Consider the following 115,343-nt stretch of genomic DNA (forward strand, 5'->3'; position numbering starts at 1 on the left):
TGGTGAGCGTTTGTTCGCCAAACCGATTTCATTTTGAGCATGTGATAGCGGCGCTGGAGGCTGGCTGTCATGTAATGTGCGAAAAACCGCCCGCCATGACACCGCAAGAGGCCGATGAGATGCGGATGGCTGCACGCAAGGCGGGGAAGGTGCTGGCATATGATTTTCATCACCGCTTCGCGCTCGACACGCAGCTGCTGCGCGAGGCCGTGATGAACGGAACGCTGGGCGAAATCTACTTCACCTCGGCGCAGGCGCTGCGGCGCTGTGGCGTGCCGGGCTGGGGCGTCTTCACTAACAAAGCGCTGCAGGGCGGTGGGCCGCTGATTGACATTGGCATTCACATGCTGGATGCCGCGATGTACGTACTGGGTTTCCCGGCGGTCAAAAGAGTCACGGCGCACAGCTTCCAGAGGCTGGGAACCCAAAAAAGCAGCGGCCAGTTCGGCGCGTGGGATCCCGCACAGTTTACGGTGGAAGATGCCCTGTTTGGCACTATCGAATTCTGCAACGGCGGCATTTTGCGTCTGGACACCTCGTTCGCGCTGAATATCCGCGAGCAGTCGATCATGAATGTCGCCTTTTGCGGTGAAAAGGCGGGGGCGACGCTTTTCCCGGCCCACGTTTATCAGGATGACGCCGGAACGTTACAAACCCTGGTTCAGCGTGAAGAGGCTGACGACCAGCGCCATTTACGCAGCATGGAGGCCTTTGTCCGCCACGTGCAGGGAGAGCCCGTAATGATTGCAGATGCTGAACAGGGGCTGGTGATTCAGCAGCTTGTCGCGGCGCTTTATCAATCGGCAGAAACAGGGGAAAGCGTAACATTATGCTGAGCGTGTCTGTATTAACCGATCCGGGCTTTTGTCCGCACAGTCTGAATAAGTACGCATCCATTATGGCATGCGGTAACGGCTACATGGGAATTCGCGCTGCGCATGAAGAAGATTACACCCAGCAAACCCGAGGAATGTATCTTGCGGGCCTCTATCATCAGGCGGGACGTAACGAGACCACTGAGCTGATCAATTTGCCCGATATCACCGGTATCGAGGTTGAGCTGGACGGGGTGAATTACACCCTTCTGGCCGGGGAGATTCTTGAGTGGCAGCGCGAGCTGGCGTTTGCCAACGGCGAACTGCATCGCCGCGTCGTCTGGCGTTCGCCCAATGGAAAGCGCTATCGCCTGGAGAGTCGTCGTTTTGTCTCTCTGGATCAGCTGCCGCTTGTGGCCATGCAGCTTGCGATCACCCCGCTGGATGATGCCTCGCAGGTGGTGATGAAAACCGGCATTGATGCGACACAAACCAATACGGGCCGGCAACATCTGGATGAAATTTCCGTCAGGGTGTTCGACCAGCACTATATGCAGGGTGTGTATGAAACGCAGGACCGGGCCGCTGATGTTGTCATCTCAGCCTTTTGTCAGCTATCAGCCGACAGCGAAAGCTGCTTTACCGCTAAAAATCGTCGGCTCTCTGCTCACTATTCCCTGACGATACCGAAGGGTGACACTGTCACGCTGGATAAGTTTGTCTGGGTGGTCCATCGCAGCGATAAAGCCCTGTCACAGGAATCTTTCGCGCGCGGCGCGCTGGCGGATCTCAAGGTTTGTGCAGCAAGGGGTTATGCCTCGCTGCTGGAAAGTTCAGCCTGCGCATGGGAAGACGTATGGCGTGACGCCAGGGTGGAAGTGGCTTCTGCATCTCCTGACGATCAGATGGCGCTGGACTATGCCGTCTGGCATCTGACCACCATGACGCCAGCCCATGATGAGCGGAGCAGCATTGCCGCTAAGGGATTGACCGGCGAGGGGTATAAAGGCCATGTCTTCTGGGACACCGAAATATTCCTGCTGCCTTTCCATCTTTTCACTCGTCCGCAGGTGGCCCGCAGTCTGCTGCGCTATCGCTGGCTGAACCTGGCCGGGGCCCGGGAAAAAGCCCGCCGCAACGGCTGGCCGGGCGCGCTGTTCCCGTGGGAGAGTGCCGCGAGCGGCAAAGAGGAGACGCCGGAGTTTGCGGCTATCAACATCCGTACGGGCATGCGGCAGAAAGTGGCCTCCGCCCTGGCCGAACACCACATCGTGGCAGACATTGCCTGGGCCGTTGTGGCCTACTGGCAGGCCACGCGCGATGACGCGTTTATGCGTAATGAAGGGCTGACCCTGCTGGTGGAGACGGCAACGTTCTGGATGGGCCGCGCCACGGAGGTCAACGGGCGCCTGGAAATTCATGATGTGATTGGGCCGGACGAATACACCGAGCATGTGAATAACAACGCCTACACCAACTATCTGGCCTGGCACAACGTGGCCAGCGCATGCCGGTTTATGTCGATGTTTGAGCGTGAAGAGGCCTGCTTCATGGAGAAGGCGACCACCTTCCTGGCCCGCTTGTGGCTGCCGGAAGCCGACGCCGGGGGAGTGATCCCGCAGGACGATTCGTTCATGGCGAAACCCGCCATCGATTTAAGCCGCTATAAAGCCAAAGCGGGTAAGCAGACCATCCTGCTGGATTACTCTCGTGCGGAAGTTAACGAGATGCAAATCCTCAAGCAGGCTGACGTGGTGATGCTTAACTACCTGTTGCCGGAGAAATTTACCCCAGCCCAGTGCGCGGCCAACCTGGCGTTTTACGAGCCGCGGACGATCCATGACTCTTCACTGAGCAAGGCTATTCACGGCATTGTGGCCGCCCGCTGTGGCGATACGGAAGGGGCATACACCTTCTGGCGCGCTGGCGTGGCTATCGATCTGGGCGACGATCCGCACAGCAGCGATGACGGCATTCATGCTGCGGCCACGGGTGCCATCTGGTCCGGCGTCATTCAGGGGTTTGCCGGCATGCAGATTGTTGAGGGCGAGCTGCACCTTGCGCCGAAGCTACCCGCTCACTGGCGAAAACTTGCCTTCCCGCTGCGCTGGCAGAACGCACGCCTGCGCTTCACGTTTGAAAATAACGTTTTAACCATAGATACCTCCGCGCCCGTCACGTTAACGCTGTGGGGAAAAACGGTTTGCGTATCGGAGCAGCAGGCATTCTCTCGTAGGGAATTTCTTACATCTTTTAATGGGACCGCTACCACGGAGGCCAGCGATGAAGCCTGAAGCCGTTGTATTCGATCTTGATGGGGTTATCACCGATACCGCACATCTGCACTTTCTCGCCTGGCGTTCGGTCGCGCAGGAGATCGGCATCACTATCGATGAGGTGTTTAACGAGGAGCTGAAGGGAATTAGCCGCATGGAATCCCTGCAGCGGATCCTGCGACACGGTGGGAAAGAGGGGGCGTTTGACGATAAACAGTGTCTGGCGCTGGCGGGGAAGAAAAATGCGCTCTACGTCGCATCGCTGTCGTCATTGACCGAGGCGTCGCTGCTGCCGGGTATCCGGGAGGTGCTGGCGGACATTCGGGCGGCAGAGGTGAAAATTGGGCTCGCCTCCGTTTCCCTCAATGCACCTGGAATACTGCATGCCCTGGGTATTCATGACGCCTTTGATTTTTGCGCTGATGCCTCCCGCATTGTCTGTTCAAAACCGGATCCGGAGATCTTCCTCGCCGCGTGTGCTGGCCTGAACGTCCGCCCTGGTGCAGCCATCGGGGTCGAAGATGCGCCCGCAGGCGTGGCGGCGATCAACGCGGCGGGCATGCTGTCGGTCGGGATTGGCTCAGGCCTGACCCATGCGGGATTACAGCTTCATTCAACGCAGGAACTGACCTGGAAATGTCTGACCGATTTCTGGGCCTCCCGGGCGTATTGATAAGGAATTAAAAATGGCACAACTGTCACTGAAACATATTCAGAAAATTTACGATAACCAGGTCCACGTGGTGAAGGATTTTAATCTCGAAATCGAGGACAAGGAGTTTATCGTTTTTGTCGGTCCGTCTGGCTGCGGTAAATCGACAACGCTGCGCATGATTGCCGGGCTGGAGGAAATCTCCGTCGGCGAACTGGTCATCGACGGCGTTTGCATGAACGACGTGCCCGCCAAGTCACGCGATATCGCCATGGTGTTCCAGAACTATGCGCTTTACCCGCATATGACGGTCTACGACAACATGGCCTTTGGCCTGAAGATGCAGAAAATCGCCCCGGCGGTTATCGAAGAGCGCGTTAACTGGGCGGCACAGATCCTCGGCTTACGGGAGTACCTCAAGCGTAAACCCGGCGCGCTGTCCGGTGGCCAGCGTCAGCGCGTGGCGTTGGGCAGGGCGATAGTTCGGGAAGCGGGCGTCTTCCTGATGGATGAACCGCTCTCCAACCTCGATGCTAAGCTTCGCGTGCAAATGCGGGCTGAAATCAGCAAGCTCCATCAGAAGCTCAATACCACGATGATTTACGTGACCCACGATCAGACGGAAGCCATGACGATGGCGACCCGGATTGTGATCTTAAAAGACGGCATTATTCAGCAGGTTGGTGCACCGAAGCAGGTATACAACGAGCCGGCAAACATGTTTGTTGCGGGGTTCATTGGCTCGCCAGCCATGAACTTTGTTCGTGGCGCCATCGACGACCGCTATTTCGTCACGGAAACGCTGCGTCTCGAGATCCCCGAAGACAAGCTCGCGTCACTGCATGCCGCAGGGTATCAGCGTAAAGCCGTGGTCTTTGGGATCCGCCCGGAAGATATTCTCACCCAGCAGAGTAGCGGTGAAAACATCGCGGCAAAAGTCAGCGTGGCCGAACTGACCGGTGCAGAGTTCATGCTCTACGCCACCGTTGGCGGCTATGAACTGGTTGTTCGCGCGGGAGCCGCGAATGATTATGCCGCGGGGGATAATATCGGCATCCAGTTCGATATGAATAAGTGCCATTTCTTCGACGCTGAAACCGAAGCGGCTATTAGATAAGAAAGGTGTTCGCCGGAAATACCCATTTCCGGTTTTTTTGTTTGTTACTTATAAAGGGAATATTTGATGAGTACTCTACTAAAAAGTGCTGCGCTCGTGCTGTGCGCAGGGGTTAGCTGTGCACATGCAACAGAAACGGCTAAACAGTGGGAATTTAATATTGGCGCGATGTATGAAATAGAAAACGTCGAAGGCCAGGGGGAGGATAAAGACGGGTTATATGAACCTTCCGTGTGGTTTAATGCAACCTGGGATGCCTGGACTATTTCGCTGGCAATGTATCAGGAAGGGCCGGTTGATTATAGCAGCATGACCCGCGGCACCTATTTTGATCGCCCGGAATTTGAATTACGCTATCGCTTTATCGGAACCGATGATTTTACGTTCGGTCTGACCGGCGGCTTCCGTAATTATGGTTATCACTTTAAGGATGAACACGGCGCCAGAGACGGCAGCGCAAATATGCAGCGCTACAAAATTCAGCCTGACTGGGATATAAAATTAACCGACGACTGGCGTTTTGGCGGCTGGTTTGCCATGTATCAATTTGCTAACGATCTGGAAAAAACCGGCTATTCAGACAGCCGCGTCGAAACCGAAACGGGCTTTACCTGGACCATTAACGAAACCTTTGCCGCTAAAGTAAATTACTATTTAGAGCGCGGTTTCAATATGGACGGTTCACGTAATAACGGCGAGTTCTCCACCCAGGAAATTCGCGCCTATCTCCCTATTTCGTTGGGCCAGACGACCTTAACGCCTTACACGCGACTGGGGCTCGATCGCTGGTCGAACTGGGACTGGCAGGACGATCCTGAGCGTGAAGGGCATGATTTCAACCGCCTGGGTATGCAGTACGCCTATGACTTCAACAACGGTTTATCCATGACGCTTGAATACGCCTATGAATGGGAAAACCATGACGAGGGTGACAACGACCGCTTCCACTATGCGGGCGTTGGGGTAAATTACGCGTTCTGACCGAGGGGCTTCCAGGGGCTACATGCCCCTGGTTTTAGCGCAGCGAGGCCGCCAGTAAAAAATGCGTATCGACAAGCACTTTTTGCGGGGCGGGATGACCCGCGATACGCCTGAAGAGAAGATCGCAGCTCTCTTCCCCCAGTTTTCGGGTAGGGATATCAAAGCCGCCAGGTGCGGGCGTTAAAATGAGAGACAACATCGGGTCGCTGTATCCGGCTATCACCACCTGTTCCGGAATCATCAGATTCAACTCATCCGCCGCGCGATAAAGGCCGAGTAATTTCATGCTGTCGGTAGCAAATATGGCATCAGGCGGCGTGGGTGATGAGAGCAATTCCAGAGCCGCTTTAAGCGCACTCTCATGGGTATAACCGCCGTCCATGATCCAGTTCGGGTTCATCGCAATATGGTGCTTTTCCAGACTGGCTTTATAACCCGCCAGGCGATCGATCGAAACATGATAATCAAGCGGCGCATGCAGACAGGCAATTTTCTTGCGGCCGTTTTTAATAAAGGTTTCCGTCAGCGTGGCGCTGTCATGAAAATTATCCGTGTCGACGGAGTAAATATTCTGATACTCACCTTCCACTTTACCGATAACCACTACCGGTACGCCATACGCATCCAGCGTGGTGAAAAAGGATTCATTTGCGGGCGAACTCAGCATGATGATCCCTTTGATCATCTTCTGTTTTATTTTACTCACGCATTTCAGCAGATCGTCTTCACTGCTTTTTGAGGTTTGTAAAATAACATCGAATCCTTCTTCTTCCGCTTTTGCCGTAATGGCATGAAGGACATCGGAGAAAAAAGGGTTGCCGGCAGTGGTTTTGGTTGAACGGGTCGAAATAACCATAATGGCATCGAATCCTGAAGAGGTCAGGGCGCGAGCCAGTTTGTTGGGCTGATAATTTAATTCATCAATCGCCTTCAGCACTTTGTCACGTGCTTCGGGAGAAATATTCGTTTGTTTATTCAGAACGCGGGAAACGGTTGATTTCGATACGCCCGCAACCCGTGCGATATCATAAATGGTGGGTGACATACACCTTACTCACTCAGAACTGACAGCAATGTCGTTCATCTTACTGGAGAAAAAACGGCAATAGCAATAAATAAGAATTGATAATCAACGATCTGCCCCCATTTATTGTATTCTGAAGCCATGCATTCAAGGCTTCCAGGCAACGAAGGACGGCGATGAAGCGACTTAAAAACGAAATCAATTCACTGGTAAACCGCGGCGTTGACCGTCATCTGCGACTGGCGGTGACAGGATTGAGCCGCAGCGGTAAGACGGCGTTTATCACCGCGATGGTGAACCAGCTCCTGAACCTGCACGCCGGAGCGCGTCTGCCGTTGCTTGGCGCGGTGCGGGAAGAGCGTTTGCTGGGCGTTAAGCGCGTCCCTCAGCGCGATTTTGGTATTCCCCGTTTTACCTATGACGAAGGGCTGGCGCAGCTGTATGGCGATCCGCCCGCGTGGCCGACGCCGACGCGAGGGGTCAGTGAAATTCGTCTTGCGTTGCGTTTCCGCTCGAATGAATCCCTGATGCGCCATTTCAAGGATACCTCCACGCTATACCTTGAAATCGTCGATTATCCCGGCGAATGGCTGCTCGACCTGCCGATGCTGGCGCAGGATTACCTCAGCTGGTCACGCCAGATGACGGGATTGCTGCAGGGGCAGCGCGCCGGGTGGTCAGCCAAATGGCGCAAGTTGTGCGAAGGGCTGGATCCGCTTGCCCCAGCAGATGAAAACCGTCTGGCGGCCATTGCCGACGCCTGGACGGCGTATTTACACCAGTGTAAAGAGGAAGGGTTACACTTCATTCAGCCGGGGCGCTTTGTTCTGCCGGGTGATTTAGCAGGCGCGCCTGCGCTTCAGTTTTTCCCCTGGCCAGATGTGGACGGGGTTGGCGAGTCGACGCTGGCGCAGGCTGATAAGCACACTAACGCCGGGATGCTGCGCGAGCGTTACCATTACTACTGTGAAAAAGTGGTTAAGGGATTTTATAAGAACCACTTTTTACGATTTGACCGTCAGATTGTGCTGGTGGATTGTCTGCAGCCGCTCAACAGCGGGCCACAGGCATTCAACGATATGCGCCTTGCCCTGACGCAGCTGATGCAAAGTTTTCACTATGGACAGCGAACGCTGTTCCGCCGTCTTTTCTCTCCGGTGATCGACAAACTGCTCTTTGCGGCCACAAAAGCCGATCACGTCACGGTCGATCAGCATGCCAATATGGTGTCGCTGCTGCAGCAGCTGGTGCAGGACGCCTGGCAAAATGCCGCCTTCGAAGGGATCAGCATGGATTGCCTTGGGCTCGCGTCGGTGCAGGCGACGCAAAGCGGGCTGATTGACCTTAACGGCGAGAAAATACCGGCATTACGCGGGAACCGACTCAGCGACGGTGAACCGCTTACCGTGTATCCGGGCGAAGTGCCTGCGCGGCTGCCGGGTCAGGCCTTCTGGCAGAATCAGGGCTTCCAGTTTGAAGCCTTCCGCCCGCAGGCAATGAGCGTCGACAGGCCATTACCGCACATCCGTCTGGATGCGGCGCTGGAGTTTTTGATTGGAGATAAATTGCGATGACGGAACCGTTAAAACCGCGCATTGACTTTACCGGAACGCTTGAGCAGGACGCTCAGGAGGCGTTCAAAACGGCGCAGATGTTCAGCGGAACCCAGGCCGATAACTTTGCCCCGGCGCTGCAGGACGAGCCCGCTGTTGAGGACGGTCCGGCGGAGGCGGTCGTGGACGCCGCGCTGCGTCCAAAACGCAGCCTGTGGCGCAGGATGGTTACCGCCGGTCTGGCGCTGTTTGGCGTAAGCGTGGTGGCTCAGGGCGTGCAGTGGACGATGAATGCCTGGCAAACTCAGGACTGGGTCGCGCTGGGCGGATGCGCCGCGGGCGCGCTGATTGTGGGGGCGGGCGTCGGGTCGGTTGCCACCGAGTGGCGTCGGCTCTGGCGTTTGCGCCAGCGCGCGCACGAGCGTGATGAAGCGCGGGATCTGCTCCACAGCCACGGCACCGGGAAAGGCCGCGCGTTCTGTGAAAAGCTGGCGAGTCAGGCCGGAATCGATCAGTCGCACCCGGCGCTTCAGCGCTGGTACGCCGCCATCCATGAGACCCAGAATGACCGGGAAGTAGTTACGCTCTATTCCCACATGGTTCAGCCGGTGCTGGATGCTCAGGCGCGGCGCGAAATCAGCCGGTCTGCGGCGGAATCCACCCTGATGATTGCCGTCAGCCCGCTGGCGCTGGTCGATATGGCCTTTATCGCCTGGCGTAACCTGCGCCTGATCAACCGTATCGCGAACCTTTACGGTATAGAGCTGGGTTACTACAGTCGGCTCAGACTGTTTAAGCTGGTCCTGCTCAATATCGCGTTTGCCGGGGCGAGTGAGCTGGTGCGCGAAGTGGGAATGGACTGGATGTCGCAGGATCTGGCGGCGCGTCTCTCTGCCCGTGCGGCTCAGGGCATCGGTGCGGGATTATTAACCGCACGCCTGGGGATTAAAGCGATGGAAGTCTGCCGTCCGTTGCCGTGGATCGATGGCGATAAGCCCCGTCTGGGGGATTTCAGGCGTGAACTGATCGGCCAGCTCAAAGAGACGCTCAACAAAAAACCTGCGCCATAAGGTTTTGTTCACTAATCGTGCTGGCTGTCAATATTTGTTGACAGCCATCTTCCGGATCACCGTGTTCTGACATATCATTTTACTGTTATTGGCTTAAAACGGTGAATTTCCCATGCGTCTTGAAGTCTTCTGTGAAGACCGTCTCGGTCTGACCCGCGAATTACTCGATCTTCTTGTTTTACGTAGCATTGATTTACGTGGCATTGAGATCGATCCTGTCGGGCGAATTTACCTCAATTTTGCCGAAATTGAATTTAATACCTTCAGTAGCCTGATGGCGGAAATCCGCCGTATCGCTGGCGTTACGGATGTGCGCACCATTCCCTGGATGCCGTCCGAGCGTGAGCACCTGGCGCTGAGCGCGCTGCTGGAAGCCATGCCTGAGCCGTTCCTCTCCCTGGATTTGAAAAGCAAAGTTGAGCGCGTTAACCACGCGAGCTGCCAGCTTTTCGCACAGAGTCAGGAGAAGCTGAGCAATCATCACGCCGCGCAGCTGATCCCCGGTTTTAACTTCCAGCGCTGGCTGGACAGCAATCCGCAGAACACGCACAGCGAGCATGTGGTGATTAACGGGCAGAATTTCCTGATGGAGATCACGCCGGTCTATCTGAAAGGGGAAGGGAATACCCGCGTGTTGACCGGGGCGGTGATCATGCTGCGCTCGACGCTGCGCATGGGTCGTCAGCTGCAAAACCTCTCCAGTCAGGACGTTGGCGCATTCAGCCAGATTATTGCCGTCAGCCCGAAAATGCGTCATGTGGTTGATCAGGCGCGTAAGCTCGCAAGCCTGACCGCGCCGCTGTTGATTACCGGGGATACCGGCACCGGGAAAGACCTGCTGGCTCACGCCGTGCATCTGGCGAGCCCGCGTGCGGCCAAGCCTTATCTGGCACTTAACTGCGCCTCGATTCCGGAAGATGCCGTTGAAAGCGAGCTGTTTGGTCACGCGCCGGAGGGCAAGAAAGGGTTCTTCGAGCAGGCTAACGGTGGCTCCGTGCTGCTGGACGAGATCGGCGAAATGTCGCCGCGTATGCAGGCTAAGCTGCTGCGTTTCCTGAATGACGGCACGTTCCGCCGCGTCGGTGAGGATCACGAAGTACATGTAGACGTGCGCGTCATTTGCGCCACCCAGAAGAATCTGGTGGAACTGGTGCAAAAGGGGATCTTCCGCGAGGATCTCTATTACCGCCTTAACGTCCTGACGCTGAACATTCCGCCGCTGCGCGATTGCCCGCAGGACATCATGCCGCTTACGGAGCTGTTCGTCGCCCGCTTTGCCGACGAGCAGGGTGTGCCGCGTCCGAAGCTGTCTGCCGATCTGGGCACGGTGCTCATGCGCTACGGCTGGCCGGGCAACATTCGTCAGCTTAAAAACGCCGTTTATCGTGCGCTGACCCAGCTTGAAGGGTATGAGCTGCGTCCGCAGGATATTCTGTTGCCGGATTACGACGCCGGGACGGTATCCGTAGGCGAAGAGGCGATGGAAGGGTCGCTGGATGATATCACCAGCCGTTTCGAGCGCTCTGTGCTGACGCAGCTGTACCGCAGCTATCCCAGCACCCGCAAGCTGGCAAAACGCCTTGGCGTGTCGCACACCGCGATCGCAAATAAGCTACGTGAATATGGTTTGAATCATAAGAAAGGTGACGAATAACAAAAAAGCCTCTGCAAAGAGGCTTTTTACTTTTCACTTTAGATTTATTCCTTCGCCAGCGGCGTGTTAACGATGTCTGTTTTTGTCTCGCCCTGAATCGACGCAATCCTGCTTGCAACCTCTTTCACCTGCTGCGGGCTGTGGAGCAGGGTATAGGTCAGATCAAACTGCGCGCTGGCGCCAGGCTGCAGCTGCTTAACCCGCTTCTGTTCGCGTTCAATCGTGACGGGGTAGGCGTAGCTGGTGCCCGGTTCAATGCCCGTGACATAACCCTGCTTCAGCGTGTCGGTGTTTTTCCATAAGGTCAGCACGGGCAACTGGCGCGTATCAAACTGGATTGACGCGCCTTTATCGCCGGCTTTATTGACCACTGCCGCGAGCGTTTCGTGGTTGTTGTCGGCGAGCGGCTGAATGTTAAAGACCATCTCATCAAAGCCTTTTGTCGGCCCGGCGTAGGTTTGCCAGTCGTTAACGCCCGCTTTGGCGTAGTCATTGAATGGGCTCACGCTCACGGCCGGCGCAAGGAAACGTGCGCCTTCTTCGAGGATCGGCGTCCCGAAGTTGCTGTGATAGATGATTTGATAATCATGAGGGTAATCGGCATGGTTGGTCAGAACATCATGCAGACTGAACTGGTTAGTTCCGGGAACGTAGCGCAGTTCGGTCATGGTTTGCAGATCCGCTTTTTTGAACGTGCTCTCTTTGATTAAACCCCGAACGCGGATCTCATGCGGGGCGGTATCCGCCACCTCAACTTCCACCTGCGATACTGGTGTATTTCCGGCCCTGCCGTGAAGGGTGTAAATTTGCCCATCTGCGGTGACCGGATGACCTGTCCACTCGTAGCCACAGCGCACCATCATCTCGTTGAATCCATCCAGCCAGCCGAGACCGTTTCGGCTTTCAAGATTAATGTAGGCAGGATTGACGACCTCTTTGACGGGTGAATTCCATCCCAGTCGGGTGCCAAACCCTTCAACGTGCAGAAGGTTCATGCCGCGTGTCGGGCTCAGGGTAATCGTCAGGCCATCTTTACTGCTAATAATGATGATTTTACTGCCTTCCTGCTTGCCGCCGTGTAAGATTTTTTGCTCAATGCTGAACGTCTGATCTTTAACTTTCAGCTCATCACTGGAAATCTTCCAGTTTCCTTTCTCTACGCTGCTTTCAGCACTTGTCAGCACCCAGGTTTTAGCCGCGGCATGGCCAGAAACCAGGACCGCCAGGAGCGTAAAAGCGAATTTGATCTTCATATTTTATCCTTTTTGCTGAAACGATTATTTTCTTTCGTAAGCAAATCTAATGTTTAGACAAAAAGGGAAATGTGATGGGCTTCACTCGGGATGAAAATAGGGGATTTTAACGATTATTATGCGTTGTTGATCACGATCATGTTACACATTGCTCTGATTATTGCAGGATTAATGTGACATGCGAGTATTTATGCTTTAACGATTCAGCTTTGAAATAATAAAAAACCCCGCCGAAGCGAGGTTGAGAATAAGTTGTATAGAATGCTAAGGACTTATTATGCTTTCAGCACGTCCAGCGCGGCAGTGTAGTCCGGCTCGGTGGTGATTTCGTTAACCAGTTCGCTGAAGACGACAGTGTCGTTTTCGTCCAGAACCAGTACAGCACGTGCTGCCAGACCTTTCAGAGGGCCTTCCGCAATGCTGACGCCATATTTCTCGAGGAAATCTGCGCTGCGCAGGGTGGAGAGGGTGATAACGTTGCTCAGGCCTTCGGCACCGCAGAAACGGGACTGGGCAAACGGCAGGTCAGCGGAAATGCACAGCACAACGGTGTTGTCCATTTCAGTCGCCAGCTGGTTGAATTTACGCACGGATGCGGCACAAACACCGGTATCAATGCTTGGGAAAATGTTCAGTACTTTGCGTTTGCCCGCAAACTGAGCCAGTGTGACGTCAGACAGATCTTTAGCCACCAGAGTAAATGCCTGCGCTTTGCTGCCAGCCTGCGGAATGGAACCTGCTACAGCAACCGGGTTGCCCTGGAAATGAACGAGTTGTGACATAGATATCTTCCTGTTTACATATAGTTAACGTCGTGGCTAGTGTATGCCATCAGCAGATAACACGGCAAACCAAATTTTTCGCCTTTCCGGGCTGCAAGGAGTCAGTGATGAGAAGCGTTAAAGTCTATGAAGAAGCCTGGCCATTGCATACCCCGTTTGTGATCTCCCGCGGCAGCCGAAGTGAAGCCAGCGTGGTCGTGGTTGAAATTGAAGAAGATGGTGTGAAAGGCGTCGGAGAATGTACGCCTTATCCGCGCTATGGGGAAAGCCTTGCATCTGTGATGGCGCAGATCATGACCCTGGTGCCTGACCTGCAAAAAGGGCTCACGCGCGAGGCATTACAGCAGCGTTTACCCGCCGGGGCGGCGCGCAACGCCATCGACTGTGCGCTCTGGAGCCTTGAAGCCGCTCAGCAGCAAAAATCGCTGACATCATTGCTGGGCGTGGTCGTGCCGGAGTCCGTCGTGACCGCGCAAACGGTCGTGATTGGGGAGCCGGAGCAGATGGCCGCCAGTGCGAAAGCGCTCTATGAGGCCGGAGCCACGTTGTTAAAAGTGAAGCTAGACGATCGTCTGATAAGCGAGCGGATGGTCGCTATTCGCTCGGCGGTTCCTTCAGCCACGCTGATTGTGGACGCCAACGAGTCGTGGCACCCCGAAGGGCTCGCCGCGCGATGCCAGCTGCTGGCTGACCTGGGGGTGGCGATGCTGGAACAGCCTCTGCCGGTAGAAGAGGATGCGGCGCTGAAGAATTTTATCCATCCGTTGCCCGTGTGCGCGGATGAAAGCTGCCACACCCGCGAGAATTTGAGCGAGCTTAAGGGCCGCTATGACATGGTCAATATCAAGCTCGACAAGGCAGGCGGACTGACTGAAGCCCTGGCTCTGGCGGCGGACGCCAGGGCGCAGGGGTTCGACCTGATGTTGGGATGCATGCTTTGCACTTCCCGGGCGATCGGCGCGGCGCTGCCGCTGGTCAATCAGGTTCGTTTCGCCGATCTGGATGGCCCGACGTGGCTGGCGGTTGACGTTTCACCGGCCCTGAAATTTACCAGCGGCGTGCTTCATCTCTGAGGTTGCCAGCGCAGAAGCTCCATCATGGCTTTTAAGTATTTTTCGCTGGCTTCGTCAGAGGAGATCGCCGGGAACTCAGCGGTAATGCAGGGCAGGCTTAAGTCGGCGCACCAGCTCCCGAATGATCCGGGTGTTTCATAACCCACGCTGGTGACGAGCGGCAGGTCGAACGCCCGTGCCAGCCACGCGCCCAGGTCAGAGTGGCGCGGATCTTCAATGCAGGCCAGCGGGTCGTGGAAGGAGACAACCCAGGCGGGATGGATCTTATGGATAAGCTGGCACAGCGCCTGCGTTTCCGGCTCTGAGCCAGGGTTGTCTCCCGTCAGCAACACCACGTCCCGCTCCTCGGCGGAGCTGTTCCAGCGATAAACCGTTTCGCCAGCGCGCCAGTTTGCTGCCGGAAAATTACGGTTCAGGTCGACACCCCGCGCATTCGCCCGCAATCCCAGCTGACAGCCATCCGGATTGACGGCAAGAATCACGTGATGACGTCGTAATGAAGGGGTCAATGTCCGCAGGGCGCACGAGAGCGTGACGACAGACGAGTTTTCATCACCGTGTGTGCCGGCAATAATCAAACCGCTTTCGCGATCGGCATCGGGTGCCGGGAACCAGATCAGCGATGCGCCTAAAAATGAGCGGCCATATTGTTCAGCGCCCGGAGGGAAGGCGCCGCGTTCCGCGCGGGGTCGGGTGGTTGCCATACGAAATCCTGATAAAGAAGTCTCTACTGGCAGTGTTGTGCAAAAGCCGCTGTTAATCAAATAGTTTCCGTAGCGGCTGAGAATTGCCTTAAATCACTATTCAGGCGTAAGTTATTTGCATTTCTTATTGTCGAAACAAATAATTACGCATCTGCTTGTTACCTGAATTTTTTAAAGGGGATCTTATGAAGCATCCTGTTTCGCGTCTTTTCACCGCACTGTGCCTGTGCGGGCTCTCTACACTCTCATACGCTGCTGATGTCCCACAGGGCACGGTGCTGGCGCAAAAACAGGAGCTGGTCAGACATATTAAAGATGAACCGGCTTCGCTCGATCCGGCAAAAGCGGTGGGGTTGCCAGAGATTCAGGTGATTCGCGATCTTTTCGAAGGGCTGGTGAATCAGAATGAGAAAGGGGAACTGACCCCGGGCGTGGCGACGCGCTGGCAGAGTAACGATAACCGTACCTGGACGTTCACCCTGCGTGATAACGCAAAATGGTCTGACGGTACGCCGGTCACCGCGCAGGATTTTGTCTACAGCTGGCAGCGTCTGGTTGACCCAAAAACGACCTCTCCGTTTGCCTGGTTTGCAGCGCTGGCAGGTATCAACAATGCGCAGGCTATCATCGACGGTAAGGCAGCGCCTGATACCCTGGGCGTGACGGCGGTGGATGCCAGGACGTTGCGCGTCCAGCTGGATAAGCCGCTACCGTGGTTTAGCAACCTGACGGCAAACTTCGCCTTCTATCCGGTGCAAAAAGCGAACGTTGAAAGCGGAAAAGAGTGGACGCGTCCGGGAGCGCTGGTCGGTAATGGCGCCTACGTCCTGAACGACCGCGTGGTGAATGAAAAACTGGTTGTCGTGCCGAACACCCACTATTGGGACAATGCGAAAACTGTCCTGCAAAAAGTGACCTTTATTCCGATTAACCAGGAATCGTCCGCCACGAAACGCTATCTGGCAGGGGATATCGATATTACCGAATCGTTCCCGAAAAACATGTATCAGAAGCTCCTGAAGGACATTCCGGGACAGGTGTATACGCCGCCTCAGCTCGGGACCTACTACTACGCGTTTAATACGCAAAAGGGGCCGACGGCCGATGCCCGGGTTCGTCTTGCCCTGAGCATGACTATCGATCGCCGCATTATGGCGGAAAAGGTACTGGGTACCGGCGAAAAACCGGCCTGGCATTTTACCCCTGACGTGACGGCGGGCTTCACGCCTGAACCTTCGCCGTTCGAGCAGATGTCCCAGCAGGAGCTGAACGCTCAGGCCAAAACCTTGCTCCAGGCCGCAGGCTACGGCCCTCAGCGTCCGCTGAAGCTGAACCTGTTGTACAACACGTCGGAAAACCACCAGAAAATCGCCATTGCGGTGGCGTCCATGTGGAAGAAAAATCTCGGTGTGGATGTCAAGCTGCAAAACCAGGAGTGGAAAACCTACATTGACAGCCGCAATACCGGCAATTTTGATGTGATCCGCGCGTCATGGGTGGGGGATTACAACGAGCCCTCGACCTTCCTGTCCCTGCTGACCTCAACCCACAGCGGCAATATCTCGCGTTTCAATGACCCGGCTTACGATAAAATAATCCACCAGGCGACGCTTGAAACCACGGCTAAAGCGCGTAACACCGACTACAACATGGCGGAGAAAATCCTTATGGAGAAAGCACCTATCGCGCCTATTTACCAGTACACCAACGGTCGTCTGATTAAGCCGTGGGTGAAAGGGTATCCGATTAATAACCCGGAAGACGTGGCGTATAGCCGGACGATGTATATTGAGAAGCACTGACGAGTAGGGGGTCGCTGCTACCAAATCCAGAACTGGCGCGGAGCTTAGCGCCAGTTGCTCCTTCTGATTCTCTCCCGCCACAGCAGAAAGTCGCACTTTCCTGACGATACTTACTGCTGATATTTCTCAGGCGATGCAAAAACAACACCATACGCAATGGTGGGTAAAAATTGCATGAGTTGAATATCGCCGTCTACACTTGAACAAAATAATATCTTGTGTTCTGCATATTAAAAACATGCAGTAACTCCAGTGAGGTCAACATGTCTTTCACTAACAGAGAGTTGCGTGAACTTGTCGAAACACAATTAAAATATACGTTATGCGTTAGCATAGACAAGGCCACCAACGGCGATATATTCAATGCTGTGGCGCTGGCAGTGCGGTATTTTCAGCAAGATCGCTTTCTCGATAGTCAGGCCCGGCAACGCGTGGAAAAGAAAAAACGCGTTTATTATCTCTCGATGGAATTTTTGCTTGGGCAGTCATTACGCAATAACCTGATGAACCTGAATTTGCTTGATGATATGCGTCAGGTTGTCACTGACCTGGGGTTTGATTTCGATGGTATTCTTGACGAAGAGCCCGATGCCGCGCTTGGAAATGGTGGCCTTGGGCGGTTAGCTGCCTGCTTTATTGATTCAATGGCAACGTTAGACATTGCTGCCTCAGGTCATGGCATAAAATACGAATATGGTTTATTCAGGCAGTCTTTTCAGAATGGTCAGCAAATCGAACATCCGGACGACTGGCATTCCATGCATTCCCCCTGGCTGGTTGAACACCATAGCCAGGCAATGCTGATCCCAATTGGTGGATATATCGAGCATGCAGATGATGCTGACGGGAATTATAATCCAATGTGGTTGGGGTGGAATACCATCGTTGGTATCCCAAATGACTATTTCGTTTCTGGCTACAGAGGTAGCACCACGAATAAGCTTCGTTTATACAGTGCCGTAGCCTCTAACTCTTTTGATATTCATATTTTCAACCATGGCGATTACATCAAAGCGGTCAGTGAAAAAATCGCCTCCGAGAATATTTCAAAAATACTCTATCCTTCTGATGAGATCCTCTCGGGCAAGGAGCTGCGACTGACTCAGGAGTATTTTCTTGTAGCATGTACCTTGCGAGATATTTTTCGCGAATACGCTGAGATTGAAACTGACATTTCGTTACTTCCGCGGCATGTCGCCATCCAGCTAAATGATACGCATCCCGCGCTGGCTGTTGTCGAGTTGATGCGAATACTTGTCGACGAGTACAGCCTTCCCTGGCACCAGGCCTGGGATATCACCCAAAGAACCTGTGCATACACCAACCATACGTTGATGCCCGAGGCTCTGGAGACCTGGCCAGTGGCGTTGTTCGAAAAATTGTTGCCGCGACACTTGCAGATTATTTTTGAAATTAACCATCGTTTTCTTGCGGATGTCGCCTCCCGATGGCCAGACAAACCGCACTTATTGACCTCCTTGTCACTGTTTTCGGGGAACAAAGAGAAAAGCATCAGGATGGCAAATCTGGCCATCGTCGGGAGTCACTGTGTTAATGGGGTGGCAATGCTCCATTCCGAGCTTATCAAAACGCACCTGGTTCCCGATTTTTATTTTATTACGCCAGATAAATTCATTAATCAGACCAACGGCATTACACCGCGCAGATGGTTGCAGCAGGCTAACCCAAATCTTGCCGCGTTTCTGAATCAGCAATTGGGTACCCGATGGCCGACGGATTTACATATGCTTCGACAGCTGGAGAAGCATGCGGATGATACGGGGGTGATCGATCATATTCGCGGCATTAAATTCAAAAATAAATCCGCGCTGAGCCAGATTGTTTCACAACGTTATGGGATTATGTTGGACCCGATGGCAATGTTTGATTGCCAGGTAAAACGCATTCACGAATACAAGCGCCAGCTTCTGAATATTCTGCACGTCATTTCTCTCTATATTGATATTAAAGAGAATGGGAGAACCATAGCGCCTAAGGTGCATCTTTTTGCAGGTAAAGCGGCACCCGGTTATCGAATGGCAAAGCTTATTATTCAGTTAATTAATGCTGTTGCGAATAAAATCAACAGCGATGCGCGTATTGCCGGACAGCTGAAAGTCATTTTTCTTGAGGATTACAAAGTCTCCTTAGCCGAAAGCATAATACCGGCAACAGACCTGTCTGAACAAATATCCACAGCAGGTACGGAGGCATCTGGAACCAGTAATATGAAGTTCGCGCTGAATGGTGCGTTAACAATGGGTACGTATGATGGTGCCAACATTGAAATTCTTAATGCTGTTGGGGCAGAAAACTTCTATCTTTTCGGCGCTACGGCTGAAGAAGTCAATGAAATGCGTTCAAATGGCGATAATAATCGTTTCTATCGTCAGAGCGATCCTCGAATGATGCGTATAGTGGATACGCTTATTTCAGGTGAATTTAGCGCCGATCGCGAAATTTTTGCACCGCTACACCATATGTTGACAACAGCCGATCATTATTGTCATCTTCTGGATTTTGACAGCTACAGTCAAACCCAACGTCAGGCAATGGCTGATTTTGAACATCCCCGCCAGTGGCATCGAAAAGCGTTGCTAAATATTAGCCGAATGGGAGAGTTTTCGAGTGACAGAACCATTCAGGGCTATGCAAGGGATATTTGGGGAATAAATTGCTGAGGGGCATGCTTCCGGTTGCCTTCCGGGAGCGATATCGGTGCACTATGATCATTATTCGGGAACACGTTACGCCTGATGCGAGGCTGATTATGAACTTAGAAATACAGAGTGAAAATGACGTACAGATTGTCGTTCCGCTGGTTCGCAGGCTGGATGCTTCTGTCGAGCAGACCTTTAAGCAGCAGGTGCTGGAGGTGATTGAAAAAAGTAATAAAAAGATATTGCTGGATTTCAGCCACGTAGATTTTATTGACAGCAGCTGTCTCGGCGCGCTGGTATCCATACTCAAGAGTTTAAACGGCAAGGGTGAGTTGGTGCTGTGTTCGCTTAACAGCAATACACACGATCTCTTTAAGCTGACCAGGATGGATCGTATTTTTTCTATTAAGGCCAATCGGCAGGATGCCCTGCAGGTGTTGATGGGCTAATATCACAGCGCTCTTCGGGGAGAAAGCGGGATGTGCCAACGGTTAAAACGAGAACTGACGCATTCTCGCGCCAGTCCTGAAAACATGGCTCCGCTCCACCCGCACGGTATTCACCCGGACTGATACCGGCGCGCTATTGTGCTAATAACGCACTAAACTTCGCCAGCCACTGCGGATGGGCGGGCCAGGCGGGAGCCGTCACCAGGTTGCCGTCGACATGGGCCTGATCGATGCCGATCGTGGCGTAGTGTCCACCCGCGAGGCGTACCTCAGGTGCACAAGCCGGGTAGGCGCTACAGGTACGGCCTTTCAGGATGCCCGCGGCAGCGAGCAGCTGCGGGCCATGGCACACTGCAGCAATCGGTTTGCGCGCGGCGTCAAATGCCTGTACCAGCTTTAGCACATCCTCATTTAGCCGCAGATACTCGGGCGCTCTGCCGCCGGGGATGAGCAGCGCGTCGTAGTCCTGCTCCTTTACGGCGGAAAAGTCGGCGTTGAGGGTAAAGCGGTGACCGGGTTTTTCGCTATAGGTCTGGGCGCCGTCGAAATCATGGATTGCCGTCATGATGTAGTCGCCTTTTGGTTTGTCGGGGCAGACTGCATCCACCTGATGGCCAATCATCTGCAAAGCCTGAAAAGGCACCATGGTTTCGTAATCTTCGGCATAATCGCCCACCAGCATCAGGATCTTCTTGCTCATCATTCCTCTCCCTTGTCATTAAAGATGATTAAGATATAGCCTGGCGTGGCTGAAATGCCGGAAATAAAAAAGCCCGTCAGAGCACGGGCAACATAAGCAAATGAATAAGTGATTCGTTATCAACGTAGTTGGAGGATAACGGCGCGTATCTTACGCGGCTGTCAGGCTTGCAGATACCTGACAAATTCGGTAGGTGAAACAAGATATTAAACGTGCGTTATGGTGCATCGAAGGTCGGGTAGAGACTATTTTCGAGAAATTCGACGAGGTACCAGATCTCACCGCTAAAAATAAACCATAAGCCAAATATAATAAGGAGCAAAATAATTAAGGTGAGTATTATTTCTGTTTTTCCCATTGCAGATTTTACCCACCTGAAGTTAATTGAGTCGAGGCAGGCATTGTAGCGGGGCTTTCCCATATACTCCAGTTTCATGCTGCAAGGACTTTATTGCGTCCGTCATTTTTAGCGCGATACAGCGCGTCGTCTACCCGCTTAAACAGCTCATCAATCGTCTCACCCTGGTTATGTCGCGCCACGCCAATGCTAACGGTAAACCGCGGTAAGCCCGGAATCGTAATGCGGGCAACGGCTGCACGGATCGACTCGGCAATCTGCAACGCGATGTCGAGAGCGGTATGCGGAAGCAGGATAACGAACTCTTCGCCTCCCCAGCGGAACACCAGGTCATTCTCCCGGCTACAGGCTTCCAGCGTTCGGGAGAGGGCGATAAGCACCTCATCGCCCTTCAAATGACCAAACAGGTCGTTGATGTTTTTGAAGCGATCGGTATCCACCAGCAGCAGGCTAAACTGCTGTTGGGCAGGAAGATGATTCAGGTTGTTGGGATCGGTAATCGCGTAGAACTGGCGTCGGTTGAGTAACCCGGTCATGGAGTCACGTAGCGCGGCATGTTCCAGCTCTTGCTCCAGTCTTTTTTGCTCGGTGATATCGTGGATGATGCACAGCATCAGCTTGTCACCGTAGATCTCAATGGGGCCGGCATACGTCTGAACGTGGCGGGTAGAGCCGTCGGCAAGGCGGTGAACAAAGTTGAGCGGCTTATGGCCGCCGGGCAGCGCGGCAATCGCAGTCATAATGGGCAACACGTCTCGCCCGAGAGTATTGATTTCCCAGGTATGTTTACTGCACATGTCATCATGTGAGTAACCGTAAAAATTGAGCGCGGCCAGGTTAGCATCAACAATCTGGCCATCGCGGGCCGGATCGATTAACAGCATCGGCGCGCTGTTGGTTTGAAAAAAACGGGCGTAAAACCCCTGTTTTTTCCGCCGGTAGGTTGCGGAGCGGCTGGCCTTCAGTCCAGAGAGAATGTGCTGGGCGATCCCCTCGAAAACAATCACATCTCCCCAGGGGGCGTAATGGGCAAGCGAGAGACGACAGCTTAGCGGCGTATCCTGTCCATCCCGATTTATTGTCCAGATTTCGACGATCTCCTGCCCGGTTTTCAGTTCAGGTACATACATCGACAGGAGGTGCTGTGCATTCGCGGAATAGAGACCTTTACGCAACTGGTTCAGGGTCTTCTCTCCCATAAGCTGCGTTGCGGTCACATTCGCAAAAACGATCGCTTCCGAAGCGGGGGAAATCAGCCATACGGGTGTTTTAATGACGTTCAGCGCTTCAAAACCGTTTTGCGACATAGGCATTTCCTGTTCATCGGCTCAATGCGCCTGACAATCATGACAGACGTGACGAGTGTCTACTGCTTTGAAACATACTCTACTCAACCCCATCAGGCATGGTTTTTTTGTGAAATAAATGCGGGGTCCGTTTGAATTTTATTAATGGGTATAATTTGCCTGTCGGAGTTTATCTGCAGAAGCAGCCACGGCACCTGCTCGGCAGGTAAGGGGCGGGAGAAAAGATAACCCTGCAGGTAGTCGCAGCCGAGACGGGTGAGAACCTCCTGCTGCTCTTGGGTTTCAATCCCTTCAGCCACCACGTTCATCTCCATGGTTCGGGCGATACTCATGATGGTTTCAACCAGCTTGTAGCTTTTTTCATTTTCCAGCATCGACGTTACAAAGCTTTTGTCGATCTTGAGCTCTTTTGCCGGCAGCACGCTCAGCATCAGCAGGTTCGAGTAGCCCGTACCGAAATCATCAATCGAGACGGTGATCCCCGCATGATTAAACGCGTTGAGTAACTCAATGCTGCGGTCGAGATTTTTCAGCGCGGTGCTCTCCGTAACCTCAAGGATCAGCCTGGATGGGGACAAGCTATATTTTTCCAGCATCGACGATACGATGTGGAAAATGTCCGGCTGTTCGAACTGGACGGGGGACAGGTTGAGCGACAGCGTCCACTGGCTGAACCCTTGTTCAGTCCAGAAATGCAGCTGTCGACATGCCGCTTCAATGGCCCAGTTGCCCACCGGAATAATTAAGCCGGTTTGTTCCAGCGAGGGGATAAACAGGCCCGGCAGAACAACGCCTTGCTCAGGGTGCCGCCAGCGCAGCAGGGCTTCAAAACCATGGATAGTCTTCTCTTGTGCATACCAGGTTGGCTGGTACCAGAGTTCAAACTGATCGCGCTCAAGCGCCTGAGAGAGTTCCTGCAGAAAACCGGGTTTTGCCGGGATTGCTGTCGACATCTCGGAGCGGTAGTGCGCCCATCCGTTCCGGCCGTCGTCTTTGACGTGATGCAGGGCTGCATCCGCCTTGAGCTTTAGCTCATGCAGCGTTTCGCCATCCTGAGGATAGAGGCTGACGCCCGCACTGATTGTCGTGCTTAGCGTATGACCACAGATCGAAAGAGGACGTCGCACATCCTCAAGCAACGACGCGAGCAGGGCGTTGAGTTTGTCGTCGTCGCATTCCGGTACCAGCAGAATAAAGGCGTCACCTCCCAGCCTTGCCAGGGTCATCTCACGCGTGAGACGGGAAGTGATGCGCTGAGCAACGGTGATCAATAACTCATCGCCGACGCTGTGACCCCAGGTATCGTTGACGCGTTTGAAATGATCGACGTTCAGGAAAATGACGGCAAATTGCCTGTTACTCAGCAACGCGCTGCGCAGGCAGTCCTGCATGCGGATGTCCATCTGATGGCGATTCGCGAGTCCGGTGAGCGCATCAAAGCGCGCCTGCAGCTCAAGCTGCCGATTGAGCTGCCGCAGATTGTCCGTCAGCCGGCCGGTACGCCGGTGAGAGTCGACAAGGGAAATAATTAACATCACGCCAAGCAGGCAGAGCGTGGTGACCGAAACCCAGATGGATAACCCGAGCTCGCCGATCCCACCGGGAAGGGTATGCGACATTTCCGGGTAATGCGCGGCACTCATGCCGGTATAGTGCATCGCACAAATGGCGGCGGCCATGACCAGGGCCGCGAGAAGGCGCTCAATAAAAACCCCTTTGTCTCGCAGGCGGAAAGCCAGCCACAGCGCAGTGCCGGAAGCCACCACGGCAATGACCACGGACAACCCCACAATACGGCGATCCCAGATGATGCTGCCATCCAGCATCAGGGCCGCCATACCGATATAGTGCATGGATACCACGCCTGCGCTCAGGATTGCGGTGGCAACGATGGGGCGAAAGAGAGACCGTTTTTTTCCCGCGACGGCAATATCAAGGGCCGTGGTCGACGCAATAACCGCGACGCCCAGCGATGCAAGTGTTAACCAGAGGTCATAGCGCATCATCATGGGCATTTGCATCGACAGCATGCCGATAAAGTGCATCGACCAGATGCCTATGCCGAGCGAGATGCCACCGGCCATACGCCAGAACAGGGCAGCCTTTCGGCTGGAAAGGGGGATCTTTCCGGCACTGTCCAGCGCCACAAAGGAGGCGATAAACGCCACCAGATAAGAGATAGCGATTAACACAGGGTCCCACGATATATTGAGCATTATGCAATCCCACGCCTGAGAGGGTTACCGATTTCGCCTGCCGGGCACATCTTTATCTGGCAACGAACATGCGCATTCAAACAATATTAGTTTTTTATCGTGTAAAATGACCAGTCATATTAATACTCTAAAACGTATGAAGAATATAAAATATATTCTCATTGTTAACGTATTAAGCATTGCTAAACAAGAGCGAATAAAAGTAGCAAAGCTCCTTAAATATAACGGCGATTGTATCAGTGCGCCGCAGCGGATGGTATCGCTTAACGTGGCGGCAGACCAGTATCACAGCACGCTGCGAAGAACATTTTCACTAATACGCTCTTTTTATCTGACTTAAGCTAAATCCCAGGTTGCTAACGGCGAAAAAACAATCCCGTGAAGTTTGCGAGGAAAAACGTCTGAGCCAATGCTATAAGTCTAGATGCCGACCAAAATATAAAACGTGGGTATCATCATGCTAAGAAATATTAGTGTCAGGACCTTTATTATCGGGTTCCTTTTATCGCTATTTTTGGTAAACGCAGGTGTCGTTGTTCTAATTTCCAGCAAGTCCTCTCTCTTTATTTCCCTTAACGTTATCAATTTCGTTGCGCTATTTTTGCTTTGGGTCTATATGACCCGCTATCTCGTGACGCCGATCAATACGGTAAAGAGAAGTATTGAAGAGGTGACAGCAGGCAACCTTGGGGTTTCTATCCCGGAGTTTGGCAATAACTGCGCGGGTCGACTTATTCCCGGGATCAATAGCCTTTCCGGCAACATTGCGACACTGGTGCGCGAGATCAGGGCGTCGTCGCAAACCGCCATGACCTTATCGGATCAACTCTCGGCCCGTAGCGCTCAGCTCTCGGTGAAAACCGAACAGCAGTCTGCGTCTTTAGTGCAAACCGCAGCCAGCATGGAGCAAATGGCGGCGAGCACCAAAAACAATGCCGATAACACCCGCCTGGCGAGCGAACAGGCGAATGTGGCGACGCTGCAGGCGCGTAAGGGCGGGGAGCTGATGGGGCAGGTCGCCAACAATATGCAATCCATTACCGAATGCGCCCAGCAGATGACGGAGATTATTTCATTGATTGACGGCATTGCGTTCCAGACCAATATTCTGGCGCTCAACGCGGCCGTTGAGGCGGCAAGGGCAGGCGACCACGGAAAAGGTTTTTCTGTCGTTGCGGAAGAGGTCAGAAACCTGGCACACCGCAGCGCAGAGGCCGCGAAGAATATCAAAGCGCTGATTGAAGTCACCAGCAGTAACGTCACGCAGGGCGCGACCGTGGTGTCACAGGCAGAGAAGAATATGCATGAAATCGTGACGGGGTCGGGGAACGTCAGCCGCTTGATGGATGAAATTTCCGCGTCGACCTTTGAGCAGGAGAAAGGCATCTCCCAGATCACGCTGGCGCTTTCGGAGCTGGAGCGGGTCACGCAAAGCAACGTGGCGATGGCGGAGGAACTCAACGGCTCCTCTGATGTCCTGCGCAATCAGGTGATTGAGCTGCAGGCCCGCACGCGTAATTTCAGACTGGATCAGGGATCGTTGTCCTCATTACCTGGCGGCTCGCCATCCTTCCTCCCGCGGCCAGAGCACTCTCTCTGAAAGCGACACAAAGCCTGGCATGCCAGGCTTTTTTCATACATCTGCCCACCCAGCTCAATTCCCGAGCGATTTCAGCGCGATGGCATACATAGTTGTTGCTTAACCCCTGATGAAAGCTAGACTGACACCGAAAGAGCTAAAAGGCGGAGGAGCTGTGGAAAGCATTAAAGGATCTGAACTAAACGTTCCAGACGCAGTTTTTGCGTGGGTGCTGGACGGTCGCGGCGGTGCCCGGCCGCTGGAAGACAATGATGTGATCGACAGTGCGCATCCCTGCTGGCTGCATCTGAACTACACCCACCCGGACAGCGCTGACTGGCTGGCGTCGACCCCGCTCTTACCTAACAACGTGCGCGATGCGCTGGCCGGTGAAAGCCTGCGCCCCCGCGTGAGCCGAATGGGGGACGGGACGCTGATCACCCTGCGCTGTATTAACGGCAGCACGGATGAACGTCCGGATCAGCTGGTTGCGATGCGGGTCTATATGGACGATGGGCTGATTGTCTCCACCCGACAGCGTAAGGTTCTGGCGCTGGATGACATCGTCAACGATCTGAAAGAGGGCACCGGGCCGATCGACTGCGGTAGCTGGCTGGTGGACGTCTGTGACGCTCTTACCGATCACGCGAGCGAGTTTATCGAAGAACTGCACGACAAAATCATCGACCTGGAAGATAACCTGCTCGATCAGCAGATCCCGCCGCGCGGTTTTCTGGCCTTGTTGCGTAAGCAGTTGATTGTGATGCGCCGCTACATGACGCCGCAGCGCGACGTGTATGCGCGGCTGGCCAGCGAAAGGCTCGCCTGGATGAACGACGACCATCGACGCAGAATGCAGGATATTGCCGACAGGCTGGGCCGCGGGCTGGATGAAATTGATTCCTGTATTGCCAGAACGGCGGTGATGGCGGACGAAATCGCGCAGGTGATGCAGGAGTCGCTGGCGCGAAGAACCTATACGATGTCCCTGATGGCGATGGTGTTTTTACCGAGCACGTTTCTGACCGGGTTGTTTGGCGTCAACCTGGGCGGAATTCCGGGTGGCGCTTATCGCTACGGTTTTACGGCGTTTTGCGTGATGTTAGTTGTTTTGATTGGGGGTGTTGCATGGTGGTTGCATCGTAGTAAATGGCTGTAAATTTACGCTTTTTTCATCTTTTTCCGGGATTAAAACGCTCTTTTAATTGAGCGAAGTCAATAAACATCTACCCCGTAAGGTGCAATATTACTCCCGCAGGTGAATGCAACGTCAAGCGATGGGCGTTGCGCTCCATATTGTCTTACTTCCTTTTTTGAATTACTGCATAGCACAATTGATTCGTACGACGCCGACTTCATAGTCGGCTTTTTTTTGCCTCCTGATTCTCAGCGTCTACCCTAAAAGGGACGACAGCAAATTCTGGAGGGAATGATGAGCATCCTTAACGCTCTGCTACTGCCACAATCGCGTCAGTCCGATCCTATCCCCAGCGATCCGGTACCCATGCCCGATCCCATCCCGCGTCCGCAGCCGATGCCGGACCCGCCGCCCGATGAAGAACCGATTAAATTGTCGCATCGAACCGCGAGATCTGCGAGGATACGCGCCATCTGACTGCAAAGATCACCACGAGAGACTATAGTGACCGTTTTTTCTACCCTGAATGTTTTGCCCGCCGCCCAACTCGATAACCTCAACGAGTTGGGATACCTCACGATGACGCCTGTTCAGGCGGCCGCCTTACCTGCCATTCTCGAGGGCCGTGACGTGCGCGTGCAGGCGAAAACGGGCAGTGGAAAAACGGCGGCATTTGGCCTTGGCCTGTTGCAGCATATCGATGTGGCGCTGTTTCAGACCCAGTCTCTGGTGCTGTGTCCGACCCGCGAACTGGCAGACCAGGTCGCGGGTGAACTGCGTCGCCTGGCGCGTTTCCTGCCCAATACCAAGATCTTAACCCTGTGCGGCGGGCAGCCGTTCGGCACCCAGCGTGATTCGCTCCAGCATGCCCCGCACATTATTGTCGCGACGCCTGGCCGTCTGCTCGATCATCTGCAGAAGGGCACCGTCTCGCTGGATGCGCTACAAACGCTGGTCATGGATGAGGCCGATCGCATGCTGGACATGGGTTTCAGCGATGCCATTGACGAGGTGATCCGTTTTGCACCGGCCGATCGCCAGACGCTGCTGTTCTCCGCAACCTGGCCGGAAGCCATTGCCGCCATCAGCGGCCGCGTGCAGAAAAATCCCCTTACCATTGAAATTGACAGCGTAGATGCGCTGCCCGCTATCGAACAGCAGTTCTTTGAAACCTCGCAGCAGGGGAAGATACCGCTCCTGCAGAAATTGCTGAGCCAGCATCAGCCTGCCTCCTGCGTGGTGTTCTGTAATACCAAAAAAGACTGTCAGTCGGTTTGTGATGCCCTGAATGCCGCCGGGCAGAGCGCGCTGTCGCTGCATGGCGATCTGGAACAGCGCGATCGCGATCAGACGCTGGTCCGTTTCGCGAACGGCAGCGCCCGCGTGCTGGTGGCGACCGACGTCGCTGCGCGCGGTCTGGATATTAAATCGCTTGAGCTGGTGGTGAACTTTGAGCTGGCGTGGGATCCGGAAGTACACGTGCACCGTATTGGCCGTACCGCGCGCGCAGGAAACAGCGGTCTGGCCATCAGCTTCTGCGCACCTGAAGAGGCGCAGCGCGCCAATATTCTCTCTGAGATGCTGCAGATTAAGCTGAACTGGATGAATCCCCCAGCCGGCGTCAGCCTTGTGCCGCTGGAGGCCGAAATGGCGACCCTGTGCATTGATGGCGGTAAAAAAGCCAAGATGCGTCCTGGTGATGTACTCGGTGCACTGACCGGGGATGTGGGGCTGGACGGGGCGGATATCGGTAAGATTGCTGTCCATCCGGCGCATGTCTACGTCGCGGTTCGCCAGGCGGTTGCCCATAAGGCATGGAAGCAGCTGCAAAACGGGAAAATTAAGGGTAAAACCTGCCGCGTACGTCTGCTGAAATAAAGCATGAAGCGTCTCAGAAGGTGTCTCTGAGACGCTAACCGCTTACTTCACTTCAAGCACGTTCAGACGCAACGCTTCAAACTGATTGTCATCGTCTTCGGGCTGCCAGCCTGCTGGCTGCATCGGGATCTCTTCCCTGTCAAACGCCAGATCTCCGCCGTTCACGACTTCTGACTCGTGATTGATGCCTTTAAAGTCGAACAGTTCCACATCCGCGAGATGGGAAGGGACGACGTTCTGCATCGCGCTGAACATGGTTTCGATACGACCCGGATAGCGCTTATCCCAGTCGCGCAGCATGTCGCCAATCACCTGACGCTGCAGGTTCGGCTGAGAGCCGCAGAGGTTACATGGAATGATCGGGAACCCTTTCGCCTGAGAGAAACGCTCAATGTCTTTTTCACGGCAGTAGGCAAGCGGGCGGATCACAATATGTTTACCGTCATCACTCATCAGCTTAGGCGGCATGCCTTTCATCTTGCCGCCGTAGAACATATTGAGGAACAGCGTTTGCAGAATATCGTCGCGGTGATGGCCCAGCGCAATTTTGGTCGCGCCCAGCTCCGTCGCGGTACGATACAGAATGCCGCGGCGCAGACGAGAGCACAGAGAGCAGGTGGTTTTCCCTTCCGGGATCTTCTCTTTCACAATACCGTAGGTATTTTCTTCGACGATTTTGTACTCAACGCCCAGCTTCTCGAGGTATTCCGGCAGAATGTGTTCCGGGAAACCCGGCTGTTTCTGGTCAAGGTTGACCGCCACCAGAGAAAATTTCACCGGCGCACTTTGCTGAAGATTACGCAGGATCTCCAGCATGGTGTAGCTGTCTTTACCCCCTGACAGGCAAACCATAATGCGGTCGCCTTCTTCAATCATGTTGAAGTCTGCAATGGCTTCGCCCACGTTACGGCGCAGTCGCTTTTGCAGTTTGTTAAGATTGTATTGCTCTTTTTTGTTAATCTCTTGATTCTCTTGCATTGAGTACTACCTTCGGAGCCAGCAGGGGCAAAAATTGTATGCCGCGTATGGTACGGATTCCGGCGGCGAATGCCAGCACGTTTTACTGCTGCGTGAAATCTGGCGCCGATACGTGATAAAGGGTAGCTAAGTAACAGATACACCTCTGCCACTTTATCTCCGCTTACAGCACCTCAACCAATTCAAATTCTTCTGCGACCAGTTCCATATCTTCAGAAAAATGGCCTTCGCGGAAGAAAAATCGCTGATGCTCTGTCTGCCAGTATTCAAGGCTTAAATCACCTTCACCCTCTTTACGAGCGAATTCCTCATTAACATCGCAAAAACGCACCAGTCGCATGGAAACCAGCCGGATCACACAGACCGGGACATTCTGACCATCAAGGATTATGTTGTAGCTTCCTATCCGTGGAGCAGACACATCCTGCGAGTACGAGGCAAAAGATCCGCAGGTGGCCGTTTTGAGCCCTTTTTTAATCAGGTCCGCTAGTTCGTTCGCCAGTGCCGGGCTGTCACCCATTTGCCAGGCCTGTGCGCCCGGGTATTTCATTTTTAATTCCTCAACCGTCACCATTCAACTTCCCTCATAGCTTTTATCAAAAGAAACATACCAGCGGTTTTAGCATAAACATCGTCGATACCAGAAGCGTACTCTGCTTTCCTGACACCTTTTCTCACTGGTGGGCAGGAAAACAAAGCGTTGCGCTTATTGCTCGAGTAAATATATCCTTGCGGGGTTATCTGCGTGGTGAATCTGTTGTCGGTAGCCAGGCGCGTGACGTTGTATAACAAAGAAAAGTCACCGGGATAGAACCGACACCACGCTTTTTCTGTAACTTTTATCCCATTGGAAGGGGTTACGTGTTCAAGCTTAATTCATCGCTACTGGTGGCGTTGCTACTGTCAGGCTGTAGCTCCGATCTGGTTCTCAGCCCACCTCAGCAACCTGAATACAAGTCGATGCCTGATATAACGCAGTCTGTGACGCCATCACAACAACGTGCAATCATGGCAGGCGAGCGGCCTGACTGGTCAGAAAGAACGCCGGTCAAGACAATAAAGCAGTACTAATAAGCACGTATCAACCAGGGCTGCCGTTCGGCGGCCTTTTTATTTCCCCATTTTAGAAGGTGCAAAGATGGAGGCTGGTTTGCGGGAAAATTTCTGACGCCTGACATGGTATTTCTTTCTTTATCATCCATGCTTAAGACGAAGACAATTCAATCACTTCAGCATCACCGAAGCGGCAACGTCACTCGAGTCGAGAACCCTGAATGCGCCATGCACCTATCTCCTTAGCTGCAGCCACGGCAATTTTTATGCTGGGCGTTTTTATCATCAATTTACAGGTTTGGTATTCTGCACGGGCTGACAGCCTTGCAGGGGCGCACTATGTCGTGCGAAACATGAACGTCATTCTTAAAGAAGCTCGTCATGCGACCCAGATAGCAATGCAGCTTGCTGAGAATGAGTGTGATGCTGAAGGGCAGTATCGGCTCGGTACTGAAGCGGCATTACAACCCCATCTGAGAACGATCGTTATTCTGAAACAAGATGCGGTCTGGTGCTCCTCTTTACCGGGAAATCGCGTGTTGCTGGTTAACGGCTCAGCGCTGCCTCAGGCATCATTGCTACTTGTTCCATCGAAAAGTACGGTCAACGGCCTGCCGGTTCTCTTATACCAGACAAACCATGCCGGAAGCCGAATCATGGTGAGCATCAGCGACAGCCATATCCGGGATGCGCTGAATATGCCATTACGTGGCGTGGCGTATTCACTGCAAGTCGGCAATCGTCGTTTAGGCCAATCCGGCGATGTGTTGACGGCACCCCATGCAAACAAAGATGTACTGACGGTAAAAGACGCTGATTATCCCTTCGCGATTCAATTTAACGCTCCGCCTCTTTTTAGCCTGACGAGATTATTCGACCAGGCCGGTGGGGTGCTGTTATTTCTGCTGCTCATTTCCTCTCTTCCTGCTTATCTTTTGCAACGCTATCTCTCTAAGGATATATCGCCTGAAGATTCACTGCGCACTGCCATCTACCGAAATGAAATTATTCCCTATTATCAACCCGTCGTGAGCGGAAAAGAGGGCACCTTGCGCGGTGTAGAGGTGCTGGCCAGATGGAAGCATCCGCAATCCGGGTTTATTTCTCCCTCGTCGTTTATTCCTCTTGCTGAAAAATCAGGGTTAATTATTCCATTAACCCAAAGCTTAATGCGTCAGGTTGCAATGCAGATGAATTCAATTTCTACGCTGCTGCCGGAAGGATTCCATGTAGGAATTAACTTCAGTGCGTCTCATATCGTGGCCTCTACCTTTTTTGAAGAGTGTCTGAATTACAAGCGCAGCTTTGTGCAACAGGATCTGAACCTTGTCGTTGAGGTGACCGAGCGCGAACCCCTCCACGTAGATGAACATCTCGTTAAGACCCTGAATGAGCTGCATAACAACGGATTTGCAATCGCGCTGGATGATTTTGGAACGGGCTATTCTGGCCTGTCCTACCTGCAGGACCTGCACATTGATTACATCAAAATCGACCAAAGCTTTGTTGCCAGAGTGAATGCCAATGAGGATTCCACCCTGATCCTGGATTCGGTACTGGAACTGGCAAAAAAACTATCAATCCGTATTGTGGCGGAAGGGGTTGAAACCCAGCAACAGCTTGATTATCTCATCCGCAATAACATCACGTTTTTACAGGGCTACTTCTTCTACAAACCCGTTCCCTTTAAGGAGTTGATAAAAATCCTTTTGTCGAAGCCAAAGGTTAAAGTGAGGGTGGAGTGACGTTTTCCCCGGAATTGCGATAAAGAAAAAAAGGGGGGCATCATCCCCCAAATAAAATGCAGACCGTTATTGTTTTAACTACGGTGCTATTTTGTTATCTGAGTGCTTTGTGGTCAATTTAATTGTTTTCAACCTTTGCTGTAGAGATTACATACTAAAAAAAGAATGAAGAGTCTAAGGTAAAATTTTAAAGTTGATCCTGGTCAATATTACCGCCTTCACGGCTGAATAATAGATGCAATCATGTTTAACTTGTTAAGCAACTGCTCTGGCGGTGGGTTTTGGACGTTAGGCGTTTCCGTATAATTTTTTAAGAAAAAAATGCTGACTGCGAAATGACGATGCAGTCATGCTTACATATTAACCTGGCTTGAAGATGCGTCAGCAAGATAGGGTATAATGCGGCTTCGTAATTGCTAAACAACCCGGTGGTTGGTGCTATGACCCTCAATCGCTTTTTTTATTTACTCCTGATCTTTGCTGCAATCGGCAGCCTTTTTGCCTCTAACCCTTTGGCTATGTGGTTTCTGCTGATCAATCTGCTGACGATGGCTATGTATGGCGCCGATAAACAGGCAGCGCGTAAGGGTATGCGCAGGGTACCGGAAGCCACGCTGCTGGTATTTGGCGTAACCGGCGGCTGGCCTGGCGCGATTGTGGGCCAGCAGCTCTTTCGCCATAAAACACAAAAGCAGCCCTTTAAAACCTACTTTTTCTTAAGCATTGTCGTTAGCATTGCCGTGATGGCGGCGGTTTACCATTTCTCGCCTGTTTCTTCTTTATGAGCGTATTGACATCAAGTTAACTTGAGCTTTTAAGATGTCAGCACCACGTTGATAAAGGAGTAACATCATTAAAATGAAAGACATTGATGTAGGTTTCACTCATGTCGCGTTTATGGTCAGGGACCTGGAAAAGAGTATTGCCTTTTATCGTCGCTATGCCGGTATGGAGGTCATTCATTTACGTGAACCCGACATGCCTGATGCAAGAAAAGTCGCATGGCTTAGCGACCATACCCGTCCTTTTGCACTGGTTCTGGTACAGGCCGATACCGTGACCGATACGCCGCTGGGCAGTTTCGGGCATCTGGGAATTGCCTGTGCGACCCGCGAAGAAATTGACAGAAAAACCGCGATGGCCACCGCTGAAGGTGTGCTAAGGAAAGCGCCTGAGAATGTAGGCGATCCCGTCGGATACTATGTCTTTTTTGCCGATCCCGATGGAAATACGTTAGAGCTGTCATTCGGACAGCGCGTCGGTCTGGAAGCGATCCGAACGGCCAGTCGGAATAAATAAAGCGAAGATACGTTAGCAACAGGAAACAGACCGCGTCGCGCGTCGTTAATTGATCCTCCATCACTGCCAATAGTAGTAGGACTATTCTTAAGTTGTTGCTGTTTTTTGCACAATCTGAATAATACGTGCAACACCACGGACGATAACATCCCATGAAAATAGTCTCTATTACGCTGGCAGTGCTGGCGCTTTTTTCTGCGCCTGCCTGGTCCGCTTTTCAGGAGCGGGAATATAATACCTGGTATATGAAAAATGCGGTGCTTTATGATATGACGCAGACCTCGGAAGGTTATCCCGTCATGGTGAGCGTATCCCAGCCTGGGAGGAAATCCGCTAATTTGCTGGTGTCATATATTACGGAAGGGCGCTGTGGTGAGAATAAGCTGCCACTCAATGTGAATGGTAAAGTACTTCCCTCCAAATATCATTGTGTTCAGATAGGGAAAAACAGAATTGAACATTTTTCAGTTGTGGATGCGGACAGCGTCAATGGCATTGTGACGCATTTAAAATCTGATTTCACTATTCTCCTGCAAAACGATATCAAAATTTGGGCGGCAAATATTAAAACGCCAAAATACGGGCTGGCACCGAGATTCTGACGATGAAATGTCTGTCTCACGACAGGTATTATTTCTATCATGGTAATCATTTATGAAAGAATAGTGTCATGGTGTTATTAATCAAAATATGGAGTAAGTGGCCCTGTTTTTTTACGTATTGAAATGGACTGTATGCTAAACGGTACGAAACCGCACAAATAATCCTTACTGACATTGTGGATAAAGCTCGCTACCAGACTTACGCTTGCTAACGGCGTTTTAGTTGTTCAGCACATCTTTATTGGTAAGGAGCAGAAAATGTCACATCCTAATAGTCTGGATTTGCTAAGCCGTAAAGAAGGAATGTGTTTGTTAGAGCAAAGCATGGGTTTTGTCTGGCAGGCAGCACTTCGGGCTGTCGCAGTGTTAGGCGTTGCAGATCGTCTGGTTGAAGGAAAAAAATCCGTTACGCAACTGGCGGAGGAGCTTAATGTCGATGGCGACTATCTTCATCGGATCATGCGCGTATTATCCTCTCGTGGAGTGTTCAACGAACTGTCCGAAGCTGAATATAGCCTTAGCCATTCAGCACAGTTCCTGTGTTCTGAGCATGAATTTTCATTGTGTGCGGCGGTGCTCATGCTGACAGACCCAACATTCTGGCAGCCAGCGGCTAAAATGGATGAGATATTGCAAGGCAAACCTGTTTTTAATGATTTGTTTGGCAAGCCTTTTTACGACTACTGGCAGCATGATGACACGATGACTGACAGCAACATTTTTCATGCGGGTATGGCCTCTATGTCATCCGTAGAGAATGAAGTCATCGCCGATAGCTATTCGTTTCCTCAAAATGCTATCGTTGCCGATATTGCCGGTGGGCTGGGTAATTTATTGCTGGCTGTTTTACGCCGAAATCCGACCTTAACAGGGATCCTGTTCGATCAAAAAGACGTGCTTGCGCGGAATCGACTGTATCTGTTAAATGACAATCGTCGATGGAAGGCAGTTGAGGGTGACTTTTTTGGAGCCTGTCCTGTAGCGGATATTTACCTGCTTAAATATATTTTGATGGACTGGCCTGATGAGAAAGCGGTTCAGATACTTCAATCGTGTAGAAATGCAATGAAAGAAAATTCCCGATTATTAATTTTTGAACCACTTATAAAAAAAGAAAATAATGAGCAGGGACGATTTGAAATTGACCTTCTTCTTTTAACAAGCTTTGATGGAGGGCGGGCAAGAACGGAGTCTGAGTATCAGATCTTGTTTGAAAAGACCAGTCTGAAGTTAAACACTATAATAGACACCCGTTCGTATCTGTCGATTTTAGAAGTCGTACCTGTCTGAACTACGTAAATTATATTCACAAAGCGTGTGTCCTCATTCCGTTTTACCGGATTCCTGCTACGCTTGTTTGTTGTATCAGGAGCATGAGCATGATGAACAAAGACGAACAAACAGGTTTAGTGGGGCTGGCGATTGGGGCCGCCGTCATTGGGCTGGTTTCAGCGCAGAAACCGATCCATCGCAACAGTATTGTCGATGAACTGGTCAGGCTCGGCAGGCAAAAAGGCGATGGTGTAGAAGACGAGGTTTTCGTCAAAGCCGCCGAGTTGGTGAGAAAAGGGGTATAGCCTATGGCTGAATGTCGTAATGCGCAGTGCCATTGCGGTGCGGTGGCCTTTACCGTTGCGCTCACGGATGGCCTGAATACCGCGCGGCGCTGCAGCTGTTCCTTTTGTCGCATGCGGGGTGCGGTCGTCGTCTCTGCGCCGCTGTCAGGGATTACCGTGACCAAAGGTGAGGATAAGCTCACGGAGTACCGCTTTAACACGGGGACGGCACGGCACTTCTTCTGCTCGGTGTGCGGGATCTACACGTTCCATCAGCGGCGTTCCAATCCAAACGAATACGGCGTGAACGTTGCCTGCTTCGAAAACGTCTCACCGTTCGATTTCCCTGACGTGACGGTGATGGACGGGGTTAACCATCCCGCGGATGGAGACAGCGGGGTGTTTGGCTACCTCTCTTTTCGCAAGAAAGGGGCAGTTGAGGCGTAATTGCCGCCTGGCCACTCTGTAATCAGCCTGGCTATAGTGGAGGGTGGTTATCTGAAACAGGAGAAATTATGCTCTGTGTTGAAAAAGACGATCCGCGTGAGGCCCCTGAATCAGGTGATAAAAAGCCTCAACCCGTGAAAAAATAACGCGAACTGCGCGTTTACCCGCCACCGGCACTGCTGGTGGCTTTTTATTTCCGCGGGAGCAATATTAACCACCATCGAGGTGGTTCAACACCGCGCCCAGATGACCGACAATATCAGCAAAATCAAAAATTAACGCTATCCAGATAAGCGCTAAAAGAGTAAGTACGGCAACGGATACACGACCAAACAACGCTGTTATCCCTGGTGATGAAAAGGTTATCACCTGAGTTTAACCAGCTTTCCCTCAACTTACCCTCAACCACACGATTCCTGAACCTGTTTTTTGTGACGAGCGTCAAAAAGGGGGGAGCCCGCATCATCATGCGGGCTCTGGCAATCAGAACTGGTAAACCAGGCCCAGTGCCACGACATCATCCGTGCCGATGCCGTTGTTTTTGTAGAAGCTGTCATCTTCATCCAGCAGGTTGATTTTGTAATCAACGTAGGTGGACATGTTTTTGTTGAAGTAGTAGGTCGCGCCGATGTCAGCGTATTTAACCAGATCCTGGTCGCCCTGGCCGTTGCCGAGGTCCTTACCTTTAGACTGCAGGTAGGAAAGGGACGGGCGCAGGCCGAAGTCGAACTGGTACTGTGCGGTCACTTCGAAGTTCTGGGTTTTGTTGGCCACGGCGTCGGTGTTATCACCGTAAGGCGTCATATTGCGGGTTTCAGAGTACATTGCCGCCAGGTAGATATTATTGGCGTCATATTTCAGGCCCGCAGTCCAGGCATCCGCTTTATCGCCGCCCGCAGTGGTATTCATCACCTGCTCGTTGGTACGGTCAGAAGAGGTATAGGCTGCACCTGCGGTAATCCCCATGCCGAAGTCATAGGTGGTAGAAATACCGAAGCCGTCACCGTTCTCGTGACGCGTGTCGCGACCGTTGTTGGTGCCTTCCTGATTGTTGCTGGCATCTTCATTTTTGCCCTGATACTGCAGCGCAAAGTTCAGACCCTGCACCAGACCATAGAAGTCGGTGTTACGGTAGGTGGCCACGCCGTTGGCACGGCCGGTCATGAAGTTATCGGCTTTGGTGTAGGAGTCCCCGCCGAACTCAGGCAGCATATCGGTCCAGCCTTCCACGTCGTACAGAACACCGTAGTTACGACCATAATCAAACGAGCCATAATCACCCACTTTGATACCGGCGAAGGCCAGACGCGTCCAGGACTGGTTATCAGACCCTTCGGTGTTATTAGCCTGAATGTTGTACTCCCACTGCGCGTAGCCGGTCATCATGTCGTTGATCTGGGTTTCGCCTTTGAAGCCCAGACGCATGTAGGTTTGATCCCCGTCAGCGCCTTTATCGTCGGAGAAATAGTGCAGACCATCTACTTTTCCGTACAGATCTAATTTGTTACCGTCTTTATTATAAATCTCTGCTGCATGAGTTGCGCCAGCCATTAACAGAGCCGGAATCATCAGGGCCAGTACTTTTCTTTGCATTATGATATTCCTTTGCGGTTGTTTTTATTTAATTACCTGTTGAACTTCCTGAATGAGAAAGTTGTCTCATGCTAAATCACTCCTGAGTAAGAGTAATAAATTATAATTGTTACGAACTAAGTAAAATCTAAACCGAATAAATCAACGGTAATAGTCATTGGTTTGATGAATGTCTTAATGCAAAGTATATAAAATTAAAATTATTAATCAGGCGTTAAGTAAGCTATTCTTGGCGGCGTTATATGCCTTTAAGATTATTTATCCATAATTCGCGTGAATATTATTTAGGAAACTAAATAGATATTTAATGATTATCTGGATTCGCCCGGTGTGAATACACCGGGTTTTTTATGGCAAAAAAAAGCCCGGACACGCCGGGCTGAGAAACTAGTCGCTGGTCGATTTTTCGGCTTTACCCGCCAGCTGCGCCAGGAAGTCATACCGTTTTTGCAGATCGGCCGCGGCGTCTTTCCATAGCTGTTCGGCCACTTCCGGCTGCTGCGCGTTAAGGCGACGGAAGCGCTGTTCCTGCATTAACGTCTCGGCCAGGGCATCTGACGGTGGACGAGAGTCCAGCGCCAGCGGTAACTTACCTTCGTCCGCACGGCGCGGGTCGAACCGGTACAGCGGCCAGAAGCCGGTCGCGGTCAGCTGTCGCATTTGATCGTGGCTGAGTGCCAGGTCGTAGCCATGCTCTTCACACGGGCTGTAGGCAATGATCAGCGACGGGCCTGGATACGCTTCCGCTTCCTGGATAGCCTTCACCGTCTGGTTAAGCTGGGCACCCAGCGAGATTTGTGCGACGTAAACGTGACCGTACATCATCATGCTCACGCCGAGATCTTTACGTGCCTTGCGTTTGCCGTGTTCACCGAATTTCGTCACAGCGCCTAACGGTGTGGCTTTAGACGCCTGACCACCGGTGTTGGAATAACACTGCGTATCCAGAACCAGGATATTGACGTTTTCGGTCAGGCTCAACACGTGATCCAGTCCACCAAAGCCGATGTCGTAAGCCCAGCCGTCACCGCCAATCAGCCAGATTGATTTTTCAACCAGCGCGTCCGCGTCGGTCAGCAGCTGTTCAGCGCCCGCCACGCCCTGAAGCGCCTGACGTAGCTCAGCAACCTGCTCACGACGTACCTCTGGCGTCGCGTCCGCATGAAGCGCGTCATTGAGCTCAGCAGGGATCTGCCCGGCAAACTGTTCCAGCAGGCGCATCACGCGTGCGCGGTGCTGGTCAACGGTCAGGCGGAAGCCCAGGCCAAATTCGGCGTTGTCCTCAAACAGCGAGTTTGCCCACGCAGGACCGCGACCGTTGGCGTCAGTGGTGTACGGCGTGGAGGGCAGGTTACCGCCATAGATAGATGAGCAGCCGGTAGCGTTGGCAATCAGCATCCTGTCACCGTACAGCTGGGTAAGCAGCTTGATGTACGGCGTTTCACCGCAGCCTGAACAGGCGCCGGAGTATTCAAACAGCGGCGTGATCAGCTGCGAAGTGCGAATATCAATGCGTTCCAGTTTGCTGCGATCGATTTCCGGCAGATTCAGGAAGAAGTCATAATTAACCTTCTCCTCTTCAACATGCTCCAGACGCGACATCATATTGATGGCTTTGATCTCCGGGTTCTGCCTGTCTTTCGCCGGACAGACCTCGACGCACAGATTACAGCCGGTGCAATCTTCCGGTGCGACCTGCAGAACGTATTTCTGTCCGCGCATATCGCGTGATTTCACATCCAGCGAATGCAGGCTGGCCGGCGCGGCCTCCATCTCTTCCGGTGACACCACTTTGGCGCGAATGGCAGAGTGCGGGCAGGCCGCCACGCAGTGGTTGCACTGGGTACACAGTTCCTCCTTCCAGATGGGGATCGCCTCGGCGATGTTTCGTTTTTCCCAGCGGGTGGTGCCCATCGGCCAGGTGCCATCTGGCGGCAGCGCAGAGACGGGCAGGGCATCACCCAGCCCGGCCAGCATTGCCGCCGTCACGGTCTTCACGAAATCAGGCGCCGCATCGGACACGACAGGAGGGCGGTTCGGGCTTGCGGCGTTGACCGGCTGCAGAGGCACCTCGAACAGCGACTCGCGCGCCAGCGCCAGCGCCTGCCAGTTACGTTCGACCAACTCCTGGCCCTTGCTGCTATAGCTTTTGGCAATCGCGCCCTGCAGTTCCGCCAGCGCGCTGTCGCCCGGCAGGATATTTGTCAGATGGAAGAAGGCCATCTGCATAACGGTATTGATACGCGCGGCAAGGCCACATTCGCGGGCAATTTTTGCCGCGTTCACCACATAGAAACGGGCTTTTTTCTGGTTTAGCACCGCCTGAACTTCCTGCGGCAGGCGCGACCAGACCTCATCTGCGCTGTATGGCGTATTCAGGAGGAAAATACCGCCAGGCTTCAGGCGCTCGGCCATCTGGTATTTATCGATAAACTGCAGCTGGTGACAGCCAACAAAATCAGCCTGAGAAATAAGATACGCAGAGCGGATGGGCTGTTCGCTCACCCGCAGGTGGGAAACGGTCAGACCGCCGGCTTTCTTGGAGTCATAGACGAAGTATCCCTGGGCGTACCACGGCGTGGAGTTCCCGATGATTTTGATGTTGTTTTTGGTCGCAGAGACGCTGCCGTCACTGCCCAGACCATAGAACAGCGCCTCGAGTTTTGCGGTTGAGGGCAGGGTGTTTTCCGGCAACGACAGGGACAGATTGGTCACATCATCATAAATGCCGACGGTAAAGCGCGGCTTGGGCTTCGCTTCGCTGAGCTCGTTGAATACCGCCAGCACGCAGTCCGGTCCGAACTCTTTGGAGGACAAACCATACCGCCCTCCGATCACGCGCGGCAGCGTTTCACGTTCGCCTTGATTAAAGGCTTCGGCCAGGGCCGTCATCACATCCAGATACAGCGGCTCCGCCTGGGCGCCCGGCTCTTTGGTGCGATCGAGCACCGCAACGGTACGCGCGCTCTCCGGCAGTGCCGAAAGTAGATGTTTCGCCGAGAACGGCCGATAGAGACGCACTTTAAGCACGCCAACCTTTTCGCCGCGCGTCAGCAGCTCGTCAACAACTTCCTCGCAGGTGCCAATGGCAGAGCCCATCAACACAATGACCCGTTCCGCCTGCGGATGGCCATAATACTCAAAGGGTTTGTATTCCCGACCGGTCGCGGCGGCAAAGTCATTCATCGCCTGTTCAACATGGTCGTAAACCGCGTTGTACCACGGGTTCGTGGCCTCACGGGACTGGAAATAGGTATCCGGGTTCGCCGACGTGCCGCGAATCACCGGGTGTTCCGGATTCAGGGCGCGGGCGCGATGCGCGTCGATATCCGCCTGCGGGAGGAGATTCAGGATTGTCTCGTCAGCCAGCGGGACGATTTTGTTAATTTCGTGAGAGGTGCGGAAACCATCAAAGAAATGAATAAACGGCACCCGGCTTTTGAGCGTGGCGATATGCGAAATTAAGGCAAAGTCCTGGGCTTCCTGAACGCTGCTGGCGCACAGCATCGCGCAGCCGGTCTGGCGCACGGCCATCACGTCTGAGTGATCGCCAAAGATAGAGAGCGCGTGGGTGGCAACGGTCCGCGCCGCGACGTGCAGAACGAAGGGGGTCAGTTGCCCGGCGAGTTTGTAGAGCGTCGGGATCATTAACAACAATCCCTGAGAAGAGGTGAAAGACGTGGAAAGCGCGCCGGTCTGAAGCGCGCCGTGCACCGTGGCAATCGCACCGGCTTCAGACTGCATCTCAACCACTCTCGGGACATCGCCCCAGACGTTTTTTAACCCGTTACCCGCCCAGGCGTCTGCCTGCTCAGCCATGGTCGAACTTGGCGTAATCGGGTAGATGGCGATAACTTCACTGGTGCGAAACGCGACTGAGGCAACTGCACCATTACCGTCAATAGTTTGCATAGGACAATACCCTTACATTGCGCAAAAAATAGGGGTCTGTATTACGACGACAAACCCTGAATATTATCTGTGTATTCTAGCAAACGGGGGATTTTACGATTTTCGCTTTTGTGTCCTCGGTATTCTCGCCATCAATGAGTAGATCAAACTTTTGGCGAAAAAATTGCGAGAAATTGTTTCTGAAGCGCATAAATACGCACTTCCGCTCTCGACGACACGGGATGGGATGCCTATTATGCATAGGTTTCGCATTATTCATGGGGGAGAGAGCATGCGCTCAGCATTTTGGGTAGGGTGTGCCGCATTATTGTTGTCGGCATGTAGCAGTGAACCCGTTCAGCAGGCAACGGCAGCCCACGTGGCGCCGGGAATGAAAGCGGCGATGTCCAGCTCGGGTCAGGCTAACTGCGCGATGATTGGCGGCTCGCTGTCGGTTGCCCGCCAGCTTGATGGTTCTGCGATTGGGATGTGCGCCTTGCCAAACGGCAAACGCTGTAGTGAACAGTCGCTTGCCGTTGGAAGCTGCGGTAACTACTGATTATTCTACACGCTTAAACATCAGCGTTTTATCGGCTGTCGCCAGCGTTAACTGGTCTTCCGTCAGGTCGACCTGCGCCCCTTTGCGCAGCATGTCGCCGATGGCCTGATCCAGCTCATTCAGCTGCGGTTCAGTACAGAGCTTGCGCGTCATGGCCAGCGTTTTCACTTTAAGCTCGCCTTCGGACAATTTCCCCTGTCCGTTGAAGCGGTTACACATCTGGCCAGAAACGCTGATGTTATTCACCAGGCTGATATCAGGCAGGGCACTAAAACTGATCTCAGGTTGCGTTGTCGCGGTCTTAACCGCCTTACCGTTCACGTTTTCCAGCACAAAGCGGTGGTTCTGAAGTTGCTCCGGCTGAACGGAGGCTTTACCCGGATTAACGCACCCGGTAAGGGCAAGACTGATAACACTTAACGCAATGAGCTTTTTCATTTTTCTTCTCAAACTATAAATACTGTGAATCTTTTTCCAGTGTAACGATACTCTGCCGTGCGTTAATGGGGTTTATCTGAAAGTGCGGGGGGAAGGAGACGGGCAACGCTGCGGTTGCCCGGGATGAAGTTAATGCGATTTAAACCCTGCTGCCGTCATCAGCATACGGAAGAGCATACTGACCGCAGCCAGCGCCAGTACGCTGCCGCCCCAGATAATGGCCAGCCACAGCAATCTTTTCCAGACCGATTGTTGCATCAGTGATAACCCTCCCCATGCTGAACTTTGCCGCGGAAAACGTAGTAACTCCAGAAGGTGTAGACCAGAATTACGGGAATGATCAACAGCGCGCCGACCAGCATAAAGCCCTGGCTTTGCGTCGGTGCGGCGGCCTGCCACAGGGTGATCGACGGTGGAATAATATGCGGCCAGATGCTGATCCCCAGCCCGCTAAAGCCGAGGAATATCAGCCCCAGCGTCAGGATAAACGGACGGCTATGGCTGGCTGGATTATTCAGGCAGCGCCACTGGTACAGGCTAAAAATCACCACCAGAGCAGGGACGGGCAGCAGATAAAACAGGTTCGGCAGCGTAAACCAGCGCGCGGCGATGGCCGGTTGCGCCAGCGGCGTCCAGAGGCTAATGGCGGCAATAAACGCCAGCAGCACGATTAACAGTGTTTTCGATACTTCACGCATCCGCTGTTGCAACGTGTTTTCGCTTTTCATCACCAGCCAGGTCGAGCCTAACAGCGCGTAGGCTACCACCAGGCCCGCGCCGCAAAACAGGTTAAACGCGGTAAACCAGTCAAAGGGGCCGCCGGTATAGGCCCGGCCGGTGACGGTAAAGCCGTTAATGACGGCGCCCACCGTCACGCCCTGGGTAAACGTCGCCAGAATGGAACCACCTATAAACGCCTTATCCCAGAACGGACGGTGCGCCGGCGTGGCTTTAAAGCGAAACTCAAATGCCACCCCGCGGAAAATAAGTCCGATCAGCATTAATGTCAGCGGAATGGTCAGGGCATCAACGATGACCGCATAGGCCAGCGGGAATGCGCCAAACAGGGCGGCACCGCCCAGCACCAGCCAGGTTTCATTCCCGTCCCAGACCGGCGCGACGCTGTTGACCATCACGTCGCGATCGTCGGCGTTTTGCGTGGCCGGGAACAGAATGCCGATCCCCAGATCAAAACCGTCCATCACGATATACATCAGCGTGGCAAAGACGATGATCACAAACCAGATAATGGAAAGATCGATACCCATTATGGCTGCTCCTTATGTTCAGTTGTGACGGCAGAAAGCGGGCGCGCCGGACGTCCATCGGACTCGGTGGCGAAAGACTCATGCGGCTGCGGGCCTTTTCGGATGAGGCGCACCATATAGCTGTAACCCACGCCGAATACCGATGTGTAAACGATGAAGAAGGCCAGCAGGCTCACGCTCATATGCAAATCACCATGGGCAGAAACCGCATCCTTCGTTCGCTGAAGCCCATAGACCACCCACGGCTGGCGGCCCACTTCCGTGGTGATCCACCCGGCCAGAATGGCAATCAGCCCGGATGGCCCCATCAGCAGCGCAAACCACAGGAAAGGGCGCGATGAATAAACGCGCTTTTTATAGCGCAGCCAGAGTGCCGTTACCCCAAGCAGCAACATCAGCATGCCCAGGCCCGCCATAATGCGGAACGACCAGAAGACGATGGTGGAATTCGGGCGGTCTTCCTTTGAAAACTCTTTCAGCGCCGGAACCTGTTTATCCAGACTGTGCGTCAGAATAAGGCTGCCGAGCGCGGGGATCTCCAGTCCAAAGCGGGTGCGCTCCTGCTCCATATCCGGCCAGCCAAACAGCAGCAGCGGGGTCGGCTCACCCGGCGGGTTTTCCCAATGGCCCTCAATGGCGGCGATCTTCGCGGGTTGGTGCTTTAAGGTGTTCAGCCCGTGCATATCGCCAACCACGGCCTGGATGGGGGCGACAATCAGCGTCATCCACAGCGCCATCGAAAACATTGCCCGGATGGCGGGGGTATTATTCCCGCGCAGCAGATGCCATGCCGCGGATGCGCCGACAAACAGGGCGCTGCTCAGGAACGCGGCTATCGACATGTGCAGCAGGCGGTAAGGGAAGGAGGGGTTAAACACCACCGCGAACCAGTCAACCGGTACCACCTGACCGTTGACGATCTCATAGCCCTGCGGGGTCTGCATCCAGCTGTTTGAAGAGAGGATCCAGAAGGTAGAGATGATGGTCCCCAGCGCGACCATGCAGGTAGCGAAGAAGTGTAGCCCAGGCCCCACTTTGTTCCAGCCGAACAGCATTACGCCGAGGAATCCGGCTTCGAGGAAGAAGGCGGTAAGCACTTCGTAGGTCAGAAGCGGGCCGGTAATACTGCCCGCAAACTGTGAAAAGCCGCTCCAGTTGGTGCCAAACTGGTAGGCCATCACCAGCCCGGAGACCACGCCCATGCCAAAGTTGACGGCAAAAATCTTCGACCAGAAATGGTACAGTGAGCGCCAGACCGGATTTTTTGTTTTCAGCCACAGCCCTTCGAGCACGGCAAGGTAGCTTGCGAGACCAATAGTGATGGCCGGGAAAATAATGTGAAAGGATACGGTAAAGGCAAACTGTATCCGCGCAAGGTGAAAAGCATCCAAACCAAACATGCAAAACTCCGCGATGTAATTATGTCGATGCCATTCTAAGCCGCGCCAGCTCTGGGTTGCAGAAACAGACCCGGCATATTTACCTATAACAGTTTGCCAGTGTATTGTTTATAGATGTGCTTAAAGTCCGCTTTCCGCTAATGACTTTGCTCGAGTAATTGCTCCAGCATTAAATATGGGGTGCTCGTAGTGATCGGTTATGTCACTCACGCGGTAAATTTTCCACTTTCCGTCTTCACGACGCATATAGACTTCAAGATTAAGAAACCCGCCGTTCTCAATACCAATCCTGACAGGAAGAACTTCGCCATTGATGAACTGATGCGCCACACCAACCTCAAGCCCCTTCACCCAGGATGGATCATAATCCTGAATATAAGCGAAATAATCTGACCCCAGGATTTCCTGCTCAGGAATAGACTCTATCTCGTTAAGTCGGGATAGCGTATCTGCCGCAACGTACTCTCTAAGCTGAGGGTATTCACCATCACTTTCCGCAAAAAACGTCAGATAGTTGGAGTAAAATTCTTCCACCCGTTCGGCAGCATTCTGCTGAGGTACGCACGTACAAGCTGATAATAATAACGCAAGAGTAATTATAATCCCCCTCATCATCGACTCATCCTGTAAATCTTATAGGTTGGTTGTGCGCGGCGGTAACCTGGCCCAGGGTACATACTGAGCTGGGTAAAATCTGAGATCCACTGGGTGCCGTCGAACATTGTCATATGGCCGCTTGAATTTCCCCCTGGATAGGGCTGAATTACAGCGACATCTCCGCTAAGCAACGTCGAACCGGGAGGAACCTCCCTAAAACCTGCACGCAAAAGTTTTGGTCCATAATCCTTCGCATCATGTGTGCGTTCAAGCGTAATGCCGGCAGCGATTATGGCACGACGTGTAAACTTCGCGCATTCGTTATGAGAGTGTCCAAGCGCATGCGAGCGGAGGTAAGAAACAGCCGCGTCTTTATTCCAACTCATTGATAATTCCTTTCTGTAAGGTAAGGGCGCAATTCCTGCTTGAGCAAGACAAGTAGCAGAGTGTTCATTAACCTGTTGTTAATACTCTGTGGTTGGTGAGATGAGTAGGCAAAAAATGTTATATATTATATTTCATGGGGTTATGTGTTTATGGTCGAGGTTTGTAAACATCAATATTTAAAAAACTGGACGAGCATCAGGGAATAAAAACATTCTTTTTATGAATTTTCCGCATTAAACCGCTTGCTTTGTCGTCAGCGCCGTGCGTTAATGGTCTTCTGGTTTTGAGTCCAAATAAATATCTGACGTAGTTTTTAAAGCAGTTCTCATCACGTTGTGCCTCTCCGCAGCCTCTCTTGGGTCTTTATCTACATTCCGATTCGTTTTGTTTAAAACCATTATGCCCAATCGGCCCATTAGTAATTTACGTTTTAACGTTTCAGGAGAATCCTATGACTTCTTATATCCATTTTCGCTGCCCATGCTGCCATGGTTCGCAGTACCGTACCTCAGCCTTTGACGTGTCTGAGAAAAACCCGTTTGGCGCGAAATGCATTTTTTGCAAATCGCCGATGATCACGCTCGACCACCTGGCCGCCGCGCATTCCGCTCAGAGCCACGTGACCGAATACCGTAAGTAATTCATCTTCCAGACTATAACAGTTAGCTAAATCTTCTCTTTTTCTCCTGCTGATATACACTGTCGGTCATAAGGAGAATCTGATGAAAAAATACCAGCGTCTGGCGCAACAAATTATCTCGCAGATTGAGCTTGGCGTATGGCTGCCGGGCGATAAGCTGCCTTCCCTGCGAGAGCAGGTGGCAAGCAGCGGCATGAGTTTTATGACCGTTGGCCACGCGTATCAGATGCTGGAAAGTCAGGGGCGCATCGTCGCCAGACCGCAGTCGGGCTATTACGTTGCCTCGCGCCCGACCGCACAACAGCCTGCGCCACCCGCTCAGGTGATGCGTGACGAAGCGGTGGATATCAATACCTATATCTTCGATGTCTTACAGGCCAGCCGTGACCCCTCCGTAGTTCCCTTTGCTTCCGCGTTTCCCGATCCCCGGCTTTTCCCGCTTCAGCAGCTCAACCGCTCGCTGGCTAACGTCAGTAAAACCGCGACGGCGATGAGCGTGATTGAGAACCTGCCGCCGGGTAACGTCGATCTCCGCCACGCCATTGCCCGTCGTTACGCGCAGCAGGGGATGAACATCTCTCCGGAAGAGATCGTGATCACCGCAGGCGCGCTCGAGGCGCTGAATCTTAGCCTGCAGGCGGTGACCGAGCCGGGTGACTGGGTGATTGTCGAAAACCCCTGTTTCTACGGCGCGCTGCAGGCGCTGGAACGCCTGAAGCTTAAAGCGTTGTCGATTGCGACAGACGTCCGCGAGGGGATCGATCTCAACGCCCTTGAACAGGCGCTGAATGAGTACCCGGTTAAAGCCTGCTGGATCATGACCAACAGCCAAAACCCGCTCGGCTTCACGCTGAGCGCGGAGAAAAAAGCGCAGCTTGTCGCGCTGTTAACGCAGCACAACGTCCCGCTGATTGAAGATGACGTCTACAGCGAGCTCTATTTTGGCCGCGAAAAGCCGCTCCCGGCGAAAGCGTGGGATCGTCAGGACATGACGCTTCACTGCTCGTCCTTTTCAAAATGTCTGGTGGCCGGTTTTCGCATCGGCTGGGTGGCGGCAGGAAAACACGCGCGTCGCATTCAGCAGCTGCAACTGATGAGCACGCTCTCAACCAGTTCTCCCATGCAGCTGGCGCTGGTGGATTACCTGGCGACCAAACGCTACGACGCCCACCTGCGCCGCCTGCGGCGTACGCTGGCCGAGCGCAAGCAGCAGGCCTGGCAGTCACTTCTGCGCCATATGCCTGCCGGTGTCAAAATTCACCATAACGACAGCGGCTACTTTTTATGGCTGGAATTGCCGGCACCGCTGGATGCGGGGCTGCTGAGCGAAAAGGCCTTAACGCACCACATCAGCATTGCCCCGGGAAAGATGTTTTCCACCTCTGACGCGTGGACGCCGTTCTTTCGATTTAATACTTCCTGGGCCTGGGGAGAGCGGGAAGAGCAGGCGGTCATTCAGTTAGGAAAATTAATTAGCACGATGCTGGAATAATCCTTTCTCCGTTTTTTAAATAATCAATTCTTATCCTGATGACGGCACTGCGAATATTTCGTGGTGACCTGTCATAGGAAATCTGCATACCGTCTCTCGCGCCTAACTCCTTGTCTATAATCCAGTTAACGGGGAATGCGCCCTCGGTCACACCTTGATGAAATTTCCTGAAGCCGTACGGTGCGGCGCATTTGCGCGGTCTACGTTTAATAAGGGAGATATTTTTACGGCACGGCTGCCGCTAAATTTCATTGCGACAGGAGTAACTCTTATGAGCAAAAATTTTGCCCGCAGCAGCCTGTGTGCGCTCGGCATGACCATCATGACAGCGCAAGCCGCAGAACCCCCCAAGGCCATTGGCGACGGGGAAGGTCGACTGGATATTATCGCCTGGCCGGGATACATCGAGCGGGGGCAGACGGATAAAAACTACGACTGGGTCACCCAGTTTGAAAAAGAGACCGGGTGTGCGGTCAACGTCAAAACGGCAGCCACGTCGGATGAAATGGTCAGCCTGATGGCGAAAGGGGGATACGATCTGGTGACCGCCTCAGGTGATGCCTCACTGCGGCTGATCATGGGCAAACGCGTCCAGCCGATTAACCCGGATCTTATCCCCAACTGGAAAACCCTCGACGAACGGATTGTGAAAGGGGAATGGTTTAACGTCGGGGGCAAGGTCTACGGCACACCATACCAGTGGGGGCCAAACCTGCTGATGTACAACACCAAAACCTTCCCGACGCCGCCGGACAGCTGGAGCGTGGTCTTTACTAAACAGGATCTGCCGGACGGGAAAACCAATCAGGGACGCGTGCAGGCGTATGACGGCCCGATTTACATCGCCGATGCCGCGCTGTTCGTTAAAGCCACGCAGCCGCAGCTGGGTATTAAAGACCCGTACCAGCTCACCGAAGCACAGTATGCCGCCGTGCTTAAGGTGCTTCGCGACCAGCATGCCCTGATTCACCGCTACTGGCACGACACCACCGTCCAGATGAGCGACTTCAAAAACGAAGGCGTCGTGGCCTCCAGCGCCTGGCCGTATCAGGCGAATGCGCTGAAGGCCGAGAACCAGCCCATTGCCACCGTCTTCCCGAAAGAGGGGGTGACAGGCTGGGCGGACACCACCATGCTCCACGCACAAGCTAAACACCCGATGTGCGCCTACAAATGGATGAACTGGTCGCTGACGCCGAAAGTGCAGGGCGATCTGGCAGCATGGTTTGGTTCCCTGCCTGTGGTTCCGGAAGGGTGTAAAGCCAGCACGCTGCTGGGCGATAAAGGCTGCGAAACAAACGGTTATAACGAGTTCGACAAAATCATGTTCTGGAAAACCCCCATCGCAGAAGGCGGCAAATTTGTCCCTTACAGCCGCTGGACGCAGGATTACATCGCCATCATGGGCGGTCGTTAATTGCCCGGGAGCAGAACATGACGTACGCAGTCGAGTTTAACAATGTTTCCCGCCTGTACGGCGACGTCCGGGCGGTGGATGGGGTCACCATTGCGATTCGTGACGGAGAGTTTTTCTCCATGCTGGGGCCTTCGGGCTCCGGCAAAACCACCTGCCTGCGTCTGATCGCCGGTTTTGAACAGCTGTCAGGCGGCACGATCTCTATCTTCGGCAAAGAGGCCAGCGAACTGCCCCCCTGGGAGCGGGATGTGAACACCGTGTTTCAGGACTACGCGCTGTTCCCGCATATGTCGATCCTCGACAATGTTGCCTACGGGCTGATGGTCAAAGGCGTCGACAAGAAAAAACGCCATGCCCAGGCTCGTGATGCCCTGGAAAAAGTGGGCCTGAGCTTTGCCATCGCCCGCAAACCTTCGCAACTTTCCGGCGGCCAGCGTCAGCGTGTCGCCATTGCCCGCGCGCTAGTGAATGAACCACGCGTCCTGCTGCTGGATGAGCCTTTAGGGGCGCTCGATCTCAAGCTGCGGGAACAGATGCAGTTCGAGCTGAAGAAGCTTCAGCAGGAACTCGGCATCACCTTTATTTTTGTCACCCACGATCAGGGCGAGGCCCTTTCCATGTCGGACCGGGTGGCGGTGTTTAATAACGGGCGCATCGAGCAGGTGGATACCCCTCGCGATCTTTACATGCGTCCGCGCACACCGTTTGTCGCCGGTTTTGTTGGCACCTCTAACGTTTTTGATGCGGGCCTTGCGCAGACACTTTGCGGGATGGAGGGCACCTTTTCCCTGCGCCCGGAACATATTCGCCTCAATGAACAGGGTGACGTTCAGGTTCAGGGCGTCGTGCAGGCCGTTCAGTATCAGGGGGCTGCCACGCGTCTGGAGCTGAAGCTCGCCAATGGCGCCAAACTGCTGGTGAGTCAGGCTAACTTTAGTGACGTCTCGCCGCTGAGCGGCATTGCGCCAGGGCAGGCGGTCATGGCGTCATGGTCACGCGACGCAATGATCCGCCTTCACGAGGAGAGGTGAAATGGATATGAGTGTCGCGCATCCTCCCGCCCCGCGCGGCCGCTTAAGCCGCATGACCGCACTGTTCTGGCGTAAACCGTCGCTCGGCCTGTTCCTGCTTCTGCTTGCGCCATTGATGTGGTTTGGCATCGTCTATTTAGGATCGTTGCTGACGCTGCTGTGGCAGGGGTTTTACACCTTCGACGATTTCACCATGGCGGTCACGCCGGATCTGACGCTGGCGAATATTCAGGCGCTCTTCAACCCGGCAAACTACGACATCATCCTGCGCACGTTAACGATGGCGATTGCGGTGACCATTGCCAGCGCCATCCTCGCATTCCCGATGGCCTGGTACATGGCGCGATACACCAGCGGCAAGTGGAAGGCTTTCTTCTATATCGCCGTGATGCTGCCAATGTGGGCGAGCTATATCGTCAAAGCCTACGCCTGGACGTTGCTGCTGGCGAAGGACGGCGTGGCCCAGTGGTTTCTCAGTCATCTCGGACTGGAGCCGATTCTGACCTCAATCCTGACGCTTCCGGCAGTGGGCGGTAACACCTTGTCCACCTCCGGGCTGGGACGGTTTCTGGTGTTCGTCTATATCTGGCTGCCGTTTATGATCCTGCCCGTCCAGGCGGCGCTGGAGCGCCTGCCGGCCTCGCTACTGCAGGCCTCAGCCGACCTCGGCGCGCGTCCCCGTCAGACGTTCCGCTATGTCGTTCTGCCGCTGGCCATACCGGGCATTGCGGCGGGGTCCATTTTCACGTTTTCCCTGACGTTGGGGGACTTCATCGTTCCTCAGCTGGTCGGCCCGCCGGGCTATTTCATCGGTAACATGGTCTACTCGCAGCAGGGCGCTATCGGCAATATGCCAATGGCCGCCGCGTTCACGCTGGTTCCCATCGTGCTGATTTCTCTTTATCTGGCGTTCGTGAAACGTCTGGGAGCATTCGATGCACTCTGAACGCGCACCGCTGTTTCTGAAAGTGGCAGCGTGGGGAGGCGTCATCTTCCTGCACTTCCCGCTGCTGATTATCGCGACCTATGCCTTCAACACCGAAGACGCCGCCTTCAGCTTTCCGCCACAGGGGCTGACGCTGAAGTGGTTTAGCGTGGCGGCGCGGCGCGGCGACATTATCGAATCCGTGACGTTGTCACTTCAAATTGCCGCGCTTTCCACCGCCATTGCCCTTGTGCTTGGCACGCTTGCTGCAGCAGCGCTGTGGCGAAGCGCGTTTTTTGGCAAGAGTGCGATCTCTCTGCTGCTGCTGTTACCGATTGCGTTACCGGGGATCATCACCGGCCTGGCGCTGCTGACGGCTTTCAAAACGATCAATCTTGAGCCGGGGTTTTTCACCATCGTCGTCGGACACGCCACCTTCTGCGTGGTGGTGGTGTTTAACAACGTGATTGCCCGGTTCAGACGCACCTCCTGGAGCCTGGTGGAAGCGTCGATGGATCTCGGGGCTGACGGGTGGCAAACCTTTCGCTACGTGGTGCTGCCCAATCTGGGTTCCGCGCTGCTGGCCGGGGGAATGCTGGCGTTTGCCCTGTCGTTTGACGAGATAATCGTCACAACATTTACGGCGGGACACGAGCGCACGTTACCGCTGTGGTTGCTCAACCAGCTCGGGCGTCCGCGCGACGTGCCCGTCACCAACGTTGTTGCTCTGCTGGTGATGCTGGTGACAACTATCCCCATTCTGGGAGCCTGGTGGCTAACCCGCGACGGCGAAAACATTGCCGGTAGCGGGAAATAACAGTGAATTCAACAGGAAAATGCTATGCAAAAACATCTGCTGATAAACGGTGAGCTGGTTGCCGGAGAAGGTGAAAAACAGCCGGTTTATAACCCGGCCACCGGAGAGGTACTGCTGGAGATTGCTGAGGCGTCAGCGGCCCAGGTCGACGCGGCGGTGCTGGCTGCTGACCGTGCTTTTGCGGCGTGGGGACAAACGACACCGAAAACCCGCGCCGAGTGCCTGCTGAAGCTGGCGGATGCGATTGAAGCGCACGGTGAGGCGTTTGCCCGGCTCGAGTCCCTCAACTGCGGCAAGCCGCTGCACTGCGCGCTGGGTGATGAAATACCGGCGGTGGTCGACGTTTTCCGTTTCTTTGCCGGGGCCGCCCGCTGCCTGAACGGCCTCGCCGCTGGCGAGTACCTTGACGGCCACACGTCAATGATTCGCCGTGACCCGGTGGGCGTGGTGGCTTCTATCGCGCCGTGGAACTACCCGCTGATGATGGCAGCCTGGAAGCTGGCCCCCGCGCTGGCAGCAGGGAACTGCGTAGTGATTAAGCCCTCGGAGATCACGCCCCTGACCGCGCTGAAGCTGGCAGAGGTGGCAAAAGATATCTTCCCGGCGGGCGTTCTGAACGTGCTGTTTGGTCGGGGCAAAACGGTCGGCGACCCGCTCACCGGACACGAGAAGGTCCGCATGGTTTCGCTGACCGGTTCGATTGCGACCGGGGAACATATCATCGGCCATACGGCGTCCTCGATTAAACGCACCCATATGGAACTGGGTGGCAAAGCGCCGGTGATCGTGTTTGATGATGCCGACCTGGATGCGGTGGTTGAAGGGGTGCGGACGTTTGGTTTCTACAATGCCGGACAGGACTGTACGGCGGCCTGCCGCATTTATGCCCAGAAGGGAATTTATGCCCAACTGGTGGAAAAGCTGGGTGCCGCGGTTGCCAGTCTTAAAATGGGTGCTCCGGAAGACACCTCGACCGAACTGGGACCGCTCAGCTCGGCCGCCCATCTTTCACGCGTCTGCCAGGCCGTCGATGAGGCGAAAACGCTCGGCCATATCCGGGTTGTCACCGGCGGGAGCAAAAAAGAGGGAGCGGGCTACTATTTCCAGCCAACGCTTCTGGCGGGAGCAAAACAGGACGACGCCATCGTTCAGCGCGAGGTGTTTGGCCCGGTGGTGAGCGTCACCGAATTTGATGACGAGGCGCAGGTGCTGGCCTGGGCAAACGACTCGCAATACGGCCTGGCGTCATCGGTCTGGACCAAAGACGTGGGGCGCGCCCATCGCCTGAGCGCGCGCCTGCAGTACGGCTGCACCTGGGTGAATACCCATTTTATGCTGGTGAGCGAAATGCCGCACGGCGGCATGAAATTATCGGGCTACGGGAAAGATATGTCGGTCTACGGGCTTGAGGATTATACGGTCGTCAGGCATGTGATGATCAAACACTGATCCGCTTAGCCTGGCCGCTTGCGCGGCCAGGCGTGCTCCTTGCTCGCCACATGTGTTACGCAAGATACTCAATTGTTATTAGCCGTAATTTTTAAGTGGTTATTCTGTAACGAAAAAACTTGATCTGTGTCAACATATGACGCATATTGCGTGCGGTTATTTTTTCGGCTCTGGTATACAGAATGACGTTGTATCAAAAGATGTTGGTTTTTTACGCAATCATGGCTTCCATCTGCGCATTAATCACCTGGTTCCTCTCTAAAGACCGCAAACGTATCCGCCTGCTCAGCGCTTTCCTGGTGGGGTCAACCTGGCCAATGAGCTTTCCCGTTGCGCTGCTGGTCTCGCTTTTCTGAAGCACGCTTCCAGTTTTAAAAGATGAACATAGCATTCCTGATGTGATGACTGTATAAATACACAGTGCATCATAAAAGGAGTGCTTATGAACAGTTTTTACTCGCAGCAGGCCGGTTGCACCGTGCGCTGGCACGACTTGCCTGGTACCGGCGATCCCGTGGTGTTCATTCACGGGCTGGGCTGCGCCTCTTCCTATGAATATCCCCGCGTCGTTTGTGACCCGCTGTTTGGCGGGCGCAGAGCGATTCTCATCGACTTGCCCGGCAGCGGCTACAGCGATAAGCCTGAGCACTACAGCTATAAAACCACTGACCAGGCGCACGTTGTCGCGGAACTGATTGACCATCTTGAGCTGGATTCCTTCTGGTTATATGGCCACAGCATGGGCGGCAGTATTGCTATCGAAACGGCGGGGCTGCTGGCAACGCGCGTGAAGGGACTGATGGTGTCAGAGCCCAATTTTCATGCGGGTGGGGGCATGTTCAGCCGGTCTATAGCGGCGCAATCAGAGCAACAGTTTCTGGAGCACGGATATGACGCCATGCTCAGCGCAGAAAAAACAGCGTGGGCGGGATGCCTGCAGAGCAATGCCGCTTATGCCGTCTGGCGCGGTGCATCTGGCCTGGTGGCGGGCGTTGAACCGGAATGGGAAGCGCAGTTCCTGTCACTCCCTTGCCCGGTAACGTTGATTTTTGGCGAGCTCTCTCTGCCAGATGACGATGTGGAAAATCTCCAGCAGAAGGGCGTTGAGGTGAAAATTATTCCTGCGGCGGGGCACTCAATGTCCTGGGAAAACCCCTCTGCGCTGGCGCGGGCCTTAGCCGAATGTATGACGATGTGATTATTGTGCAATGTATCATCGTTGCGAAATGTAGGCCGGGTAAGCGCAGCGCCACCCGGCAAGAAGGGCGGCTACTTTATTAAAGCCCGAAGTGCCTGACGTGCGTCAGGCTGAACATCATGCGGGTGCTGGTAATCAATGTTCTCTATCGCGCGGCTATAGAGTGCGACCAGCCAGTCGTAAACGTACGCGGTAGCCGCATGGACCGGCTGTTCTCCCAGGCGCGTCAGGCGAGGTTCGGCGCTGCTGACCACCGGCGTGACGAAGATGGCCTGGCCCTTACGGATGCGGCTTGCCGGACGCGTCGCCACGGGCGTCTGGTCGTAACCCAGCCAGCCAACGAAATTGCCCATCACAGCATGCAGTTGCGCAGCGCTACTTTTATCTGCTTCGACAATTCGCTGCAGCTGTTGAGGCAGATTCAGCCGGTAGCTGGTGACGACCAGCACATCCGCGATTTGCTGTAACACCTCAGGATCCAGCCCAAGACGGGCGGCGGTCGCCTCGTTGCGGCTCCACTGGCGCAGATGATTTATCCATACTCTGTGCGCCAGACGCGCTTTGTCTTTGGTCTGGAACTTGCCTGCGCTTTCCTGGGCATTATCGGCAAACAGGTCAATGGTATCCATAAACAGCCCGTTAACCTGCTCCTCGCGCGGCTGCTGAACGGCCAGCAGCGTTTCAAAGGCCTTCATCGGCGGCAGCAGGCCTTCAAGCAGCTCGCCGTGGCGGGCGGCACTGCTTTGCAGCATGCGCACCAGGTTTTCTGCCTGAGCGCGTCGGGTACCCGGTTCCTCAACCAGCGGTGCCAGGTAGCTTTGCATCAGCGCCGAGAGCTCCTGATGCAGCGCATTTTTCAGCGTGCCGAGACGTTTCTGTCGCTGCGCGGGCAACGTGGCCTGAGACAGCCACTCAATGACGCGCTGCATGCTGTGGCTGTCCAGGGCCTGGAGGGTGCCCCAGCGCAAGCCCGGCTTTCCGAGCAGATGCTGTACGGCTTCGTCGAGGTTCTGCCGGGTGGTAAAGCGGGCGTCATGCGGGGTGATCGCCCACACCAGCCCAGGCAGGGCAGATTCTTCGGCAGGCTGCGTCTCCCTGACCCAGTTCATTAACACTTTTGCTTTTTTGGCCGTCTGTTCGTGCTGCACCGTCGCGTTGCAAATGACCAGCACATCCGGCTGGAGCTGTTGGCGATAGTGCTCAAGCAGCCACTGGGATTTCGCCTGGCGTAGCGGATCGGCATGGTGCTCTTCAAACACCGGGATATCAATGATATCAACATTATCCAGCGCGCCGCTCTCAACGGGCAGCACCACTTCGCGGGTCAGGAAGGCCAGCACATCGACCGGGAGGCTGATGGCGTTAAGCATTTCACCGTTGTTCAGCGGATGGAGAAGCGTCTCCTGTGCATGCTGAAGCGCTATCGAGCCGTCGTGCGTCAGGAACCCTTCACCCGGCAGCCCAAAGCTGTCCACCAGCAGGCTAAGGGGGGCCGCAAGCTCGCTGGCATGGCTGGTCTGGTGCAGCACATGGGCCAGGTTTAACCACTGCTGGGTCAGTTCCTGCTGTTCGCCCCAGAGTAGCGACCAGACGCTGGCTCGCGTGCTGAGATCGAGTGAAGGCACCAGTTGGGCAAACTCATGCCACAGGGCATCATCAATTTGCTGTTTCGCTGCGGGTACCGAGCTCTGCCAGAAGCGGGCAATTGCCCCCACTTCCTGAGCGGTGATGCCGGGCACGCCCTGCGGCTGGCGCAGGCCGCGCCATTTCTCCAGACGTGTCTCGATGACCGCCTTATCCACCGCGCGCATCTGCGGATGCAGCGTCGTGCGGGCAATAAACAGCTGTACCAGCTCGGCCTCGGTGACCAGGCTCAGGCGCAGCGGAAACGCCTCGTCAAGCGCTTCCGGGATTTCCCGGGTGAAGCGGACGGCCATATTGGTCAGGGCATGTCCCGGATTGATATGCGAAAAATAGTCAAAGGTGCGCTGGCCTGGCGTCACGTTCAGGCGACCATTGCCGCTGCCGCACAGCGACAAGAGCAGGTGCGCTTTCGCGCTCTGCGAATGGCCGTAAAGCCCAATGCTGCTCTGGCGGGTCATGGCGCGTTCAATGGCCTGCTCCCGCGCCTGCACCGCGTTGATGCGAGCAAGCAGGGCGTCGGCATCGTTATCCAGCACAGGGGCGGTCAGGCGCGTCTCGTTAATCCACCCGATTAAGGCCTGAGTGGTGTTCGTGGTCGCTGTCATTTCAGGTATACGCTCCCGCTGTCGATCCAGTAGTGGCTACCGCTGTGTCGGCGATCGGCCAGGGTATTCAGTTTGAAAGTTAATGCGTCAGGCGCCACCGGCGTGCCGTCCTGCAGCCAGGCATCGCTCAGCTCGAACGCCTCCGGACCTTCCTGCTTGCTGCCGCCGCAGAGCTTGAGCCGCACGTTCAGCACGCCGTCGCCGGCAATCGCTTTTGCCAGTTCGGCCGAGTTAATGCTGAGCGTATAGAGCGGCGTGGCCGGCCAGCGCGCGTTTGCCAGTTGACGGAAGCCGAGAGTCACGTTACCGCGCAGCGGGAAGTGCAGACGCGCATCAAGCTTCGCGCCGGGTTTATCAAGATCGATATCCTGATACCAGACGTTTTCCTCGCGCAGGGTATTGACGGTGTTATCCAGCACGCCCAGATAGCGCACGGTAGAATACGCGCCAATGTCCGCGGCTTTAAAGTTGAAGCGCGGCAGACGCAAGTCAAGCGCCAGGCTGCAGAGCATGGCCCCCACGGCAGCGGTCGATTTCGGGTTGCCAATGCGCCCCTGCTGGCTGAACGGATACCACTCATGTACCTGGTATTTATCCAGCCAGACGATGCGGTTGACCGGCACCGGCTGCAGGTGACGAATGAGCGCCTGAACCCCAGGCAGGCAGCCCGGGCGTCCGGTGATCAGCAGAATGTCGCAGCTGTAATGGGAGATCGCCTCACATACCGCGTGGAGCGGGGAGGCCAGCGTAAACTGCCCGGCCAGCATCGCATCCTGCATTTCGCGGAAGTTCACATGCAGCGGCACGGCGAAAAGATCGAAAGCGTCTGAACCCGCAGGCAGGGCATGATCGATCGCCTGCTGCAGATAGTTCATCACGTTGCGGGTCGGCTTCTGCGGCAGCAGATCGCCAAAGGTGGCATGCAGACCGGCCAGTGGATCGTCAACGTCGCTGGATTCCCATCCGGCAAGAATGGCATGGCCAATCGGCATAAAGAGCTGCAGCGCCGTTTGCTGGCGCAGTACGGCCTGGGTATCAATGCGCCCGGAGTCACCGAACAGCGAGGCCATCAGCAGCGAGGCATCCGCGATACCGGATTTCTGCAGCTGCGTTTGCAGAGCGGGTAACACGTAGCGCTGAATCACGTCCAGAAGCGTATCGTCGCCCGCGACCTTAAACCCTTCGCGGAACAGCAGCTGCGGGGTGATTTTGACGTTATTGCCGGAACCGTCATCCAGCTGATAATGGGTGATCGCCATATCCGTTGTGCCGCCGCCGATGTCGATGGACGCGACGCGCAGCGCGCGCCCCGGCTGGCTGCCCGGCTCAGGTTCACGGTCCGGACGGGCAAGGGAGGCGAAGAAGGCTTCGGTCTGGCCGCCAAAGCGGGAGATGGCTTCGTTATACAGCCAGACCAGCTGACCGCAGCTGGCTTCATCCCACTCCATCTGGATTTCAGGTACCGGCACCACGCTTTTTTCCTGCTGTTTGCGGGTGACAAAATCCTCATCCTGCGGGTGCCATCCCATCGCTTTCCAGACAATCGCGATGGCTTCAAACATGCGGCGACGGAAGATCTCGCGCTCCTGCTTTGGCATGGCGGAGGGCAGCGTCAGGATCAGCGTGCGCAGCTGGCGCGGCGAGGCAGGGAAGCCCAGACGCAGGCGCGTGGCGACGCTGTTGATCTGCCCCAGCGCCTGTGCCAGCAGCTCGCACAGCATATGGGTCATCAGGGTGCTGCGGCTGTATTGCGGCGAGAAGACCGGCAGGCGCTCGTCCTGCGGCAGCGTGAAGAGCGGCTCGCCGTCATCGTTCATCAGGTTCATCAGCGGGAACGCGGTGGCAAGCGGTTCACGCTGGGTCTTGCTGTTCATCTGGCTAAAGCGCCAGTCCTGCACGACCGGGGTTTCATCCCACAGGTAGCGACGCGGGCTGGAGATACCGCTGTTGCCTTCGGTTCCCAGACGCTGCATCGCCAGCTTGCGGGCCTCATCGCCGACGCGGACAATCGACGGCCAGACAAACGCGTCTTCGCGACCGCTTTCCACCGAGAAGTGCTGCTTGCCAAAACGCGCTTCTGAAAACTCGAGACGGCTGGTGAACAGCGGCTCGTTCAGGAACTGCGGCTCGCTGAGCGAGCGAACCTGCAGCTCGGCGGTCTGACGCAGCCCATCGTTCGCATCGCCGTGGTCTTCAATAATGACGCCGCAGGTGTGGGTGTTACCCACGTCAAGGATCAGGTCAACCGGAATGGCTGGCGTGCTGAGCGTATGGGTGACAAATTTCACTTCCGGTACGGTGAGCTGTTCACCGAGCATAGTCAGCAGGTTAAGCCAGTGGGCCTGATATTCAAAACTGCGCATCGCCTGCTGCAGGTCGCGTTCAGAGCGGTTCTCAACGCCGTCGGCATACTGGGTAAACGCCTCGCGCAGCCAGCCGTCAATCCAGGTCTGATCGAGGAAACTGTCTACCTCGTTATCGCGCCACGCCAGCGCGAAGCGGGTCCCGTTCAGAATATCGTTTTCCACCGGGGAGAGCGCGGACGTGGCATGATCGGCAATCTGGCTGTCAAGCGCGAGGGTGACGCGGTGTGTATTGCCTGCCGTGTCCGGGGTGTCAAGCTTGCGCACCTGAACGCGCGCCCAGTTATCCGGCCCTTCAACAAAGGTCCGCGGCGGGTTGAAGCGCAGGAACGGAACCGGAAGCCAGACGCCATCCAGTACCGCCAGCGACTGATGCAGCGGGATAGTGGTTTCCGGTTTGACCACTTCTGGCTGCCCGCCATTCATGCCGGGCAGAGTATAGCGACCGTTGACCAGGTCGAAATCGAGGCGCAATAGCGGGCCGTTCGCGGTTTTACGTACGAAGCGCCCGTTGCTGGCGGAGTCCTGCGGCGTCAGACCGAAATCGAGGAACTGCACGCCGCTGTTGGCAATAAGCGTGACGCTTTGTTTATAGTCGCAAAGATTTACCAGCATAAGATCAGGCACCTGCTTTCTTGAACGTCAGTGGGACGACGGTGTTGGCATCATAACGGGCGCGACATTCTGCGATATCGCTGGTGCCTGCTTTACAGGCAATTTCCGGCATCGGGTAGCGGGAACCGTCGGTGCAGCGGGCAGTGCCGCGACTCTTAATCATCAGCTCGCCATTGCTGTGCAGCCCGGAGAAGACCTCCGCGCGGCAGACAATGTTGTCGCCATGGACAACGCGGGCGAAACCTTTATTGTTCTGGATCTGATAGCGCAGCGACGGCGGCTTGCCGGTAACCGGATCTTTCACATCGAGGATGGCGCGCCAGGTGCCGTTCAGGAAGCGCGTCGATCCCGCTTTTACCTGATTCGCTTCCATCACCATGGCGTCTTTCGGGATGGCGACAATCACCACCGGAGCGGGCTGTGGTGCAGGAGCGGCCGGAGCGGCTTCTTTTTCTTTGCTGGCCACGACCTCCGCCTGATGCAGCGGTAGCTTCATCGCCAGCGGCTCAACCGCTTTGATCGGTTTTGGCGCAATCTCCACAGGTTCAGGTGTGGGAGCCGGGGCGGGCTCAGCGGAAGGTGCCTGTTTTGGCCACAGCAGCGGGGCGGCAATGGCAGCGACGATCACGGCGGCAACCGGCAGGGTCCACAGGGGAACGCGGCGCTTTTTCACGACGTTCGCTGGAGCAGGCGCTTGAACAGGTTGTGCAACGGCGACGGCCGGTTCGGGCTCATACAGCTCCTCCGGCGTAATACGCACCACCGTGGATGGGGCGATCAGCGGCTCGTCAGCATGCTCAAAGGTCATCACCGGCTCTGGCTCAGGCTCGGGTTCAGGATCGTCAATCACAACGGGGGCTGGCTCAGGGATCAGCGATTCACGCAGGCAGTCGAGGACATCGTCGCGCGCGTTCTCGTTCAGGTTTACAAACCCCCAGAAGCTGATGACCGGCTTTCCGTCCACTAGGAAGAGGAAGTTTTCGCCCGGAAACTGAAACGCCTTTGACAGCAGAGAGCCAAAAAGCTGTTGCGCGGTTTTAGGCGACTGCAGGCATTTCTTGCTTAATGACTCGACGCTGGCGAGCGTGTTTTCCAGATAGCGCAGGGCGCGATAGCGATCATCTTCATCGGCCGCTTTCCAGCTGATTACGCTCCCTTCAACCGGGGAATACCAGTCCACGCGGTCGCCGCTGTCGTTGACCTGAGGAATCGCCAGACAGTCGACGATGGCCTGTTGTTTGCGCAAACGGAGCGCTTCCCGGATTTGCAACGCTGATTCGAAAACGGCTTGTCCGCCGCCGCCAACGGCCTGAAAATCATCCAGATTACCGCTGCGTAAAAGAGTTTTTGCCACGATTTGATCCCATATACTTCTTCACACCATTACTTTAACGAAACAAGGAAGCAAACAAACGGAGGAAGAGACGCTAAAAGCGCCGATTTCTTGCGGCATAGAAAGTGACGGTTGTGCTTGACGAATAATGGCACTTAAGGCAAATCATCTTTTTGAGCGCTGGCGGTTAAAACAGCAAAAAACGCGGCTTTAGAATAACCTGATAGTGTTTCGTTATTTGCCAGGTCAAAACGCCTGTGCTGTTATTACTGTCCTATATAATAAAACTGTCAGGGTTATAACCATGTCTACAGGGAAAACACTGCTCGCCCTTGCGCTGAGCGCGCTGTTACCAGCCGGTGCCGCATGGGCGGCAAATAACGACACCCTTATTTACTGTTCAGAAGCCTCCCCCGAGTCCTTCAACCCACAAATCGCCAGCTCTGGCCCGTCTTTTGTGGCCAGCTCTCAGGTGCTGTATAACCGTCTGATCAATTTCGACCCGGTGAAAAACACCCCGGTGCCGTCGCTGGCGGAGTCCTGGACGATTTCGCCGGACGGCAAGACCTATACCTTTGCCCTGCGTAAAGGGGTGAAGTTCAACAGCAACAAATACTTCAAACCGACGCGCGATTTTAATGCCGATGACGTTATTTTCTCGGTCATGCGTCAGAAAGACCCTAAACACCCGTACCACAACGTGTCGCAGGGCAACTACGAGTACTTTAATGATGTCGGTCTCGATAAGCTGATCCAGGACGTTAAAAAGGTCGATGATTACCATGTCCAGTTCACCCTCAGCGAACCCAACGCCGCGTTTCTGGCCGACTGGGGAATGGATTTCGCCTCGATTCTCTCCGCTGAATACGCCGACGCAATGCTGAAAAAAGGCACGCCTGAGAACGTGGACACCTGGCCGATTGGCACCGGGCCTTACGTGCTGCAGCAGTACAAAGTGGATTCGCTGATCCGCTACGTCGCGAACCCGAACTACTGGGAAGGCGAGGTGCCGACGAAGCATCTCATTTTCTCCATTACGCCAAACGTGGAAACTCGCCTGGCGAAGCTGCAGACCAACGAGTGCCAGATCATTCCTGCGCCATCCCCGGTTCAGTTTGATGCCATCAAAAACAACAAAGACCTGACGCTGCACTCGGTCGATGCGCTGAACGTCGGTTATCTGGCGTTTAACACCGAGAAAAAACCGTTTGATAACGTGCTGGTGCGTCAGGCGCTCAACTACGCGACCGACAAGAAGGCTATCGTTAATGCGGTCTTTATGGGATCGGGCACGGTGGCAAAATCGCCGATCCCGCCAAATATGCTGGGCTTCAATAAAGACCTGAAGGACTACAGCTACGATCCTGAAAAAGCGAAAGCCCTGCTGAAGCAGGCGGGTCTGGAGAAGGGCGCGGAAGTCACGCTGTGGTCAATGCCGGTTCAGCGTCCGTATAACCCGAACTCGCGTCGTATCGCGGAGATGATCCAGAGCGACTGGGCAAAAGTCGGCGTGAAGGCCAAAATTGTCTCCTACGAGTGGGGCGAATATCTCTCCGGAATGCGTAAAGGCGAACATGATTCCGCGCTGTTTGGCTGGATGTCCGACAACGGCGACCCGGACAACTTTGCCGATGTGCTGCTCGGCTGCAACAGCATTAAAACCGGCTCAAACGCCGCGCGCTGGTGCGATAAGGGGTATGATGCCCTGGTACAAAAAGCGAAGCTGACCAGCAGCCCGGCTGAGCGCGCCAAGCTCTATGGCCAGGCGCAGGAGATCTTCTACCAGCAGGCGCCGTGGATCGCGCTGGCCAACGGGAAAACGTTCTACGCGACCCGCAGCAATGTGACCGGCTACAGCGTAAGCCTGATGGGCAGCGATTTCTCGAAAGCGAAGCTGAACTAAGCCTTTTTAGCCGGGTGGCGGCTACGCCTTACCCGGCCTACATTTGGCACCCGTAGGCCCGGTAAGCGTAGCGCCACCGGGCACATAACAAGGAGTGACAATGTCACATTTAAACGAAGTTATCGCCCGCGTCGATGCCGCTATCGAAGAGAGCGTGATTACCCACATGAACGAGCTGCTGATTGAATTAAGCGATGATGCAGAGCTCAGCCGTGAAGATCGCTACACCCAGCAGCAGCGTCTGCGCACCGCGATTTCGCACCACGGCAAGCAGCATAAAGAGGAGATGGACGCGCGTGAGGAACAGCTGACGAAAGGCGGCACCATACTGTAACGATCAAAACTGGCGTCGCGCCACCAGCCAGGCCCCGACCACCAGCATCACCGCGCCGCACACCGGGCCGATCAGGGCGCGCAGCGGGATGCCATGGCTCCTCAGCACGTCCAGCACTAGCCCGCCAATCAGCTGGCTTGCGACCAGCACGGCGATGGTCGTCGCCGCGCCAACATTCTGATAGCCGCTGATGCTGGCAAACACGAAAAACGACCCCAGCAGCCCCGGGATAAGCGTCCACCAGCGCACCGTCGCGGCCAGCTCGCTGAATCCGGCCACGCCCTGTTTCAGCAGCAGAATACTGACAAACAGCACGATGCCGACCAGCGAATTCAGCAGCATCGCGATGAGAATGGTGGAGGAGGACTGGGTGATACGCACCATCAGGGTGTTTTGCACCACCAGACCGATGCCCGCCGCGACCAGAAACGCCAGCGTCAGTGACTGATTCATGGGATCGCGTCCGGATCGCTGCGCTCGTCCAGCTGCAGCTGCATAAAGGTCAAGTCCAGCCAGCGGCCAAACTTGGTTCCCACCTGCGGCATTTGTCCGGTCGTCACAAAGCCGAGCGTTTCATGGAGATGAATCGAGGCATGGTTTTGCGCTTCAATGCCGGCCACCATCACGTGTTTCCCAATGGCGCGGGCCTCGTTAATCAGCGCCTTCATCAGCGTGCGGCCAATCCCTTTGCCCTGATGGGCCGGGTGGACATAGACCGAGTGCTCAACCGTATGACGGAAGCCGTCAAAGGCGCGCCAGTCGCCGAAAGAGGCGTAGCCGGTGATTACGCCGTCCTCTTCACTTACCAGAACCGGGTAGCCCGCAAGCGAGCGCGCCTCAAACCAGGCGATTCGGTTATCGGTATCGACGGTTTTATCGTTCCAGATCGCGGCAGTGTGCAGCACCGCGTGGTTGTAAATCTCGCCTATCGCAGCGCAGTCTTCTTTGCAGGCATGACGAACGATCATGATGAAGCCTCTGTGTGTTGTTCACTATAGTATTACGTTATCGCTACGATATTACACAACTGTATCGCCCGATCGCTACGGCATAAGCCATATTTTTTTGTTATCAAAAGCCCATTGAAATGCCGTTCATACACTATAGTATGACGTCATGAACACCATAACAGACACAATGAATCAACGGATTAGCGCAAGAATTCGCCTTGAACGCGAGTCTCGCGGATGGTCCTTGAGTGAGCTGGCGGACCGGGCAGGGGTCTCCCGCGCCATGATCCATAAGATAGAGCGCGGGGACAGTAGCCCGACAGCCACCTTGCTTGCCCGCCTGTCGGGCGCGTTTGGCATCAGCATGTCAACGCTGATTGCCCGGGCCGAAATGCAGGAGGGTAAGCTGCTGCGCCTGGCAAACCAGCCCGTCTGGCGCGATCCGCAGACGCACTACCTCCGCCGCCATGTTTCTCCCCGTACCGATCTGCCCATCGACCTTGTTCAGGTGGAACTGCCTGCGGGAAGCGACGTTCCGATGCCAGCCTCTTCTTACGCGCTGGCGCGTCAGCTTATCTGGCTGCAGTCCGGTGAGCTGGTGTTTCAGGAGGGCGACACCCGCCACGAGATGCACGCCGGAGACTGTCTTGAGCTGGGGCCGCCTAATGACTGCCGGTTCATCAACGAGACGAATGAAACCTGCATCTATCTGGTTGTACGCCTCAATCAGTCTGGCTCGTAATGCTAATGCGATAACGCCGAACGTGAGCCAGGCTGTAATGACATTTGTACCAGAAGGAGATCCTGATGAATCACTCTGTTTCGCATAACCGCCGCTGGGTGCTGGCCTCTCGTCCACAGGGCGCACCGGTCGCGGAAAATTTTCGTCTGGAAACGCAGCCTGTCCCGGAACCGGGTGCGGGGCAGCTTTTGCTTCGTACCGTCTGGCTGTCGCTGGATCCTTATATGCGGGGTCGCATGAGCGACGCGCCATCCTATTCACCGCCGGTTGAGCTCGGTGCGGTGATGGTGGGGGGAACGGTCAGCCGCGTTGAACAGTCAAACCATCCCGACTTCAAAGCCGGTGAATGGGTGCTGGGCTACAGCGGCTGGCAGGAGTATGAACTTTCGGACGGCAGCGGCCTGGTGAAGCTGGGCGACAATCCGTCTCATCCTTCCTGGTCGCTGGGCGTACTGGGCATGCCGGGCTTTACCGCCTATATGGGGCTGCTGGATATCGGGCAACCGAAAGCGGGTGAAACGCTGGTGGTGGCTGCGGCGACCGGCCCGGTTGGCGCGACAGTAGGGCAGATCGGTAAAATCAAAGGTTGCCGGGTGGTCGGCGTGGCCGGTGGCCCAGAGAAATGCCGTCATGCCGTTGAGGTTCTCGGCTTTGACCTGTGTCTGGATCACCATGCGGCGGATTTTGCCGACCAGCTGAAACACGCCTGTCCGAACGGTATTGATGTCTATTATGAAAACGTCGGCGGGAAAGTGTTTGATGCCGTGCTGCCCCTGCTGAACACCTCCGCGCGCGTGCCGGTGTGTGGCCTGGTGAGCGGCTATAACGCGACGGGCCTGCCTGACGGGCCGGACCGCCTGCCGCTCCTGATGGCGACCCTTCTCAAGAAACGCATTCGTATGCAGGGTTTTATTATCGGCCAGGATTATGGACACCGCATTCATGAGTTCCAGGAAGAGATGGGGCGCTGGGTGCAGGAGGGGAAAATCCACTATCGCGAACAGGTGACGGACGGGCTGGAAAACGCTCCCGAGGCGCTGATTGGCCTGCTGGAAGGACGAAACTTCGGCAAAGTCGTGATTCGCGTCGCGAGTGACAATAAATAAAGCGTACAATGGCGGGGTTTCCCGCCATATTTATTTGTGAAGATACGATATATTGTCTTTAATTACTGGACACGGTTTTTCGCGCCATCATCCCGGATGAGCCCGAAAACGATAAAAAAAATGATGTTTGCTTTTTTTGCTGTTTTACGTACTTCCCACCACCAGGCATGACGATACAGGATATATCGTACCGGCGCCGTTTTATTAAAACTGGCGTTTAAAAATAGCATTAAGTTTTAGCTACAGGAATTCCACATGCTTGATTTGGATCACTTAGAAAAAGCCCAAAGGGTTAGCCTTACTATGCAGGTTGAACACAGTTTGAAAGGGGCGTTAATTACAGGCTCCCTCAAACCAGGAGCACGACTGATTACGAAAGAGATTGCTGATAAATTAGGCACCAGTATTACGCCGGTCCGCGAAGCGCTGCTGCGTCTGGTCTCCTCAGGCGCACTTCACGCCACGCCAGCGCAGGCTTTTCTGGTCCCTGAGGTGACGCTGGAGCGTTATAACGAGATTAACGCCATCCGAAAACAGCTTGAGCCAATGGCGGTTGCCGCAGCATGCCAGAATATGTCAGACGGCAAGCTGGAGGCGTTGCGCAAAATGTCAGAGGCCTTCCATGAGGCTATGCGCAATGGAAACGTTCAGCAGGCCTTGCATGCGAATCGTGTCTTCAGGTTTACGCTTTATCAGTATGCGGAAATGCCGACGCTTAATGCCTTAATTGAACAGCTATGGGTCCGCATCGGCCCCTGTATGAACTATCTGCACCAGGAGCTTAGCGACATCAAAACGGCAACATATCACTATGACGAGCTTCTTTCAGCCCTTGAGCGGAGAGATGTGGAGGCCAGCCAAAAGGCGATTGATAAGTTGATTGATGAAGCGGATTCTCTTTTACAGCGACAATATTTTAACTGAGAGATTATTTATCAGAGCGACTATATACCGCCGCTAATTATTTATCCGGTGAATAACTCCTGATGGCTTATTGCCATCAGGAGGGTTATTTCATTTATAAAATAAACTTTTCTTTTTTGCTTACTCGAAGCGATAAGAGACCGACAGCCCGACGCCATAGTTACGGCCTGGTGCAGGCTCGTAATAACGACCGTTGGACTCGTTGACAATAACCGATCCCGCGTACTCTTTATCGAACAGGTTATCGACGCGGCCAAAGACGTCCATTCCCCAGTTGCCGTAGTTAAACTTATACCCGGTATTCAGCCCGACTACCGTATAAGACGGCGCTTTCGCGGTGTTTTCGTCGTCGGCCATAATATCGCTCATGTAACGCACGTCCGTGCCCGCGTACCAGCCTTCCTCCGGCTGCCAGCCAAACGAAGCGAAGCCCATGTTGCGCGCAATCCCCGGCATACGGTTACCGTTACAGTCTGCGTCGCTGCAGACGTTAGTCCGGTAGGTGGCATCCAGATACGTCCACGCCATCTTCAGCTTCCAGTTCTCCGCGAACTGCTGATCCAGGGAAACTTCCACACCCTGACGGCGGGTTTTTCCGGCATTTTTATAGGTTGTGCGGCCGCCGGAACTGGAGTCCACCACGATCTCATCATCCGTATCGGTACGGAATAACGCCGCCGTCAGCAGACCGTTGCCGAGTCGGGTTTTGCTGCCCACTTCATACGTGTTGTTCGTGGATGGCTTCAGGCCAATATTCAGACCGCCCTGATTATCGGCACGATAGGAGAGTTCGTTGATGGTTGGCGTTTCAAACCCACGCCCTGCGGCAGCGTAGAGGTTCCACCCGTCAGTCACCGCATACTTCACGGCGCCCGCCGGGAGCCATTTGTGATAGCTCGCGTCACCGCTGTCATCGCCGTTGCCCGGCGTAACGTAATGGTCATTGGAATCAAACCAGACCGAACTGTAGCGAACACCCGCATCGACAGAGAGTTTCTGCGTCAGCTGCCAACTGCTCTGCAGATAAGGATCGACGTTCCACATCAGGTTGCGTTCGTCGCGACGTTTATCGCCTTTGACGCCGTAATCCGGCACGCCATTGCTCATCACGAAGTTCTCGTAGCCGCGACGATCTTCACTCAGGTTTTCGTAGTTCAGACCGGTGGTAAAGGTCACCGGCACCAGCAGCTCGCCGCGGTGCGTCCAGCGGGTATCCACGCCCTGATAGTGGCGTTGCATGTCGATCACGCCGCCGGAGTGAGTAGGAGGTTTTTGAAACTTCGCCTGAATCGACTGATACTGCGTCATTTCACGCTCGCCGGCGTACATCATCACGCTGAGGTCGTCCTGAGCGCTGAGCTGGCGATCGTAGCGCAGGCCGGCCTGGGTCTGTTTGATGGTTTTACGGGTATTAAACTGATCGCCGCGCGGCGACTGGCGCGGATTGTCCCGCCACTCCTGATAATTCAGTCCACCCGGATCGTTGGCCTTCATGTCCACGCTGTTGAAGATCAGCGTCAGCTTGCTGACGTCATCAATGCGCACGCCCAGCTTCGCGTTGGCAAGATTCTTACGCGCGCCGCTGTGGTCGCGATAGCCTTTGGTCGTGAAACGGGTGGTGGAAACGGTGTAATCCACATCGCCCGCGTGGGTGCCATCACCCATCGCGCCGGTGGCTTTCATACCGTAGCGCCAGGTACCGTAGCTGCCGTAATAGCTGCTCGCTTCAATAGTCGGCGGCTGCTGACCGGTCTGGGTGTTGACGTTAATCACGCCGCCGGAGGCGTTGCCGTACAGGGCTGAGAAGGGGCCGCGCAGCACTTCAACGCTCTCCACGCTGGAGAGGTCGATGTTGGAGGTCTGGCCCTGTCCGTCCGGCATGGTGGCTGGAATACCGTCGACGTACATACGGATACCGCGCACCCCGAAGGTTGAGCGAGCGCCAAACCCGCGCATCGACAGCTGGAGATCCTGGGCGTAGTTCTGACGGTTCTGAATTTGCAGCCCGGGTACGCTGCCAAGGGATTCAGACAGGTTGATGCGGGGTGCAGCCTGGCGCATATCATCGCCATTGACGACGCTGACCGCTGCCGGGGTATCGAGTTCCGATACGGTTTGCGGCGTGGCGCTGACGATCATGGTCTGTTCCTCTGCGCTCATGGCGGTGAGCGGCGCAAAAATAACAGGAACCAGCAGCAGCGGGAGAGAAGCCTTACGGGCAGAAATGATTTTCATGAATAAAACCGGTTGTGGTATGTAAACGAACCAAATGGAACATGTCCATACATGTTAAAGGTTTTGTAAATGTTTTGAAAACTATAACCGCACATTGCGTTAATGAAAGGCGAGAGGGGAAAGAAAAACTCCACATTCATCTGATTAATGATTACTATTCTCATTATCAAAAGGCAATGCCATGACGTTGTCTGCCGGAAGTGATGTCAGCCCAAACCCCACTTTTCAGAAAAGGAATTGTTATGTCTTTACGTCATCTGTGCTCGCCGCGTCTGAGCCTGTCACTGCTGTCTGCCACTTTACTGCTTGCCGGGACATTCCAGGTGCATGCCGCCGAAGAGGTGCTGCGTAAAGCGGTGGGCAAAGGGGCGTATGAAATGGCCGTGAGCCAGCAGGAGAATGCGCTGTGGGTGGCGACCTCGCAAAGCCGTAAAACCGACAAGGGCGGGGTTGTTTACCGTCTTGATCCGGTCACGCTGGACGTGACGCAGGCGATCCATAGCGATCTCAAACCCTTTGGTGCCACCTTTGACAACGCGACCCAAACGCTGTGGTTCGGTAATACGATCAACGGCGCGGTAACCGCGATTGATGCAAAAACGGGTGACGTAAAAGGGCGGCTGGTGCTGGACGGGCGTCAACGCAGCGAAACCGTCAAACCGCTGCAGCCGCGCCAGCTGGTGGCGGATGACGCAAGCAACACGATTTACATCACCGGTGTCGGTAAAGAGAGCGTAATTTGGGTGGTGGATGGCGCCACACTGAAGCTAAAAGAGACCATTGCCAATACCGGTACTTACAGCACCGGCCTGGCGCTGGATGCGCAGGCGAAACGTCTGTACACCACGAATGCGGACGGCGAGCTGTTAACCATTGATACGGCAACGAACAAAATCCTGAGCCGTAAAAAAGTGCAGGATGACGGGAAAGAGCACTTCTACCTGAACCTGAGCCTCGATACAGCCGGTCAGCGCGCGTTCCTGACCGATTCAAAACAGCCGGAAGTGCTGGTGGTGAGCCTGAAAGACGGCAGCGTGATCGCGAAAATCGCCGCGCCGGAATCTCTGGCGGTCCTGTTTAACCCGGCCCGCAATGAAGCCTACGTGACGCACCGTGAAGCCGGCAAGGTGAGCGTGATTGATGGGAAAACGTATAAGGTGACTAAAACGTTCGACACGCCGGTCTACCCGAACAGCCTGGCGCTCTCTGCGGATGGCAAAACCCTGTACGTGACGGTGAAACAAAAATCTACCCGCCAGCAGGAAGCTACCCAGCCTGACGACGTGATTCGTATCGCGCTGTAAGATGGGAATTGCCCGGTGGCGCTGCGCTTACCGGGCCTACAAAATAATGAAATGTAGGCCGGGTAAGGCGAAGCCGCCACCCGGCTTTTTTATTAACGCGAGGTTTCTTCCACCAGCGGCGCGTCGTGTTTTTCATCATCAGGATGAACCGGCGCGGTGCTGTGAATTTCATGAACGCGTTTACGCACGCCGAACCAGCCCGCAATCAGCAGCACGGCCAGCAGCGGAATGGTCGCGATGGTGTAGGTGCCGTTCGGGTAGTCGAACGCCATCAGCACCAGCACGCTGAACAGGAAGAGCAGGGTGAGCCAGGACGTTACCGGCGCACCAGGCAGCTTGAAGCTGACGTCAGCGGCTTTGCCTTCTTTAATCGCCTTGCGCAGACGCATCTGGCAGACCACGATAAAGCCCCAGGACGCGATAATCCCGAGTGCAGCCACGTTCAGAACGATTTCGAACACCTGTGACGGGACGAGGTAGTTCAGGAACACGCCGAAGACATAGACCACCAGCGTCGCCAGAATACCGGCGTACGGCACGTGCTGCTTGCTCATCTTCGACATGAACTTCGGTGCAGAACCGCCCATCGACATGGAGCGCAGGATACGACCGGTCGAGTAGAGGCCGGAGTTCAGGCTTGAGAGCGCCGCCGTCAGCACCACGATGTTCATGATGCTGCCCACGTAAGGCACGCCCAGCTTAGAGAAGAAGGTCACGAACGGACTCTGGCCCGCCTGGTAGGCGTTCCACGGCAGCAGCAGCACCAGCAGCACCACGGAACCGACGTAGAAGAGACCGATACGCCAGATCACGCTGTTGATGGCTTTTGGCACCATCGTCTGCGGATCTTTACATTCACCTGCTGCGGTACCCACCAGCTCGATGGAGGCGAAGGCGAACACGACGCCCTGAACCAGAACCAGCGCAGGCAGCAGACCGTGCGGGAAGAATCCGCCGTTATCGGTTATCAGGTGGAAGCCGGTGGCATTGCCATCCAGCGGCTTACCGCTGCCGAGGAAGACGGTACCCACGACCAGGAACACCACGATGGCCAGCACTTTTACCAGCGCAAACCAGAACTCCATCTCCGCGAACCACTTCACGCCGATCATGTTCATGGTGCCGACAATCGCCAGCGCGCCAAGCGCAAAGACCCACTGCGGCACATCGCCAAACGCGCCCCAGTAGTGCATATACAGCGCCACGGCGGTGATATCGACGATACCGGTCATCGCCCAGTTGACGAAGTACATCCAGCCCGCGACGTAAGCGGCTTTTTCACCGAGGAATTCACGGGCGTAAGAGACGAAGCTGCCGCTGGAAGGGCGATGCAGTACCAGTTCGCCCAGTGCACGAAGAATGAAGAAAGAGAAGATCCCGCACACCAGATAGACCAGGGCGAGAGCCGGGCCAGCCATCTGCAGGCGTGCACCAGCACCTAAAAACAGACCCGTTCCGATAGCGCCGCCGATGGCGATCATTTGAACCTGACGGTTGCCCATCGCTTTGTGGTAGCCCTCTTCATGGGAGTTCAACCAGCGACGTTTAGCAGCATGATGATCGGCTGCGCTTTTATTGCTTGTTTTCATTGAGTTACCTGTTTGCCTGTCTGAACCATTATCGTGATAGTCCTGCCTGGCAGAGCGCAATACAAACGATTGCTTCTGCGCAAACACATGTCGCCTCCCCAGTCATTCTGCGTATGGATAAGGCGAAACATGGCGAGGCATCCTACCTGCAATTCATAAGCGACGCAAAATATAACCGTGCCGAAAGTGATGCACGTCGAAGGAAATCGTGTGGTCAGAGCAGACGGGGATCACAACACGCTGAAACGTGATGAGATTTTAGTCAAAACAATGGTGGGGTTGATTATTTAATCATCAGATTCTCTTAATTATTACCAGATGGTATAAATTTTTGCTGCTGCAGGGCATCGAGAAGTAACCTGAACGCGGTTGTGTGCTGCCGACGGCTCGGATAATAGAGGTGATATCCTTCAAACGTGGGGCACCACGATTCAAGGACCCTGACCAGCCGTCCCTGATTCAGAGCGTCCAGAACCGAGGACTCGGGCACGTAGGCTAATCCGAGACCATTCTCCGCGGCGTCGATGCGCTGCGACAGGTTATTCAGCGTAAGCTGTCCGTCAACCCGCACGCGAAGCTCGCGCCCGTCGCGCTCAAATTCCCAGTCATACAATCCCCCTCGGGTGGGCAGGCGGAGATTGATACAGCGGTGTTCGCCCAGCTGCTCCGGCACGAGCGGCACGCCAAAACGAGCCAGGTAATCCGGGGAGCCGACGACCGCCATGCGCATGTCCGGCGCAATCCGCACCGCAATCATGTCTTTTGCCACCTGTTCACCCAGGCGAACCCCCGCGTCGAAGCGGCCATCTACGATATCTGTCAGGCCATTGTCGACCGTCACTTCGACGTTAATGTCAGGATACTGCAGCATAAAAGGCTTCAGTACCGGCCAGAGCACGGCGTCCATCGCGTGATCGCCGGCGACGATGCGGATAGCGCCTGCGGGTTTGTCGCGGGTGCTGCGAAGCGCCGTGAGTTCCTGTTCGATCTCCAGCAGATGCGGGCTGAGGCGCGAAAAAAGCTGCTCACCCGCGGGTGTCGGAACCACGCTGCGGGTTGTGCGGGTTAACAGACGAACGTCTAATCGCGCCTCAAGCTTGCGCATCGCATGGCTCAGTGCCGATTGCGAGACGCCCAGCTGCGCCGCTGCGCGCGTAAAGCTGCGCTCGCGGGCCACCACCATAAAGGAGAGCAGATCGTTGAAATTATCTTTTAGCATCGCGGTTCTATTTATGAGCTTCAGTCATGTGTCCTATCTGATTATGCACCCTAATGCTGCGGAGTGCTTTGCGCTACTGTTAACGCAACAGTCAACGAGGAGCAAAAGATGAAAATTATCCGCAGCGGTTCATTACCTTCAGTACGAGGACCGGAAGCCTGGTTTACCGGCGCTGTTCGCATTGACGCGCCTTTTCAGGCGACCGAACCAGCCAGCGTCGGCGGGGCAACCGTAACCTTTGAGCCGGGCGCGCGCACGGCCTGGCATACGCATCCCCTGGGACAAACGCTGATTGTGACGCAGGGGCGCGGCTGGTTACAGGAGTGGGGCAAAGAGGCGGAAATCCTGAATCAGGGCGATATCGCCTGGATCCCACCCGGCGTGAAGCACTGGCACGGCGCAAGTGCGCAAACGGCGATGACGCATCTTGCCATCGCCGAAGCGGTAAATGGCAGCCCGGTAACATGGCTGGAAAAAGTGACCGACGAGCAGTACCCGAACGGCTAACCGCCAAAAACGGCAATCGCCTGCTGCAGGCGCGTCGTCCGCTGCGTCAGATGATTCGCGGCGTGAGTGACGTTATCCACCATCCCCGTATTGCTCTGGGTCATTGCGCCGATACGGGAGAGGGAGGCGTTAATCAGCGTCAGCGCCTGAGTTTGCTCCTGCGTGGCGAGGCCAATCTCCTTAATCAAGGTGGAAACCTGCAGAACATGGTCGATCATGACCGTCAGCTGTGATTCGGTTTGTACCACCTTCTCCACGCCAGCGTTGACGCTGGCGACGTTTTTCTCGATCAGCGCTTTGATCTCTTTCGCCGCCGTCGCGGAGTGCTGCGCAAGATTGCGCACCTCAGCCGCGACCACGGCAAAGCCGCGGCCAGCTTCACCGGCGCGCGCCGCTTCCACGGCGGCATTCAGCGCAAGAATATTGGTCTGGAAGGCAATACGATCGATAACGCTGATAATATCGACGATCTGGCCGTTATCCTGTGAAACGGACTGCATCATACCGATGGTCTCTTTCATCATCGCTTCGCCGCAGTGGGCGCTGTCGCGGGTGCGATCCGCCATCTGAATCGCCTCGTTCGCGGTTTCGGCCGTCTGCTTCACGGCGCTGGCGATCTCTTCCACCGCAGATGCGGTTTGCTGCAAGAAATCTGCAGTTTCTTCAGAGCGCGTCTGCAGCGCCGCACCTTCTTTCGCGACCTGCTGGCTGATGGTGCCAATACCGCTGATTTGCGCCCCGACATCATCAACCAGCGAGTTCAGGTTTAAACCAGACTGATTCACCAGGCGCATCATCAGCCCGATATCATCGATCCTGTCAAAATGGTAATAGTCCGTTTTACGTCCTGAAACCACGCGCTGCATCTGTTGAACAATGGATTTTACCGGCCGGGCGATCTGCGCATGAAGATAACAGGACAGCGCAGAAAAAAGCAGCACCAGAGTGGCGGCCTGAACGAGACGATCGTGGAATAAATACATCACCAGGCAGGAAAGTAACGCTGTCGCAGTAATACCAAGCTGAATTCGTTTTCCGGTACTGAGACATTTAAAGAGCGACAAAAAGGAAAATAAACCGCGCCGAACGAACAGTCCTTTATAAAAACGGTACTGTTTTAATTCATTATTACGTACTTTTGCATACAGATTTTCACTGGCCGCGATCTCCTCCCGTGAGGGGATATTGCGCACCGAAATATAGCCGGTCAGGGATTCCCCCTGCCAGACCGGCGTCACGTTGGCACGCACCCAGTAGTGATCGCCATTATGACGACGATTCTTCACCAGCCCTGTCCAGGTCTCACCCTGCTGGAGGGTAAACCACATGTCGCCAAACGCTTCGGCAGGCATGTCGGGATGGCGGATGAGGTTATGCGGCTCACCCAGAAGATGCTCTTCTTTATATCCGCTGGCTTCTATAAAAGCGGAGTTGGCATAAGTTATATGACTTTTTGTATCGGTGGTGGACATTAACGTCGAACCAGCGTTAAGTAAATACTCGTTTTGTGTAACGGGGGTGTTACGCCTCATGAGTAACTCCATGATGTTGTGCAAGAATAAAAACCCGGAAAGCGCTCCGGCAAGATAAAAGTGATTATTTTAATAACGATCTGTGCATATTCTCGCTGAAATTGAGATCCTCCGAAATACCCGGCATTCATTATTTTTAATATGTTAATGTTATCGAATGTAATAAAATTGAAAATATTTTAGTGGGTGTTATTTTGAATCGATTTAAATAAATGACATAAGCCAAACTGCAAGAGGGAGATCGCCTCCCTGAAGAAATTGTCATGCTGAAATAGCGTTTCGTTAACAGAATGAAAACGCTATGATTTGGTCTCATTTTCGTGAATACAGGGAGGCTGAGGTGAAAATTAACGTCATAGGAACCAGCGGGAGTGGAAAAAGCACGCTGGCGAAGCAGATTGCGACCGAACTGGCTATTCCCTGTATCGAGATGGACAGACTCTACTGGCGCTCTGACTGGCAGGGCACGCCGGACGACGAGTTTCAGGCAAAGCTGGCGCAGGCGCTACAGGCTTCGCCAGACTGGGTGCTTGACGGTAACTACAACCGCACGCGGCCTGTGAAATGGCGCGATGTCGATGTGGTGGTGTGGGTGGATTACGGGTTTACCCGCACCCTCTGGCAGGCCGTCACGCGAGCAATAAAGCGGGCCTGGCATAAGCACGAGCTCTGGCCGGGAACGGGGAATAAAGAGAGTTTCCGGCGCGCGTTCTTCAGCAGAGAATCCATTATCATCTGGACGATGAAAACCTGGCGTAATAACCGTACGCGCTACGAAGCCGACCTGCAAAACCCGCAATATAGCCATATTCGCTTCGTCCGCATTACCCGTCGGGAGCAGGTGGAATCGCTGATTGCTTGCTTAAAGTCTTATTCTTAGCAGGGTTTTATATATCTGTTTTCCGGCAAACTAAATGTAAATTAATTGTTTCTCAGTGGTGAAATGCGCCTTTAATAATGTCGACATGTTAAGTCAAACGAGAACGCAACATGTCATGGCGAATCAGCATTCTGGATAAAAGCCCCATCGCTGAAAACGAAACGGCTGCCGATGCACTGGCGCGTACCCTTGCGCTGGCGCAGCAGGCAGAAAATCTGGGCTATCACCGCTTCTGGATTGCCGAACACCACAACACCCCACAGCTTGCCAGCCCTTCGCCGGAGCTGCTGATTGCCTGGATCCTCGGGCAAACCACGCGCATTCGCGTCGGGTCAGGCGGCGTAATGCTTCAGCACTACAGCCCCTATAAAGTCGCCGAGAACTTCAACGTGCTGGCCGCGCTGGCGCCTGGCCGCGTCGATCTCGGCGTCGGGAAAGCCCCCGGCGGATTACCGCTCTCAACCCGCGCGCTGCAGCAGGGCCTGAATCAACAGAAAAAGGGCAGTTTTGCCGAACAACTGGCCCAGCTCGACCGCTGGATCCGTCCTGAGCATCACGCTATTGAAGAGGCCGTCCGCGCCACGCCGCTGCCGCCGTTGCCTGCTGAGGGTTTCCTGCTGGGCGCGAGTACCGAAAGCGCGCTGCTCGCCGCCAGTCTCGACTGGCACTTTGTGTTTGCCGCACACCTGAACGGTGACCCGGAACTGCTGCGCGAGGTGGTATCGACCTGGCGCGAGAACAGCGCGCGTGACGTGATAGTGGCGGTGCAGGCGATTGTCGCGCCGACGCAGGCTGAGGCAGACGCGCTGGCGCAGAAGGTCGAAGTGTGGGGCGTTGAGCTGGCAAACGGGCAGCGTGTCACCGTGGCCAGCGAAGAGCAGGCCTACGCGTTTGCACGCCAGGCGGGCAGTGAGCCGGTGCGCATTGCACGTCGGGCGCAGTCGCTGCTGGCGGGCACCGCTGAGTCGGTAGTGGAACAGCTCAACGCGCTGCATCAGCAGTGGGGCATTGACGAATTTATCATCGACACGCCGGTAGCGGAGGGGGCTACGCGCGTTGCGTCGCTGCGACTGCTTGCCGGGGCGCGTCTTAACAAGGAGGTCACCGTATGAGTTTTGGCGAACAACTGATTGCCTGGCGCCGCGAACTGCACCAGAACCCGGAGCTGTCCGGCCAGGAGGTCGAAACCACCGCGCGCCTGCGCCAGTGGCTGACCAACGCCGGGATCACCCCACAGCCTTACGACCTGTCGACCGGGCTGGTGGCGGAAATCGGAACGGGCAGCAGGCTGGTTGCGCTGCGTGCCGACATTGACGCGCTGCCGATCGAGGAGCGCAGCGGTGTGCCGTTTAGCTCACAGCATGCAGGGGTGATGCATGCCTGCGGACACGATATTCACACCAGCGTCATCCTCGGCGCCGCTTTAAAGCTGAAAGAGCGGGAGGCCTCGCTTAACGGCCGGGTACGTATCCTGTTTCAGCCTGCTGAAGAGAACTTTGGCGGTGCGAAGAGCATGGTGCGCGCCGGTGCCCTGCGCGATGTCAGCGCGATTTTCGGTATGCACAACGAGCCCGGCCTGCCGGTCGGTGAGTTCGCCACCCGCGGCGGGCCGTTCTACGCCAACGTCGACCGCTTTGTGATCCGCATTACCGGCAAAGGCGCGCACGCCGCACGTCCTCATGAAGGCAACGACGCCATTGTGCTGGCGAGCCAGCTGGTAACGGCGCTGCAAAGTGTCGCCAGCCGCAACGTCAACACGCTGGATTCGGTGGTGCTGAGCGTGACCCGCATTGCGGGCGGCAACACCTGGAACGTACTGCCGGAGAGCGTCGAGCTGGAAGGCACGCTGCGAACCCATCGCACGGAAGTGCAGCAGAATGTGAAAGCCCGCGTGGGCGAAATCGCCGCCGGGTTTGCCAGCGCCTTTAGCGCGCAGATTGATATCACCTGGTATGCCGGGCCTACCGCACTGGTGAATGACGAGCGCTGGGCTGATTTTGCCACCTCGGTCGCGCGTGAGGCCGGATATGAAACCCGGCACGCGGAACTGCATATGGGCGGGGAAGATTTTGCGGTCTATTTGCAGTCTGTTCCCGGCGCGTTTGTCAGCATTGGCAGCAACAGTCCGTTTGGTTTACATCACCCGGCCTTTAATCCGGATGAAGCACTGATTGAGCCCGCCGCCCGCTATTTTGCACAGCTTGCGGAAAAAGCCCTGCAACACGTTTAATTCAGGAGAGGTAAATATGTCTGCAACCCGACAACTGCGGCTGGGCACCATTCTGCATGGTGCATCCGGGAATATGTCCGCCTGGCGCCATCCTGCAGCGATCGCCGACGCCAGTATTAATTTCGACTTTGTGAAAGCGACGGCGTTAAAGGCCGAGGAAGGGAAGCTCGATTTTCTCTTTGTGGCCGATGGCCTCTATATTAACGAGAAATCGATCCCCCATTTTCTGAATCGTTTTGAACCGTTAACCGTGCTTTCCGCACTGGCCAGCATCACCTCGCGCCTGGGGCTGGTGGGAACCTTATCCACCTCTTACAGCGAGCCCTTCACCACGGCGCGCCAGTTCGCGAGCCTCGATCACCTGAGCAACGGCCGCGCGGGCTGGAACGTGGTGACCTCGCCGCTGGAAGGGTCGGCCAAGAACTTTTCCCGCGAAAAACACCCCGAGCATGCGCTGCGCTACCGGATTGCGGATGAGTATCTCGACGTGGTGAAAGGGCTGTGGGATTCCTGGGAAGGGGACGCGTTTATTCGTAACAAAGAGAGCGGCCAGTTTTTTGACCCGGCGAAACTGCATACGCTCGATCACCACGGTGACTTCTTCCAGGTCGCCGGTCCGCTGAATATTGGCCGCACGCCGCAAGGTCGCCCGATTGTCTTTCAGGCCGGGGCGTCGGACGACGGGAAAAAGCTGGCGGCGAAACATGCCGACGCCATTTTCACCCACCACGAGACGCTCGATGAGGCAAAAGCCTTTTACCGCGACGTAAAACAGCAGCTGGAAACAAACGGCCGCCGCGCGTCGGATCTCCATATTTTCCAGGGCGTCAGCGTGATTGTGGGGAAAGATGCCGATGATGTGGAAAATCAGTACCAGACCACGGCGGCGCTGGTGTCGATTAATGACGCCCTCAATTACCTCGGGCGTTATTTTGAACATCACGATTTCAGCCAGTATCCGCTCGACGAGCCGTTCCCGGATATCGGCGACTTAGGCAAAAACAGCTTCCGCAGCACCACCGATGAAATCAAGCGTAACGCCCGCGAACGCAACTTAACCCTGCGTCAGGTGGCGCTGGAGGCCGCTTCGCCGCGCCCGCGCTTTTCCGGCACGCCGGAGGAGGTGGCAGACGGTCTTCAGGCCTGGTTTGAAGGCTATGCCGCAGACGGCTTCATTATTCAGGGCGGCACGCCGGACACCTTCCCGCGCTTTGTTGACCAGGTGGTGCCCATTCTTCAGGCCCGCGGCCTGTTCCGTACCGACTACCCGGGCACCACGCTGCGTGAAAGCCTTGGCTTAGACCAACCGAAAAACCAGTACACACAACAATAAAAGAGAACCCCGCTATGCAGAAATCATCGCTTATTCTGGCGCTCGCGCTGGCCTTTACCCCTGCCGTCTGGGCAGAGAACGTCAATATTAACGGCACCGGCGTGAGCATCGAGGCCAATAAAACCCCGATTAACACCACGAAAAATAGCGAGGCGGTAGCGCAGCTGCCGAAAGACTATCGCTTTGCCGTGCCCGGGAAATTTACCGTTGCGGTGGCGGGACTCAACCAGCCGCCGCTGACGGTCTTCTCCGACGACAACAAAACGCTGCTGGGAAGCGAAGTTGACGTCGCGCGTCTGGTCGCCGACAGCCTCGGGCTGGAGCTCAATGTGGTGCCCACCTCCTGGGAGGACTGGCCGCTGGGCGTGGCGTCCGGGAAATACGATGCCGCCATCAGCAACATCACCGTCACTAAAGAGCGCAAACAGAAGTTTGATTTTGCTACCTATCGTAAGGATTCCCTCGGCTTTTACGTGAAATCCACCAGCCCGATTACGTCGCTGCAGAAGGCGGAAGACATCGCCGGGCTGAAGATTATCGTCGGCTCCGGCACCAACCAGGAGGCCATCCTGCTGGCATGGAATGCCGAAAACCTGAAGAAGGGGCTGAAGCCCTTTACCCCGATCTACACCAAAGACGATGCGGCCCAAACCCTGGCACTGCAGTCCGGCCGCGCGGATGCCTACTTTGGCCCGAACGTGATTGGCGCATGGAAAGCGGCGCTGAACGGGAAAACCAAACTGGTGGGCAGCGTCGACGGCGGCTGGCCAAAGGCGGCACACATCGCGGTGACGCTGAAAAAAGGCAGCGGACTGGTTGAGCCGGTGCAAACCGCGCTGAACGGTGTCATCAAAAACGGCGATTACGACAAAGTGCTGAACCGCTGGGGAGAAGGGGTTGAGCGCATTCCTCAGTCCGAAGTGAACCCGGCTGGCCTGGGCGATTAAGGAGGCGTAATGAGCGAACGATTTCGTGATGTATCACCGGAAGATGCCGAACTTCAGCCCATTATCGAGGGGCTGTTCGGTGAATATGCGGCCCGCTACGGGGACTACTTCTCTAAAGACGCGGAAGTGGAGCTCACCGAGTGGTATCTGGCGCCGCAGGGGCTGTTTATCGTCCTGGAGCGCGACGGGAAGATTATTGCTACCGGCGCGTACAAACCGTTCGACGAACGCACCGCGGAAATCAAACGTATCTGGACGGACAAAACCCTGCGTCAGCAGGGGCTTGCCGGGCGCGTGGTGCAGGAGCTGGAGCGCAGGGCGGTGCTGGCAGGCTATAGCCAAATCTACCTGACAACCGGCTTTCGTCAGCCGGAAGCGGTCAGGCTCTATCTTAGCCAGGGCTATCAGCCGCAGTTCGATCTGAACCGCGATCCGGAAGAGTATAGCCAGCCGCCGTTTGACGGTCGGCTGCGTTTCACCAAAACGCTGGTACGTGAAGCGTTCAGTAAAACCGCATGAGGAACGACGATGAGCAACGTTGAAACCATTAAGGTGGTCCCGGCGCGTTATCCGCTGCGGGCCGTCGGCGCCGCGGTGGCGCTGTTTGTCCTGGCGGTCGTGATTCAGTCCGTAGCCTTTAACCCGCGCTGGGAGTGGGCGGTGTTCGCCCGCTGGTTCTTCGACCCGGTGATCCTCGAAGGTGTCGGGCAGACCCTGCTGCTGACGCTGATCGGTACCGCGCTGAGCGTGGTGTTTGGCGGCATGCTGGCGCTGGCGAGACTCTCGTCATCCTGGCTGCTGAGCAGCCTGGCGTGGGCGTACATCTGGCTGTTTCGGTCGCTGCCGCTGATCGTCGTGCTGATTATCCTGTACAACTTTTCCTATCTCTACGACACGCTCTCGCTCGGCGTGCCGTTTACCGGTATTACCTGGGGCAGTTTTGAAACCATCAACGTGCTGGGGCAGTTCTCTACCGCCGTGGTGGGGCTAACGCTGGTGCAGAGCGCCTATACCGCCGAGATCATTCGCGGTGGTTTCCTCGGGGTCGATCACGGGCAGTATGAGGCCGCCGCCGCGCTCGGTCTGCCGGCCTGGCGCCGCACGGTGCGCATCATTTTGCCTCAGGCGCTGCGTACCATTCTGCCGTCGGGATTCAATGAAATCATCAGCCTCGCCAAGGGCACGGCGATGGTGTACGTCCTGGCAATGCCGGAGCTGTTTTATACCATCCAGATGATCTACAACCGCACGCAGGAGGTGATCCCGCTGCTGATGGTCGGTGCCGCCTGGTACCTGGCGATCACCACCGTCCTGTCCGCTATCCAGTACGGTGTTGAGCGCGCACTTGCCCGCAGCGAACGCCGCTCTGCGGTTAATCAGAACCGTGCCGCCCGTCGTACCCGTTCTGTCACCTCCACGCCAGCACAGGAGCCTATCCATGCAAGCCTCTCCTGAAGGACATATCTCGATTACCGGCGTCAGCAAATATTTTGGACGCCATAAGGCGCTCGACAACGTGTCGCTTGAGATCCCGCCGGGATCCGTGACGGTCATCCTCGGGCCGTCCGGGTCGGGAAAATCGACGCTGCTGCGCACCATAAACCACCTGGAACGCGTCGACGAAGGCTTTATTCAGATCGACGGGGACTACATTGGCTACCGTCGCCAGGGCGACAAGCTCTACGAGCTGAAGGAGAAAGAGATCCTCAAACAGCGCGTCAACGTGGGCTATGTGTTTCAGAATTTCAATCTCTTTCCCCATCTCACGGTGCTGGAAAACCTGATTGAGGCGCCCATCGCGCATAAAAAGCTCAGCAAAAAAGAGGCGGTGGAAAGAGCGTACAGCCTGCTGGACGTGGTCGGGCTGCGGGACAAAGCCGATGCCTGGTCCCGCCATCTCTCCGGCGGCCAGCAGCAGCGCATTGCGATTGCCCGCGCGCTGGCGTTACGTCCCCGCGTGATGCTGTTTGATGAACCCACCTCGGCGCTGGATCCGGAGCTGGTAGGGGAAGTGCTGGACGTAATCAAAAAACTGGCCCGGTCCGGCACTACGCTGGTGGTGGTCACTCACGAGATCGGCTTTGCCCGGGAAGTGGCGGATCAGGTGGTGTTTATGGTCGACGGAAAAATCGTGGAACAGGGCACCAGCGACGCGGTATTGAACCGCCCGTCGCACGCGCGAACGCGCCAGTTCCTGTCAAAAGTGCTGTAAGGAGCGCAGATGAAATATGGACTTCTGGCAGGACTGCTTTTTACGACGGCGAGCCACGCCAGCATCGATCTGAAAGCCAACGAGCAGCCGCTGCCGGTGACGGTGGATCGGCAGGCCGTGGCGAAGATCCCCGCCGGTTATAAATTCGTTGAGCCAGGTACGCTGACGGTCGCCGTCTCGATGCTGAACTCCCCGCCGCTGGCGCTGCTGGCCAGCGATAACCGCACGCGGATCGGCAGCGACCCGGATATTGCCCGCCTGCTGGCGGGCAGCCTGGGGCTGAAGCTAAAGCTGGTGCCGACGGCGTGGGAAGACTGGCCGCTGGGAATCGCTTCCGGGCGCTACGACGTGGCGCTGGTGAACATTGCTGTGACCGAACAGCGTAAAGAGAAGTTTGATTTTGCGACCTACCGCGTCGATTCGCTGGCGTTTTCGGTGAAATCCACCAGCGAGATTCAGTCAATCAAAAGCGCGGAAGATCTGGCCGGGAAAAGGGTGATTGTCGGCTCGGGTACCAATCAGGAGCGCATCCTGCTGGGCTGGAACGAAGAGAATAAAAAGGCGGGGCGGGCGCCTGCGCTGCCGGTCTATCTTCACGACGATGCCTCGGGCAATCTCTATATCCAGTCCGGCAGGGCGGATGTGTTCTTTGGTCCTCAGTCGGTTTCAGCTTACAAAGCGGCGCTCACCGGCAAAACCCGCGTGGTCGGTTTAGGGCCGAAGAAAGCTTATGTCGCCACCACGACCAAAAAAGGCAATCAACTGGTTTATGCCTTGCAGGCCGCGCTGAACGGTGCGATTGAGCGCGGAGAGTACCAGAAGGTGCTGGCGCGCTGGGGCGAGCAGGGCGAAGCGGTGGCGCAATCGGAGGTCAACCCGCCTGGGATAACATACTAATGGTGCTCTACACTTAGGATTTCACTCCTGAGGGGGCAACATGATTAAACTTTATGGCGTACCCGGCTGGGGCTCGGCAATCAGTGAGGTGATGCTGACCCTGGCTGATATCCCTTATCAATTCATCAACGTGGACGGGTTTGACCAGCCCGGTCCGCAGCGTGAATTGCTGCACAAGCTCAATCCGCTGTGCCAGGTGCCGACGCTGGAGCTGGAAAATGGTGCCATCATGACCGAAACGGCGGCGATTGCCCTGATGGTGCTCGACCGGTGTCCCGATCTTGCTCCACCCGTGGGGCAGGCAGAGCGTCAGCAGTTTCAGCGTTTGCTCATCTGGTTTGTGGCCAACGTCTATCCCACGTTTACCTATGCAGACTATCCCGAACGCTGGGTGCCGGATGCGCCGGAACAGCTGCAGAAAAACTGCATCGAATACCGGAAATCTCTTTATTTGTGGTTCGAAAGCCAGCTTAAGGCTGCCCCGTTTGCGCTGGGGGAACGGCTGACGCTGCTGGATGTGTATATTGCGGTGGCGCGCACCTGGGGGCCCCGTCACGCCTGGTTTGCCGAAAATACCCCTAAATTCACGGCGATTGCGGACGCCGTATGTCAGCGACCGGAACTGCACAAGGTGTTAAAGGCAAACAATATTATCTGATAACGTGGAACCCTCATTCACAACCGGAAGCCTGTACATGCCACACGTAGATATCAAATGTTTTCCCCGTGATTTGAACGAGGAACAAAAAGCTGCCCTGGCGGCAGATATTGCCGACGTGATTATTCGCCATTTCAACAGCAAAGACAGTTCCGTGTCGGTGGCGTTGAAGCAGATCGCGCCTGAAGACTGGAAGGCGCAGGTCTGGGATACCGAAATTGGACCGAAGCTGGAGGAGCTTATTAAGAAGCCCGGGTATTCGATGTAATATCTTCTGCCGGGGAGCGAATAAATCCTCCCCGGCTTGTTTTCCCGTTTTCGCAAAAATCGATAAAAATGCGTTTTGTCTTATCCGCTACACTTAACGTTTCTGGCTGACTTTTTATTCATCCTTAGGAAAGATCTTCAACAGAATCAATTAAGGACAGACACGTTAAAGGATAATTTTCTGATGACAAAATTACCCCGTTTTTCATTCGGCTTTCTTCATCCCCGTTACTGGCTAAGCTGGGCCGGCATTGCGGCTCTGTGGCTCATCATGCTGCTCCCTTATCCGCTTTTGTTCAGAATCGGTCATGGCCTGGGGCGACTGGCGATGCGCTTACTTCCTCGCCGCGTCGAGATTGCCCGCCGCAACCTGGAACTTTGTTTCCCGGAGATGAAAAAGGATGAACGCGAGTCATTGCTGCAGCGTAATTTTGAATCGGTAGGAATGGGGGTAATCGAAACCGGAATGGCATGGTTCTGGCCTGCGTGGCGGGTAAAGAAATGCTTTACCGTGCAGGGGTATGAGCACATGGAAAAGGCGAGGGCGCAGGAAAAAGGCGTGGTGCTGGTGGGGATGCATTTTCTGACCCTTGAGCTGGGCGCGCGGATATTTGGCATGCTCAACCCCGGTATTGGGGTCTATCGTCCTAATAACAATGCTCTGCTGGACTGGCTTCAGACGCGCGGACGTCTGCGTTCCAACAAAACCATGCTCGATCGCCATGATTTAAAGGGCATGATCCGCGCGCTGAAGCAGAATGAAATTTTGTGGTACGCCCCGGACCACGACTATGGCAAAACCAACAGCGTGTTTGTGCCGTTCTTTGCGGTGCCGGATGCCGCAACGACGGCGGGCAGCTATATGCTGGTCAAAAGCGCTAAGCCTGCCGTCATCCCCTTTGTGCCGCGTCGCAGGGCGGATGGCACCGGTTACGAGCTGATTATTCTGGAGGATATCAGTGAGGCGTTGCAGGGCGGCGATAAAGAAGCCGTGGCGACGCAGATGAACAGGGCAATTGAGCAGGCCGTACGCATGGCCCCAGAGCAGTATATGTGGCTGCACCGTCGCTTCAAAACGCGTCCTGAAGGGGTACCTGATCGGTATGCCCGTCTGAAACAGGCGGCAACTCGGGGTGATAATCTCTCCGCCAGCGATTTTTCTGACCGCTCAGGCATACATCACTAACACCACAGCGATGCCCTCACCGCAGGGTGAGGGCATGACCGGCGCTACAGCGCGGATCGGCGGTACGGCGCATAGTCCGCCTGCCACCAGGTCTTCTCGATACGCGCCAGCAGGGTTTCATCATCTAACGATGGCGCTATGCCTTGTTCAATGGCGACCCGGGCGACGGCAACGGCAATCTGGCGTGAGACCTTTTCAATCTGATCTACCGGCGGCAGCAATCCTCCTCTTTCTGTGGTCACCAGTGGAGACTGGGCGGCCAGGCTGCGGCTTGCTGCCATCAGCATCTCTTCCGTCACCCGGCGCGCGTTACAGGCCAGCACGCCCAGTCCCAGGCCCGGGAAGATATAGGCGTTGTTACACTGGGCAATCTCGTATTGCGCGTTCTCCCAGAATACCGGCGCGAACGGGCTGCCGGTGGCCACCAGCGCGGCCCCCTGGGTCCAGGCGATAAGATCCTGCGGCTGGGCCTCCGCCCGCGACGTCGGGTTCGAGAGCGGCATGATAATCGGGCGCGGGCAGTGGCGATGCATCTCTTTGACGATCTCTTCACTGAACAGCCCCGGCTGACCTGAAACGCCGATCATCACCGTTGGATGTGCGTTCTTCACCACGTCCAGCAGGGAAATATTCTTCGCGTCTACCTGCCAGCGGCTTACGGCGTCGCGCGCGGTAAGCAGGTTTTTCTGGAAATCGAGCAGGTTGGTCATGTCGTCGGTCAGCAGGCCGAAGCGATCGACCATGAAGATCCTGCTGCGGGCTTCGGACTCGGTCAGGCCGTCATCGACCATCAGCGCCACAATTTTTTCAGCGATCCCGCATCCCGCAGAGCCGCTGCCGAGGAAGACCACGCGCTGATCGCGAATGCGCGTGCCCGCCGCGTGAACCGCCGCGAGCAGCGTCCCTGCGGTGACGGCTGCCGTGCCCTGAATATCATCATTGAAGCAGCACAGCTGGTCGCGGTAGCGCTGGAGTAGTCGGGTGGCATTTTTCTGTGCAAAGTCTTCAAACTGCAGGAGAACGTTGGGCCAGCGCGCTTTAACCGTGCTGATAAACATATCCATAAATTCAGCGTATTGATCGTCGCTGATGCGTGGATGACGCCAGCCCATGTACATCGGGTCGTCGAGGTGTTGCTGATTATTGGTGCCGACATCCAGCATAATCGGGAGGGTGGAGGCCGGATGGATCCCTCCGCAGGCGGTATAGAGTGACAGCTTACCAATTGGAATGCCCATACCGCCGATACCCTGGTCGCCGAGCCCTAAAATGCGCTCTCCGTCCGTTACCACAATCACCCGAACGTCGTTGCGCGAGAAACTTTGCAGCATCTCATCAATACGATGGCGGTTAGGCCATGAAATAAACAAGCCGCGCGCGCGGCGATAAATCGTGGAGAAATGCTCGCAGGCTTCACCCACCGTCGGGGTATAGATAATCGGTAACGTCTCTTTCAGATGCGAACGCAAGAGGTTGTAAAAGAGAGTTTCATTGGTGTCCTGAATATTGCGCAAATAAACATGACGGGAAATATCGCTTTTAAAATGGCAGAACTGCACCCAGGCGCGCTCGGTTTGCTCTTCAATGGTTTCAACGTTATGCGGCAATAATCCATGCAGATTAAAATTATCCCGTTCTTCTTTAATAAAGGCGAGGCCTTTATTTAATAACGGATTTTCCAGCAGTACGGCGCCATTATAGGGCGTGTACAGAACGTCTTTACGAGACATGGTCAACTCCTGAATATTTAAACGAAACAGAAATAAGACGAGTAGAAACAGTGACTTTAAGGATGATAAAGGCACGGAGTTTTCTGTGTTTTGTTGGGGAGCTAATTTAGCGCTTAGCTAACGGATCAGGAGTGACAAGGTTCACATTCTTTCTGGTTTTATTAATTTCAAAAGAATTGCATTGAATGTTATGAATAACTTTAGTTACATAATAATGAATTAAATTATTTAAAAGGAAAGGGCTATTGTGTTCACATTTCTCTTTGGCGGCCCATGTTAATTTCACGCTGAGCCTGTTTTTAGAAAAGGCCACCAAAGTCTTTATTTTCTATTTAAGAACATTTATTCGAATCAGGAATAGTTTTTCGTTTATTCCGTTCTCTGCATATCCGAACCCAAATTTCAGGTGATTATATGAAAGATAATCCTGTACCGACTTCTGAGCTGTCGACCTCGCGTTTTGCCTTTGGGCTCAACAATACCGAGGTTGGCGCAGTCCCGTTGATGCTGTTCGTGGGGATTGCCGCGATTGTGGCGACGTCCGCCTGGGCAGGGCTGTTGCCGAAAAATATGATAGGCGGACTGGCGGTCATCATGACCCTTGGCTTTGCGTTTGCCAAAGTGGGGCGTCAAATCCCCGTGCTGAAGGACATCGGCGGCCCGGCGATCCTGTGTCTGATGGTGCCTTCCGTGCTGGTCTATTTTGGCGCATTCGGGAAACAAACCCTTGATACGGTGCATCTGCTGATGAAGGAGGCGAATCTGCTCTATTTCGTCATCGCCTGCCTGGTGGTCGGCAGTATTCTGGGGATGAACCGGGTGCTGCTGATCCAGGGCATGATGCGCATGTTTGTTCCGCTGGTGGCGGGAACATTGATGGCCGTGCTGAGCGGCCTCATTGTGGGAACGCTGTTTGGGTATACGCCTTACCACACCTTCTTCTTTATCATTGTCCCTATCATTGGCGGCGGAATTGGCGAGGGGATTTTGCCCCTGTCTCTGGCCTATTCGGCCATACTGGGGCAGACGCCGGACGTCTACGTGGCGCAGCTGGCTCCCGCTGCGGTCGTCGGAAATATCTTCGCCATTATTTGTGCGGGCTCGCTGGCGCGTCTCGGGACGAAACGTCCTGCGCTTTCAGGAAATGGCATGCTCACGCGGAGTAAAGACGACGCCAGCCTGTTCGCCGGGGCGCCAGGCGCTCAGCAGACGGATTTTCATCTGATGGGCGGCGGATTGCTGATGGTGTGCGCGTTTTTCATCGTCGGAGGCTTGTTTGAAAAACTGGTCCACATTCCCGGCCCGGTGCTGATGATCCTGATTGCCGTCCTGTGTAAATACTTCAGGGTGATCCCGGCCTCAATGGAGCAGGGGGCGCACAGCTGCTATAAATTCGTTTCGGCTGCGCTGGTCTGGCCGCTGATGATCGGCCTCGGGATGCTATACGTGCCGCTTGAAAGCGTGGTGTCGGTCTTCTCGGTGGGCTATGTAGTGGTATGCGGATCGGTGGTGATTGCGATGGCGCTGAGCGGCTACATGATTGCGTCGCGTCTGAATATGTATCCGGTGGAAGCGGCGATTGTAACCTGCTGCCACAGTGGGCTGGGCGGTACGGGAGATGTGGCCATTCTGTCCGCCTCCAACCGCATGTCGCTCATGCCGTTCGCGCAGATTGCGACGCGTATCGGCGGTGCCTCAACGGTCATTTTCGCCACGCTGCTGATGGGCTGGGTTATGGCGCACTGATTCGAAACCTCAGGATACTGAATCGCAACGACATTTACAGCGTGTCGCTGCGGTTCAGTCCTTTATAAAACTCACCGCGCTGTATAGAATTACCGCAGCCACAGCGACGGGATACCACACGATGACCGGAAGAGTTGATTATCAGATTGAAAAATATCTCCTGACCGAAGCCGCCGAACCGGAGCGCCTGACGCGCCAGTGGGCGGAGGTGCTGGAGGAGTGTCGTGAGCAACAGTCCGGTGCGGAGGATCGTCTGCGTCTCGCGTTGCTTAATGTGGATTACGTCACCAGCTTCGAGCTGCCCTTCAGGCTGCTTCTCACCCGCGCGCCCCAGTTGATTGATGCTGTCAGAAAAGAGCTTCAGCTCAGTCAGAAAAATGTTCTGTTCAATGGCAAGCGCTTTGGCTGCGTCTACAGCCTTAAACGGGATCTGGACGGCATACCTGACGAGTTTACCTATCACCTGAAGACGCGGATCCAGCGCAGTGACGCCACGGGTGCGACGGCAGCGTCTTACCGGCAAATTGCCCAGCAGGTGAAAGCGCCAAAAGAGCGCCTCAAACTGGCGCTGGAAAACGGACTGTCTGTGACCGCGCTCGACGGGCTTTTCTGGTTTGGCATTCAGCGCATCGCGGCTGATGTACAACGGTTACGCAAAACAGGGATGCGGATAGTGACGTCCAACGCCGAGGTGTTCGATACGCTTACCAAAACAACCCGGCAGGTCCCGGTCTATCGCCTGGAAGGGACAGAAGTTACTTAACCTGCAGCAGTATCGCCATCAGCCCCGGAAAGCGGGTATCCAGATCGTCTCGTCGCAATGAAATCATGTTTTCGCGTCCCTGCGGACGCTGCCAGATGACCCCGCTGTCGCGCAATACGCGCCAGTGATGGGTCATCGTGGACTTCACCACATCTTCCGGGCGCAGCGCGTTGCAGCTGAGTTCGCTGCCGTCGGCGAGCCGGCGAATAATCGATAGCCGGAGCGGGTTGCCGAGGGCAAAGAGCACATTTTCCAGCAGTATTTGTTCAGTTTCAGGGTGGTTAGGGATCATCGTTTTCCTGCGTATGGCGTCAGATTGAGCTATATCAACAATAGGTCAACCCTTAAAAAATAGTTCGATAATACTCGTACAATAGGACTATTATAGCAAACGAACGAATGCACGACCATCCTGGTCGTCACAAACATGTCATAGTGACTAAGGAAATATCATGCCCCGACCCATCCCTCTCGAACGTTATCGCAACATCGGTATCTCCGCGCATATCGATGCCGGTAAAACCACCACCACCGAGCGCATCCTGTTTTATACCGGGATGAGCCACAAGCTGGGTGAAGTACACGATGGCGCGGCAACCACTGACTGGATGGCGCAGGAGCAAGAGCGCGGGATCACCATTACGTCCGCGGCGGTTAGCTGCTTCTGGCCAGGCATGGACAGAGGCTATGAACCGCACCGGATCAACATCATCGACACCCCGGGGCACGTGGACTTCACCATTGAGGTGGAACGTTCCATGCGCGTACTCGACGGTGCCGTGATGGTGTATGACTCCGTGGGCGGCGTGCAGCCGCAGTCGGAAACCGTCTGGCGTCAGGCCAATAAATATCACGTTCCGCGTCTGGCCTTCGTCAACAAGATGGACCGTCCGGGTGCCGATTTCTTCCGCGTCGTGCGGATGATGCAGGAACGCCTGAAGGCCAATCCGGTGCCGATTGTCATCCCGGTGGGGGCCGAAGATCACTTCACCGGCGTGGTGGATTTGATCAAGATGCGCACCATTCTGTGGGACGATGCGACTCAGGGCATGGTGTTTACTTATGCGCCCGTGCCGGACGATTTGGTCAGTACCGCCCAGGAATGGCGGGAAAAAATGGTCTCTGCGGCGGCGGAAGCCAGCGATGAACTGATGGACAAATACCTGGAAACCGGCGACCTGACGGAAGCGGAAATTATCAAAGGGCTACGTATTCGCACCATTTCGGGGGAAATCCAGCCGATGCTGTGCGGCAGCGCGTTCAAAAACAAAGGTGTACAGCGCATGCTCGATGCGGTGATTGAGCTTATGCCGTCGCCGCTGGACGTGCCGGCCATTGATGGCGTGGATGAAAAAGGGCAGCACGCGGAGCGTCACCCGAGTGATGATGAGCCGTTCTCGGCTCTGGCGTTCAAGTTGATGAGCGACCCGTACGTCGGACAACTGACCTTTATCCGCGTGTACTCTGGCGTGCTGCGCAAAGGCGACGCGGTGTATAACCCGGTGAAAGGGAAGAAAGAGCGCATCGGGCGTATCGTGCTGATGCATGCCAACGATCGCCACGAGGTGGACGAACTGCGCGCCGGGGATATCGCGGCCTGCGTCGGGTTGAAAGACGTGACCACCGGTGACACGCTCACCGATCCGAACGCCGTCATTACGCTTGAGCGCATGGAGTTCCCGGATCCGGTGATTTCGCTGGCGATTGAGCCGAAAACCAAAGGCGATCAGGAGAAAATGGGCATTGCGCTGCAGCGTCTGGCGGCAGAAGACCCGTCTTTCCGCCTGCACACTGACGAGGAGTCCGGCCAGACCATTATCTCCGGGATGGGTGAGTTACACCTTGAGATTATCGTCGACCGCATGAAGCGTGAGTTTGGCGTCGAAGCAAATATCGGTCGTCCGCAGGTGACCTACCGTGAAACCCTGCGTAAAACGGTGAAGGATATCGAAGGCAAATTTGTCCGACAGTCCGGCGGTAAAGGCCAGTACGGCCATGTGGTGCTGAGCCTGGAGCCGCTGGAGCCCGGAAGTGGCTTTAAATTTGAAGATGCCACTAAGGGCGGCGTGGTGCCGCGTGAGTATATTCCGTCCGTTGAGAAAGGGCTGCGGGAAGCGATGAACAGCGGCGTGCTGGCGGGCTATCCGGTCGTCGATGTCAAAGCGACGCTGACGTTTGGCTCGTATCACGACGTCGACTCCTCGGAGATGGCGTTCCGCATGGCGGCGATCCTCGGCTTTAAAGAGGGGGCCCGCAGGGCGGATCCGGTGATTCTTGAGCCGATCATGCACGTGGAGGTGGAAACACCGGAAGAGTACGCCGGTAACATTATGGGTGATCTCTCTTCCCGACGCGGCATGGTGCAGGGGATGGCAGAGCAGTACGGCAGCCAGATTATCCGCGCCGACGTACCGCTGGCAGAGATGTTTGGTTATGCCACGACATTGCGTTCGATGTCCCAGGGACGCGCGACGTATACGATGGAGTTCCATCATTTTGCGGAAGCCCCGCGAAATGTTGCGGATGAGATTATTTCACGGCGTGCGAAGTAATTAATGAATTGCACATGGTAGTCGCTGGGCTACCATGTGCTTTTGCCGCTGTAGCAGAGGGCTTTCATAGACGTTTATTACTTGATCAGCGTGGCCGATCGAACTTTCCATTTCCCTTTTTCGTGAACGAGACAATCTGCAACAACGTGATCTTGTTTCTTACCAAATGCGATATAAACGTTTGTGCAAACGGCATCAAAATCAGAATGCAGAACGGTTATCTGATCCCAGTCCTGATCCCAGTCCTGCGCTTTAATGAACATATCAGCATCGGGCATGTCTTTTTCGTTACTGTCTCCTGAGTACATCTCCTTAATTGCATCAATTGTCCCGGAGGCAACGTATTCATTCATAATGTCTGGATTCAGCACTGGTGGTTTGTCCTGATTCAGCTGAGCGATATACCATTGATTGAATTTAAGCGCAGCCTGGCCTGGTGAAGATAGGCTATCTGCGACCGCGAAGGGAGACAGGGCAAAAAGGAAAAAGCAGAGTATTTTCATTAGTCGTGCCTGAACAGTTCGTAATGAGGTTGCTCGTATACCAGGTGGAATCCAGCGTTGACCAATGTACGCCTCATATCTTTTGCCAGACGCGTATTGGGAATTTTTAATTTTCCCCCCGTTCTGATCGCTTCGGTGACGTAGCGAGCACAATAACCGGTGCTCTTCGGTTGGGCGTGTGATTTGGCATAGGAGATTGCGCCATCTTTATTCCATGACATTGATATTTCCTTAACGGGAGAGTGCTAATGCAGCAACTCCGGAAATATCCTCCGTTTTACAACGCAAGAGTAAACATAAAATGCCATAGAAATTTAATATAATTCAGCCATATATGATTTAAACAATCAATCCAGCGCCTTCACCATCTTCCCGCTCGCCACAAACGTCCCGGCCCCAAGATGATGCAGGGTATTGAGCTTATCCCCGTCAAACTGCCAGCGTCCGGCGATAAACGCCCGCTCATCCGCTGCCGCTGAAACCACTTCGCCAAACAGCGTGTCGTATTTCTCTGCCGCGGAGGTCACGGGTAATAACCGGCATTCCATCCACGCCAGGCATTTCTCTTCAATGACCGGCAGGCCGAGCGCCGGGCCATTCACCACCGGGATCCCATAGCAGTTGAATTTGTCCTCATCGCGCCCGCTGACGCTGCCGACCGCGTAAGTCCAGTTGGCCGCCGCCACGCCGGGGATAACGATGCCAAATTTCCCGCTGCGTTCGATCAGCTCGCGTGACCAGGTACTTTTGTCCACGACTATCGCGATGCGTGGCGGTTCAAACTCAACGGGCATTGACCATGCGGCAGCCATAACGTTACGTCTGTCCAGGCTTTCATCGCGGCTGGTGATCAGCACGGTAGGGCCGTGGTTCAGCAGACGGCTGGCATGACGTAATTCAACAGGGCGAAAGTGGCTCATAGGATCTCCTCATCTGTAACGATGAGTATGACGAAAAAGCACGTAAATCAAAGTGAGTGCGTAGAATTAGTTTATAAACAGAACATCACAATCAAAGGAAACTGATGTATGTCCCCATTCCTGACCGACTACTTCGCTCGCATCGGCTGGACGCAACCGACACGGGTGGATATCGATACCCTGCGCGCGCTGCATTTACACCATAACTGTGCGATCCCTTTTGAGAATATTGACGTCGTGCTGCCGCGCGAAATCCAGCTTGACGATCGGTGCCTGGTCGACAAGCTGGTCACCGCCCGTCGCGGAGGATATTGCTTTGAGCAAAACGGCCTGTTTGAGCGGGTATTGCGTGAAGTCGGCTTCACGGTACGCAGCGTGCTGGGACGGGTGGTATTAGCGAGCCCGCCGCAAATGCCGCCGCGCACGCACCGCCTGCTGCTGGTTGAGCTTAACGGCGAGCGCTGGATTGCGGACGTGGGGTTTGGCGGCCAGACGCTGACGGCGCCAATTCGTCTGCTCGCCAGTGAGGAACAGGAAACGCCGCACGGCCTGTATCGTCTGCTGAGCGAGGGTAACGACTGGGTGCTGCAGTTCCGTCACCACGAGCACTGGCAGTCGATGTACCATTTCGACCTGACGACACAGTATTTCAGTGATTACGTGATGGGGAATTTCTGGTCGGCGCACTGGCCGCAGTCGCACTTCCGCCATCATCTGCTGATGTGCCGCCATCTGCCGGACGGCGGCAAGCTGACGCTGACCAACTTCAACTTTACCCACTGGCAGAACGGTCACGTGGAGGAGCAGGTTCACTTACCGGATGCTGAGGCGCTTTACCAGTTGATGCAGAAACGCTTTGGGCTGGGCGTTGACGACCCTAAGCACGGTTTTTCACTCGCAGAATTGACGGCGGTGATGGCGGGCTTTGATACGCACCCTCAGGCCGGGAAATAATGCGCAAAGAGGTGGGCTGTAGGCCGGGTAAGGCGAAGCCGCCACCCGGCACCATCACTGCTGAGACGGGGTAGTAAACAATTCGAGCGTGATTAACTTATCCAGATGATTGTTAAACGCGACCTCATCCATTTCGGGCATGTTTAAGATATACATCCCGTCAAGACCACACACCAGACCAATCAAGCGCCAGGCGATATTTTCCGCCCGATCGCCGGGACGAAATACCCCGGCCTCCGTTCCCGCGTTAATCAGCGCCACCGTTTCCTGATGCCACATCTCCATGGTCATCACATAGGCACCCTTAATGTCGGCATCACGGCTGGCCAGGATCTGCGCTTCACGCCAGAGACGAATATAAGGCTCGAACCTGCCGTCATCGCTGCCGAGCATGGCATGAAGCTGTTCCCGCCATCCGGCCTGTTCACCCGCAACATCCGCATCCAGCAGTTCGCGGATTAACCGTACGAAGGCCAGCGATTTTAACTCCCCGCCGGAGGTAAAATGATGGTGAACCTGTCCGGTCGCGACGCCGGCTTCAGCCGCAACGCGGCGTACCGTCATTGCCGCCAGTCCTTCGGCCAGCGCCACGCGCATGGCTGCCTGTAAGATGGCTTCGCGCCGTTCATCCTTGCTCAGATATCGCATCGTTACTCACTCTCAATGGGAACGAAACGAGTGTAACAAAAAGCTGGACACGCGTTCAACTTTACGTAGGATCGCAATCTGGACATGTGTCCAGGTTTAAAATGAAAAGGAAATTTATGTTTCGTCAGTGGTTAGCGTTAGTGATTATCGTGCTGGTGTATATCCCGGTCGCGATTGACGCGACGGTGCTGCACGTGGCGGCGCCAACATTGAGCATGACGCTGGGCGCCAGCGGTAACGAATTATTGTGGATCATCGATATCTACTCGCTGGTGATGGCGGGGATGGTGCTGCCGATGGGCGCCCTGGGTGACCGCATCGGTTTTAAACGGCTGTTGATGATCGGCAGTACGCTGTTTGGCCTGTCATCGCTGGCGGCTGCGTTTGCCCCCTCAGCAGGATGGCTGATCGCGGCGCGCGCCTCGCTGGCGATCGGTGCTGCGATGATTATTCCGGCCACCCTGGCAGGGATCCGCACGCTTTTTACCGACGCGAAAGATCGCAACATCGCGCTCGGCGTCTGGGCGGCGGTCGGTTCCGGCGGGGCGGCGTTTGGCCCGCTGATTGGCGGTATGCTGCTGGAGCATTTTTACTGGGGATCGGTGTTTTTAATCAACGTGCCGATCGTGCTGGTGGTGGTGTCGCTGGCCGCGCGTTTTGTGCCCCGTCAGCAGGGCCGCCCGGAGCAGCCGCTGAATATCAGCCATGCCATCATGCTGATTGTGGCGATTTTGCTGCTGGTCTACAGCGCCAAAACCGCGCTTAAGGGCGTGCTGTCGCCGTGGCTGGTGGCCGCCGCGCTGGTTACCGGCTCGGTGCTGTTGTTTATCTTTGTGCGTATTCAGCTTCGTGCCCGCGTACCGATGATCGATATGCGTCTCTTCTGCCATCGCATTATTCTGAGCGGCGTGGTGATGGCGATGACCGCCATGATTGCCCTGGTCGGGTTTGAGCTGCTGATGGCCCAGGAGCTGCAGTTTGTCCATGGTTTTACGCCGTTTGAAGCGGGCATGTTTATGCTCCCGGTAATGGTGGCTAGCGGGTTCAGCGGACCGATTGCCGGTGTGCTGGTGGGCCGTCTGGGGCTACGCATTGTTGCTGCGGGGGGCATGGGGCTCAGCGCCGTCAGCTTTATCGGCCTGTCGACGCTCGACTTCAGCACGCAGCAGTGGCAGGCATGGGGGCTGATGGTGCTGCTCGGCTTCAGTGCTGCCAGCGCTCTGTTGGCCTCGACTTCCGCCATTATGGCTGCCGCGCCGAAGGAGAAAGCCGCCGCTGCAGGGGCGATTGAAACCATGTCCTATGAGCTTGGGGCCGGGCTGGGGATCGCCATTTTTGGTCTGCTGTTGACCCGCAGCTTCTCGGCGTCGATTGACCTGCCGCAGGGGCTGAATGCCTCGCTCATCGATAAAGCCTCGTCATCGATTGGGGAAGCGATGAAAGTGGCGCAGGATCTGACGCCGTCCCTGGCGGAGCCGGTGATTGAGGCGGCGAAAAGTGCGTTTATTACCTCCCACAGCGTGGCGCTGGGCAGTGCGGGCGGCATGCTGCTGTTGCTGGCAGTGGGGATCTGGTTCAGCCTGGCGAAGGTCAATCCGCAGTAAACCGCGCGGTAAAACAGGGGCAGCGGTTGGCGCGGGCGGGGCAGATGAGCTATGTTTTTTAAAGGATTATCTGACTCTTGCTGAAAAATATGAGCCCGCGCCACAGCAGTGAACCGTCCCAACCTCTCTCCCGGTTAACCCTGCTTGCAGGGGGCGCGCTGGGTGTTGTTTTTGGTGATATCGGCACCAGCCCGCTTTATACCTTCCCGACGGTGCTTTCGCTCTCTGAGCATGACCCGACGCCTGACGTCATCCTGGGCCTGCTCTCCCTGATTACCTGGACGCTCATCCTGGTGACCTCCATTAAGTATGCCGCCTTCGCCATGCGAATTGATAATCATGGCGAGGGGGGCATTATGGCTCTGATGTCGCTTCTGGTGGAAAAAGGCAAAGGCGGTCGCTGGGTCATTTTTGCCGCCCTAATTGGCGCCGCGTTGATATACGGTGACGGCGCGATTACCCCGGCCATCTCCGTGCTTTCCGCCCTGGAAGGGCTGGAGATGGTCATTCCGGAGTCCCAGCCGTACATCTTACCCCTCACGGTTGCGGTGTTGCTGGCGCTGTTCCTGATCCAGCCTTTTGGTACCGCCCGCATAGGGAAGATATTTGGCCCGGTGATGGCGCTGTGGTTCCTGGCGATTGCGGCCCTGGGCGTGCGGGGGATCGTTCAGCACCCCTCGGTACTGTTGGCCCTTAATCCTGCTTACGGCATCGCGTTTTTGTTTTCGAACGGGTACACCAGCTTCCTGGTCCTGGGGGGCGTATTTCTCTGCGTGACGGGTGCCGAGGCGCTGTACGCCGATATGGGGCATTTCGGTAAAAAGCCCATCTGGTTTGCCTGGTACGGCGTCGTCTTCCCTTCGCTGCTGCTCAACTATGCTGGTCAGTCAGCATTGATTCTGGCCGGTGCCGACAGCAAACAAAATCTATTCTATACGCTCTGTCCACCAGCGCTGCAGGTGCCGCTCATCATTCTTGCCGCACTGGCGACGATCATTGCCAGTCAGGCGATTATTACCGGCGCTTTTTCCATGACGCGTCAGGCGATTCAGCTCGGCTGGTTACCCCGGCTACGCATCAAACAGACGGCGGCAGAAAGCTACGGTCAGATCTATATCGGGATAATAAACTGGCTGCTGATGGTGGTGACGATAGGGCTGGTGGTGTTCTTTAAATCCTCCGACAAGCTTGCCGCGGCGTACGGCATTGCCGTGTCGTTAACCATGCTGATGACGACAGGACTGCTGTTTGTCGCTATGCGGGAAGTATGGCGCTGGAGCCTGTTCAGCAGCGGGATCATCGCCCTCTGTTTCCTGACGATCGATGCCACCTTCTTATTTGCCAATCTGATTAAGGTCCTTGAGGGCGGCTACATCCCGCTGCTGATGGCCGCCGCCATTTGTACGGTGATGCTGATCTGGCATCGCGGCGTGCAGGCGGTATCCGCGTCGGTGGGCGAGAAGGGCGTCAGCGTGGATGCGTTCTTTGCCCAGCTTCAGCAAAAAACGGTGCCCAGAGTGACGGGCTCTGCTGTCTTTTTGACCCGCACGCAGAACAATATCCCACCGGTAATGCGCTGGCATGTCGCGCGAAACCGGACGCTACAGCAGGACGTGTTGTCGCTGACCATTGATATTCTCAACGTGCCTTACGTCGGAGAAGAGCAGCGTATCAGGGTGGAACAGCGCGCGCCGGGCTACTGGCACGGCGTGGCGCAATATGGCTTTATGGAACACCCGGACATCCCGCGTTTGTTGCAGGGCGTCAGCGAGATTAACGCAATTTTTGCCACGGACGACGCCACCTGGTATGTCGGGCATGAAACCATTGTGGCAGGCGAAGGCGGGGCCGGTATGGCGGCCTGGCAACGACACATTTTTGCCTTCATGAAGCGCAACTGCACGCACGTCATCAACCACTACCACCTTCCCAGCGATCGGGTGGTTGAAATCAGCCGCCGCGTTGCCGTCTAGCGTCGCGCGAAAGCAGGGGCTGCTTTCGCGCCGTTCTAGCTCTCCTGGGCCGCGGACAGGACGCTGTGCAACAGCACGTTCGCCCCTTTCTCGGACCACTCAGGGAGGATCCTTTCCGCTTCGTTATGGCTGATGCCTTTCACGCAGGGGATAAAGATCATGCTGGCAGGGGCAATGTTACTGACATAGCAGGTGTCATGTCCCGCACCCGAGACCATCGGTTTTGACGAATAGCCCAGTTCTGCCACCGCCTTCTCCGTGCGAGCCAGACATTTGGCATCAAACGCGATGGGCGCGTAGTCAAAAATGCGATCAACGAGAGCCGACACGCCGCGCAGGCTCAGGCTTTCAGCCACCTTATGCAGCGCTGCCTCCATGGCTTCCAGTGCCGCCTGCGCCGGATGGCGAAACTCCACGCTGCATACCACGCGAGACGGCACGACGTTGCGCGAGTTTGGCGTAACCTGCGCCATACCGATCGTCGCGCGTCCGTCCGGCGCATGCCGATAGCCAATCTCTTCCACCTTCAGCGCCAGCTCCGCGAAGGCGGTCAGCGCGTCGCGGCGGCTGTGCATCGGCGTGGTGCCCGCGTGGGCGGCAAATCCGTCCAGCGTCAGGGTAAACCAGCGCTGGCCCATTGCCGCGCGGACGAGCCCGATATCCAGGGCTTCGTCTTCCAGAATCGGTCCCTGTTCGATGTGCAGCTCGTAGCAGGCGTGAACCGGAAACGCGCGAGCAGGGGCTTCACCCCGGTAGCCAATGCTATCCAGCGCTTCACCCACGGTGATGCCATCGTGATCGGCGCGGGCATGAGCGTACGCTTCGCTAAACTGCCCCGTCCAGACCCCTGAAGCGAGCATGGCTGGCGCGAAGCGCGCGCCTTCTTCATTGGTCCAGTTAACCAGCACGATGTCACGCTCCGTCTCAACGTGATGGTCATTGAGGGTACGCAGCAGCTCCAGCCCGGCCAGCACGCCGTAAACCCCGTCGTAGTTCCCCCCCAGCGGCTGGGTATCCACGTGTGAACCGGTCATGACCGGGGCAAGCTGCGGGTTTTTTCCCGCGCGGCGGATAAACATATTGCCCATGCTGTCGACGTCACAGGTAAAACCGGCGTCCAGCGCCCAGTCGCGCAGCAGGTTACGCGCAACACGATCTTCCTCGCTTAATGCCAGACGGGTGACGCCACCGGCGGGCGTGCCGCCGATCTGCGCCATCATCTCAAGCGTTGACCACAACCGTTCGGCGTTGACGCGGATCATGGCTTGTCCTTGCTGCTGCGGTAGCGGAAATCACAGCACGCACCGCCTTGCATAATGGTAGTGGTGCGGGTTAGCTCAACGTCCGGCGCATAGCCAACGATGAATTTTTCATCGCGCGCGCAGGAGAGCAGGTGGCCAATCTCGCCCAGCCCCATCTCGTGGTACATCTCCGCGTAGCGACAGCGGGTCACGTTATAGTTGTACTGCTGGTCGTCGGCGTCGATCACCTTCACCTCCAGGGCGTTATCTTTCTCCCACAGATACTGCAGGGCGATAAAGCTCTTGATGTTCGCGCCGTTGGGTTCTTTGCTGGCAAACGCTTTGCCAGCGTCAATCGCGGCCTGCTCAATGGCCTCGCCAATCACCGCCTGGGCGCGGGCTTTCCCTATCTCGCGCACCAGGATTTCATAAATTGGCTTAATAATTTCGGCTTCAATTTTGCGGCGGGCGAGAATGCCCAGCTCGTTATTATCACTCATCACATTGCCTCGCTGCGTTACTTCGCTTTTGCGCCGCCCAGCACGGTCTGCGGCTGCCATTTGCCGTCGACAACCTTGTAGACCGTGAACGACGGCGATTTCAGGTTGCCCTCTTTATCAAACGCGATCTGCCCGGTGACGCCGGAATAGCTAATGGCGCGCAGGGCAGGCAGATACGCGGAAGGCTCAACGGAGTCTGCTTTTTCCATTGCAGCAACCAGCACGCGGGTGGCGTCATAGGCGAACGGGGCGTGCAGTTCGATATGGGTGTGGTAGCGGGACTGATAGGCCTGTTCGAATGCCTTTCCACCCGGCATCTGGTCAACGGGCAGACCCGGCTCCAGCGCCACAACGCCTTCGCCTTCTTTCTGCGCCAGCTTGAGGAACGTCTGGCTGACGAATCCGCCTGCGCCCATCAGCGTGGCATTCATGCCCAGCTGTTTGATGCGACGGGCCAGCGGTGCGGCCTGGCTGTCGACGCCGCCGAAGAAGATCAGATCGGCGTTTTTACTGCGGATAGCGGTCAGTACGGCGCTGAAATCGACCGTTTTGTCATCCACGTACTGACGATCGACAATTTTCACGCCCTGGGATTCCAGCGATTTAATAAACTGGTCTGCAAGCCCCTGACCAAATGCGGTGCGGTCGTCGATCACCGCAATGCGTTTGGCTTTCAGGGTATTGACCGCATACTGACCGGCGAGCTGGCCGCCGTCATCGTCGTGTCCCATCACGCGGAAGCTGGTATCAAAACCTTGTTGCGTATAAGCGTGACCGGTCGCGACCGGTGCCACCTGAGCGATGCCTGCATCGTGATAAATGCGGGCCGCAGGAATGCTGGTGCCGGTGTTCCAGTGGCCGACCACGCCCGCCACATCGCTGTCCACCAGACGCTGCGCGACGGCTACGGCGGTACGCGGGTCGGACTGATCGTCTTCGGACTGCAGTTTGAAGGTGACCGCTTTGCCGCCGATGGTCGGGTGCTGCTTGTTAATGTCGTCAATGGCCAACTGCGCGCCGTTCTCCAGATCTTTCCCGATACGGGCAGATGGGCCGGTCAGCGGCCCCGCCAGACCGATGACCACGGTTTCGCTGTCAGCGGCCCACGTTGCCGTCGAGGCAAAGCTGCCGAGGAGAATAGCGGCGCTGAGCGCACTGATTTTTACTGTTTTCATTGTATTTCCCTGATGTTGGCTGGTGTGGTTAAACGGGCATTTCGCCCAAATAAATCTGTGCAATCTGGTCGTCGTTAAGCAGCGCTGTCGATTCGCCATGATGAACAATGCTGCCGCTGTCCATCACCCACGCGCTGTCGGTCACTTCCAGCGCGAGCCGGGCGTTTTGTTCAATAAGCAGCAGGGCGACACCGCGCTCACGCAGCCCGGCGATCACGGCAAAAATGTTCTCGACCATTTTCGGGGCAAGGCCCATCGAGGGCTCGTCGAGGATCAGTAGACGCGGGCGGCTGAGCAGGGCGCGGTTAAGGGCCAGCAGCTGTTGCTCACCGCCGGACAACAGCCCGGCAAGCTGATGCTGGCGTTCGCCCAGACGCGGGAAGCGCTCGAATATCTCGTTCATCTCGCGCTTAACGGTGACAGTGTCACGCCTTAGCCAGGCGCCCATCTGCAGGTTTTCCAGTACCGTCATGCGGGAGAAGATTCCGCGACCCTCCGGGACCATCACCAGTCCGTCGCGAAGCAGGGTCTCCGGGCTCTGTTTACGCACCGCTTTACCGCTGAATTCAATACTGCCGCTAAAGCTTTCCAGCCCGGTAATGGCGCGTACGGTGGAGCTTTTCCCCGCGCCGTTCGCGCCGATCAGCGTAGCCTGTTCGCCCTCGCGCAGGGTAAAGGAGACATCGCGTACGGCCTGAATGCCGCCGTAATGCACGTCCAGACGTTCTACCTTCAGTAATTCAGACATGGGCGTTGCCTCCAAGCCAGGCGGCGATCACTGCCGGGTCGCGCCGCACGTTTTCCGGCGTGCCGCTGGCAAGCGTTTTGCCGTAATCAAGGACCGTCAGACGGTCGCAGATGCCCATCACCAGCTTGACGTCATGTTCAATCATCAGCAGGGTTCTGCCGTCATCACGGATGCGGATGAGCAGCTCGCCGAGCGCCACTTTTTCCGCCGCGTTCATCCCGGCGGCGGGCTCGTCCAGCGCCAGCAGCAGCGGATCTGTTGCCAGCGCGCGGGCGATTTCCAGGCGACGCTGATGGCCATAGGCCAGATCGCAGGCGCGATAGTGGGCGAACTGCGCAATGCCGGTATAGTCCAGCCAGTGCCAGGCCAGTTCGCGGGTCTGTTTCTCTTCCTCACGGGCGCGTTTGTGGCGGCTCAGCGCGGCCCACAGGCCGTTACGGGTGCGAACGTGGCGGCCCACCATCACGTTTTCCAGTACCGACATGTCGTTGAAGAGGCGCACGTTCTGGAAGGTGCGCGCAATCCCGGCGGCGGTCACTTTCTCTATGTGTTTTGGGAAATAGGGCTTATCCGCTATCGAAAACTCGCCGCTGTCCGCCGGATAAAGGCCGGTGATGAGGTTAAAGCAGGTGGTTTTTCCCGCGCCGTTGGGGCCGATCAGCCCGTAGATCTCGCCTCTGTTCACGGTTATCGAAACGTCATCTACAGCAGTCAGCCCGCCGAAGCGTTTTGTCATGTTGCGTACGGTTAACAGGCTCATGCCTTCGCCTCCTTGTGGCGTACCGGCCAGATCCCGGACGGGCGTACCAGCATGACCAGCACCAGTGCCAGACCGTAAAACAGCTGGCGCAGCACTTCCGGGTCAATCAGCACCGTACCGAACAGCGCCTGCTGAACCGGCGCTGCCTGGCTGCGCAGCAGTTCCGGCAGGGCGGTAAGCAGTACCGCGCCCAGGATCACGCCCGGAATGTGCCCCATGCCGCCCAGCACCACCATTGCCAGTACGGCAATCGATTCCTGTAACGTGAAGGATTCCGGGGAGACAAAGCCCTGAAACGCGCCGAAAAGCGCACCCGCCACGCCGCCAAAGGAGGCGCCCATCGCAAAGGCGAGCAGCTTATAGTTACGCACGTTGATGCCCATCGCGCGCGCCACATCTTCATCCTCGCGGATGGCGTGCCAGGCGCGACCAATGCGGGAATGCTGCAGGCGCAGGCAGACAAAAATAATCGCCACAATGACCAGCATCAGCAGGTAGTACCACAGCCACAGGGCAGGCACTTTGAAACCAAACCAGTGGTATACGCCGCTGAACTTCAGGCCGAACAGGTTCAACGTATCCACCCCGGTAATGCCCTTTGCGCCGTTGGTAATGTTTACCGGACGGTCGAGGTTACGCATCAGGATGCGGATAATTTCGCCAAAGCCGAGGGTCACTATCGCCAGGTAGTCCCCGCGCAGCTTGAGCGTAGGAGCACCGAGTAAAATCCCGCAGACTGCCGCGACGAGGGCGGCCAGCGGAATAATGAGCAGATACGAGGTGTGTAGCCCGTCCGGGAACCAGACGCCGAGGATCGGAAACACCTCCAGCAGGTGTGGGGAGGCCATCAGTGCCGCGAGGTAGGCGCCGACCGCGTAAAAGGCGATAAAGCCCATGTCCAGCAGGCCGGTATAGCCGACCACAATATTAAGCCCGAGCGCCAGCATGATGTAGAGCAGGGCGAAGTCGATGACGCGCACCCAGTAGTTGCCGCCAAGCTGCGTGGCCACCACGGGAGCAATCAGCAGCGCAAGGCAGAACAGGCTCATGCCTGACCAGAATTTGCGTGTCGTCACCGGGGTCTGGAGTTGAAGTGTTGTCATGGTATTCCTTACGCCCTGTGCGCCACGCGCTCGCCCAGCAGGCCAGCCGGACGGAAGACCAACACCAGGATTAGCACCATAAAGGCAAAGACATCCTGATAGTTGCTGCCAAATACGCCATGGGTCAGTTCACCCAGGTAACCTGCGCCCAGCGCTTCGATAATGCCGAGCAGGATGCCGCCAATCATGGCGCCACGAATGTTACCAATGCCCCCCAGCACGGCGGCGGTAAAGGCCTTGATCCCGGGCAAAAAGCCCATCGAGAAGCTGGCGTTACCGTAATTGCTGGCCATCATCACGCCTGCCAGCGCGGCAAACACGCCGCCAATGGCAAACGTCAGGGTGATGATGGCGTTTGGGTTAACCCCCATCAGCGTGGCCACGCGTGGGTTTTCCGCCACGGCGCGCATGCCGCGCCCCAGACGGGTGTATTCCACCAGCAGCCACAGGCCGGTCATCACAGCCAGCGCCAGCGCCACGGTGACAATGCCGGTAACGGTCACGATGGCGGGCGGGTGCGTTTCACTTCCAGACGTCACGGCAATCGGATCCATGGGCAGGATCTGCGGGAACATCAGCGGGTTGCGCGTCCAGATAATCATCGCCACGGTTTGCAGCAGGACGGAGACGCCGATACCCGAGATAAGCGGCGCGAGCCGGGGGGCGTTGCGCAGTCGACGGTAGGCAAAGCGTTCCACGGCCATCGCCAGCACGGCGCAAACGGCCATGGCAATCATCAGGGCCATGCCAAGCTGCAACAGCAGCGGCATATGCGGGAAGGTGGTGTTCAGGGCGTTCATGGCGGAGAGCGTGGTGAGCGCGCCGACCATCAGAATATCGCCGTGGGCAAAGTTAATAATGCGCAAAATGCCATACACCATGGTATAGCCCAGCGCGATCAGCGCGTAGATGCTTCCCAGCATCACACCGTTGATCAGTTGTTGTATGAGTGTATCCAACGTCTGTACCCGCAAAGTGCTCGTTCTGCGGCTACCATCCAATAAATGAATTAAATTGTAAAATACGCATCTATTATTTCTTATGATAAATAAATATTGTTTTATCTTTATGATTTATATGAAAATAATTTATGCCTGCTTTTGGGTGAAAAGCCTAAAGAAATCAACATATGAATAAAACAGAACAATTGGCGAATCTGGCGGCGTATGCAGAAAGCCGCCTGGCAAACGATCCGCCGCTTCGGGCCGTACGTGCCTTTGAGGCCATCGCCCGGCTGGGCAGCGTCACGCTGGCCGCACAGGAGCTGAATATCTCTCCGTCGGCCGTCAGCCATCAGCTCAAGGTGCTCGAAGGATACCTGCAAATGCCGCTCACGGAACGTCAGGGGCGCAGGCTGGTGCTGAGCCAGCACGGGCGGGAATATTACCGCTCGATCCGTGCGGCCTTTAACGTGCTGCGCCAGGCGACGGAGCACCTGGCGGAGCAGGCGCAAACGCGTCAGGTCACCATCAGCCTGATCCCGCTTTTTGGTATGGGGTGGTTTATCCCACGTTTGCCTGCGTTTATGCGCGCCAATCCCCAAACCGAGATCAACGTGGTGTATGCCAACCACCGTAACTATCTGAGCGACGCGTCGGATATGTCGATTCGTTTTGGCAACGGGCAGTGGGCGGGCTATCAGAGTGAAAAGCTGATTTCCGGTCAGATGGTGCCGGTGTGCAGCCGTGCGTTTTTACGCATTCATGGCCATATCGATACGCCTGAGCAGTTGCTGCAAATGCCGCTCCTGCACGATGAAGAGCGCACGAGCTGGACGCAGTGGTTTTTGTTGCAGGGGGTAAAACGTCCTCTCCGGCGCAGCGGCCCGCTGTTTGAAGACGGACTGTTGACGCTGGCGGGCGTACAGGCTGGTCTGGGCTGTGCGCTAATGCGTGAGCCGCTGATTGCGCCGTATCTTGAGAGCGGCGAGCTGGTGAAGATCTTTGACCTACCGATTGATGACGGACGCGATTATTACCTCTGCGTGCGTTCAGATTCAGAGATGACCGAGGACGGCAAGCTGCTGCAAACCTGGCTGCGTCGGGCGGCGGGCCAGGAATAAGCGCCCCGAATAGAAAAAAGGCCAGCGATAATCGCCGGCCTTTTGTCCTGACACATCTTAGAACTGGTAGGTCAGACCTACAGCAACGATGTTGTCGGTAGCCACTTTAGCATCTTTGGTGAACTTGCTGTCATCAACAAGGTTGATTTTGTAATCAACGTAGGTAGACATGTTTTTGTTGAAGTAGTAGCTCGCGCCAACGTCAACGTATTCAACCAGATCCTGGTCGCCGTAAGAACCGATGTCTTTACCTTTGGATTTCAGATAAGCGATGGATGGACGCAGACCGAAGTCGAACTGGTACTGAGCCACAACTTCGAAGTTCTGTGCTTTGTTCGCCACGTGACCGTTACCGAATGCCGTCATGTTGCGGGTTTCAGAGTAAGTGGTTGCCAGGTAGATGTTGTTGGCATCGTACTTCAGACCTGCAGCCCATACTTCTGCGTTCTCACCACCTGCATTCAGGTTGCTTGCAGCACGAACCTGACGGTCAGTACGGTCAGATTTCGCGTAGGCTGCACTTGCAGCAAATCCATCAAACTCATAGCTGGAAGACAGACCCCAGCCGTCACCGTTGGATTCGGTGATATCGGTACGGTCGTTTTTACCCTGGTACTGTGCTGCAAAGTTCAGACCATCAACCAGGCCAAAGAAGTCGGTGTTACGGTAGGTTGCAACGCCAGTGGTACGGCCAGTCATAAAGCCATCGGTCTGGGTCCAGGTATCGCCGCCGAACTCTGGCAGAACGTCAGTCCATGCGCCGACGTCGTAAGCAACACCGTAGTTACGACCATAGTCGAAAGAACCGAATTCGTTGAATTTCAGACCTGCAAACGCCAGACGCGTTTTGTTACCGTCAGAACCCTGAGCTTCGGAGCGGTTGCCCTTGAACTCATATTCCCACTGGCCGTAACCGGTCATCTGGTCGTTAATCTGCGTTTCGCCTTTGAAGCCCAGACGAACGTAAGTTTTGTCGCCGTCGTTGTTTGTATCATCTGAGAAATAGTGCAGACCTGTCACTTTACCGTACAGATCCAGCTTGTTACCGTCTTTGTTGTAAATTTCGGCAGCGTTAACAACGCCTGCTGCCAGCATGGAAGTGACTGCCACTGCAACTAATTTAAGTTTCATCTTAAATGTTCCTTATAATTTTTTTGGGTATTTCCTGAACCACTTTGAACGATTTCTAAACGAGGCTGTTCGTCAATGGCATGCTATTCTTAAAAATCTCGTAGTCTTATTTCAATAATAAGTTTCAAAATATTAGAGATAATTTCAATTAGTGTGATCTCGATCGTGTGGGAAGGGTGATATTCAAACAATATGAGCGGAATTTATACGATTAATATGTATTTAATGCGTGGGATTATTGCTGTCGCTATAATTTCTGAAGGTTTTAGTATCGTGCGTTAGATTTCGGTATGTTCGAGGGGCTGAGGCGGGTTCTATTACTTTTTTTCTTTAAAATTAGTGGGTTGGTCTGAATATTCGACGGCTATTCCGCATATTTCAATAAATGTGTCAGATCTGAATTATTGCAGTCATGGCTATCCATGGCGTTAATATTGATGGTTGACTAATTTCATGTCGTTGTCAGTTTATGTCAATTCCTTTCAGGGGGCTTTACAGATAACAGCAAATATAAACCGAATTTAAACAGACTGTCTGTTATCAGAATAAATATTCTGAAGTGCGATCACATTTTAAATTTATGTTAATTATGTTGCCGGGTTGATATTCCCCCGGCCACGGGAGAAAACCTTATTTTCGCGTTGCGTACCAGCAGAGCAACGACCCGGCGCAGACCATCAGCGCGCCTTGCCAGAACGAGAATGAAAGGGGGGAGCTTAACACTGCGGCAGCAAGCGCAGCAGAGAGTACGGGGGTAAAATAGGACACGGCAGCCAGCACCGTGACGTTACCGTGCAGGATACCAATATTCCATGCGGCGTAACCAAACCCAAGCGCAATGCCGCACATAACGAGCTTCACCACCACCGGGAGGGTAAACACCATGTCGGGCTGATCGCTCAGGGCATATTTCACCCACAGACTAAGCGCGGTCAGCAAGACAAACAGGGTGATGCCGTTTTGTCCTTTCGCAAATTTGCTGGTGACCGTGCAATAGGCGGCCCAGATAAAGGCCCCGGCAAACGCCAGCGCATAGCTGAGAGGGCTGGAAACGACATTGCGGGTTATTTCTTCAAGGTGTAATCCTTCTTCGCCGCCCAATACCCAGCAGACGCCCAGCAGCGAAATGACCAGGCCTGGGATCACCCACAGGGTAGATTTTTGCCCGTTGAACAAAATCGCAAATACGATCGTCAGGCTCGGCCAGAGGTAATTCACCATACCGACTTCAATCGCCTGCGTGCGCGTGGCGGCATAGCCCAGCGACAGCGCCAGGCATATTTCGTAGCTGACAAATAAAACGCTGCCCGCAATAAGATACCGCGGCGAGAACCGTCTGATATCAGGAAATCCTACCGTCACCAGGCACAGCAATCCGCTGAGGGTATAGATCATCGCCGCACCGCCTACCGGGCCCAGTCCCTCACTCACGCTGCGAATAAGGCCGACCATGGTGCTCCATAACAATATCGCCGCCAGCCCAATAAGCGTTGCTCTCTTTCTGTCCATTACTTCGCCATCGCAATAAAAATCAAAGGAAAAATGTATCGCATTACGCCTGTCGCTGTCGTGAATTATTCTCTTAAGCCGTTAATCAAAAAGGGGTAATGAAATATTGCGGGGGTGACTATTAAGGGGGGGAAGACAGATGACCTTGATTTGACGCAAAAAAATCAGGGGCTTTGCTGTTAGTTTGCGGCGCGAAGTCTTTTCAGATAACGAGGACAACAATGGACGTCAGCCGCAGACAATTTTTTAAAATCTGCGCGGGCGGTATGGCCGGAACAACAGCCGCAATGCTGGGATTTGCTCCCAAAATGGCGCTGGCTCAGGCACGCAACTATAAGCTGCTGCGCGCGAAAGAGATCCGTAACACCTGCACATACTGCTCCGTGGGTTGTGGGCTTTTAATGTATAGCCTGGGCGATGGCGCGAAGAACGCCAGAGAAGCGATTTACCACATTGAAGGGGATCCGGATCATCCGGTGAGCCGCGGGGCGCTTTGCCCGAAAGGGGCGGGGCTGCTGGACTACGTTCACAGCGAAAACCGCCTGCGCTACCCGGAATATCGCGCGCCGGGTTCTGATAAATGGCAGCGTATCTCCTGGGATGAGGCCTTCTCCCGTATTGCAAAATTAATGAAAGCCGACCGCGACGCCAACTTTATTGAAAAGAACGCGCAGGGCGTGACGGTCAATCGCTGGCTGACCACCGGCATGTTATGTGCCTCGGCGGCCAGTAATGAAACCGGCATGCTGACGCAAAAATTTGTGCGCTCTCTCGGCATGCTGGCGGTAGACAACCAGGCGCGCGTCTGACACGGACCAACGGTAGCAAGTCTTGCTCCAACATTTGGTCGCGGTGCGATGACCAACCACTGGGTTGATATCAAAAATGCTAACGTCGTGGTGGTGATGGGTGGTAACGCCGCTGAAGCCCATCCGGTGGGGTTCCGCTGGGCGATGGAAGCGAAAAACAACAATGATGCGACGCTTATCGTTGTCGATCCGCGCTTTACGCGTACGGCATCGGTGGCCGATATCTATGCGCCAATCCGCTCCGGTACGGACATCACGTTCCTGTCCGGTGTGCTGCTGTACCTGATCGAAAACAACAAAATTAACGCGGAATACGTTAAGCACTACACCAACGCGAACCTGCTGGTGCGGGATGACTTTGCCTTCGATGACGGACTGTTTAGTGGCTATGACGCCGAAAAACGCCAGTACGATAAAACGTCCTGGAACTATCAGTTCGATGAAAACGGCTATGCGATGCGGGATGAAACCCTGACGCACCCGCGCTGCGTGTGGAACCTGCTGAAACAGCATGTTTCCCGCTATACGCCGGACGTTGTGGAAAACATCTGCGGCACGCCGAAAGCGGACTTCCTGAAGGTGTGTGAGGTGCTGGCCTCCACCAGCGCCGCCGACAGAACCACCACGTTCCTGTACGCGCTGGGCTGGACGCAACACACCGTCGGCGCGCAGAACATCCGCACCATGGCGATGATCCAGCTGCTGCTCGGCAACATGGGCATGGCCGGGGGTGGCGTGAACGCGCTGCGGGGTCACTCCAACATTCAGGGGCTGACCGACCTCGGACTGCTCTCGACCAGCCTGCCGGGCTACCTGACGCTGCCGTCTGAAAAGCAGACGGATCTGCAAAGCTATCTGGCGGAGAACACGCCAAAAGCGACGCTGCCGGACCAGGTGAACTACTGGAGCAACTATCCGAAGTTCTACGTCAGCCTGATGAAATCCTTCTACGGCGATGCGGCGCAGAAAGAGAACGACTGGGGCTTTGAGTGGCTGCCGAAGTGGGATCAGGCTTATGACGTCATCAAGTATTTCAACATGATGGATAAGGGCGACGTCACGGGATATATCTGCCAGGGCTTCAACCCGGTGGCCTCCTTCCCGGACAAGAACAAAGTCGTTCGCAGCCTGAGCAAGCTGAAGTACATGGTCGTTATCGATCCGCTGGTGACCGAGACCTCCACCTTCTGGCAGAACCACGGGGAATCAAACGATGTCGATCCGGCCTCGATTCAGACCGAAGTGTTCCGCCTGCCGTCCACCTGTTTTGCGGAAGAGGATGGCTCCATTGCCAACTCCGGCCGCTGGCTGCAGTGGCACTGGAAAGGTCAGGATGCACCGGGTGAAGCGCGTAACGACGGCGAGATCCTGGCCGGGATTTACCACCGCCTGCGCGAAATGTACCGCACCGAAGGCGGCAAAGGCGCGGGGCCGCTGCTGAAGATGAGCTGGCGCTACAAGCAGCCGGATCGTCCCGAGTCTGAAGAAGTCGCGAAAGAGAACAACGGCGTGGCGCTGGCGGATCTGTATGACGCGAGCGGCAATCTGGTGGCGAAGAAAGGTCAGCTGCTGAACAGCTTCGCGCTGCTGCGCGACGACGGCACCACGGCCTCGTCCTGCTGGATCTACACCGGCAGCTGGACCGAGCAGGGTAACCAGATGGCCAACCGCGATAACGCTGACCCGTCAGGTCTGGGCAACACCCTGGGCTGGGCATGGGCGTGGCCGCTGAACCGTCGCGTGCTGTACAACCGCGCGTCGGCGGACATCAACGGCAAGCCGTGGGATCCGAAGCGCATGCTGATCCAGTGGAACGGGGCGAAATGGACGGGGAACGATATCCCGGACTACAGCACCGCCGCACCGGGCAGCAACACCGGACCGTTTATCATGCAGCCGGAAGGGTTGGGGCGCCTGTTTGCGCTCAACAAGCTGGCGGAAGGGCCGTTCCCGGAGCACTACGAGCCGATGGAAACGCCGCTGGGGACAAACCCGCTGCACCCGAACGTGGTCTCCAGTCCGGTGGTGCGTATCTACGAAGACGACGCGCTGCGTCTGGGCAAAAAGGACAAATTCCCGTACGTGGGGACGACCTACCGCCTGACCGAGCATTTCCATACCTGGACCAAGCACGCGCGGCTTAACGCTATCGCGCAGCCGGAACAATTTGTGGAGATAAGCGAAACGCTGGCGAAGGCGAAAGGCATTGCCAACGGCGATCGCGTGAAGGTGAGCAGCAAGCGCGGCTTTATCCGCGCGGTGGCGGTGGTCACCCGCCGCCTGCAGTCGCTGAACGTTCACGGCCAGCAGGTGGAAACCGTCGGCATCCCGCTGCACTGGGGCTTTGAAGGGGTGGCGCAGAAAGGCTACATCGCCAATACCCTGACGCCTAACGTCGGCGATTCCAACTCGCAAACGCCGGAGTACAAAGCGTTTCTGGTCAACATCGAGAAAGCGTAAGGAGCGATTAAATGGCGATGGAAACACAAGACATTATTAAACGCTCCGCGACTAACCCGATTACCCCCGCGCCTCGCGCGCGGGACTACAAGGCAGAAGTCGCCAAGCTTATCGACGTCTCCTCCTGCGTGGGCTGTAAAGCCTGCCAGGTGGCCTGCTCGGAGTGGAACGACATCCGTGACGAGGTGGGGCACTGCGTAGGGGTTTACGATAATCCGGCGGATCTGAGCGCCAAATCCTGGACGGTGATGCGTTTTAGCGAAACCGACCAGAACGGCAAGCTGGAGTGGCTGATCCGCAAAGACGGCTGCATGCACTGTGAAGATCCGGGCTGCCTGAAGGCGTGCCCGTCTGCCGGGGCAATTATCCAGTATGCCAACGGGATCGTCGATTTCCAGCAGGACAACTGCATCGGCTGCGGCTACTGCATCGCGGGCTGTCCGTTTAATATTCCGCGCCTCAATAAAGAGGATAACCGGGTATACAAATGTACCCTGTGCGTGGACCGCGTCAGCGTCGGTCAGGAACCTGCCTGCGTGAAGACCTGTCCCACCGGGGCGATCCACTTCGGCACCAAAAAAGAGATGCTGGACGTGGCGCAGCAGCGTGTCGATAAGCTCAAAGCGCGGGGCTACAACAAAGCGGGCATTTACAACCCGCAGGGCGTGGGCGGTACGCACGTGATGTATGTGCTGCACCATAGCGACCAGCCGGAGCTGTACCACAACCTGCCGAAGGATCCGGCGATCGATACCTCCATCAACCTGTGGAAAGGGGCGCTTAAACCGCTCTCCGCGGCGGGCTTTATCGCCACCTTTGCCGGGCTGATCTATCACTACATTGGTATCGGGCCAAACAAAGAGGTGGATGACGACGAGGAGGAGCATCATGAGTAAGTCGAAAATGGTAGTGCGCACCAAATTTGTCGATCGCGCCTGTCACTGGACGGTGGTGGTCTGCTTCTTCCTGGTGGCGGTATCGGGAATTTCGTTCTTCTTCCCGACGCTGCAGTGGCTGACCGAAACCTTCGGTACGCCGCAGATGGGGCGCATTCTGCACCCGTTCTTCGGCGTGCTGATTTTCGTGGTGCTGATGTTTATGTTCGTGCGCTTCG

General features: G+C 55.4%; 103 protein-coding genes and 1 pseudogene (2 of these 104 cut by a window edge). 62 read left to right on the plus strand and 42 right to left on the minus strand.

The genetic code is table 11. The features are described 5' to 3' along the window. From BMW97_RS01725 to BMW97_RS01745, 5 genes are all read left to right on the plus strand, one after another. A protein-coding gene (locus tag BMW97_RS01725) for a D-glucoside 3-dehydrogenase (RefSeq protein WP_090392682.1) crosses the window boundary here: on the plus strand, window positions 1-836 show its 3' portion. 223 nt of this gene lie to the left of the window's left edge; only the last 836 of its 1,059 coding nucleotides appear in the window; the start codon falls outside the window, past its left edge; it ends in the stop codon at window positions 834-836. Further along, window positions 830-3,109, plus strand: coding sequence for a glycoside hydrolase family 65 protein (locus BMW97_RS01730; protein ID WP_045908867.1), 2,280 nt, complete (start codon window positions 830-832; stop codon window positions 3,107-3,109). Before BMW97_RS01725 ends, BMW97_RS01730 begins: the two co-directional genes overlap by 7 nt. Further along, on the plus strand, window positions 3,099-3,764 hold the full coding sequence (gene pgmB, locus BMW97_RS01735; protein WP_045908866.1) for a beta-phosphoglucomutase: 666 nt from the start codon (window positions 3,099-3,101) through the stop codon (window positions 3,762-3,764). Before BMW97_RS01730 ends, pgmB begins: the two co-directional genes overlap by 11 nt. Window positions 3,765-3,777: 13 nt before the next feature. Beyond that, window positions 3,778-4,860 (plus strand): ABC transporter ATP-binding protein, encoded by a 1,083-nt coding sequence (locus BMW97_RS01740; RefSeq protein WP_090392426.1) that lies wholly within the window; start codon window positions 3,778-3,780, stop codon window positions 4,858-4,860. Between the two features lie 66 nt (window positions 4,861-4,926). Further along, entirely contained in the window at window positions 4,927-5,841 is a 915-nt protein-coding gene (locus BMW97_RS01745) for an OmpG family monomeric porin (RefSeq protein ID WP_045908864.1), read from the plus strand. Between the two features lie 34 nt (window positions 5,842-5,875). Here BMW97_RS01745 and BMW97_RS01750 read toward each other — a convergent pair whose 3' ends face one another. Continuing rightward, window positions 5,876-6,886, minus strand: a complete 1,011-nt coding sequence (locus BMW97_RS01750) for a LacI family DNA-binding transcriptional regulator (RefSeq protein WP_045908863.1) — start codon at window positions 6,884-6,886, stop codon at window positions 5,876-5,878. Between the two features lie 155 nt (window positions 6,887-7,041). Here BMW97_RS01750 and BMW97_RS01755 point away from each other — a divergent pair, with 155 nt between their 5' ends. From BMW97_RS01755 to tyrR, 3 genes are all read left to right on the plus strand, one after another. Further along, window positions 7,042-8,439, plus strand: coding sequence for a YcjX family GTP-binding protein (locus tag BMW97_RS01755; RefSeq protein WP_045908862.1), 1,398 nt, complete (start codon window positions 7,042-7,044; stop codon window positions 8,437-8,439). Further along, window positions 8,436-9,488: a YcjF family protein gene (locus BMW97_RS01760; protein ID WP_045908861.1), complete on the plus strand. Its 1,053-nt coding sequence runs from the start codon at window positions 8,436-8,438 to the stop codon at window positions 9,486-9,488. The genes BMW97_RS01755 and BMW97_RS01760 overlap by 4 nt, the downstream gene beginning before the upstream one ends. Window positions 9,489-9,600: 112 nt before the next feature. Further along, a complete protein-coding gene (tyrR, locus tag BMW97_RS01765) occupies window positions 9,601-11,142 on the plus strand; it encodes a transcriptional regulator TyrR (protein ID WP_008501254.1) in 1,542 nt (513 codons plus the stop codon). A gap of 44 nt (window positions 11,143-11,186) precedes the next feature. Here tyrR and BMW97_RS01770 read toward each other — a convergent pair whose 3' ends face one another. Next, on the minus strand, window positions 11,187-12,395 hold the full coding sequence (locus BMW97_RS01770; RefSeq protein ID WP_045908860.1) for an aldose 1-epimerase family protein: 1,209 nt from the start codon (window positions 12,393-12,395) through the stop codon (window positions 11,187-11,189). A gap of 275 nt (window positions 12,396-12,670) precedes the next feature. Continuing rightward, window positions 12,671-13,177, minus strand: a complete 507-nt coding sequence (tpx, locus tag BMW97_RS01775) for a thiol peroxidase (RefSeq protein ID WP_023335907.1) — start codon at window positions 13,175-13,177, stop codon at window positions 12,671-12,673. Window positions 13,178-13,284: 107 nt separating this feature from the next. Between tpx and ycjG the strand changes: the two genes are divergently transcribed. Then, window positions 13,285-14,250, plus strand: coding sequence for an L-Ala-D/L-Glu epimerase (ycjG, locus tag BMW97_RS01780; RefSeq protein WP_045908859.1), 966 nt, complete (start codon window positions 13,285-13,287; stop codon window positions 14,248-14,250). On the opposite strand, the gene mpaA is transcribed toward ycjG, so the two are convergent. Continuing rightward, entirely contained in the window at window positions 14,241-14,954 is a 714-nt protein-coding gene (mpaA, locus tag BMW97_RS01785; RefSeq protein ID WP_045908858.1) for a murein tripeptide amidase MpaA, read from the minus strand. The two genes, ycjG and mpaA, sit on opposite strands and share 10 nt — an antisense overlap. Before the next feature lie 185 nt (window positions 14,955-15,139). Between mpaA and BMW97_RS01790 the strand changes: the two genes are divergently transcribed. The 3 genes from BMW97_RS01790 (at window position 15,140) to BMW97_RS01800 (ending at window position 19,865) form a co-directional block, all read left to right on the plus strand. Then, complete coding sequence (locus BMW97_RS01790; protein WP_045908857.1) at window positions 15,140-16,756, plus strand: peptide ABC transporter substrate-binding protein; 1,617 nt, start codon at window positions 15,140-15,142, stop codon at window positions 16,754-16,756. 263 nt (window positions 16,757-17,019) lie between these two features. Further along, window positions 17,020-19,437 carry a glycogen/starch/alpha-glucan phosphorylase gene (locus BMW97_RS01795; RefSeq protein WP_045908856.1) on the plus strand — a complete coding sequence of 806 codons (2,418 nt, stop codon included), beginning with the start codon at window positions 17,020-17,022 and terminating at the stop codon, window positions 19,435-19,437. A gap of 89 nt (window positions 19,438-19,526) precedes the next feature. Then, complete coding sequence (locus tag BMW97_RS01800) at window positions 19,527-19,865, plus strand: STAS domain-containing protein (protein ID WP_045909001.1); 339 nt, start codon at window positions 19,527-19,529, stop codon at window positions 19,863-19,865. A gap of 133 nt (window positions 19,866-19,998) precedes the next feature. Here BMW97_RS01800 and BMW97_RS01805 read toward each other — a convergent pair whose 3' ends face one another. The 4 genes from BMW97_RS01805 to BMW97_RS01820 form a co-directional block, all read right to left on the minus strand. Then, window positions 19,999-20,565: a DJ-1/PfpI family protein gene (locus tag BMW97_RS01805; RefSeq protein ID WP_080347316.1), complete on the minus strand. Its 567-nt coding sequence runs from the start codon at window positions 20,563-20,565 to the stop codon at window positions 19,999-20,001. Window positions 20,566-20,782: 217 nt separating this feature from the next. Next, entirely contained in the window at window positions 20,783-20,923 is a 141-nt protein-coding gene (locus BMW97_RS01810) for an Ecr family regulatory small membrane protein (RefSeq protein ID WP_045909000.1), read from the minus strand. 74 nt (window positions 20,924-20,997) lie between these two features. Beyond that, on the minus strand, window positions 20,998-22,230 hold the full coding sequence (locus tag BMW97_RS01815) for a sensor domain-containing diguanylate cyclase (RefSeq protein ID WP_045908854.1): 1,233 nt from the start codon (window positions 22,228-22,230) through the stop codon (window positions 20,998-21,000). 92 nt (window positions 22,231-22,322) lie between these two features. Further along, window positions 22,323-24,446 carry a putative bifunctional diguanylate cyclase/phosphodiesterase gene (locus BMW97_RS01820; protein ID WP_045908853.1) on the minus strand — a complete coding sequence of 708 codons (2,124 nt, stop codon included), beginning with the start codon at window positions 24,444-24,446 and terminating at the stop codon, window positions 22,323-22,325. A 457-nt stretch (window positions 24,447-24,903) separates the two neighbouring features. Here BMW97_RS01820 and BMW97_RS01825 point away from each other — a divergent pair, with 457 nt between their 5' ends. The 4 genes from BMW97_RS01825 (at window position 24,904) to dbpA (ending at window position 29,041) form a co-directional block, all read left to right on the plus strand. Further along, entirely contained in the window at window positions 24,904-26,046 is a 1,143-nt protein-coding gene (locus BMW97_RS01825) for a methyl-accepting chemotaxis protein (protein ID WP_045908852.1), read from the plus strand. 154 nt (window positions 26,047-26,200) lie between these two features. After that, entirely contained in the window at window positions 26,201-27,184 is a 984-nt protein-coding gene (gene zntB, locus BMW97_RS01830) for a zinc transporter ZntB (protein ID WP_023292275.1), read from the plus strand. A 291-nt stretch (window positions 27,185-27,475) separates the two neighbouring features. Then, complete coding sequence (locus BMW97_RS24265; protein ID WP_304665500.1) at window positions 27,476-27,640, plus strand: proline-rich small protein YnaL; 165 nt, start codon at window positions 27,476-27,478, stop codon at window positions 27,638-27,640. Window positions 27,641-27,667: 27 nt separating this feature from the next. Next, on the plus strand, window positions 27,668-29,041 hold the full coding sequence (gene dbpA / locus BMW97_RS01840; protein WP_090392428.1) for an ATP-dependent RNA helicase DbpA: 1,374 nt from the start codon (window positions 27,668-27,670) through the stop codon (window positions 29,039-29,041). A 42-nt stretch (window positions 29,042-29,083) separates the two neighbouring features. On the opposite strand, the gene ttcA is transcribed toward dbpA, so the two are convergent. Then, the gene (gene ttcA, locus BMW97_RS01845; protein WP_045908850.1) at window positions 29,084-30,019 is read right to left on the minus strand and encodes a tRNA 2-thiocytidine(32) synthetase TtcA; all 936 of its coding nucleotides are present in this window, start codon (window positions 30,017-30,019) and stop codon (window positions 29,084-29,086) included. Window positions 30,020-30,182: 163 nt separating this feature from the next. Next, complete coding sequence (locus tag BMW97_RS01855; RefSeq protein ID WP_045908849.1) at window positions 30,183-30,593, minus strand: ASCH domain-containing protein; 411 nt, start codon at window positions 30,591-30,593, stop codon at window positions 30,183-30,185. Between the two features lie 700 nt (window positions 30,594-31,293). Between BMW97_RS01855 and BMW97_RS01860 the strand changes: the two genes are divergently transcribed. The 8 genes from BMW97_RS01860 (at window position 31,294) to BMW97_RS24270 (ending at window position 36,867) form a co-directional block, all read left to right on the plus strand. Beyond that, window positions 31,294-32,817: an EAL domain-containing protein gene (locus BMW97_RS01860; protein ID WP_045908848.1), complete on the plus strand. Its 1,524-nt coding sequence runs from the start codon at window positions 31,294-31,296 to the stop codon at window positions 32,815-32,817. A 440-nt stretch (window positions 32,818-33,257) separates the two neighbouring features. Then, window positions 33,258-33,602 carry a DUF1294 domain-containing protein gene (locus BMW97_RS01865; RefSeq protein WP_045908847.1) on the plus strand — a complete coding sequence of 115 codons (345 nt, stop codon included), beginning with the start codon at window positions 33,258-33,260 and terminating at the stop codon, window positions 33,600-33,602. 73 nt (window positions 33,603-33,675) lie between these two features. Then, entirely contained in the window at window positions 33,676-34,116 is a 441-nt protein-coding gene (locus BMW97_RS01870; protein WP_045908846.1) for a VOC family protein, read from the plus strand. Window positions 34,117-34,268: 152 nt separating this feature from the next. Beyond that, window positions 34,269-34,718, plus strand: a complete 450-nt coding sequence (locus tag BMW97_RS01875) for a hypothetical protein (protein WP_045908845.1) — start codon at window positions 34,269-34,271, stop codon at window positions 34,716-34,718. A 258-nt stretch (window positions 34,719-34,976) separates the two neighbouring features. Then, window positions 34,977-36,008 carry a methyltransferase gene (locus BMW97_RS01880; RefSeq protein ID WP_045908844.1) on the plus strand — a complete coding sequence of 344 codons (1,032 nt, stop codon included), beginning with the start codon at window positions 34,977-34,979 and terminating at the stop codon, window positions 36,006-36,008. 89 nt (window positions 36,009-36,097) lie between these two features. Continuing rightward, the gene (locus BMW97_RS01885) at window positions 36,098-36,295 is read left to right on the plus strand and encodes a hypothetical protein (RefSeq protein WP_023616678.1); all 198 of its coding nucleotides are present in this window, start codon (window positions 36,098-36,100) and stop codon (window positions 36,293-36,295) included. A 3-nt stretch (window positions 36,296-36,298) separates the two neighbouring features. After that, on the plus strand, window positions 36,299-36,721 hold the full coding sequence (locus BMW97_RS01890; protein WP_090392432.1) for a GFA family protein: 423 nt from the start codon (window positions 36,299-36,301) through the stop codon (window positions 36,719-36,721). A gap of 68 nt (window positions 36,722-36,789) precedes the next feature. Beyond that, window positions 36,790-36,867 carry a hypothetical protein gene (locus BMW97_RS24270; protein ID WP_223239581.1) on the plus strand — a complete coding sequence of 26 codons (78 nt, stop codon included), beginning with the start codon at window positions 36,790-36,792 and terminating at the stop codon, window positions 36,865-36,867. A gap of 337 nt (window positions 36,868-37,204) precedes the next feature. Here BMW97_RS24270 and ompC (BMW97_RS01895) read toward each other — a convergent pair whose 3' ends face one another. Both ompC (BMW97_RS01895) and nifJ read right to left on the minus strand, forming a co-directional pair. Further along, window positions 37,205-38,314: a porin OmpC gene (gene ompC / locus BMW97_RS01895; protein WP_045908842.1), complete on the minus strand. Its 1,110-nt coding sequence runs from the start codon at window positions 38,312-38,314 to the stop codon at window positions 37,205-37,207. 387 nt (window positions 38,315-38,701) lie between these two features. Then, complete coding sequence (nifJ, locus tag BMW97_RS01900) at window positions 38,702-42,226, minus strand: pyruvate:ferredoxin (flavodoxin) oxidoreductase (protein ID WP_045908841.1); 3,525 nt, start codon at window positions 42,224-42,226, stop codon at window positions 38,702-38,704. A gap of 271 nt (window positions 42,227-42,497) precedes the next feature. Between nifJ and BMW97_RS01905 the strand changes: the two genes are divergently transcribed. Continuing rightward, window positions 42,498-42,764, plus strand: a complete 267-nt coding sequence (locus BMW97_RS01905; protein ID WP_023312003.1) for a putative hemolysin — start codon at window positions 42,498-42,500, stop codon at window positions 42,762-42,764. Here the strand turns inward: BMW97_RS01905 and hslJ are convergent, their stop codons facing one another. From hslJ to BMW97_RS01935, 6 genes are all read right to left on the minus strand, one after another. Next, window positions 42,765-43,202 carry a heat shock protein HslJ gene (gene hslJ, locus BMW97_RS01910; protein ID WP_045908840.1) on the minus strand — a complete coding sequence of 146 codons (438 nt, stop codon included), beginning with the start codon at window positions 43,200-43,202 and terminating at the stop codon, window positions 42,765-42,767. A 129-nt stretch (window positions 43,203-43,331) separates the two neighbouring features. Next, window positions 43,332-43,460, minus strand: a complete 129-nt coding sequence (locus tag BMW97_RS01915) for a DUF2474 domain-containing protein (protein WP_045326591.1) — start codon at window positions 43,458-43,460, stop codon at window positions 43,332-43,334. Further along, a complete protein-coding gene (gene cydB, locus BMW97_RS01920) occupies window positions 43,460-44,470 on the minus strand; it encodes a cytochrome d ubiquinol oxidase subunit II (RefSeq protein ID WP_045908839.1) in 1,011 nt (336 codons plus the stop codon). Before cydB ends, BMW97_RS01915 begins: the two co-directional genes overlap by 1 nt. Then, window positions 44,470-45,870 carry a cytochrome ubiquinol oxidase subunit I gene (locus BMW97_RS01925; protein ID WP_045908838.1) on the minus strand — a complete coding sequence of 467 codons (1,401 nt, stop codon included), beginning with the start codon at window positions 45,868-45,870 and terminating at the stop codon, window positions 44,470-44,472. The genes cydB and BMW97_RS01925 overlap by 1 nt, the downstream gene beginning before the upstream one ends. A gap of 120 nt (window positions 45,871-45,990) precedes the next feature. Next, window positions 45,991-46,485, minus strand: a complete 495-nt coding sequence (locus BMW97_RS01930) for a YqhG/Tai3 family protein (protein WP_233100163.1) — start codon at window positions 46,483-46,485, stop codon at window positions 45,991-45,993. Beyond that, the gene (locus BMW97_RS01935; RefSeq protein WP_045908837.1) at window positions 46,482-46,853 is read right to left on the minus strand and encodes a hypothetical protein; all 372 of its coding nucleotides are present in this window, start codon (window positions 46,851-46,853) and stop codon (window positions 46,482-46,484) included. The genes BMW97_RS01930 and BMW97_RS01935 overlap by 4 nt, the downstream gene beginning before the upstream one ends. Window positions 46,854-47,305: 452 nt before the next feature. Between BMW97_RS01935 and BMW97_RS01940 the strand changes: the two genes are divergently transcribed. The 9 genes from BMW97_RS01940 (at window position 47,306) to BMW97_RS01980 (ending at window position 55,823) form a co-directional block, all read left to right on the plus strand. After that, entirely contained in the window at window positions 47,306-47,494 is a 189-nt protein-coding gene (locus tag BMW97_RS01940) for a cold shock small protein YmcF (protein WP_032645155.1), read from the plus strand. Window positions 47,495-47,576: 82 nt separating this feature from the next. Continuing rightward, window positions 47,577-48,986 (plus strand): aminotransferase-like domain-containing protein, encoded by a 1,410-nt coding sequence (locus BMW97_RS01945; protein WP_032674890.1) that lies wholly within the window; start codon window positions 47,577-47,579, stop codon window positions 48,984-48,986. A gap of 271 nt (window positions 48,987-49,257) precedes the next feature. Further along, a complete protein-coding gene (gene ydcS / locus BMW97_RS01950) occupies window positions 49,258-50,403 on the plus strand; it encodes a putative ABC transporter substrate-binding protein YdcS (protein WP_024907240.1) in 1,146 nt (381 codons plus the stop codon). A 17-nt stretch (window positions 50,404-50,420) separates the two neighbouring features. Continuing rightward, window positions 50,421-51,434: an ABC transporter ATP-binding protein gene (locus tag BMW97_RS01955; protein ID WP_045908836.1), complete on the plus strand. Its 1,014-nt coding sequence runs from the start codon at window positions 50,421-50,423 to the stop codon at window positions 51,432-51,434. A 1-nt stretch (window position 51,435) separates the two neighbouring features. Continuing rightward, entirely contained in the window at window positions 51,436-52,380 is a 945-nt protein-coding gene (locus BMW97_RS01960; protein WP_008501290.1) for an ABC transporter permease, read from the plus strand. Further along, the gene (locus tag BMW97_RS01965) at window positions 52,370-53,176 is read left to right on the plus strand and encodes an ABC transporter permease (RefSeq protein ID WP_045908835.1); all 807 of its coding nucleotides are present in this window, start codon (window positions 52,370-52,372) and stop codon (window positions 53,174-53,176) included. Before BMW97_RS01960 ends, BMW97_RS01965 begins: the two co-directional genes overlap by 11 nt. 24 nt (window positions 53,177-53,200) lie before the next feature. After that, window positions 53,201-54,625, plus strand: coding sequence for an aminobutyraldehyde dehydrogenase (gene patD, locus BMW97_RS01970; protein WP_090392434.1), 1,425 nt, complete (start codon window positions 53,201-53,203; stop codon window positions 54,623-54,625). Window positions 54,626-54,807: 182 nt separating this feature from the next. Then, complete coding sequence (locus tag BMW97_RS01975; RefSeq protein ID WP_013096478.1) at window positions 54,808-54,981, plus strand: GhoT/OrtT family toxin; 174 nt, start codon at window positions 54,808-54,810, stop codon at window positions 54,979-54,981. A gap of 86 nt (window positions 54,982-55,067) precedes the next feature. Next, on the plus strand, window positions 55,068-55,823 hold the full coding sequence (locus BMW97_RS01980; protein WP_090392436.1) for an alpha/beta fold hydrolase: 756 nt from the start codon (window positions 55,068-55,070) through the stop codon (window positions 55,821-55,823). A 71-nt stretch (window positions 55,824-55,894) separates the two neighbouring features. Here BMW97_RS01980 and BMW97_RS01985 read toward each other — a convergent pair whose 3' ends face one another. From BMW97_RS01985 to BMW97_RS01995, 3 genes are read right to left on the minus strand one after another with little or no spacing between them, the layout of a single operon-like run. Further along, window positions 55,895-58,072: a virulence factor SrfC family protein gene (locus BMW97_RS01985; protein ID WP_090392438.1), complete on the minus strand. Its 2,178-nt coding sequence runs from the start codon at window positions 58,070-58,072 to the stop codon at window positions 55,895-55,897. Further along, window positions 58,069-61,050 carry a virulence factor SrfB gene (locus BMW97_RS01990; RefSeq protein WP_008501295.1) on the minus strand — a complete coding sequence of 994 codons (2,982 nt, stop codon included), beginning with the start codon at window positions 61,048-61,050 and terminating at the stop codon, window positions 58,069-58,071. Before BMW97_RS01990 ends, BMW97_RS01985 begins: the two co-directional genes overlap by 4 nt. A 4-nt stretch (window positions 61,051-61,054) precedes the next feature. After that, window positions 61,055-62,404, minus strand: coding sequence for an SrfA family protein (locus BMW97_RS01995; protein WP_090392441.1), 1,350 nt, complete (start codon window positions 62,402-62,404; stop codon window positions 61,055-61,057). Window positions 62,405-62,687: 283 nt separating this feature from the next. Between BMW97_RS01995 and BMW97_RS02000 the strand changes: the two genes are divergently transcribed. Together BMW97_RS02000 and BMW97_RS02005 are read left to right on the plus strand one after the other, a co-directional pair. Next, a complete protein-coding gene (locus BMW97_RS02000; protein ID WP_045908830.1) occupies window positions 62,688-64,286 on the plus strand; it encodes an ABC transporter substrate-binding protein in 1,599 nt (532 codons plus the stop codon). 100 nt (window positions 64,287-64,386) lie between these two features. Beyond that, window positions 64,387-64,620, plus strand: a complete 234-nt coding sequence (locus BMW97_RS02005; protein WP_008501298.1) for a YdcY family protein — start codon at window positions 64,387-64,389, stop codon at window positions 64,618-64,620. 3 nt (window positions 64,621-64,623) lie between these two features. Here BMW97_RS02005 and BMW97_RS02010 read toward each other — a convergent pair whose 3' ends face one another. Continuing rightward, window positions 64,624-65,073 carry a DMT family transporter gene (locus BMW97_RS02010; protein WP_008501299.1) on the minus strand — a complete coding sequence of 150 codons (450 nt, stop codon included), beginning with the start codon at window positions 65,071-65,073 and terminating at the stop codon, window positions 64,624-64,626. Further along, window positions 65,070-65,588 (minus strand): GNAT family N-acetyltransferase, encoded by a 519-nt coding sequence (locus BMW97_RS02015; RefSeq protein ID WP_023292298.1) that lies wholly within the window; start codon window positions 65,586-65,588, stop codon window positions 65,070-65,072. Before BMW97_RS02015 ends, BMW97_RS02010 begins: the two co-directional genes overlap by 4 nt. 148 nt (window positions 65,589-65,736) lie before the next feature. Here BMW97_RS02015 and BMW97_RS02020 point away from each other — a divergent pair, with 148 nt between their 5' ends. The 3 genes from BMW97_RS02020 to BMW97_RS02030 all read left to right on the plus strand — a co-directional run bounded on the left by BMW97_RS02020 (window position 65,737) and on the right by BMW97_RS02030 (window position 68,342). Then, window positions 65,737-66,312: a helix-turn-helix domain-containing protein gene (locus BMW97_RS02020; protein WP_008501301.1), complete on the plus strand. Its 576-nt coding sequence runs from the start codon at window positions 65,737-65,739 to the stop codon at window positions 66,310-66,312. A gap of 65 nt (window positions 66,313-66,377) precedes the next feature. Then, the gene (locus tag BMW97_RS02025; protein WP_048223416.1) at window positions 66,378-67,418 is read left to right on the plus strand and encodes an NADP-dependent oxidoreductase; all 1,041 of its coding nucleotides are present in this window, start codon (window positions 66,378-66,380) and stop codon (window positions 67,416-67,418) included. A gap of 255 nt (window positions 67,419-67,673) precedes the next feature. Then, window positions 67,674-68,342: a GntR family transcriptional regulator gene (locus tag BMW97_RS02030; protein WP_044596524.1), complete on the plus strand. Its 669-nt coding sequence runs from the start codon at window positions 67,674-67,676 to the stop codon at window positions 68,340-68,342. A 120-nt stretch (window positions 68,343-68,462) separates the two neighbouring features. Here BMW97_RS02030 and pqqU read toward each other — a convergent pair whose 3' ends face one another. Beyond that, window positions 68,463-70,577 (minus strand): TonB-dependent receptor PqqU, encoded by a 2,115-nt coding sequence (gene pqqU / locus BMW97_RS02035; RefSeq protein WP_090392443.1) that lies wholly within the window; start codon window positions 70,575-70,577, stop codon window positions 68,463-68,465. Window positions 70,578-70,819: 242 nt separating this feature from the next. On the opposite strand from pqqU, the gene BMW97_RS02040 reads away from it, so the two are divergent. Beyond that, window positions 70,820-71,881, plus strand: coding sequence for a 7-bladed beta-propeller protein YncE (locus BMW97_RS02040; protein WP_048029833.1), 1,062 nt, complete (start codon window positions 70,820-70,822; stop codon window positions 71,879-71,881). 92 nt (window positions 71,882-71,973) lie between these two features. On the opposite strand, the gene ansP is transcribed toward BMW97_RS02040, so the two are convergent. Further along, window positions 71,974-73,470 carry an L-asparagine permease gene (gene ansP, locus BMW97_RS02045; protein ID WP_008501774.1) on the minus strand — a complete coding sequence of 499 codons (1,497 nt, stop codon included), beginning with the start codon at window positions 73,468-73,470 and terminating at the stop codon, window positions 71,974-71,976. 304 nt (window positions 73,471-73,774) lie between these two features. Next, window positions 73,775-74,689 (minus strand): LysR family transcriptional regulator, encoded by a 915-nt coding sequence (locus BMW97_RS02050; RefSeq protein ID WP_090392444.1) that lies wholly within the window; start codon window positions 74,687-74,689, stop codon window positions 73,775-73,777. Window positions 74,690-74,797: 108 nt separating this feature from the next. Between BMW97_RS02050 and BMW97_RS02055 the strand changes: the two genes are divergently transcribed. After that, the gene (locus BMW97_RS02055; RefSeq protein WP_008501772.1) at window positions 74,798-75,196 is read left to right on the plus strand and encodes a (R)-mandelonitrile lyase; all 399 of its coding nucleotides are present in this window, start codon (window positions 74,798-74,800) and stop codon (window positions 75,194-75,196) included. On the opposite strand, the gene BMW97_RS02060 is transcribed toward BMW97_RS02055, so the two are convergent. Continuing rightward, window positions 75,193-76,728 carry a methyl-accepting chemotaxis protein gene (locus BMW97_RS02060; RefSeq protein ID WP_090392446.1) on the minus strand — a complete coding sequence of 512 codons (1,536 nt, stop codon included), beginning with the start codon at window positions 76,726-76,728 and terminating at the stop codon, window positions 75,193-75,195. The two genes, BMW97_RS02055 and BMW97_RS02060, sit on opposite strands and share 4 nt — an antisense overlap. A gap of 340 nt (window positions 76,729-77,068) precedes the next feature. Between BMW97_RS02060 and BMW97_RS02065 the strand changes: the two genes are divergently transcribed. From BMW97_RS02065 to BMW97_RS02120, 11 genes and pseudogenes are all read left to right on the plus strand, one after another. Beyond that, window positions 77,069-77,608: an AAA family ATPase gene (locus BMW97_RS02065; protein WP_090392448.1), complete on the plus strand. Its 540-nt coding sequence runs from the start codon at window positions 77,069-77,071 to the stop codon at window positions 77,606-77,608. A gap of 110 nt (window positions 77,609-77,718) precedes the next feature. After that, on the plus strand, window positions 77,719-78,720 hold the full coding sequence (locus BMW97_RS02070; protein ID WP_090392450.1) for an LLM class flavin-dependent oxidoreductase: 1,002 nt from the start codon (window positions 77,719-77,721) through the stop codon (window positions 78,718-78,720). Further along, window positions 78,717-79,838, plus strand: a complete 1,122-nt coding sequence (locus tag BMW97_RS02075) for an amidohydrolase (protein ID WP_045908821.1) — start codon at window positions 78,717-78,719, stop codon at window positions 79,836-79,838. Before BMW97_RS02070 ends, BMW97_RS02075 begins: the two co-directional genes overlap by 4 nt. A 16-nt stretch (window positions 79,839-79,854) precedes the next feature. Then, window positions 79,855-82,118 (plus strand): annotated as a pseudogene (locus BMW97_RS24275) (NtaA/DmoA family FMN-dependent monooxygenase). A 9-nt stretch (window positions 82,119-82,127) separates the two neighbouring features. After that, the gene (locus BMW97_RS02090; RefSeq protein WP_008501765.1) at window positions 82,128-82,637 is read left to right on the plus strand and encodes a GNAT family N-acetyltransferase; all 510 of its coding nucleotides are present in this window, start codon (window positions 82,128-82,130) and stop codon (window positions 82,635-82,637) included. Between the two features lie 9 nt (window positions 82,638-82,646). Next, window positions 82,647-83,573: an amino acid ABC transporter permease gene (locus tag BMW97_RS02095; RefSeq protein WP_090392452.1), complete on the plus strand. Its 927-nt coding sequence runs from the start codon at window positions 82,647-82,649 to the stop codon at window positions 83,571-83,573. Then, window positions 83,557-84,330, plus strand: a complete 774-nt coding sequence (locus tag BMW97_RS02100; RefSeq protein ID WP_090392454.1) for an amino acid ABC transporter ATP-binding protein — start codon at window positions 83,557-83,559, stop codon at window positions 84,328-84,330. Before BMW97_RS02095 ends, BMW97_RS02100 begins: the two co-directional genes overlap by 17 nt. Window positions 84,331-84,339: 9 nt before the next feature. After that, window positions 84,340-85,227: an ABC transporter substrate-binding protein gene (locus BMW97_RS02105; protein WP_048223392.1), complete on the plus strand. Its 888-nt coding sequence runs from the start codon at window positions 84,340-84,342 to the stop codon at window positions 85,225-85,227. Window positions 85,228-85,267: 40 nt separating this feature from the next. Continuing rightward, window positions 85,268-85,885, plus strand: a complete 618-nt coding sequence (locus BMW97_RS02110) for a glutathione S-transferase family protein (protein ID WP_090392456.1) — start codon at window positions 85,268-85,270, stop codon at window positions 85,883-85,885. A 37-nt stretch (window positions 85,886-85,922) separates the two neighbouring features. Continuing rightward, window positions 85,923-86,153 carry a tautomerase PptA gene (gene pptA / locus BMW97_RS02115; RefSeq protein WP_090392458.1) on the plus strand — a complete coding sequence of 77 codons (231 nt, stop codon included), beginning with the start codon at window positions 85,923-85,925 and terminating at the stop codon, window positions 86,151-86,153. 183 nt (window positions 86,154-86,336) lie between these two features. Continuing rightward, window positions 86,337-87,338, plus strand: coding sequence for a Kdo(2)-lipid IV(A) acyltransferase (locus BMW97_RS02120; RefSeq protein ID WP_090392460.1), 1,002 nt, complete (start codon window positions 86,337-86,339; stop codon window positions 87,336-87,338). A 44-nt stretch (window positions 87,339-87,382) separates the two neighbouring features. Here the strand turns inward: BMW97_RS02120 and BMW97_RS02125 are convergent, their stop codons facing one another. Next, complete coding sequence (locus BMW97_RS02125; protein WP_090392462.1) at window positions 87,383-89,068, minus strand: NAD-dependent malic enzyme; 1,686 nt, start codon at window positions 89,066-89,068, stop codon at window positions 87,383-87,385. 414 nt (window positions 89,069-89,482) lie between these two features. Here BMW97_RS02125 and BMW97_RS02130 point away from each other — a divergent pair, with 414 nt between their 5' ends. Together BMW97_RS02130 and BMW97_RS02135 are read left to right on the plus strand one after the other, a co-directional pair. After that, the gene (locus BMW97_RS02130; protein ID WP_090392463.1) at window positions 89,483-90,814 is read left to right on the plus strand and encodes a 2-hydroxycarboxylate transporter family protein; all 1,332 of its coding nucleotides are present in this window, start codon (window positions 89,483-89,485) and stop codon (window positions 90,812-90,814) included. A 121-nt stretch (window positions 90,815-90,935) separates the two neighbouring features. Beyond that, window positions 90,936-91,577: an ECs1377 family protein gene (locus BMW97_RS02135; protein WP_090392465.1), complete on the plus strand. Its 642-nt coding sequence runs from the start codon at window positions 90,936-90,938 to the stop codon at window positions 91,575-91,577. Here BMW97_RS02135 and BMW97_RS02140 read toward each other — a convergent pair. Next, window positions 91,570-91,869 carry an ArsR/SmtB family transcription factor gene (locus BMW97_RS02140; RefSeq protein ID WP_008501755.1) on the minus strand — a complete coding sequence of 100 codons (300 nt, stop codon included), beginning with the start codon at window positions 91,867-91,869 and terminating at the stop codon, window positions 91,570-91,572. The genes BMW97_RS02135 and BMW97_RS02140 overlap by 8 nt on opposite strands. Window positions 91,870-92,029: 160 nt before the next feature. Here BMW97_RS02140 and fusA point away from each other — a divergent pair, with 160 nt between their 5' ends. Beyond that, window positions 92,030-94,129 (plus strand): elongation factor G, encoded by a 2,100-nt coding sequence (fusA, locus tag BMW97_RS02145; protein WP_039262847.1) that lies wholly within the window; start codon window positions 92,030-92,032, stop codon window positions 94,127-94,129. 77 nt (window positions 94,130-94,206) lie between these two features. Here the strand turns inward: fusA and BMW97_RS02150 are convergent, their stop codons facing one another. The 3 genes from BMW97_RS02150 to BMW97_RS02160 form a co-directional block, all read right to left on the minus strand. Then, window positions 94,207-94,632, minus strand: a complete 426-nt coding sequence (locus BMW97_RS02150) for a DUF3828 domain-containing protein (RefSeq protein ID WP_090392468.1) — start codon at window positions 94,630-94,632, stop codon at window positions 94,207-94,209. Then, window positions 94,632-94,853 carry a hypothetical protein gene (locus tag BMW97_RS02155; RefSeq protein ID WP_254783039.1) on the minus strand — a complete coding sequence of 74 codons (222 nt, stop codon included), beginning with the start codon at window positions 94,851-94,853 and terminating at the stop codon, window positions 94,632-94,634. The genes BMW97_RS02150 and BMW97_RS02155 overlap by 1 nt, the downstream gene beginning before the upstream one ends. Window positions 94,854-94,979: 126 nt before the next feature. After that, window positions 94,980-95,552: a flavin reductase family protein gene (locus tag BMW97_RS02160; protein ID WP_090392470.1), complete on the minus strand. Its 573-nt coding sequence runs from the start codon at window positions 95,550-95,552 to the stop codon at window positions 94,980-94,982. Between the two features lie 108 nt (window positions 95,553-95,660). Between BMW97_RS02160 and nhoA the strand changes: the two genes are divergently transcribed. Then, complete coding sequence (gene nhoA / locus BMW97_RS02165; RefSeq protein ID WP_090392472.1) at window positions 95,661-96,506, plus strand: N-hydroxyarylamine O-acetyltransferase; 846 nt, start codon at window positions 95,661-95,663, stop codon at window positions 96,504-96,506. Window positions 96,507-96,560: 54 nt separating this feature from the next. Here nhoA and BMW97_RS02170 read toward each other — a convergent pair whose 3' ends face one another. Continuing rightward, complete coding sequence (locus tag BMW97_RS02170; protein WP_045908807.1) at window positions 96,561-97,154, minus strand: TetR family transcriptional regulator; 594 nt, start codon at window positions 97,152-97,154, stop codon at window positions 96,561-96,563. Between the two features lie 116 nt (window positions 97,155-97,270). On the opposite strand from BMW97_RS02170, the gene BMW97_RS02175 reads away from it, so the two are divergent. Together BMW97_RS02175 and BMW97_RS02180 are read left to right on the plus strand one after the other, a co-directional pair. Continuing rightward, window positions 97,271-98,758 (plus strand): MFS transporter, encoded by a 1,488-nt coding sequence (locus tag BMW97_RS02175; protein WP_090392474.1) that lies wholly within the window; start codon window positions 97,271-97,273, stop codon window positions 98,756-98,758. 89 nt (window positions 98,759-98,847) lie between these two features. After that, a complete protein-coding gene (locus BMW97_RS02180; RefSeq protein WP_090392686.1) occupies window positions 98,848-100,731 on the plus strand; it encodes a potassium transporter Kup in 1,884 nt (627 codons plus the stop codon). Window positions 100,732-100,766: 35 nt separating this feature from the next. Here BMW97_RS02180 and BMW97_RS02185 read toward each other — a convergent pair whose 3' ends face one another. From BMW97_RS02185 to BMW97_RS02215, 7 genes are read right to left on the minus strand one after another with little or no spacing between them, the layout of a single operon-like run. Next, window positions 100,767-101,993: a Zn-dependent hydrolase gene (locus tag BMW97_RS02185; RefSeq protein WP_090392476.1), complete on the minus strand. Its 1,227-nt coding sequence runs from the start codon at window positions 101,991-101,993 to the stop codon at window positions 100,767-100,769. After that, on the minus strand, window positions 101,990-102,472 hold the full coding sequence (locus tag BMW97_RS02190) for an L-2-amino-thiazoline-4-carboxylic acid hydrolase (RefSeq protein ID WP_023619185.1): 483 nt from the start codon (window positions 102,470-102,472) through the stop codon (window positions 101,990-101,992). The genes BMW97_RS02185 and BMW97_RS02190 overlap by 4 nt, the downstream gene beginning before the upstream one ends. Before the next feature lie 17 nt (window positions 102,473-102,489). Next, window positions 102,490-103,647: a branched-chain amino acid ABC transporter substrate-binding protein gene (locus BMW97_RS02195; protein WP_048223361.1), complete on the minus strand. Its 1,158-nt coding sequence runs from the start codon at window positions 103,645-103,647 to the stop codon at window positions 102,490-102,492. Window positions 103,648-103,675: 28 nt separating this feature from the next. Further along, window positions 103,676-104,395: an ABC transporter ATP-binding protein gene (locus BMW97_RS02200; protein ID WP_069719167.1), complete on the minus strand. Its 720-nt coding sequence runs from the start codon at window positions 104,393-104,395 to the stop codon at window positions 103,676-103,678. Beyond that, complete coding sequence (locus BMW97_RS02205) at window positions 104,388-105,155, minus strand: ABC transporter ATP-binding protein (RefSeq protein ID WP_090392478.1); 768 nt, start codon at window positions 105,153-105,155, stop codon at window positions 104,388-104,390. The genes BMW97_RS02200 and BMW97_RS02205 overlap by 8 nt, the downstream gene beginning before the upstream one ends. Beyond that, complete coding sequence (locus tag BMW97_RS02210) at window positions 105,152-106,258, minus strand: branched-chain amino acid ABC transporter permease (protein WP_090392480.1); 1,107 nt, start codon at window positions 106,256-106,258, stop codon at window positions 105,152-105,154. Before BMW97_RS02210 ends, BMW97_RS02205 begins: the two co-directional genes overlap by 4 nt. 8 nt (window positions 106,259-106,266) lie before the next feature. Further along, window positions 106,267-107,217 carry a branched-chain amino acid ABC transporter permease gene (locus BMW97_RS02215; RefSeq protein WP_090392481.1) on the minus strand — a complete coding sequence of 317 codons (951 nt, stop codon included), beginning with the start codon at window positions 107,215-107,217 and terminating at the stop codon, window positions 106,267-106,269. Window positions 107,218-107,387: 170 nt separating this feature from the next. On the opposite strand from BMW97_RS02215, the gene BMW97_RS02220 reads away from it, so the two are divergent. Next, window positions 107,388-108,320 (plus strand): LysR substrate-binding domain-containing protein, encoded by a 933-nt coding sequence (locus BMW97_RS02220; RefSeq protein WP_090392483.1) that lies wholly within the window; start codon window positions 107,388-107,390, stop codon window positions 108,318-108,320. A 57-nt stretch (window positions 108,321-108,377) separates the two neighbouring features. Here the strand turns inward: BMW97_RS02220 and ompC (BMW97_RS02225) are convergent, their stop codons facing one another. Together ompC (BMW97_RS02225) and yddG are read right to left on the minus strand one after the other, a co-directional pair. Beyond that, a complete protein-coding gene (gene ompC, locus BMW97_RS02225; RefSeq protein ID WP_021240201.1) occupies window positions 108,378-109,451 on the minus strand; it encodes a porin OmpC in 1,074 nt (357 codons plus the stop codon). A gap of 630 nt (window positions 109,452-110,081) precedes the next feature. Beyond that, on the minus strand, window positions 110,082-110,960 hold the full coding sequence (gene yddG / locus BMW97_RS02230; RefSeq protein ID WP_090392485.1) for an aromatic amino acid DMT transporter YddG: 879 nt from the start codon (window positions 110,958-110,960) through the stop codon (window positions 110,082-110,084). Window positions 110,961-111,181: 221 nt separating this feature from the next. On the opposite strand from yddG, the gene fdnG reads away from it, so the two are divergent. The 3 genes in view from fdnG to fdnI are tightly spaced (at most 11 nt apart) and all read left to right on the plus strand, a layout consistent with a single transcriptional unit that may run on beyond the window. Beyond that, window positions 111,182-114,229, plus strand: a complete 3,048-nt coding sequence (fdnG, locus tag BMW97_RS02240; protein WP_139177180.1) for a formate dehydrogenase-N subunit alpha — start codon at window positions 111,182-111,184, stop codon at window positions 114,227-114,229. An 11-nt stretch (window positions 114,230-114,240) separates the two neighbouring features. After that, on the plus strand, window positions 114,241-115,125 hold the full coding sequence (gene fdxH / locus BMW97_RS02245) for a formate dehydrogenase subunit beta (RefSeq protein WP_069719171.1): 885 nt from the start codon (window positions 114,241-114,243) through the stop codon (window positions 115,123-115,125). Further along, on the plus strand, window positions 115,118-115,343 hold the start of the coding sequence (fdnI, locus tag BMW97_RS02250; protein WP_090392489.1) for a formate dehydrogenase-N subunit gamma. The gene runs 431 nt beyond the window's last position; 226 of the gene's 657 nt are visible here — the first part of the coding sequence; it begins with the start codon at window positions 115,118-115,120; its stop codon lies off the right edge, out of view. Before fdxH ends, fdnI begins: the two co-directional genes overlap by 8 nt.

It is taken from the genome of Enterobacter sp. NFIX58 (assembly GCF_900110475.1).
In the GTDB taxonomy this organism is placed as follows: domain Bacteria; phylum Pseudomonadota; class Gammaproteobacteria; order Enterobacterales; family Enterobacteriaceae; genus Enterobacter; species Enterobacter quasiroggenkampii.

Bases quoted from the DNA above. Each gene is read 5' to 3' on its own strand.
- BMW97_RS01730 (WP_045908867.1), top strand. From the start codon at position 830: ATGCTGAGCGTGTCTGTATTAACCGATCCGGGCTTTTGTCCGCACAGT.
- pgmB (WP_045908866.1), top strand. From the start codon at position 3,099: ATGAAGCCTGAAGCCGTTGTATTCGATCTTGATGGGGTTATCACCGAT.
- BMW97_RS01740 (WP_090392426.1), top strand. From the start codon at position 3,778: ATGGCACAACTGTCACTGAAACATATTCAGAAAATTTACGATAACCAG.
- BMW97_RS01745 (WP_045908864.1), top strand. From the start codon at position 4,927: ATGAGTACTCTACTAAAAAGTGCTGCGCTCGTGCTGTGCGCAGGGGTT.
- BMW97_RS01750 (WP_045908863.1), bottom strand. From the start codon at position 6,886: ATGTCACCCACCATTTATGATATCGCACGGGTTGCGGGCGTATCGAAA.
- BMW97_RS01755 (WP_045908862.1), top strand. From the start codon at position 7,042: ATGAAGCGACTTAAAAACGAAATCAATTCACTGGTAAACCGCGGCGTT.
- BMW97_RS01760 (WP_045908861.1), top strand. From the start codon at position 8,436: ATGACGGAACCGTTAAAACCGCGCATTGACTTTACCGGAACGCTTGAG.
- tyrR (WP_008501254.1), top strand. From the start codon at position 9,601: ATGCGTCTTGAAGTCTTCTGTGAAGACCGTCTCGGTCTGACCCGCGAA.
- BMW97_RS01770 (WP_045908860.1), bottom strand. From the start codon at position 12,395: ATGAAGATCAAATTCGCTTTTACGCTCCTGGCGGTCCTGGTTTCTGGC.
- tpx (WP_023335907.1), bottom strand. From the start codon at position 13,177: ATGTCACAACTCGTTCATTTCCAGGGCAACCCGGTTGCTGTAGCAGGT.
- ycjG (WP_045908859.1), top strand. From the start codon at position 13,285: ATGAGAAGCGTTAAAGTCTATGAAGAAGCCTGGCCATTGCATACCCCG.
- mpaA (WP_045908858.1), bottom strand. From the start codon at position 14,954: ATGGCAACCACCCGACCCCGCGCGGAACGCGGCGCCTTCCCTCCGGGC.
- BMW97_RS01790 (WP_045908857.1), top strand. From the start codon at position 15,140: ATGAAGCATCCTGTTTCGCGTCTTTTCACCGCACTGTGCCTGTGCGGG.
- BMW97_RS01795 (WP_045908856.1), top strand. From the start codon at position 17,020: ATGTCTTTCACTAACAGAGAGTTGCGTGAACTTGTCGAAACACAATTA.
- BMW97_RS01800 (WP_045909001.1), top strand. From the start codon at position 19,527: ATGAACTTAGAAATACAGAGTGAAAATGACGTACAGATTGTCGTTCCG.
- BMW97_RS01805 (WP_080347316.1), bottom strand. From the start codon at position 20,565: ATGAGCAAGAAGATCCTGATGCTGGTGGGCGATTATGCCGAAGATTAC.
- BMW97_RS01810 (WP_045909000.1), bottom strand. From the start codon at position 20,923: ATGGGAAAAACAGAAATAATACTCACCTTAATTATTTTGCTCCTTATT.
- BMW97_RS01815 (WP_045908854.1), bottom strand. From the start codon at position 22,230: ATGTCGCAAAACGGTTTTGAAGCGCTGAACGTCATTAAAACACCCGTA.
- BMW97_RS01820 (WP_045908853.1), bottom strand. From the start codon at position 24,446: ATGCTCAATATATCGTGGGACCCTGTGTTAATCGCTATCTCTTATCTG.
- BMW97_RS01825 (WP_045908852.1), top strand. From the start codon at position 24,904: ATGCTAAGAAATATTAGTGTCAGGACCTTTATTATCGGGTTCCTTTTA.
- ttcA (WP_045908850.1), bottom strand. From the start codon at position 30,019: ATGCAAGAGAATCAAGAGATTAACAAAAAAGAGCAATACAATCTTAAC.
- BMW97_RS01855 (WP_045908849.1), bottom strand. From the start codon at position 30,593: ATGGTGACGGTTGAGGAATTAAAAATGAAATACCCGGGCGCACAGGCC.
- BMW97_RS01860 (WP_045908848.1), top strand. From the start codon at position 31,294: ATGCGCCATGCACCTATCTCCTTAGCTGCAGCCACGGCAATTTTTATG.
- BMW97_RS01865 (WP_045908847.1), top strand. From the start codon at position 33,258: ATGACCCTCAATCGCTTTTTTTATTTACTCCTGATCTTTGCTGCAATC.
- BMW97_RS01870 (WP_045908846.1), top strand. From the start codon at position 33,676: ATGAAAGACATTGATGTAGGTTTCACTCATGTCGCGTTTATGGTCAGG.
- BMW97_RS01875 (WP_045908845.1), top strand. From the start codon at position 34,269: ATGAAAATAGTCTCTATTACGCTGGCAGTGCTGGCGCTTTTTTCTGCG.
- BMW97_RS01880 (WP_045908844.1), top strand. From the start codon at position 34,977: ATGTCACATCCTAATAGTCTGGATTTGCTAAGCCGTAAAGAAGGAATG.
- BMW97_RS01885 (WP_023616678.1), top strand. From the start codon at position 36,098: ATGATGAACAAAGACGAACAAACAGGTTTAGTGGGGCTGGCGATTGGG.
- BMW97_RS01890 (WP_090392432.1), top strand. From the start codon at position 36,299: ATGGCTGAATGTCGTAATGCGCAGTGCCATTGCGGTGCGGTGGCCTTT.
- BMW97_RS24270 (WP_223239581.1), top strand. From the start codon at position 36,790: ATGCTCTGTGTTGAAAAAGACGATCCGCGTGAGGCCCCTGAATCAGGT.
- ompC (WP_045908842.1), bottom strand. From the start codon at position 38,314: ATGCAAAGAAAAGTACTGGCCCTGATGATTCCGGCTCTGTTAATGGCT.
- nifJ (WP_045908841.1), bottom strand. From the start codon at position 42,226: ATGCAAACTATTGACGGTAATGGTGCAGTTGCCTCAGTCGCGTTTCGC.
- BMW97_RS01905 (WP_023312003.1), top strand. From the start codon at position 42,498: ATGCGCTCAGCATTTTGGGTAGGGTGTGCCGCATTATTGTTGTCGGCA.
- hslJ (WP_045908840.1), bottom strand. From the start codon at position 43,202: ATGAAAAAGCTCATTGCGTTAAGTGTTATCAGTCTTGCCCTTACCGGG.
- BMW97_RS01915 (WP_045326591.1), bottom strand. From the start codon at position 43,460: ATGCAACAATCGGTCTGGAAAAGATTGCTGTGGCTGGCCATTATCTGG.
- cydB (WP_045908839.1), bottom strand. From the start codon at position 44,470: ATGGGTATCGATCTTTCCATTATCTGGTTTGTGATCATCGTCTTTGCC.
- BMW97_RS01925 (WP_045908838.1), bottom strand. From the start codon at position 45,870: ATGTTTGGTTTGGATGCTTTTCACCTTGCGCGGATACAGTTTGCCTTT.
- BMW97_RS01930 (WP_233100163.1), bottom strand. From the start codon at position 46,485: ATGATGAGGGGGATTATAATTACTCTTGCGTTATTATTATCAGCTTGT.
- BMW97_RS01935 (WP_045908837.1), bottom strand. From the start codon at position 46,853: ATGAGTTGGAATAAAGACGCGGCTGTTTCTTACCTCCGCTCGCATGCG.
- BMW97_RS01940 (WP_032645155.1), top strand. From the start codon at position 47,306: ATGACTTCTTATATCCATTTTCGCTGCCCATGCTGCCATGGTTCGCAG.
- BMW97_RS01945 (WP_032674890.1), top strand. From the start codon at position 47,577: ATGAAAAAATACCAGCGTCTGGCGCAACAAATTATCTCGCAGATTGAG.
- ydcS (WP_024907240.1), top strand. From the start codon at position 49,258: ATGAGCAAAAATTTTGCCCGCAGCAGCCTGTGTGCGCTCGGCATGACC.
- BMW97_RS01955 (WP_045908836.1), top strand. From the start codon at position 50,421: ATGACGTACGCAGTCGAGTTTAACAATGTTTCCCGCCTGTACGGCGAC.
- BMW97_RS01960 (WP_008501290.1), top strand. From the start codon at position 51,436: ATGGATATGAGTGTCGCGCATCCTCCCGCCCCGCGCGGCCGCTTAAGC.
- BMW97_RS01965 (WP_045908835.1), top strand. From the start codon at position 52,370: ATGCACTCTGAACGCGCACCGCTGTTTCTGAAAGTGGCAGCGTGGGGA.
- patD (WP_090392434.1), top strand. From the start codon at position 53,201: ATGCAAAAACATCTGCTGATAAACGGTGAGCTGGTTGCCGGAGAAGGT.
- BMW97_RS01975 (WP_013096478.1), top strand. From the start codon at position 54,808: ATGACGTTGTATCAAAAGATGTTGGTTTTTTACGCAATCATGGCTTCC.
- BMW97_RS01980 (WP_090392436.1), top strand. From the start codon at position 55,068: ATGAACAGTTTTTACTCGCAGCAGGCCGGTTGCACCGTGCGCTGGCAC.
- BMW97_RS01985 (WP_090392438.1), bottom strand. From the start codon at position 58,072: ATGACAGCGACCACGAACACCACTCAGGCCTTAATCGGGTGGATTAAC.
- BMW97_RS01990 (WP_008501295.1), bottom strand. From the start codon at position 61,050: ATGCTGGTAAATCTTTGCGACTATAAACAAAGCGTCACGCTTATTGCC.
- BMW97_RS02000 (WP_045908830.1), top strand. From the start codon at position 62,688: ATGTCTACAGGGAAAACACTGCTCGCCCTTGCGCTGAGCGCGCTGTTA.
- BMW97_RS02005 (WP_008501298.1), top strand. From the start codon at position 64,387: ATGTCACATTTAAACGAAGTTATCGCCCGCGTCGATGCCGCTATCGAA.
- BMW97_RS02010 (WP_008501299.1), bottom strand. From the start codon at position 65,073: ATGAATCAGTCACTGACGCTGGCGTTTCTGGTCGCGGCGGGCATCGGT.
- BMW97_RS02015 (WP_023292298.1), bottom strand. From the start codon at position 65,588: ATGATCGTTCGTCATGCCTGCAAAGAAGACTGCGCTGCGATAGGCGAG.
- BMW97_RS02020 (WP_008501301.1), top strand. From the start codon at position 65,737: ATGAACACCATAACAGACACAATGAATCAACGGATTAGCGCAAGAATT.
- BMW97_RS02025 (WP_048223416.1), top strand. From the start codon at position 66,378: ATGAATCACTCTGTTTCGCATAACCGCCGCTGGGTGCTGGCCTCTCGT.
- BMW97_RS02030 (WP_044596524.1), top strand. From the start codon at position 67,674: ATGCTTGATTTGGATCACTTAGAAAAAGCCCAAAGGGTTAGCCTTACT.
- pqqU (WP_090392443.1), bottom strand. From the start codon at position 70,577: ATGAAAATCATTTCTGCCCGTAAGGCTTCTCTCCCGCTGCTGCTGGTT.
- BMW97_RS02040 (WP_048029833.1), top strand. From the start codon at position 70,820: ATGTCTTTACGTCATCTGTGCTCGCCGCGTCTGAGCCTGTCACTGCTG.
- ansP (WP_008501774.1), bottom strand. From the start codon at position 73,470: ATGAAAACAAGCAATAAAAGCGCAGCCGATCATCATGCTGCTAAACGT.
- BMW97_RS02050 (WP_090392444.1), bottom strand. From the start codon at position 74,689: ATGCTAAAAGATAATTTCAACGATCTGCTCTCCTTTATGGTGGTGGCC.
- BMW97_RS02055 (WP_008501772.1), top strand. From the start codon at position 74,798: ATGAAAATTATCCGCAGCGGTTCATTACCTTCAGTACGAGGACCGGAA.
- BMW97_RS02060 (WP_090392446.1), bottom strand. From the start codon at position 76,728: ATGAGGCGTAACACCCCCGTTACACAAAACGAGTATTTACTTAACGCT.
- BMW97_RS02070 (WP_090392450.1), top strand. From the start codon at position 77,719: ATGTCATGGCGAATCAGCATTCTGGATAAAAGCCCCATCGCTGAAAAC.
- BMW97_RS02075 (WP_045908821.1), top strand. From the start codon at position 78,717: ATGAGTTTTGGCGAACAACTGATTGCCTGGCGCCGCGAACTGCACCAG.
- BMW97_RS02090 (WP_008501765.1), top strand. From the start codon at position 82,128: ATGAGCGAACGATTTCGTGATGTATCACCGGAAGATGCCGAACTTCAG.
- BMW97_RS02095 (WP_090392452.1), top strand. From the start codon at position 82,647: ATGAGCAACGTTGAAACCATTAAGGTGGTCCCGGCGCGTTATCCGCTG.
- BMW97_RS02100 (WP_090392454.1), top strand. From the start codon at position 83,557: ATGCAAGCCTCTCCTGAAGGACATATCTCGATTACCGGCGTCAGCAAA.
- BMW97_RS02105 (WP_048223392.1), top strand. From the start codon at position 84,340: ATGAAATATGGACTTCTGGCAGGACTGCTTTTTACGACGGCGAGCCAC.
- BMW97_RS02110 (WP_090392456.1), top strand. From the start codon at position 85,268: ATGATTAAACTTTATGGCGTACCCGGCTGGGGCTCGGCAATCAGTGAG.
- pptA (WP_090392458.1), top strand. From the start codon at position 85,923: ATGCCACACGTAGATATCAAATGTTTTCCCCGTGATTTGAACGAGGAA.
- BMW97_RS02120 (WP_090392460.1), top strand. From the start codon at position 86,337: ATGACAAAATTACCCCGTTTTTCATTCGGCTTTCTTCATCCCCGTTAC.
- BMW97_RS02125 (WP_090392462.1), bottom strand. From the start codon at position 89,068: ATGTCTCGTAAAGACGTTCTGTACACGCCCTATAATGGCGCCGTACTG.
- BMW97_RS02130 (WP_090392463.1), top strand. From the start codon at position 89,483: ATGAAAGATAATCCTGTACCGACTTCTGAGCTGTCGACCTCGCGTTTT.
- BMW97_RS02135 (WP_090392465.1), top strand. From the start codon at position 90,936: ATGACCGGAAGAGTTGATTATCAGATTGAAAAATATCTCCTGACCGAA.
- BMW97_RS02140 (WP_008501755.1), bottom strand. From the start codon at position 91,869: ATGATCCCTAACCACCCTGAAACTGAACAAATACTGCTGGAAAATGTG.
- fusA (WP_039262847.1), top strand. From the start codon at position 92,030: ATGCCCCGACCCATCCCTCTCGAACGTTATCGCAACATCGGTATCTCC.
- BMW97_RS02150 (WP_090392468.1), bottom strand. From the start codon at position 94,632: ATGAAAATACTCTGCTTTTTCCTTTTTGCCCTGTCTCCCTTCGCGGTC.
- BMW97_RS02155 (WP_254783039.1), bottom strand. From the start codon at position 94,853: ATGTCATGGAATAAAGATGGCGCAATCTCCTATGCCAAATCACACGCC.
- BMW97_RS02160 (WP_090392470.1), bottom strand. From the start codon at position 95,552: ATGAGCCACTTTCGCCCTGTTGAATTACGTCATGCCAGCCGTCTGCTG.
- nhoA (WP_090392472.1), top strand. From the start codon at position 95,661: ATGTCCCCATTCCTGACCGACTACTTCGCTCGCATCGGCTGGACGCAA.
- BMW97_RS02170 (WP_045908807.1), bottom strand. From the start codon at position 97,154: ATGCGATATCTGAGCAAGGATGAACGGCGCGAAGCCATCTTACAGGCA.
- BMW97_RS02175 (WP_090392474.1), top strand. From the start codon at position 97,271: ATGTTTCGTCAGTGGTTAGCGTTAGTGATTATCGTGCTGGTGTATATC.
- BMW97_RS02180 (WP_090392686.1), top strand. From the start codon at position 98,848: ATGAGCCCGCGCCACAGCAGTGAACCGTCCCAACCTCTCTCCCGGTTA.
- BMW97_RS02185 (WP_090392476.1), bottom strand. From the start codon at position 101,993: ATGATCCGCGTCAACGCCGAACGGTTGTGGTCAACGCTTGAGATGATG.
- BMW97_RS02190 (WP_023619185.1), bottom strand. From the start codon at position 102,472: ATGAGTGATAATAACGAGCTGGGCATTCTCGCCCGCCGCAAAATTGAA.
- BMW97_RS02195 (WP_048223361.1), bottom strand. From the start codon at position 103,647: ATGAAAACAGTAAAAATCAGTGCGCTCAGCGCCGCTATTCTCCTCGGC.
- BMW97_RS02200 (WP_069719167.1), bottom strand. From the start codon at position 104,395: ATGTCTGAATTACTGAAGGTAGAACGTCTGGACGTGCATTACGGCGGC.
- BMW97_RS02205 (WP_090392478.1), bottom strand. From the start codon at position 105,155: ATGAGCCTGTTAACCGTACGCAACATGACAAAACGCTTCGGCGGGCTG.
- BMW97_RS02210 (WP_090392480.1), bottom strand. From the start codon at position 106,258: ATGACAACACTTCAACTCCAGACCCCGGTGACGACACGCAAATTCTGG.
- BMW97_RS02220 (WP_090392483.1), top strand. From the start codon at position 107,388: ATGAATAAAACAGAACAATTGGCGAATCTGGCGGCGTATGCAGAAAGC.
- ompC (WP_021240201.1), bottom strand. From the start codon at position 109,451: ATGAAACTTAAATTAGTTGCAGTGGCAGTCACTTCCATGCTGGCAGCA.
- yddG (WP_090392485.1), bottom strand. From the start codon at position 110,960: ATGGACAGAAAGAGAGCAACGCTTATTGGGCTGGCGGCGATATTGTTA.
- fdxH (WP_069719171.1), top strand. From the start codon at position 114,241: ATGGCGATGGAAACACAAGACATTATTAAACGCTCCGCGACTAACCCG.